The organism is Paenarthrobacter sp. YAF11_1 (assembly GCF_052113445.1).
Lineage (GTDB): Bacteria > Actinomycetota > Actinomycetes > Actinomycetales > Micrococcaceae > Arthrobacter.
This window is the reverse complement of record NZ_JBFRDF010000004.1, coordinates 339,082-453,377: the sequence shown is the minus strand read 5'-3', so window position 1 is coordinate 453,377 and position 114,296 is coordinate 339,082. Positions and strand designations below refer to the sequence as shown.

Here is a 114,296-nt window from a genome sequence, read left to right as displayed (position 1 = left end):
CGCCAGCCATCCCACGATCCAGAGCCGGCGATCTTCGATCCTCGTTGCTGAGCTCACCGTGACCGATGGCATACTACGTTGCGACCGGGACGCCGACGCGCCGCTTCTCCTCGCGCAGCCCTCCGGATTCAGCGTGGCTTCCTGACCTCCTTTGAAGCCCATAGCTCCCAGATTCAACCCATTTCGGCTGCATTCGAGCCGCCATCCTTTCAAAGAGGGTCACGAAGCCACAGCCCCCGACGACGGCACTCGCCTGCCGTCGTCGGGCGCTTTTACACGCGCCCAGCACGAGCTCGGCCGCCCCCGCAAGCCTCCCCCACAAACTTGATGCGAACTTGAGCCAAACGAAAAGGTTCCTTGATATAGCGGCGCCACGCTGGAATCAGTCGGAACACCAATACCGAGGGGTTTCGGCAACGAATCTCAAGTATGAAAGACAACGACGTGGGGGACGCAATGGAGCAGTCATCAGCACTCAGTGAGGTAGTTGCCGTCAAGGGCATCATCCAGGACCAACACCCCGTGGATTTCTACGCTCTGGGCGTCGCCGGATGCATTGACCGGCTCGCCGCGCCGCTCCGTCGGACCGGCATCACCGTCCACTGGCACACCCCTCATCACGGCATCGAGATCTCCTCTTCGGCCGCCGCACTCCTTTATCACGTGGCGCAGGAGACTTTCAGCAACACCCTCAACTACGCCAACGCCAACGAGCTCACCGTCCGCCTCAACGCTGTTTACCACGGCATCCAGCTCACCATTACGGACGATGGCAGCGGTTTCGAGATCCATGCCGCGCCCAGCGGCCGGCGGCACGGTTTCGGCCTGCTGCTGATGTCCATCGCAGTGCACGACGCCGGCGGGACAGTAGACATCGACTCTGAACTTGGGCGGGGCACCAGTGTGAGGGTCACGCTGCCGCTGGATTGAGTCCGATTTGGGACCTTATTTGGGCTCCCAAGCATGGCCCAACCGCGTTGCCGGACGTATTCTGTAGCTACTTTTCAGCCTGACATCCCGACGGATTGGCACGAAAAATGGCGCAGAACAAGGGTCCAAAAATAGGTCTCGGAAAGGTCCTTCTCAGGGTCTTCGGGTACTTCCTGGTGAGCATCCTCTGCGGTGTGCTGATCTCCGGGCTGGTGGTCCCCGTGGTGGCGTTCACCAGCACCACCGTGGGCGGGTCGATTGGATTCTATGAAGACCTGCCGAGCGAACTGAACGTCGATTCGCCCTCACTTTCGAGCACTGTGGTGTCCGCAGACGGGCAACACATCGCCACTTTCTATGCAGAAAACCGCGTCAAGGTTCCCCTGGAAGAGATGTCGCCGTTCATCCGGGAAGCCATCGTGGCGATCGAGGACAGCCGCTTTTACGATCACGCCGGCGTGGACGCGCAGGGCATCATCCGGGCGTTGAGCTCCAACCTCACCAAAGGCACGCGGCAAGGGGCTTCCACGCTGACCCAGCAATACGTCACCAACGTGCTCAACGAGTCGCGGCTGTCCGAGGGCCGTCCTGAAGAGGTGGTGCTCAGCGGCCAGAAAACCATGGGAGACAAACTCCGCGAGGTCAAACTCGCCCTCGAATTGGAGAAGCGGTTCAGTAAGGACCAGATCCTTGAGGGGTACCTGAACATCGTGTTCTTTAACCGGGATGCCTACGGTATTGAAGCTGCCTCGCGCTATTTCTTCAGCGCGTCCGCGAAGGACTTGACCCTGCCGCAAGCGGCGCTCCTTGCGGGCTTGGTCAACGGTCCCAGCATTTACGACCCCACCGTTGACCCGGAGGCGGCGGTGAACCGGCGCAACCTCGTTCTGGACCGGATGGTGGAACAAGGCAAGATCACGGCAGTGGACCACGGAGTGGCAGTAGCAACACCCGTAGAACTGAACATCACGCCCTCACGGCAGGGGTGCGCGGGAGCAGCGATCGCCACCTACTTCTGTGACTACGTCTCCCATTTGATCCTCAATGACGAGACCTATGGTTCCACCGTCAACGAGCGCGAGCGCCTGCTCTACCGGGGTGGCCTCACCATCACCACCACCCTGGACAGCAGGCTCCAAGCCGTTGCCCAGGCCCAAGTGGACGCCTCGGCCGGGGACAATCCGGACAAGTGGGGCGCGGCCATGACCACCGTGCAGCCCGGTACCGGCAAGATCCTGGCCATGGCGCAGAACACGGTCTTCGTGCCGCAGGAAGGAAAGTACGACACCCAATTGAACTTCAACGTGGATGCCAAGGACGAGAACGGTTACGACCTCAACGGGGCCGGTGGTTTCCAGCCCGGGTCCACCATGAAGCCGTTCATCTATGCCGAATGGCTCAACCAAGGCAAAAACCCTACAGCCGTGGTTGACGCCTCACGCAGGGTCTACCCCGTTGGATTCCCCTGGCGGTCCAGCTGCGGAAGGGTGATGGGCGGCTACAGCTCCGCCCAGAAGGCACAGAACCTGGGCGCCGACGACGACCTGCAGAACAACGATGTGGGTTACTACCGTGCCATGCCCATCAACTACGGCCTTTACAACTCCATCAACACCGCAACGTTCGCTACGGCAGCACAGTTGGACTTCTGCGGCATCCAGAAAATGGTGGACACAGTGGGCCTGCACAGCGGCCTCGACAACGCCCCGGTGAACATGCACCAGATCGGAAACCTGCTGGGCTCCATCGGCGTGGCGCCTTTGGTCCTTGCGAGTGCCTACGCAACCTTCGCCAACGACGGCACGTACTGCGCGCCCCTTGCCATCACGGAGATCAGCGATGCCCAGGGCCGCCAGTTCGAAGCCCAAACGCCCGAGTGCCGGGAGGCGGTGAAACCGGCCGTAGCCCGTGGCGTCAATGCAGTCCTGCAGGATGTCCTCAAGATGGGGTCCGGCGTGTGGATTGAGCCCAGGGTCCACACCAAGGTTCCTGCTGCCGCCAAGACCGGCACGTCCAACAACAACGGAGCGACGTGGGTGGCCGGCTACACCACCACCCTCGCCACGGCGTCGTTCTTTGGAGATACCACCGCGGGTCAGCAGCGCGCTGGGCAAAACGTCACCATCAACGGGAAGTTCTACAAGTCCTTGGACGGCTACATGATCGCAGGCCCGCAGTGGGCCAACTACATGGTGGAGGCCACGTCCCTCTACCCAAGCGGGCCTTTCGCGGCACCTGCTCCCCCTCCGGCCCCGGCACCCGTCACCACGGTGCCCGCGGTTCCGCGCCTGACGGGACGGTAGCGCGTGTGCCGTCGTCCTCGTAGCTGTCCACGCCGGCGAGGTGCCGGCCCGCAATGTACCCGAACGTCAGCGCCGGGCCCAAGTTGATGCCGCCCGCGGGGTAGTGCCCGCCCATGACGTTGGCTTGGTCGTTGCCGGCGACGTACAGGCCCTCGATGGGGTCGCCGCCGCTGTTGAGCGCCCGTGACCAGCCATCCGTGTCGACCCCCGCAAAGGTACCGAAGCTGCCCGGCACTACCCGCACCGCGTAGAACGGACCTTTCTCGAGGGGCCCCAGTGACGGGTTCGGCCGGTTGGTGGGGTCGCCACCGTAGCGGTTGAAGGCTGTCCCGCCACGTCCAAACCCGGGGTCGACGCCGTCGCGTGCGTTGGCGTTGAACCCCGCCACAGTGCGGCGCAACCCGCCAGGGTCTATGCCGCACTTCGTGGCAAGTTCTTCCAGCGTCCGGCCCTTGAGGAGGTACCCGGAACGCAGGTAGGGGAACAACGGGACGGGCAGCGGTTTGGCCATTCCCAGCGGGAATTTACGCACGAACCGACTGTCCGCGATCTGCCACGACTCCACGGTCTCCCCTTCCGGCGTCGCTGCGATGAGTGCCTCAACGTAGTCGTAGTAGCCGTTGGCCTCGTTCACGAACCGCTTCCCATCCGAACGGACACCGATGCTGCCAGGTTTGGCCCGGTCCATGATGTGCGGGAACACACCGGTCCGGCCGTTGCGGTGCGGCACCAACGACACCGGACACCACGCAGCCGGCGACTTCACGTCGGTCCTGAAACGGGCTCCCACTGATTCGGCCAGGGTGATGCCATCGCCCGTGGTCTCGCGCGGGGAAAGCGTCCAGTGCTCCCGGCCGGTAGGCGTCTTGGGAAACAATTCCTTGCGACGCCGAATATCGTTGGGGAAACCGCCGGTGGCAAGCACGACGCCGCGGCCCGCGTTGATCTGGAGCTCGCCTTCCGGGGAACGTACGACGGCGCCGGTCACCTTGCCGTTGTCGTCGCTGAGCAACGCCGTGGCAGGGGTGGAGACGCGGATGTCGACGCCCAGGTCATCTGCGGACTTCATGAGCCTGCCGGTGAGCGCCGTGCCGTTGACCAGCTGCATGTTGCGGCGGTGGGTGAGCAGGTCAAGGAGGTGGAAGCCGAAGCGCCACCCCGCGTGGAAGATCCCTTTGAGGTTTCCCTGTGATGCTGAGAGGAACTTGCTGAGGTCCGGCCCTGCCATGATGCCCATGCCGAGGAAGGATGTCTCGTACAGCTGATGACGCATCTTGGCACGCACAGCCGGCTTGATGGTCCGGGCGTTGAGAGGTTTGGGGCCTACAGAGCGGTTTCCCGTGCCAACGCCTGGGAGGTTGCCGTAGATGTCGTTGATCCTGCTGCCCGGAACGAACTGCAGTGACGTCTTTTCCTGGAAGAACCCCACCATGTGCGGGGCAGCCTCGAGGAAGGCCTCCACGTTCTGCTCCCGGTAGTCGTCGCCCAGGACGGCGCGGAGGTAGGTCCGGAATGACTCTTTGTCTTCGTTGACGCCCTCGGCTTTCGCCAGTGGGTTACCGGGGGCCCACGCCCAGCCACCGGACCACGACGTTGCGCCGCCGCAGACTCCGGACTTTTCCACGACGATGACTTTCAGCCCGTGGTAGGCCGCTGTCACTGCCGCAGCGAGGCCTCCGGCTCCTGAACCAATGACGAGGACATCGCAGTCAAGGGTGGGAAGGTTCGGGGTGCTGTTCATGTGGTGCTCCAGGTAAATGCGGGGGTGGTGAGGACTGAGGTGGCTGCTGCCTTCAGCTGTTTGGCCCAAGCGAGTTCGCCCATGGCGGCCACTCTGCTTCCGGAAGGGGTTTCGACGCTGACGGGGATGTCCCCGGGGAACGACGCGAGCAGGGCCGGGAGGTCGAATTCGCCTTCCCCGGGCACACCGCGCTCCGAGCGGGACTCAAGGATCAGCCCTTCCCTGCTGGCCGGCGGTATGGCCGGACCGTCGCAGAGTTGGATCATGGGGACCAGGTCCGCGGCATCCTCGAGGTGGGCCCACGTGCCGCCGAAGCGGTTGACATGGAGGGCGTCCACCACGATTTTGCAGCCTGCACGGTCCGCGAGTTCCACAGCCTGCGGGATCGATCGGACGGCCTGATAAGCGATGGGCTCCAGCGTAGGGACGATCCCGTACGCTTTGCCGTCCTGCGTCATCTGCGCGAGGTGGTCCCCGAATCGGTCCAGGTCCGGATCCGCGCAAGCGACAGTCAGCGTGGACGCTCCCAGCGCTTGGCCCGCCTCCATCATGCGCAGCCATGCTTCGCGTTGATCGGCGCCATTCTGCAGGCCGGTTCCGTCCAGAAGCAGGAACTCGATGTCTTCAACGGTGATCCCCGTGTCGTCCATTCGAGCCAGGGTTTCGCGAAGCATGGGCGAGCCGGGCTGTAGGTTGTACGGACGCTCAGTTGGTGTCACTGGACGCACCCGTGCGCCGATGAAGTCGAACCCGGCCTCAGCGGCGATTGTCACCAGATCCGGGGGCGCGGTTCCCACAAGTGAAAGCTGCGCAAGTCCGAGCCGGCGTATTGGGGTGCCGAGGGGTGGAATGGCAACAGGGGAAGAGGCCCCGGGAGCAGCGGGATCGCCGGTCCGCTGCGAGATCACCGGAAAGCTCCGGCGATCTGACACGGTTCCAGCGCCTTCGGCACCATCAGTCTCGGCACCATCAGTGTCAGCACGGGCAGCCAAAGCAGCAGCAATCCGCTGAGCGGCGTCGTACCCGCTCTTGACCGCGTTGGACACAATGGCCGCTGCAGTGTCGACGACGGTTCCGGCCATTGCGACAGGAATGGACGCTGACCGGCTGAGCTCCGCTTCCCGTTGCTCCACAGTGAGTGGTCCGTCCAACGGCAGCACGGAGCGGGAAACAAGCAGCTCCCCCGGGGCGTCGATCCACTCCTCGCCCATGCCGGAACGGCTGATGCGTACCCGGCCGTCGTCGAACTCCTCGATGGTGCTGGACAGGAGGATCCGCACACGAGGATTGGCCTCAAGGCGCGGCACAGCCAGGATCTTGGCGCGACGTCCCGACTCTGGGGCCAGCGCTTCCTGCGGTCCGATGATCAGCACAGCGGTCCCCTGCGAAGCGAGGGTATCGGCCACGCTCATGGCCACGGAATCAGCACCCCAGATGGTCACAGCCTCCGGTGCCGTGCCAGCCGAACCCAACGTGCCAGCCGAATGGGCTGCGCCAGCCTCCGAAACCGGCGAACCGCCGTCGAGGATCTCCGGGTGCTTCGCGAGCCAGTCCCGAATATCGGTAACACGCGGTGAATCACTGCCAACAAACCCAGCCGCCGGCCGACGACCACCAGTAGCGATGACCACTGCGTCGGCCCCGAAATCGCGGGCCAACGCTCCGGCGTCGGACGTGTCGGCGCGGGTACCCAAGCGGACGTCCACGCCGAGGCGCTCGTTTTCCGAGGCTGACCAGTCGGCAAAACGGTGGAAGTCGGGCGTGGACTTCATGCGCTCGGCGAGGGCGAACTGCCCGCCCGGCCGCCCGCCGTCGTCCACGAGTGTGACGCGGGCGCCGGCTTCGGCGAGTTCGCGGGCTGCGGTGAGCCCGGCGGGTCCGGCACCCACCACCAGCACGCGCGAGGCGGAGCGGACGGCCGGAGTTGAAACGGGTACACGCGAACGCCCCACGGCAGGGTTGACCGTGCAGGTGACTTGTCCGAGTCCCAGGTTGTCGATGCAGACGTTGCACGCGATGCACGGCCGGTAGCGTCCGCCGCGCAGCACGCCGACAACAAAAGCAGGATCGGCATGGATGGCGCGCGCCAGGCTCACGAAGTCGCAGGTGCCCTTCGAGAGGACGTCTTCAATGACTTCCGGGCTGTTGAGCCGTCCGGCCATACCCAAGGGGAGACCGAATTGGCGGTAGGCCTGGGCGTAGTCGGACAGGATTCCGGGCTTCCACTCCCCCGACTGGACAATCCATTCGCCGGCGTCGTAGCTGCCCGCGGAAAGATCCAGGAAGTCGAGTTTGTCCAGGTGGGCTTTTCCGATGATGGCCACTTGTTGTTCGGCGCTGATGCCGTCGGCCGGACCTTCCAGCACGGAGACCCGCATGCCCACGATCGTGTCCGGCACCGCCTCGCGAACGGCATCGATAACCAGGTTCATGAAGACCTCCGGCGCCGCGAACTGGTCCGTGCGGTGGTTGGAAATGGGCGACATGAACTGGTGGATCAGGTAACCGTGGGCGCCGTGGAGATTGATGACGTCGAAGCCTGCAGCCACAGCGCGTTTCGCCGCAGCAGCGTAGGCGGCCACGAGTTCGTAGCATTCAGCTGCGGTGAGTTCCCGCGGAACCTCGCCGCCCGCCGTCGGGCACGGAACCGGCGACGGCGCGAGGTTCTTGAACCCGGACACCGCGGTTTGCGCGGTGCGGCCACCGTGGTTGAGTTCGACGGCGGCCAGCGCACCTTCGGCGTGCAAGGCGTCGGTGAGGCGGCGGAGCCCGGGGATCATGTCATCCGTGTGAAGGCCGAGTTGGTGCGTGCGGCCCTTGCCGTCGGCGCGGACATACGTCGCTTCGGTGGTCACCATGCCAAGGCCGGCCTTGGCGCGGGTCACGAGGTAGTCGATGTACTGCTCGGTGATGTGCCCATCCGTGGTGCCGTAGTTACGTTCCATGGGGGCCGATGCGAGGCGGTTGCGGAGTGTCGTGGGGGTCCGGCCGTTGCGGCCCAAGGTCAGTGGCATTCCCGCTGCGGGCGTGGTTGAAAGCATGGTCAGCGAGCCACCTTTTCCCGGCCGCGCAGCTCGGGAATGGCTGCGTGGGTGGGCTGTACTGCGGCGAAGCGGACTGGTTGGCCGGTGCGTGAGGATTCGTAGACTGCCAGCAGGATCCGCAAGGATTTCAGCGCGTCCTTGCCCGTGATGGCCGGTTCGGTGCCGGTTTCCAGCGCATGCACGAAGTCCTTGACCTGCAGTTTGTGGAACGGAATCAGCTGGCCGTTGATGACGGACAGGTCAACGTTCGGTTCAACGCCTTCAGGATGGACAGGCTCGACGACGATCCGCTCACCCACCGCCCACAGGTCCAGTCGGCCATCGCTGCCTTCCGGAAATTCCGTCAGTGAAGCCGAAGCCCCCGTTTCGCCGGTAATGCGGAGCTGGATTCCGAGGTTGGGCGATACCGCGGTGGAGGCCTCTAATGTTGCCATTGCTCCGGAGGTGAAGGTGATCACGGCCGTCGCGGAGTCTTCTACCTCTATATAGTCGCCGTGGCGGTAGGTGTTGACCTTCCCGTAGACCTCGGCCACGTCCCCCAGATACCACTGGAGGAGGTCGATTTGGTGCACGGCCTGGGACATCAGGACCCCGCCGCCATCATTCTCCCAGGTGCCACGCCAGGCGTCCCGGTTGTAATACTCCGGGGCGCGGTGCAGCATGATCGAGCACTGGGCCATGATCGCCTTGCCCAGTGTGCCGTCGTCGATCGCGGTGCGGATCTTCTGCGACGCCGGCCAGAAGCGGCGTTGGAAAAGGACCCCCAGCTGGACTCCGGTATCTTCACACGCCGCCACCATGCGTTCGGCAGACTCCAGTTTGGTAGCGATGGGTTTCTCGCAGAGAACGTTGACGCCTGCTGCGGCAGCCCTCAGCACCACGTCCTCGTGGGTGGGGTGCGGAGTGCAGACGGAAACGATGTCCAGGTCCAGGGCGAGGAGTTCGTCCACACTGGTGACCGCATGCGGGATTCCCCAGCTCTTTGCTGTTGCCGAGGCCCGGTCCGGGTCGACATCGCAGACGCCCACAATCCGGACGTTGTCCAAGGCAGTGAAAGCTTCCAGGTGGTTGCGGGAAATGGCGCCGCAACCCGCGATTCCTACGCGGAAGGTGCGGGCTGCCGGTGCTGGCGAAGTCATGGGGTGTTCCAACTTTCGGGGCATATGAGTCGGTTGCTTGGCTGAGTCGTTTGCTTGGATGTGAAGGTAAGGGACGGTGCCGGGCGGCTGGGAGCTGCCGCCCGGCGTCGTGCGTTGCGTTCTGCTTGTGTCGTAGCTACTTGAGGGAACTGCGCGGCTTGCCGAGGTCCTCCAACGGGACGTTGTAGGTTTCCCGGGCCGTCATGATGGCGATGGCCGAGGCCACCAAGCACAGGATGGTGAAGCCCGCTACAGGCCACCAGCCGTTCGGTCCGGGCTGGGCCAGCAGCGTTGCGATGGCCGGTGCGAAGCCGGCCAGGATCAGGCCGATCTGGCTGCCGATCGCCATACCGGAGTAACGGACCGCCGCGGGGAACATCTCGGGGAAGAACACCGTCCACACGCCGTTCCAGCAGGAGTAGAAGACCGTCATGTTCAGGAAACCGAACAGGAAGATCAGAGCGATGTTCTGCTCGCTGATCGCCCAAAAATAGCCGATCGTAGTCAGTGCACAACCGACCGCGCCCACCAGGAGGACCTTCTTGCGGCCAATGCGGTCCGAGATCATGGCCGAGATGGGGATGGTCACCATGGACAAGCCGATAGTTACTGCGTTCACGGTGAGCATGAGGGTGCGGTCGATGCCTACTGCGGGGCCGGTGGCGTAGGCCAGGGCATACACGGTGAAGGTGGTCTGCATGACCGAGAACAGCATCACCACGCCAACGCGCAGGACGTCGCGCCACTGGGTTTTCATGACTGCCACGGCGGGTATGGCCTTGGGCTTGTCATGCTCCACGATTTCCTCGAACACCGGCGGCTCGTCCAGCCGCGTCCGGATCCAGTAAGCCACTCCAAGGACCACTACTGAGAGCCAGAACGGTACCCGCCAGCCCCAGCTGAGGAGCTGCTCCTCGGGCAGGGCTGCCAGCGGGATGAAGACGATGGTGGACAGCACCATTCCCGAGGCGTATCCGGTCATCACGAAACTGGTGAAAAACGCGCGGCGGCCTTCGGGTGAGTGTTCCATGGTGAGGGTCGAGGCACCTGCGGCCTCAGCGCCGGCAGAGAAGCCCTGGGCCAGCCGGCCCACCAGCAACAATGCCGTTGCCCAGTAGCCGATTTGTCCATAGGTGGGCAGGAATCCGATGCCGATGGAGGCGACGCCCATGATCACCAGCGTGACCATCAGCGCCTGTTTCCGGCCGATCTTGTCACCGTAGTGGCTCATCACCAATCCGCCGAGTGGCCGGGCAAGGTAGCCCACGCCGAACGTCGCCATGGCTCCGAGCAATGCCACTACGGGGTCACCGCCGGGGAAGAAGATCTTGGGGAAGATCAGGGCTGCGGCAGTGCCGTAGATGAAGAAGTCGTAGTACTCCAGGGTGGATCCAAGGAAGGAGGCGAGTGCCGCCTTCTTGGGCATTTTGACGTGGTCAACCGGGGCTGTTCCACCCGGCGCTGTTCCACCCGGCTCTGTTCCAAGCGGCGAGGCCGCATTGTTGACGTCCGAGGGCGAGTGCTGCTGCACGTGTCCCATACTGTCTCCTCATTGAGTGCCGCGGGAAGTGGCACCGCCATGGTGCCTTGCCCGGCAAAGAATTGAACGAGGCCCAAACCGCCGGCTGCTGCTTTGTTGTGCAGCCCGCCCGGTGGCCGTTGATAACGACCCCCATAGCTGTGCTCCAGATCACAGGCGGTTGTTCCTCTGGAATCGACTGTAGGACCCAGGTCACACGGCGCGGGGAAACTTCCCGTTGAACGGGACAGCTCTGTTTGCCTGACTACTCAGGGGCCTGCTGGGACAACCACGGACGGGAGCCGTACGGCCGGCGCTCGGCACCCATGGTCCGGGACAAGCCGCGGCCCGCGGCCACCAGGACCGGGAGTATCAGTCCGGCGTCTTCGTCCACTGAAGGCACGACGACCGAAATGGCACCTATGACGGCTTGGCCCTGGCCAAACACCGGCACGGAATAGGCCGTGTTCTCCTCAACCAGGACACCCACCAAACGTGCATAGCCACGCTCGCGGATCTGGGCGAGGTGGTTCCTGGTCCTGGCAGGGTCCACCTCCGTTGCCTCCGTGGTCTTCTCCAGCTTTCCTGCCAGGAAACGGTCCTGCACCCAGCCCGGCATGTGCGCCATCATGGCCATGCCCGACGACGTGGTGTGGATGTCCAGGCGACCGGCAACCTGGGCCAGGTTCATGACCGTTCCATGCCTGTCGAGGCGTTCGAGGTAAAGCACACTGTTGGTTTCCACGTCCGGAATGGACAGGGCCACGTGTTCCCGCACGGCCGCGTGGACACCTTCCAGGAACGGCAAACCGCGGCGCCGGAATTCCTCCAAGGGATTACTGCGGGAGGCCAGTTCCCACATCTTCATTCCGACACCGAACTCGCCGGCCGCATTGCGTTCCAGGAGCCCGTTCGCCGCCAAGTCCATGGCCAGGCGATGCACTGTGCTGCGGGACATGCCGGTGATCCGGACCATGTCCTTCAAGGGAAGCCACGGCTGGCCTTTGGAAAACGCATCCATGATCTTCACGACGCGTTCGATCACGGACTCCCCCGACGCCGAGTTGGCCATGATGCCTCCGTAGTACTTTCCGGCCGTCGCAACCCCGGACCTCAAAACCCAATATAGCCTTGCACTGAAGCGCGACAATCCGGGAGGCAACGTGGAACTGCGGCAAATTGAGGCCTTCCTGGCAGTAGCCGAGGAATTGCACTTCGGCAGGGCGGCGGAACGGCTTCGCATGGCCCAGTCGCCGTTGAGCCAAACCATCAAGAAGCTAGAAAAGGGCCTGGGTGCACCGCTCTTTGAACGCAACACCCGGTCCGTCACGCTGACCACGGCCGGGCATTCCCTGTTGCCGCACGCCCGCAAAATCCTGGACGAAGTGGACCTGGCACGCAGGGCTGTCAGCGCCGGAACCGGGACCATCTACGGCAAGCTCGCCATCGGCTTCTCGGGTGCGCTGAACCACGCCACGCTCCCTCCGCTGACGCGGGCCTTGCGGCAGCGCTACCCCCAACTCGACGTGACACTTCATGGGGGTTTGCTGACCCAGGAGGCACTTCACATGCTGGGCAACGGTGCACTGGACCTCGCCTTCATCGGCCTTCCCATCGACGCGCCGTCGCTGGCCACCCGCCGGATTGCCACTGAACGCCTGGGGGTAACCCTGCCGGCAGACCACCCTCTGGCCGGACAAGCCTCCGTGGAATTGGCCGAGCTGGCCGGTGATCCGTTCATCACCATGCCTGCCGCGCAGGGGTCCACGCTTCGTGAGGTCACGTTCGCCGCGTGTGCTGCCGCCGGGTTCCGCCCCAAGATCAGCCAGGAGATCTCCGATCCTTACACGGCACTTTCCTTGGTGGCCGGTGGCGTGGGCATCAGCCTGATGCCGGAGTCCATTGAAGGGATCATGCCTGCGGGCATCGTCTTCCTGCCGCTTCAAGGCGACGACGTCCTCCTGTTTTCAGGACTCGCTTGGAACCCGGGCGCCATGTCGCCTGCCGTCCGGGCGGCACTCCAGGTGGCTGAGAACGTGCTACCAACCCCCGCGGACTAGTTCACTATGTATTTTCTGCACATGGTGAGAGATTAACTAAGTATTGGACAAGACCTAATGCGTTGCCCAGCATTGAGGAAAGCCCCACCCACTCAATGAAGAGGACAACCTCATGGCCACGTTTGCCGTTACTTACGCCTACTCCGACTCGACGTCCGCCCGCCGGGATACAGTCCGTCCCGTCCACGTGGACTTCCTCAAAGCCCAGTTCGACGGCGGGCGCCTCCTCAAGAGCGGCCCTTTCGGCCCGGAGGAATCACCAGGCGCTCTGCTGATCATCGCCGGTGACACCAAAGCCGACGTCGAAGCCCTCATGGACCAGGACCCGTTCCATCAGGCAGGGCTCATTGAGGAACGGACCGTGCGGCAGTGGAACATCTTCTTCGGCGCTGAGGCCGCGCAGCCAGCCGCGCAGAACTGAGGTCAACCAGTGCTGTCCGCGATCACCGTCTCCAAGGAGACCATTGCTTTTCGGGATTCTCCTGAGCCCACCCTTGAACCGGGCCACGCCCTGGTTCGGGTCCACAACGTCACCCTCTGCGGCACCGACCTCCATATCTGGGAGGACGACTACCCCACGGAACTCCCACTGATCCAAGGCCACGAGTTTTCCGGCGTAGTGGAGGCCCTGGCGCCCGACGAAACCAGCCCCGGCGGCCCCCGCCTTGGCGGCTCCGGGATCGGCGCTGACCAGAACATCAGCATCGGCGACCGCGTTGCCGTCAACCCCATCATCTACTGCGGCGAGTGCCGCCCGTGCCTCACCGGCCGGTACAACGTCTGCCAAAACGTGGGCTGCCTGGGCTGCTACTCGGATGGGGCACTCACAGAACTGATCAGCGTCCCGGTGCAGAAGCTGTGCCCCGTTCCCGAGGAACTCCCTCTGGACATCGCCGCCATGGGCGAACCCGCCTCCATCGCCATGCAAGCCGTCAACCGTGGCCGGCCCGAGCCCGGCGAAACCGCGCTGGTATTGGGGAGCGGCCCCATCGGATTGCTGGCCACCCTGTACCTGACGGAGCTTGGAGTCAGGGTGATCTGCGCCGACACCGAGCAGCACCGATTGGATCTTGCAGTCGAGTTCGGTGCCGCGGACACCCTGTTGGTGAGGCCGGGAAGCGACTTCCCGGATGAACACCAAGCTTTGCGTCTGGACTCCATAACCGATGGGTACGGGCCGCAACTGGTCATCGAAGCCACTGGAGTTCCTTCCTCCTTGGAGAACGCCATCAGGCTGGTTGCCAGCGCTGGCAGGATTGTCCAAGTGGGCATCTCGCCGCGGCAGGCCAACGTCTCCATGAAGGACATCCCCTACAAGGAACTGGATCTCATGGGCAGTCGCATGAGCCTCAACCTCATCCCCGACGGGCTCGCCCTGCTGTCCCGCCACCCCGAACAGGCACGCGCCCTCATGACCCACCGCTTCTCATTTGCGGAGGTGCAGAAGGCGTACCGACTGATGCAGGGACGCACCGAGAAGATCGGCAAGATCGTCATCGAGATGCCGGCGGGAACCCCCGCGTGAGCACCTCAATCCTCACGGCGCCCGAACAACTCAACGCAAGCTACGACGTCGTGATCATGGGCAGTGGCGCCGCCGGACTGGTGGCCGCAGTCCGTGCTGCCGATGCCGGGCTGAGCGTTCTGGTGGTGGAGAAAGCGCCGCTGCTGGGCGGCACCACGGCTGCCGGTGGCGGCGTGATGTGGGCACCGAACAACCATCTCGCCAAGGCTGCCGGCTACCAGGACAGCCATGCCGACGGCGTCGCTTACCTTACGGAAGCAGCCGGCCACGTGATGACCGCCCAGGAAATTGAATGGTACGTGGCCACTGCGCCGCGGGCTGTGGACTTCCTGAACCGGAACACCAAAGTGTCCATGGTTCCCATTGCCCGCCCGGATTACCACATGGAATGGAAAGGGTCCGCGGACGGTGGCCGCGGCCTGGACAACAACGCGTTCGATCCCCAGGACTACCCCGGCCTTTCGGGGCTGATTCGGCCGTCGTCGTACTTCCCGCTGCTCACCATGACCGAACGCGATGAACTCAACGGCCGTGCCGCTGATCCGATGCTGCTGGAACACCGTGCGTCCACGGGGATCCGGACCATGGGCGGTGCGCTGGTGGGGAGCCTGGTGGCGAGCGCCGTGGACCGGGGCGTGCACCTTGTGGTGTCCAGCCCTGTGGAGGACTTGTCGTCATCCGGCGCCGGGTGGAGCGTGCGCCTCGGCGGCGGTGGGACGCACGTGGCCGCGACCGCCGTCGTGCTTGCCTCTGGTGGGTTCGAATGGAATCCGCGGCTTCGCAGCGCGTTCCTGCCGTATCCGGTGACGCCCATCAGTGCTCCATCCAACGAGGGCGACGGCTTGGAACTGGGGCTCAAGGCCGGAGCGGCTGTGGAGGACATGTCTGCAGTATGGGGCGTTCCGGTGATTTCGACGACAGCCCATCAGTATGACGGTCAGCAGTCCGGGCGGATGGGAAACGTGGAAATGACGCTTCCGGGATCCATCACCGTGAACAGTGAAGGCAAACGCTTCGTCAACGAGGCCCTGAACTATCACGACGCCAGCAGGGTCTTCGCGTCGATCAACCCGCATACGGGCAGGCAACAGAACAATCCGGCGTGGTTGGTGTTTGATGCAAACTATCTGGCCAAGTACCCGGTGGCTGGCTCCGTCCCGGGCGAACCTGCTGAGTGGATGGTGTCCGCGCCAACCCTGGAACTCCTGGCCAAGGAGGTAGGCATCAATCCAGCCGGTCTCGATGCCACAGTGTCGCGGTTCAACGCCGACGCGGTTCTCGGCGTGGACACGGAACTCGGCCGGGGCGCCACTGCCCAGGACCGCTTCCTGGGCGATGCCGGGAACACCCCCAATCCTTGCCTGGCACCCCTGCTGGCCGCTCCGTTCTACGCCGTTCCCATCCGGGCAGGCGTGCTCGGTACGTCGGGCGGGTTGGCTACGGACTTCAGTGGCCGCGTGCTGGACCATCGGCAGCAGACCATCCCGGGACTTTACGCGGCCGGCAATGTCTCGGCCGGGGTCTTCCGCAACAACTACCCCGGGGGCGGCGCCACCCTTGGTTCCGCGATCACCCGCGCCTTCGCTGTTGGGGAAGATCTCGCGGCCCGGCTGAAGTAGCCAACCCCTGGGGGACGGCAACGCTCGACGGCGACCATCGCCGTCGAGCGTTCGCGTTGCGAGGCCCGCTCTGCGCGGCACTCCTAGGATGAGGGGCGCAGAGCAGGCCCCACAACACACCCTCCCTACGTTGCGAGGCCCGCTCTGCGCGGCACTCCTAGGATGAAGGGCGCACAGCAGGCCCCACAACACACCCACCTAGCGGGCGTAAAGCTCCGTGAAGTTCCTGAGCACCCGCATGGGTTCCGTTACGGACGATTCAAGGGCGGCAGCGATGAGTTCATCGGCCTCGTGGGGCGGGAAGTAGCCTGCGTTCTTGTAGATGTTGATGCGGGTGATGAGCCCGTCGGCATCCAGTTCGGGGTGGAATTGCGTGGCGTAGAGGTTGTTCTTGATGCGGAACATATGCACCGGGCAGGCCGCCGAGCTGGCCAACAGCACTGCATGTTCGGGCAGTTCGCTGCACGCTTCCTTATGACCCACAAAAGCGTCGAAGGTGTGCGGGACGCCCCGAAGCATGGGGTCCCGCTCTCCCTCGGCGGTGAGCTTGATCTCCGTGGGTCCCACGGCTTCGCCGAAGCGGCGGTCAATGGTGGCCCCTTGGTGAACACCGAGTGTCCCGACGCCGTAGCAGGCACCCAGGAACGGGAAGTCCTCGGCCACAATTCGGTCCAGGAGTGATGAGAGTTCCGTCTCAACCCGGATCTGGGCTGCGCTCTTCTCCTCCACAGGATCGCTGGACGTGTACGGGCTGCCGCCAACAATCACCCCGGAAAAGTCCGAGAGTTCAAGGGGCGGCAGAGGCCCGGATTCCAGCCGGACACGGACCAGTTCCTCCGGTTTCAGGCCGCAGTACTTGAGGTAGGCCTGGTACTCGTCATCGGCTGCAGCGTCTTCGGCGCGGGTGGCCAGTAAAAGGAAGGGCTTCACAGGCCCAGTCTGCGCGAGGAATGCCTGACGAACAAAGTGTGTTGGAGCGGAAGGGGTTTCTGACAGAGACTCCCTTGCATCGCCGTGGCTGCATAACGTTGGTAGGAACCCCGTGAAACAACAATGACTCACTCTTGAGGAGCAATCTTTGAAGCAGGATCCTTTGGTCGCCACGCACTCGCCCAAGGCGTCAGTTGCTGCACCGCAACTCCCCAAGAAGATCCCGTGGGGTGGCCTTCTGGTTCTGGCGGCAGCCGGTTTCACAGCCGTGACCACCGAACTCCTTCCCTCGGGCCTGCTCCCCCAAATCAGCCGCGACCTCGGAGTGGACGAGTCGGCGGTGGGTTCACTGACCGCGGTCTATGCGGCCATCATCGTTTTCACGGCCCTCCCGTTGTCCCGGTTCCTGGCCGGACGGCTTCCCCGGAAGACACTGCTCATTGCCACCGTGCTGGCCTTTGCCCTGAGCAATGTCCTGCTCGCTTTCAGCCCCTCCTTGGGTTGGGCCATTGGGGCGAGGCTTCTTGGCGGCATCGCCCACGGCATGTTGTGGTCCAGCATGGCACCGTATGTGGCCCGCATCGTCCCCGCTCATTCCGTGGGCAAAGCCATGGCTGTGGTCTTCAGCGGCAACAGTATTGCGTTGGCCGTCGGTGCTCCCATCGGAACGTTGATGGGTTCGCTCATGACGTGGCGCGCCTCGTTCCTGGTCCTGGCCGGGGTTGGCGTCCTGCTGGCTGTGTTGGCTTTCTGGCTGCTCCCCGGCGCCCATGACCAGGCCAGCCAGAAGACCCCATCGCTCCGGGCAGCCATGAAACTGCCCGGCGTCATTGCCATCGCCATAGCGTGGCCGCTCCTGCTGCTGGCGCACTTCACACTCTTCACCTACGTTGCTCCATTCCTTCTCGCCTCCGGGCTGCCGGAATCCGCTACGAGCCTGTCCCTTTCCGTGGTGGGCATCGCCAGCTTGGTGGGTATCTGGATTGCCGGTATGACCGCGGACTCCCGCCCGCGCACCTCGGTGATTGCCGCCGTCGGACTCTTGACCCTTGCGTTCGCCCTGTTGCCCGCGCTCGGCGGCACCTGGGTGGGCGCGTTTGGACTGATGACGCTCTGGGGCATCGCGTTCGGCGCGGTGGGCATCTACAACCAGGCGGCGATCCTCCGTGCCGGCGGTGAGCACAAGGATGCTGCCAACGGCCTGACTGTGGTGACCATCCAACTGGGCATCGCCGTCGGTGCTGTGTACGGGGCGTTTGCCCTCACCACCGTGGGCGCACAACTGGTGCCGTTGGCGGCCGCCGTTCCCACGGCGATCGCACTCGTCATCATCATCGCCAGCCGTCGCGGCGGTTACCCTGCAGGGGGTCGCGAGAAGCGCCGTTAACATTCCCGAAACACGCCAGTGACGTGATCTTCACGAACGGGAGATTTCTGTAACTTACCTGCAACTTAGCTCTTCTGAGTCTGAAACATAGCTCACCGAATATTGATCGGGGGGTTGGTGTGGGCCGTGCAACAACGGTCCCGTTTCGGACAAGCTTGAAGGGAACGCAGGTGGAGATCTCTGCGCAACACGTCTGGCTGATGTTGTCATCGGCAATGGTGCTTTTCATGACCCCGGGCCTCGGCCTGTTCTACGGCGGCATGACCCGCGCCAAGGCAGCTCTGAACATGATCATGATGAGCTTCATCTCGGCGGGCATCGTGGGTGTTGTCTGGGTCCTGTGGGGCTACTCGATGACCACCGGCGACGGCTTCCTCGGCCTGTTCGGCAACCCGTTCGCGCACTTCGGCCTGCAGGATCTCATGGGCTCACCCGATCTCATCAAGGCAGGCTTCGCTGCGACGTTTGCCATCATTACAGTGGCCCTCATCAGCGGTGCCATCGCCGACCGTGCCAAGTTCGGAGCCTGGGCTTTGTTCGTGCCGATCTGGGTGACGGTTGTTTACTGCCCGCTGGCGTACATGGTCTGGGGCGGTGGCCTCATGAGTGCAGGGGGTGCCCTCACGCAGATCTTCGGCCAGGTCATCGACTTCGCCGGTGGCGCAGTGGTTGAGGTCAGCTCCGGAACTGCCGCTTTCGTCCTCGCCTTGATCGTGGGAAAGCGTCACGGATTCGCCAAGGACCCCAACCACCGCCCGCACAACGTGCCGTTCATCATGATCGGCGCAGCCATCCTCTGGTTCGGCTGGTTCGGTTTCAACGGCGGCGCGGCCAGCACGGTGGAGCAGGCGGGCCTCATCTGGGTCAACACCCTGGTCACCCCGGCCGCGGCGATGCTGAGCTGGCTGGTGGTGGAGAAGGTCCGTCACGGTCACCCCACTTCCTTGGGTGCGGCGTCCGGCGTGGTGGCCGGCCTCGTGGCCATCACCCCGTCCTGCGCCAACATCACTCCGCTCGCAGCTCTTGGCCTGGGCCTCGTGGCCGGCGCTGCCTGCGCAGTGTTCGTTGACCTGAAGTACAAGTTCGGTTTCGACGACTCCCTCGACGTTGTGGGCGTGCACTTCGGCGCCGGTGTGATCGGCACGCTGTCCCTGGGCTTCATCGCCTTCCCCACCGAGGGCACGGCCGGCGGCCTCCTCTACGGCGGCGGTCCGCAGCAGCTGATCGCGCAGACCATGGCCGTACTGATCACCATTGCGCTCTCCGGCCTGGGCACTCTGGTCATCGGCCGGGCCATCCACAAGACCATCGGCTTCCGCGTGGCCCACGAGCACGAAGTCACCGGTGTGGACCTCACCCAGCACGCCGAGTCCGCCTACGAGTTCGGACTCACCGCCCACGGCCACTTCCGCCAGCAGCAGGCGCACCTGTCTGCTTTGATCAAGCGGAAGCCCGAAGAGGCCAAGGAAGACAGCTTCGCCTAACGGCACCCTCACCAAACAGCGGCCGACGGCGGGACCTGGGTCCCGTCGCCGGCCGCTGTTTTCTGCCGTCCCGCCCAAGTAGGTAGCAGTTGAGCGCGTTTTGAGCGGTCAAAACGCGCTCTGCTGCGACTTAGATGGGCTAGCCGGAGCCGTTCCAGATCCGCTGCCACCACGTCCGTTTGCCCGGCAGTTCGGTCTCCGGCTCGGGAGGGGCTGCGGCTGCCCGGCGTTCCCGCCACTTTTCCAGTTCAGCGTCCACGTCGCGGAGATTGGTGATCACTGGCGGCCCGCCTTGGAGTTGCCGCCGGGCCTCGATAACGCGTTTGTTGAAGTCCTCCAGCATGTCCCGCACTTGTTTATCCGTGTACTGCTGGTCCAGCTTGACGTCGAGTTCGGAGTCCTCAATCCGGAGCAGAATGGCGGGCGGACCGATCCCGCTGAGACGTTCGCGTTGGATGAGGCCCTTGACCCACCAGTCGGGATCATAGTGCTCGCCCAGCCCGGGGATTGGTTTGCCGGCGTATTTGAGGTTGTCGAACTTGCCCTGGTTCATGGCTTCCCGGATGAGGTACTCAACCCGGGCGGCGTCATCCACTTTGCGGCGTTTTTCGCGTTCCTCGGCATCGGCGGCCTCGAGCTCCGCCTCTTCCTCCGCGTTGCCGCCCCACGACCGTACGGCACGCAGTTCGGCGCCGCGCTCAAGTCGGCGCCTGAAGGCGTTGTTCTCGGCATTCACGTTCTGCCACCTCCTCGCACGGCAGCCCTCGCCTGCCGGACATCGTGATTCCAGTATTCCGCACGTTGCCGTGGTTGGGGCATGTACCCCCACCACCTGCTTTGAAACCACGACGACCCCCGACACGCCGTGAAGGCAGCGTGCCGGGGGCCGTCCGGAGCCCGAAGTGGGTGGTGGGGGTCCGGCGGAAACTAGGAGCGGACAGCCATGCTCGGATCCAACTGCTCGATACCCTCAGGCGTCACCAGCACCACCCGGGCGGTGCAGATGTCATAGAACAACCCCGTGGCCTGCACGTGACCCGAAGCCAGGGCTGGCCCAGTGACGGGGTGGTCCTCCAGCTTCCGGAGCTGCATGGCAATGTTCACCATGCTCAGCTGGTCCAGCCTGCTGTAGCCGTCGGCCTCGGCCGCGCGGGCAACAGGGTGGCCGGCGAGCAACGCCGAGTAGCTGGGACGCGCGTGCTCCAGCCAGGAATCGAATCCCGCGCCCAGGGCAGGTGCAGAACCCTCAGCATCAGCAATGACGGCCTTCATAGCACCGCAATTGGAGTGGCCACAGATGACAATCGAATCCACGGACAATGCTTTGACCGCGAAGGACAACGTGGAATCAATGGAGGCATCCCGTCCATCGCTGCACACCACGTTGCCAATGTTGCGGAGCGTGAGGAGGTCACCCGGTCCGCTGCTGGTGATCAGGTTGGGGTTGACGCGGGAGTCGACACACGCCACGAACAGCGTGTCCGGGTTCTGGCTTTCGGTGAGGTCCTGAACCAAGGGGCGGACCTTGTCTGCGTGCCGGCGATGGTATTTGTCGATGCCCAGGAGGATGGACCGCAGCGGCGGCTGCCCGCCGTCGTCGTCTGCTGTTGGATCGTCACCGGACGGCAGCCAGGACGTGCGCGGCGGCAGCGGGAATTCGCGCGGGTCCTGCCGCTGGGGAGTGTTGTCCTCAGCGTCCGTGAAAGCAGTGGTTCCGTGTTCCTCCAGAACCACGGACGCGCCGGTGTTCCGGTGCTGCTTCTGCCAAGCGACCAACGCTTCGCGGAAGGCGTGGTCCAGGTAGTCGGCGTTGAGTTCCACCACGGCGTTCTGGCCTTCGGGAACGGAGTGGAGGACGCGGTTGAGCCGGGGCAGCGCGAAGAAGCTGCACGATCCGGCGATGACAACGCGCCACGGCAGGGCCGGACCGGCGGGCGCATGGGCATTGATCTGCGCCCGGAGTACGCGCCACAAAACGCAGAGGGCGGCGAGGGCCAGGCCGATCATGACGCCTTCGAGCAAGTTGAGGACCACGACGCACACCAGGGTGACGCTGTACACCAGAAGCTCGCCGGTGCGGAGGCTGGTCCGGATGTCGGCGACCTTGATGAGCTTAGCGCCGATGACCAGCAGCAGGCCGGCCAGCACGGACAGCGGAATGAGTTGGATGAGCCCGGCGAACAGGGCGGAGAAGACGAGGACCCAGACGCCGTGCAGGATGGCGGAGGTGCGGCTCGCGGCGCCGGCTTCAACGTTGGTGGCGCTGCGGACAATCACCCCGGTCACGGGGAGTCCGCCGAGCATGCCGGAGACGACGTTGGCGGAGCCTTGGCCCACCAGTTCACGGTTGAGGTTGGTGCGCGAACCGCCGTGCATTTTGTCGACGGCGACCGCTGACAGGAGCGATTCGATGCTGGCAATCAGGGCCACCGTGATGACTGCCATGCCCGCTGCGCGCCAGTTGCCGTCGGGCAGGCTGGGGAGGGCAATGGCGTCGAAAATCGATCCGCTGAAGCTGATGCGCTCAACATTAGGAGCCACCGCTACGGACAGGGCGGTGACGGCGACGACGGCGGCCAGCGGGCCAGGCACTTTTCGCACCGCTGCCGGCAAGTATTTCCAGGCCATCAGGATGGCAACAACGGCAAGCCCCAGCAACGCCGAGTGCAGCTCCACGTTGGTGATGGCTGCTGGCAGGGCCGTCAGGTTTTCGACGGCTGACCCAGCAGCTTGGCCGCCGAGCAGCACGTGCAGTTGCTGCAGGATGATGGTGATGCCGATGCCGGCGAGCATCGCCTTGACCACCACTGGCGACACTGCCAGCGCGGCCCGGCCAATGCGGCTGACACCCATCAGCAATTGCACGACGCCGGCGCCGACCGTGATTGCGCACGTCACCGCCCAGCCGAATTCGTCCACAAGACCGGCGACGACGATGGTCAGGCCGGCTGCGGGGCCGCTCACCTGCAGTGGGGACCCGCCCAGGCTGCCGGCAACGATTCCACCAACGGCTGCGGCGATGAGCCCTGCCATGACGGGGGCTCCGGAGGCGGCGGCAATACCCAGCGACAGTGGGAGTGCGACGAGGAAGACTACGAGGGACGCGGGAAGGTCCGCGCCGAGGTTGCTGAGGAAGCTTGACTTGGCTGCACCTTTGCCCGGGTTCTTTCCCGGCGGGCTGTGGGAGTCAGTGGGGACGGTAGCGGAATCGTTGGGCTGCGGCATGGTGGTCCTTTAGCTTGGGAATGCTGACCCTTCCAAGCTACGGAACTTGTCACCGTTAATGACAACAAGATGTGACAAGCGTGACAAAAGTTGTGAAGATGCGCTTCATGTTGGGACCCACAGGAACTTTCGTGGGGGTGGAGCGCGTTGGGGCGTTCCGGGATGCGAGTCCCATGCCCGCAATAATGCGACGCGGATCACGATGCGGGCCGTACGGGCTGTAGGCTTCGCTGGTTGAAGCGATAGTCGCGCATTGGATTTTGGGGGTTGGGCCGTTGGCTGCTCGGGGTAGGTTTTTGTCTTTCAGCAGCGGCCCCGGCCGGAGTCTATCTGCCGCACTTCTGGCAGTGATCACTGCACTGTCGGTCTTGGTGGTGGTGGGTACACCGTCGGCAAACGCCGACGTCCTGACGGATCACATCGTCAAAGCCAGCGCCCCCTACGACGTGGCTGTCAATGCCACGACCGGCAGAACCTACGTAGCGAACTGGCACGGGAAATCCGTTACGGTCATCGACGGCGCTACGGCAGCGACGAGGTCGATCGCGGTGACCGACTATCCCGAGAACATCGCCATCAATGAAAAGACCAACAAAATCTATGTCACTCACGCGGCGAGCGACACGATTACCGTCATTGATGGGATGTCCGAAACAACAACAAGAATCACCGTGGATTCCCGCTTGGGAAAAATGGTTGTAAATCAAGCCACCAATGAGATTTATGTTGCCAGCGAGGGACCACCGGGCGGCGTCTATGTCATCAATGGCGCCAGCAGGTCCGTCACCCATGTTCCATTTTTTGGAGATGTCAGGGCGCTTGCAGTCAATGAATCCAGCAACAAGCTCTATGCCACCGCTTGGGAGGGCAACAAAATAGCCGTCCTCGACGGGGTCACCAAAACTGTCACCCAGATTGACCTGGGCACGCCTGCACAGTCCGTGGTGCTGAACCCCACTACAAATATGGTCTATTTCAGCTGCCCGACTGCTCAGGCATTTGCAGTCCTCAACGGGGGCACAAACCAAGTTTCCCTGGTTCCCACAGGGTCGAACTCCCGCCCGGGTGTTTTAGCCATCAACCGCAAAGCCAACATGGTCTACGCCGCGGACGAAGGCAATCAGTATCTGACAGCACTCGACGCAACAACAGTGAGTCTTGTCAACACGCCGACTGAGCGCACCCACTACATGGACATTGCTGTCAATGAAGCCACGAACAAGGTTTACGCCTCCGACTTTTACCAATCGCTGGTGACCGTGTTCGACGCCAAGGCTAAGGTCCTCGGGCACGTACGGGGTTTCAATAATCCCGAGTCTCTGGCAGTTAATCAAAAAACCAACACGATCTACGTCGCCAATCGCGGAGCAGGTCAGGTCCGGACCATCGACGGAAAGAACGTCGCACCCATCATCACTTCCAGCCTTCCACCGAACACCGGCACCGTGGGAGCCCAATACCGACACACGATGACGGCGAGCGGCTCACTGACACCGCAGTTCAAAGTTGCCAGTGGTGCACTGCCCCCAGGCCTGACCCTGGTGTCACAGAACCCAAATGGACTCCTATCCGGCGTTCCCAGCATCCCTGGAACCTTCAGCTTCCGCATCTCTGCCAGCAACGGTTACGGCCCGGATGCACTGACCCCAACCATCACGATCACTATCAAGCCGGCTGATATCAGGCACGACTTCACCGGCGACAAAAAGCCGGACGTCCTGGCCCGGACCAACAGCGGAGACTTGTGGCTCTATCCGGGCAACGGCAGCGGCGGTTGGCAGTCGCCGTCCAAGGTCGGCCAAGGTTGGAACGTCATGACGGCTATCGTCTCTCCCGGGGATTTCACGGGTGACGGTAAAGCGGATGTACTGGCCCGTGACACCACCGGAGTCTTCTGGCTATATCCAGGTAACGGCCAAGGAGGCTGGCAAGCCAGGCTGCAAGTAGGCCAAGGCTGGAATGCCATGACCGCAATTACGGGAAGTGGTGATCTTGACCTGGATGGTTATGCCGACGTCGTAGCCCGTGACAGCTCCGGACAGTTGTGGCAGTACCGCGGCAACGGCCGGGGCGGTTGGCTAACCCAGGAGATGGTTGGCAGAGACCTCAATGGCATGAACTTTATCTCCGGCCCCGGAGACATCACGAAGGACGGTACCCAGGATTTATTGACCCGTGACGCCAACGGAACGCTCTGGAGTTTCAAGGGCTACGCGCAATCATCCTTCGACTGGGGCGTCCAAGTCGGTTGGGGCTGGAACGCCATGACAGCCATGGCAACGCCCGGCGACTTCAACAGCGACGGCAACGTGGACCTCCTGGCCCGCGACTCAGCCGGCACTCTGTGGCTCTACCCCGGCAATGGCAAACTCGGCTGGCTCCCCCGAGTCCAGGTCGGTTCCGGCTGGAACGTCATGAACGCCATCATCTAGAAGCCGGAACAAAACACGCAAACCACCAGAACGACGGCGGACACCTCCCGCCGTCGTTCAGTTGCCTTCCGTACACATAACCTAAGGTCCCTTAGTTTAGGCTTGGGGTCATGAGCGACTCCGAAGCCCAGCCTGTACGCATCAGTTCCGAACCTGCCCAGCTGCAAGCCCTCGAGCCCATGCTGGAAAAAGTGCGGGAAGCTGTGGGCGATGTCCCTGCACTGCTGGCAATAGCCGAGGAAATCGGCCAAACCGCCCCGAAGCCCGGCGAAGGAAATACCGCCAAGCTCTGGGAACTCCTGGCATCGGTCACAGCCGTCGACGTGGCGGCCGGGCGGGTGCTTGAACCACATCTCGATGCCGTGGCAATCCTCGCCCAAGCCGCCGACCCCACCACACCGGAGGGCGCCTGGGGAGTCTTCGCCGCCGAAGGCCCGGGCCTGAAGCTCGAGGCCAAGCGCGACAACACCGGAAGCTACGTCCTCAACGGATCCAAACCTTGGTGCTCGCTCGCGGCCCAACTGGATGGTGCAGTGATCACAGCCCACACCGAGGACAACAGCCGGGCCGCATTCGCTGTGAACCTGGAGGACCCCGGAGTCTCCTGCGAAACACCCCAGTGGACCAGCCGCGGTCTGCAGGAAATTCCCAGCGGCACCGTCCACTTCGACCAAGTCCCCGCAACACCGGTCGGAGGCGAGGGATGGTGCTTCACACGACCCGGCTTCGCTTGGGGCGGCATGGGCGTTGCCGCGTGCTGGCTCGGCGGAGCAGTCGCCGTTGCCCGGGATTTCACGACCGCACTGGCCAAGGGCGCGGACAACGGCAGGGAACCGGACCAAATCGCCCTCGCCTCCTTGGGTGAGGTGGACAGGATCATCACGTCCGTCACCGGGTACCTGGCCCAAGCGGCAGAAAGAATCGACGCCGGCGAACTGGACAGCCGCGGCGCTGACACTACAGACACCAGCGGCCCCAGCGCCTGGAGCGAAGCCCTGCGCATCCGCGGAACGGTAGCCGCCGCCGTCGAGCGTGTCCAAACAGTGGTGACGCAGAACCTCGGCCCCGCGCCGCTGGCGTTCAACGAAGCGTACGGAAAGCGCATGGCCGATCTCTCGCTGTACATCCGGCAGCACCACGCCATGCGGGACGACGCCCAACTTGGTGCGCTGACGCTGAAGGGGGAACGCCAGTGGTGACTTTCTCCCACACTGACACCGGAACGCCGGAACAGGAGTGGGCAGCGTCAGGAGTAGCTGCCCTCCCCGAACTGCCGCTGGACACATCAGAGCTTGCGGCCAGGAAGTTCGTGGTCCTGGCCGCGCATCCGGACGATGAAACGCTCGGCGCCGGTGGATTCCTGGCAAGGCTGCACGCGGCCGGCGCGGCGGTCGAGCTGATCCTGTGCACCGCAGGCGAGGCATCGCATCCTGACTCGCCAACCACGACGCCGGAACGACTTGCCGCTGTCAGGCTCGCTGAGTTCACCACGGCGGTGTCAGGGCTGGCGCCCAGCGCGACGTGGCGGTTCCTGGAACTCCCCGACGGACAGTTGGCTGCCCATGCTGACCGTATTGCTGAGGCAATTCGCGAGAGCATCGCGGGGCGAACGGCGGAGGACGTTGTGATCGTGGCTCCCTACCGTTCCGACGGCCATACGGATCACGACACCCTTGGCACGGTCGCCGCGGACCTCGCCACACACGACGGCTACGGACTCCTGGAGTACCCCATCTGGTACTGGTTGTGGGCAGGAACTGGGGACACCACCTGGAATGGTTGGGTGCGCGTGCCCCTGAGCCAAGAAGAACAACAAGCCAAGGCCAAAGCAATGCACGCACACGCCTCGCAAACAGAGCCGCTTTCCGGACTACTGGGCGATGAGACGCTGCTGTCCGGGACGTTCCTGGAGCACTTCGAGCGGCCCTGGGAAACGTTCGCCTGGCACCCCTCCACAGCAGGGAGCAACAGCGCAGCGGACGCGGAACGCATCTTCGACGGGGTCCATTCAAGGGAAGAGGACCCTTGGAGCTACACCACAAGCTGGTACGAACGCCGCAAGAGGGCGCTGACCCTGGCGGCTCTGCCCGAGGAAAGCTACGAATCCGGGCTGGAGATCGGGTGTTCCATCGGCACCCTCAGCGAAGAACTCGCCCGGCGCTGCGGGAAGTTCCTTGGGGTGGATGCGAGCTCCGCGGCACTGGCCCAAGCCGCGAAGAGGCTCGCCGGGCACCCTTCCGCGGAGGTCAAGCACCTCACCATGCCCCATGAATGGCCTGACGGCATGTTCGATCTCGTGGTGCTGTCCGAGACAGGCTATTACCTTTCGCGGGAAGAACTCACCGAACTGCTGACAAGGATCCAGGCCTCAACCACGCCCGGCGGAACACTGCTTCTGTGCCATTGGCGTCATCCGATTTCCGGCTGGGAGTTGGACGCGGAGTCGGTGCACGCCATGGCCCGTACCCACCTCGGCTGGCCAACCCACGGGCTCTATCAGGAGAAGGACTTCATGCTGGAAGTCTTCACAGCACCCGACACCTCGCCATGACGGACTCTCAAACCATCACCAGCGTCATTGTGGTGATGCCTGCCCATAACGAGGACCGGCATATCGGCAAGGCCCTCGCAGCGCTCAAGACAGCATCGGACGCCTTGCAACGGGAGCGACCGGGAACCAGCGTTTCCATAGCCGTCGTCCTGGACTGCTGCACGGACCGCTCCGCTGACATTACGGCAGCGTACGTTTCCGCCGACCCCCGTTTCGGGGCCATGGACGTGAAACTGCGGAGTACCGGTGCCAGCCGCGACGCCGGCATCCGTGCCGCCTTGGATTGTATGCCCGGAGACGGAACAGCGACCACCTGGTTGGCGACCACCGATGCCGACTCCGCGGTCCCGGAACACTGGCTGGCGCGGCAAGTGGAGTTGGCCAACGCGGGAGCTGACGCCATCCTCGGCTCGGTTGAACCAGACCCCGACGACGTGGAGCCGGCAGTACTGAGGCGCTGGCTGGAGCTACACCCGTTCCGCGAGGAACACCCCCACATCTATGGAGCCAACCTGGGCATCAGGGCATCGGCGTATCTCGCGGCGGGCGGGTTCCCGAAACTGCAGGCCCACGAAGACCGGGTCCTTGTGGAACAGCTCCGCGGCCAAAGATTCGTGGTCACCGCGACGGACACTACCCGGGTGGTGACCTCCGGGCGGATGCAGGCCCGCGCGCCGGAGGGTTTCGCGGCCTACCTTCGCACCTTGGGCGCGGAACTTCCGGCAGCGACCGGCTAAGCCGCCGGTGCTATCTTCGACTGCCGTAGTCGCGTTCGACGGCGACGGCGTACCCGCGCGCTGCAGTCAGTCGAGCAGCGCTACGCCGAACTCAGCGACGACGGCCCGCAATTCCCTGAGGTAGTGCTGCGCTTGGTCGGTAAGCGGAATCGCTGCGTGGCCGATCCAGCCGATCTCGATGCGTTCGTCAACGTCGAGCGGGATGGCGACGATCTCCGGGTCGAGCTGCCCGCTGATGATGCCCGTCGAGATCGTGTAGCCGTGGAGTCCGATCATGAGGTTGAAGATCGTGGCACGGTCAGAGACCCGGATCTCCTGCTTACTGGACATGGTGGAGAGAATCTCCTCGGCGAAGTAAAAGGAGTTGTTCGCACCTTGATCGAAGGTCAGCCGCGGCAAGCCGGCGAGATCATCGAGGGTCGCACGCTCTTTTGAGGCGAGAGGGTTATTCCGTGAAATGAAAATGTGCGGATCGGCGAGGAAAAGCGGAGTGAACGCGAGGCCGGACTCCCGGAGCAGCTTGTCGATGATCTTCCGGTTGAAATCGTTCCGGTAGAGGATGCCTATCTCGCTGCGGAGCGTCCGGACATCCTCGATGATGTCCCAAGTGCGGGATTCACGGAGCGAGAACTCGTATTCGGCCACATCAGTGGCCTTGACCATCCGGACGAAGGCGTCCACCGCGAACGAGTAGTGCTGTGTTGACACCCCGAGCAGACGTCGTCGCGGTGGCCTGCCAAGGTAGCGCTGCTCGAGGAGAGCAAACTGCTCCACGACCTGCCTCGCGTAGCCAAGGAACTCTACCCCGTCGGCGGTGAGGGTGGCCCCGCGGGCGGAGCGAACCAGGAGCGCACGGCCAACCCGGGCCTCAAGGTCCTTCATCGATGCGGACATTGTCGGCTGCGCTACGTAGAGAAGATCGGCAGCCGCGGAGATCGACCCCTCCGCTGCAACTTCAATGAAGTAGCGGAGCTGCTGCAGGGTCAATCCGCTCGAAATCTGGGCCATAGGAAAATTCTATATCAATGCATAGCAACCACGAGTTACCTGATACCCATCCCAAGGCTGCACCATGGATACATCCCCTTCGGAAAGGCCGTCTCCGGCCCATCAACGGAATGGCAGCACATGGCAGACGACTTCACCTTCAGCATCACCACGACCCCCTTCGACGAGGACTACTCGCCGTCGGAAGGCTCGCGGATCACCACGAATTTCGCCAACCTGGCACGGGGCGAGCACCGCCAGGAGAACCTCCGCAACGCCTTGACCATGATTCGGCGCCGCTTCAACGATCTCGCCAGCTGGGACAACCCTGACCGGGACCGTTACACGCTCGAGCTTGAGATCGTTTCCGTGCAGATAGAGTTCATTGCAGAAGGCACGGATCAGAAGTTCCCCCTGTTCGAGGTTCTCGACATCCAGATCGTGGACCAGCTGAACGGGGTCCGTCACCAAGGGATCGTCGGGAACAACTTCTCCTCCTACGTCCGTGACTTCGACTTCAGCGTCGTACTGCCAGCGGCAGCAGCAGAGGCAGGCAAGCCCACCGTTCCCGAGGATTTCGGCGATCTTCACGGAAAACTGTTCCAGCAATTCCTCGATTCCCCGGCATGCCAGGAACGTTTCCCACAGCCGCCAGTGGTGTGCATCAGCGTCTCCACGACCAAGACGTACCGGCGAACGGAGAACCATCACCCCGTTCTGGGCGTCGAGTACCAGCAGGACGAGTTCTCACTGACGGACGCGTACTTCGCAAAGATGGGGCTGCAGGTTCGCTACTTCATGCCACGCGGCAGCGTAGCGCCGCTCGCCTTCTATTTCCGCGGCGACCTGCTCAACGACTACTCCAACCTGCAGCTCATCGGCACGATCAGCACCATGGAGACGTTCCAGAAGATCTACCGCCCGGAGGTCTACAACGCGAACTCCGCCGCCGCCGTCGTCTACCAACCGAGTCTGGGAGAGCAGGATTACTCGCGGACCCAGATCGACTACGACCGCGTCGAGCGCAGTCAGCTAGCGGTCACTCAGGCGAAGTACACGGAGGAACACTTCATCACGCCCCACAAGGATCTATTGGACCAGTGGACCGCCAAATACCCCGCTCTCGTCAACTGACCCACGGAGAATCGTCAATCATGAACACACTTTTGCCCACCACCGTTGTCGGAAGCCTGCCCAAACCATCGTGGCTCGCACAGCCGGAGACCCTGTGGTCCCCGTGGAAGCTGGAGGGAGATACGCTGCTCGAGGGCAAGCAGGATGCGCTGCGCATCGCCATCCATGAACAGAGCCGACGCGGCATCGACATCGTCAGCGACGGCGAGCAAACCCGCCAGCACTTCGTCACGACCTTCATCGAGCATCTCAGCGGGGTCGACTTTGAACAGCGCAAGACCGTGCGCATCCGCGATCGCTACGACGCGAGCGTGCCGACCGTCGTCGGGCCGGTGCGCCGCGAGCGGCCGGTATTCGTCGACGACGCGAAGTTCCTCCGCGCAACCACCGACCGGCCGATCAAATGGACTCTTCCCGGCCCAATGACCATGGTGGACACACTCTTCGATGACCACTACAAGAGCCGCGAGAAGCTGGCCTGGGAGTTCGCTGCGATCCTGAACCAGGAGGCGAAAGAGCTGGAGGCGGCCGGCGTGGACATCATCCAGTTCGACGAGCCCGCGTTCAATGTCTTCCTCGATGAGGTCAAGGACTGGGGCGTGGCCGCGCTTGAGCGAGCGGCAGAGGGGCTGCGCGCGGAGACCGCTGTGCATATCTGCTACGGCTACGGGATCAAGGCGAATAATGACTGGAAGGCGACGCTCGGCTCGCAGTGGCGGCAGTACGAGGAAACGTTCCCGCTGCTTCAGAACTCCAGCATCGACATCATCTCGCTCGAATCCCAGAACTCCCACGTGCCCATGGACCTCATCGAGCTCCTCCGCGGCAAGAAAGTCATGCTCGGGGCAATCGACGTCGCAAGCGAGACCATCGAGACCCCGGAGGAAGTCGCCGACACCCTCCGCAAGGCCCTGCAGTTCGTCGATGCGGACAAGCTCATCCCCAGCTCCAACTGCGGCATGGCACCGTTCCCCCGCGACGTCGCACTGGCCAAGCTCAGTGCACTCAGCGCAGGGACGAGAATCGTTCGCGAGGAACTCGCCCGCTCCGCACCCAGGGTGTCCTAACGATGTTTCATGCCTACCCCCCAGACACCTGGCTGGGGGCTCCGAACCAAAGCTTCCCGTCCTCCCTCTCGGCCGACGAATTCAAAGCACTGTTCCGTGGCCACCCAGGAGGTGTCGCCGTCATCACGGCGGATGCCGGCGAAGGACCGGTGGCACTGACCGTATCGTCGGTGGTGTCAGTGAGTGCGGAACCTCCCTTGCTGATTTTCTCGGTCTCGGCACTGTCCTCAGCGTCGGAGGTGCTTTCGCGCGCCGAAACCGTCGTGGTGCACCTGCTGGACGCGCACGACGTCCACTTGGCGAAGTTTGGAGCGACCCCCGGCGCTGACCGCTTTGACCAGACGCACCGCTGGTCGGCCCTTGCAACCGGCGAAGCGGTGTATGAGGATGTCCGCGCCTGGGTGCGCTGCGCCGTCATCAATCGCATGGAGGTAGGGACCTCCACCATCATCGCCGTTCACGCCCTGGAGTCGCGCGTGATGCGTGACGTCCCAGCGGGAGAACCCGGCGACGCTCTGGTCTACCACAACCGTTCATGGCACCGTCTGGGCGAGCATTCCAAGCTTGAAGGCTAAGCGACCGGCTAAGCCGCCAGCGCCCCTTCGACGGCTGTAATCGCGGCCGTTGTGATGGTTTCCCGATCTCCGGATCCGTCCACGGTTAACAGAATCCCGCGCTTCGAATAGGCCGTCAGAACTGGCTGGGTCTCGTCCCGGTACAGCTCCAACCGACGCTGGATCACGGCTTCGGTGTCATCGCTGCGGCCTTGCTCTTGAGCACGGCGGAGCATACGGGCCAGCAGCTCGCTGTCCGAGGCCGTGAGCGCCAGGACAACTTCCAAGGGCTGTCCCCGAACCGCGAGCATCTCGTCCAGGGCTCCGATCTGGATCACCGTTCGCGGGTAGCCGTCCAACAGAAACCCCTCGGCAGCATCGGCTTCTTCCATGCGCTGCTTGAGCATGTCCGTAGTGACGTGGTCCGGCACAAACTCACCCCGGTCCATGAAGTCGCCGGCTTCCAGGCCGAGGTCCGTCTTGTCCCGGACATGGGCGCGGAAAAGGTCGCCCGTGGAAATCGCGGGAATCCCGAAATGCCTCGCAAGGTGCTCCGCCTGCGTGCCTTTGCCGGAACCTGGAGGGCCCATGATGATCAGTCGCGCCATGTCACTGGTCCGTTTCAAGAGGGGGCCGGGACTTAAACCATACGCCGACGACGGCGGGAGGCACCCGCCGTCGTCGGCTTCTTTTTGCGTGAGGTTCAGTTCTTAGGCGTTGGCAAGCACGGCATCGATCTGTCCGATCGCCTCCCGCATTCCTTCATCCATGCCCATCTCGGCCATCTTCTGCATCTGTTCTTCGGATTCGAAGCTGGAGGTGATGGTCATTCGCGTGCGGTTGTCCACGGGCTCGAGCTTTACGGTGGCGTGGGTGATGCCCAAGTGGTCAACAGGCTCGCCTTGCTCGTCGGCGAAACCGTCGTCGAATTCCAAGTGGTCCGGGGCGTTGATGGCCGTGAACTTCCACCAACCACGGGCTTTGGTGCCGTCCGGGCCGGTCATGTAGTAGGCGGCCTTGCCCCCGGCGGTGAACTCGTGGGTCTCAAAGGTGGCCGGCCACGTGGGCGGACCCCACCAGCGTTCGAGCTGCCGGGGGTCTTCCCAGATCCTCCACACGCGCTTCACGTCGGCATCGAACTCGGCCACGATGGTGAAGCTCAGGGCCTCAGCATCCTTGTTTACGCTGACAACAGTCATGGCAGTTCCCTTTCGTCATCTTCAGCGAGTATGTCCGCGATCCGGCTGGCACGTTGCCGCCAGATCATTTCGAAGTGGTCCAACAGGTGCCGGGCTTTTTGCAGTCCATCATGGTTTCCCCGCACAATCTGCTCCCTCCCACGCTTCTCCTTGGTCACCAGGGAGGCCCGTTCCAAGACCGCGACATGCTTTTGCACGGCCGCGAAACTCATGGCGTAGAGCGCAGCCAACCCGGAGACGGAGTACTCCCCCGCCGTTACCCGGGCCACGATGTCCCGGCGGGTGGCGTCGGCAAGGGCCTGGAACAGGCGGTCGAGTTCTGCGTCGCCGGAGGGTTTTTTACTGAGCTGATCTACAACCATTTGGTTGTACGATACTCCCGGACGCACCAAGGTGTCAACGGGTTTGGTGACCAGAACCCAACCACCCCTTGCGGCCCCCGCATCGCGCGGGTAAGTTGTTGAAACGTCTCAAAGAAAGCGTTTTCCCAGACTCTTAGGTGGAATTGACCATGACTCAGCACGCCCCGATCACGTGGATCGATGGCGAACCGCCCGCCGGACTCAGCGGCGGCACGACGTGGGGAATGCCGTTCCAACGCGGCACCGTACAGGACGCGGCCGCACTCAAGGTTCTCGACTCCAGCGGCAGCATCGTCGACGCCCAAACCTGGCCCCTGGCCACCTGGCCAGATGGCTCGCTGAAGTGGTGCGGCCTTGCCCTGGGCGCAACGGAACAGCCGGCTGACACCTACTTCGTCACCCACTCGACCGAAGCGCACGACGGCGGCCCGGCAGCCGCCGTCGAACGCTCCACCGAGGTGACGGTCACCGAAGAAGAAGGAACCATCACCGTATCCACGGGCACACTGGACATGGTCCTGCACAGGAGTGGCGACTCTCTGTTCAGCGAGCTCCGCCGCGGCGGCACCGTGGTGGCCAAAGACGGCCGTCTGGTGAGCCTGCTGCAGTCCGGGCTGCCCGAAGGTACGGGTACCACTACCCGCACTGGCTTCACCGGCCACACCTCCAGCGTCACCGTGGAGCAGGCTGGTCCTGTCCGCGCGGTGGTCAAGGTGGAGGGCTCACACCGCGCCGATGACGCCACCAAGGAATGGCTCCCGTTCACCGTCCGTTTCTACTTCTACGCGGGCGCCCGCAGCATACGAATGATGCACTCGTTCATCTGGGACGGCGACGCTGAGCAGGATTTCCTCGCCGGCTTGGGCGTCGAGTTCACCGTGCCCCTGGAAAGCGAACTGCATGATCGCCATGTCCGGATCGCCGGGGCCGACGGCGGATTCCTGGTGGAGGCCGTCCGTGGATTGACTGGACTGCGGCGGGATCCGGGCGAGGAAGTACGCGCCGCGCAGATCGCCGGCCGGACCACCCCGCCCCTGAGTGAGTGGAGCCCGATGGTTTCCGAACGACTCCATCTCATCCCGAGCTGGAACGACTACACCCTCACGCAACTGACGGCGGACGGCTTTGACCTGCGCAAACGGACTGCTCCCGGCCACGGCTGGGTGGGGATTTCGGGCGGCACCAGGGCGGCCGGGTTCTGCTCGCTGAGCGACGCCCGTGGCGGCTTTGGTGTTGGCATCCGGGACTTCTGGCAGTCGCACCCGGGGCAGCTGGACATTCGCGGGGCAGCCACCAAGGAAGCGAAGGCCACCGCCTGGCTCTACTCCCCCGAAGCCCAGCCGATGGACCTCCGCTTCTATCACGACGGACTCGGTCAAGACACGTTCGAGGACCAGCTTGAGGGACTCGAAATCACGTATGAGGACTACGAGCCGGGCTTCGGCAATCCCACCGGCATTGCCCGCACACATGAGCTGACGTTGTTCGCCTACGACTCGACCCCCAGCACGGAGAATCTCGCCGCGGATGCCAAGGCGGCGTCCACCCCGCCGGTGTTGCAACCCTCGCCCGAGTACCTGCACGCGGCAGGCGTCTTTGGTGACTGGGCTCCGGTGGATCGCAGCACCCCGGCCCGGGCGGAGCTGGAAGACAAGCTGGACTTCCTGTTCGACTTCTACCAGGGCCAGACCGAACAGCGCCGCTGGTACGGATTCTGGAACTACGGCGACGTCATGCACACCTACGACACCGATCGGCACGTGTGGCGCTACGACGTGGGCGGCTACGCATGGGACAACTCCGAGCTTTCGCCCGATCTCTGGCTCTGGTACATGTACCTCCGGACCGGCCGCGCGGACGTCTTCCGCTACGCCGAGGCCATGACCCGCCACACCGGCGAGGTGGATGTCTACCACCTCGGTCCGTGGCGCGGACTGGGTTCGCGGCACAACGTCCAGCACTGGGGCTGCAGCGCCAAGCAGCTGCGCATCAGCACTCCGGCCTACCGGCGCTTCTACTACTACCTGACCGCCGACGAACGCACCGGTGATCTCCTCACCGAACTGGTGGACAGCGACCAGAACTTCCTCGGATTGGACCCCGTCCGCAAAGTCAGGCCCGACGCCGATACCTACCGACCGGACCGCGGCGCCTTGGGCGTCGGGCTGGGTACGGACTGGGGCTCCCTGGCCGCCACGTGGCTCACCGATTGGGAGCGCACAGGCAACCCGCGCTCACGGGATCGACTCCTGGGGACCATGGCAGACATCGGCGCCCTGAAGTACGGATTCCTCACCGGCGAAGCGCTGTACGACCTGGATGCGGGAAGGTTCGACGCCGGCAGGGAAGTCATCAGCGTTTCGCACCTGAGTGCAGTTTTCGGTTTGGTGGAAATCTGCAGCGAACTGATCAGCCTGGTGCCGGACAAGGACTTCGAGCAAGCCTGGATGCAGTATTGCCGGCTCTTCCTGGCCACCCCCGAGGAGCAGATCGCAGAGGTAGGGCAACCCTTGGCCGGTATCTACCTCACACAGGCGCACAGTCGGCTGACGGCCTATGCGGCGGCCCGGTTGGAGTCTCCGGAACTGGCGGAGTTGGCGTGGGAAAGCTTTGCCGAGGGCGGGGAGAACCTGAACCACGCCGAGGCTTTCACGCTCAAGAAGATCCTGCCGCCATACGTGCTTCAGCCGGTCGATGAAGCCCCCACGGTCTCTACCAACGACACCGCCCAGTTCGGCTTGGCGGTCATCCAGAACTTGGCCCTGATCGGTCACCACCTGCCGGCGGCGGCCGATGCGCCTCAGGAGGTCCCAGCGTCGTAGTTTCCTCAGCTTCCTGACCTTCTTTGGCGCCGCCGAGACCGGAAAACAACCCAAAGGGGTTGTTTTGAGGTCCAGTTGAGCCCAAAGAGGGTCAGGAAGCCACAGCTCTAGGAGCTGGAGCGCGGATGCATGATCCGCATTTGGTCCCAAGTCCGCTCCGAGGCGGCGATGTTCTGGTTGGAACGCTCGCGGTCCAGGGAGGCAAGCTCGACGGCGATCGCCTGGACCGCGGCCACGGCACCTGTCAGGGACGGGAAGAAGCCGGCGCCTTCAGTGGGCACCACAATCCTGTGATCGGCATGCACTGCTACAGGTGATCCCGCGCTGTCGGTGATGGAAACGATGGGCGTACCCAGGTTGTGCGCGATGTCCACTGCCCGCATGGTGCTGTCGTAGACCCGCCAGAGACTGATGGCAATGACCAGGTCCTCTGCACCGAGCCGTGCAATGGCGTTGGTGAGGGCTGCGACGTCGGCATCGAGGAGCCGGACGTTGTAACCGGCAATGATCGCGTTGTGCTCCAGCGCCTTGCCGGGGATGGCGTAACTGCCTGCGGCGACGATGAAAGTCTGCCGTGCATCTGCGATTGCCTTCGCAATATCATGAAGAGTGTTGGCGTCCAGGGTGCGCTCGAAATGCGCCAGGTTCGCCCTGTCGGTGGACACCGCTGCCTGTGCAGGACTACTGATGTGGCCGTTGTGTTCGGCCGCAACCTCCACTGCGCTCAGCGACGCAAGAAACCGTGAACGCAGCTCAAATTGAAAGTCTGCCCACCCCTTGAATCCCAGTGTTTGCGCGGTTCTGGTCACGGTCGAGGCGTTCGATGCGGCCACTGCGGCGATGTCGCTGACCGAGCCGTAGGAGGCAAGGCGTGGCTGGGATCGGAGGATGCCGATCACTTGCATTTGGCGTGCCGCGAGCTTCCGCCCCTGGACACGACTATCCAGCCACTCGGTCAACGTTGACGAGTCGAAATCTTCTTCCACCTATTGACCTACCTCACACTTTGGCCGTAACTTCGATACATCACTTCTGCACAGATCCGTGCATATTCCTAAAAATGTACAACTTGGCCCACTTTGGCAGGAATCACCATGTCACTCACAGCACGCCTTGATCGTCTGGCTCTCAGTCGACCACACTACAAGCTTCTCCTCATAGGAGGCCTCGGCTACTCCTTCGACGGCATGGACGGTGCCGTGGTGGCCTTCCTCCTCCCGCGTATCCAGGAACTATGGGGCCTCAGCACGGCCAGCCTCGGCTTGGTGGGCTCAGCAGCCCCGTTCGGCTTCTTCTTCGGCGCGATCCTTGCCGGTTGGATGGGCGATCGCTTTGGCCGTAAGAAGGTCATGCTGTGGGCTCTGGCCTTCTACTGCCTCATGTCGGTAGTTGCTGCCATGGCTCCCAACTTCGAAATCTTCCTGATTGCACGGATCTTTGCAGGATTGGGCGCAGGCGCAGAAAGCGTGATCATCGCACCATTCCTGTCAGAGTTCATTCCCCCGAAGCGCCGCGGCTGGTTCATTGGAACCCTGGCCGGATTCTTCTCCTTTGGCTTCGTTGCTGCAGCACTGATCGGCCGCTTCGTTGTTCCCCTCGGCGAGGACGGCTGGCGCTGGGCGCAGGTCATCACCGCTGTTCCCATCCTTCTCCTGCTCTGGTGGCGTCGCAGCCTGCCCGAGTCCCCGCGCTTCCTTATCAGCCGGGGCCGCATCGCAGAGGCAACCGAAGTGGTGGACCGGTTTGAGCAGAGTGTAGTGAAAGCCACGGGCAAACCACTCCCGACCCTGCCACCCGCAGAGGAAGAGATCACCAAGCACGAACAAAAGATCAGCATCTGGAACGCCCTGAAGTTCATGTGGTCCAAGGCCATGCGTCGCCGGACCGCCGTGATCTGGCTGATCTGGTTCGTCATCACGTTCTCCTACTACGGCTTCTTCTCCTGGATTCCCACCCTGCTGGTAGGTCGCGGCATCACCATCACCAAGAGCTTCGAGTTCTCCATCCTCATTTACCTGGCACAGATCCCCGGCTACTTCTCCGCTGCCTGGTTGTGTGACCGGATTGACCGCAAGAACACCATCGCCCTTTACTTGGCGGGATCGGCCATCAGCGCTTTCTGGCTGAGCCAGTCCAACGATTCCGGCATGATCCTGTTGGCCGCCGCAACGTTGTCCTTCTTCCTCAACGGCACCTACGCCGGCGTCTACGCCTACACTCCGGAACTCTTCCCCACATGGATGCGTGCCACGGGTGTTGGCCTGGCCAGCGCAGTAGGTCGCATCGGCAGCATCCTTGCACCGTCCATCATCGGCATCTTCGCCGCTTCCCTCGGCTTCGGCGGCGTGTTCACCATGACCACCGTGGTGCTGACCATCGGCGTCCTGGGCGTAGTCATCTTCGGCGCCTCCACAGCGGGCAAGTCGCTGGAGAACATCAACGCCCGCGCCGAACATGACCCGGCAGCGGCAGGAAGCAAGTGAACACCGTGAACACTCTGAACACGGACGAAGTTTTCCACCAGACGCTTGAGGCATTGCAGCAGGAACCGGGAGTCATTCTGTTCACCGCACTGCAGTGGATTCCGCAACGCTCCAGCCTCAAGCGGCTCTACACCAGCCATCCGGCCGAGTACCCGGTGGGTGGCGAGAAGACAGTGGAGATATCCCCCGGCTGGCTGGGGACGGTCATCGAGGACAAGGAGCCGTTCCTTGCCGCAGACCTGGCCGCGCTCCGGAACGTCTTCACCGATTCCGGCCTCATCCAGCAACTCGGCTGCGGCGCCGTGATCAATGTTCCGGTCCTCGACAAGAGCAGCAACGTCGTGGGTGTCCTCGCGCTCCTGGACGCCGAAGGCAAGTACACGCAGGAGAGTGTGGAAACCGCCGTCGACGTGGTCAACTCCAACCGCGCCTCCCTTGTCCGGGCCTTTGAAGCCCACCCCGCCGAAGTCCCAGAAGTCCCAGAAATCCCCGATGCACCTGCGAAGGACACCGTTTAAATGAGCACCACCCCAGAAAGCACGCCCCTGGTCATCCGCAACGCCAACGTCCTGGACGTTGCGGCCGGCACCTACTCAACTGCCGACGTCGTCAGCGTCGATGGGAAGTTCAGCAGCGTTGAACCGAATGCCGAGGCACCGTCCGGTGCCCGGGTCATCGATGGCACCGGCAAGTTCGTGATCCCCGGCCTGATCGATGCCCACGTCCACGTGGTTGCGTCCAGTGCGGACTTCCGTTCACTGACGTATACGCCGCCGTCCTATGTCTATGCGCAGACCGCCCGCATCATGGGCGCCATGCTGCGCCGCGGCTTCACCACGGTCCGCGACCTGTCCGGCGCCGACTTCGGGCTGGCCATGGCACAGGAGGAAGGCCTGTTGGAGGGGCCAAAGATCCACTTCTGCGGCCACGCCCTGAGCCAAACGGGCGGCCACGGGGACATGCGCCTGCCGGGCGAGGACCACGATCCCAATGGCCGTGGATGCTGCGGCATCGGCCGGGTGGCCGATGGCGTTGACGCGGTCCGCGCTGCTGCCCGCGACGAGATCCGCAAGGGTGCCCACCACATCAAGATCATGGCATCGGGCGGCGTCTCCTCCCCCACCGACCGCATCGACTCCACGCAGTACTCCATGGAAGAAATGCGGGCCGCGGTGGAAGAAGCCCAGGCCGCCAACCGCTACGTCGCGGCCCACGCGTACACCGCCAAAGCCATCAACCGCGCCTTGGAAGCCGGCGTCCGCTCGATCGAACACGGCAACCTCCTGGACGACCAAAGCCTCAACCTGTTCCTCGAAATGGACGCATTCCTGGTCCCCACGCTGGTCACGTACTGGGCGCTGAAGGAAGAGGGAAAGGACTTCGGGCTCACCGAGGAAATGTGGGCCAAGGTGGATTCCGTCCTCACCAGCGGGCTCGAAGCGATCGCCCGCGCCCACGAGGCCGGCGTAAAAATGGCCTTCGGCTCGGACCTCCTGGGTGGCATGCACCGCCACCAGAACGAACAGTTCAGGCTGTTGGGTAAGGTTCAGCCCGCGATTGACGCCATCCGCTCGGCAACCACGACGGCGGCCGAACTGCTTGAGCGCGAAGGGGAAATCGGCGTGATCGCACCTGGCGCTGACGCCGACCTCCTGGTGCTCGACGCCGATCCGGTGGCGGATATCGCTGTGTTGGCCGACATCACCGAGCATCTGGAGTACCTCGTCCAGAATGGCCGGGTCATCGACTGACCTTGTTCCTTCGAGGTCTGTATTAACGCTTCAAAAGGCCCGATACTATAAGCATGCTGATCAATATCGACCTGAGGAGGAGGCGTACATCATGACCACGAAAGTAAACAAGACAATCATGGTCAACGTTCCGATCAGTACGGCTTACTGGCAGTGGACACAGTTCGAGGAATTTCCGCACTTCATGGGCGGCGTTGAACGCGTAACGCGACTCGGTGACGACCGCTTGGAATGGGTCGCGGAAATCGCGGGCGTCCACCGGAAGTGGGAAGCGAAGATCGTCCAGCAGGATGTCAACCGGGCCGTGGCCTGGGCCGCTGTCGAGGGTGTCAAGAACGCAGGATGGGTGGAGTTCAAGGAAGCAGGCCCCAGCCAGACATCACTTCACCTATCCCTGGAGTACGAACCCCACGGCGTCCTCGAATTTTTGGGGGACAAATTGCATGTTGTTGAAAGGCAGGCTGAGTCCGACTTGAAGAAGTTCAAGGAGTACATCGAGAAGCAGGCACCGGCCACCGGGACAGCCGCGGCCCCCGCAGCGCCCACCACCCCGATCGTTGACCCCGTCACCCACCCGTTCGACCAAACGAACGGCCTGGCCAACGTTGACGGTGACTCCGATGGGACTGCCGACAGCGACACCCTCAGTGCAGCTGAACGGAAGAGACGGGACGACAACCCTCCGGGCTTCATTCCCCCTCCGCCGAGCGCGCTGCCCTAGGGCGAATCAGTCTTAGGCGAACCGTCTTAACGGAAGTACCGCCCGGGTCACCTCGACCCGGGCGGTACTTTTGGTTCTACGGTCGGTTACTTCTTGGCGCCGGTGTAGACGACGGCGGGAATCGCCGGAGCCTGCATACCCTCACCGATGAAGAAGCTGGGGTGCGGCGGCTGGTTGTAAGCAACGTTCTCGCGGGCAACAGCTGTCCGGTACACGGTGTCATGCATCAGCGTCCGCAGCCGGACCTCCGTGGGCGCCGTGGTGGTGTAGACCCGGAGCTCTGTGCTGTCGGTGGACGGCCAGGCGATTTCTTCGCGCCAGTCACCCAGGATGTCTGCTTGGATGGACGGGTTGCCCTTGGTGGTGTTGTTGCTGCGGGCACCGTCAGCGGTCAGGAGTCGGTCACTGGTCTCCGTTTCCCAGTTCCACTTGGAGATGGTGGGTACGCCGCGGGACACCGTAGCGTCGTAGTCGTGGTCCACGATTTCGCGGAGCAGGTCGCCATCCCACCAGGCCAGGAAGTTGGCGGCCGGGATCTTCTCGGCAATCAACTCACCGTTGGCGGACATGAGCTGGCCCACCGGTGAATCCCACGCCGCAGAACCGCCGATGGCCCACCCTTCGGCGCCGGCATAACGGGGATCGATGTCGCCTGCTGCGCCACGTCCGGTGTCCTTGATGGCCGGGATGCTCCACAGCACCTCGCCAGTGGCGGCATCACGGAAGGTAGCGCCGCGATTGCCGCTCTGGCTCATGCTTTCGTGGACGGCAAAGGTTTCCAGTCCGGGCCGTGACGGGTCCAGGTCGCCGGTGTGGATGGCATCACCGTGGCCCAGTTTGGTGTTGTACAGCGGCTGGCCATTGTCGTCGATGGTCATGGAGCCGAAGACGAACTCGTCCTTGCCATCCTGATCGACGTCGGCCACCGAGAGGTTGTGGTTTCCCTGCCCCTTGTACTGATCGCCGGCGAGGTTTGAATCGAAGGTCCAGCGCTTCACGAGCTTGCCGTTGACGAGGTCGTACGTGACCAGGACTGTCCGGGTGTAGTAGCCGCGGCTGAACATCATGGAGGGGTGCTCGCCGTCCAGGTAGGCCACGCCGGCCAGGAAACGGTCCACCCGGTTGCCGTAGTTGTCGCCCCACCCGGTGACCGCGCCGCGCTCGGGTTCATAGATCACGGTGTCCATGATGGTGCCGGTTTCACCTTTGAAGACGGTAAGGAATTCCGGACCGGACAGGACGTACCCGGCGGCGTTGCGGAAGTCGGCGTCGGCATTGCCGATCACCGTACCTGCCGCATCCTTGGTGCCATCGGCGGTCTTGAGGGAGACCTCAGCCTTGCCGTCGCCGTCGAAGTCATAGGCCAGCACCTGCGTGTAGTGCGCGCCGGCGCGGATGTTGCGGCCAAGGTCGATCCGCCACAGCTTGGTGCCGTCCAGCTTGTAGGCGTCCACGTAGACATTGCCCGTGTAGCCGGACTGGGAGTTGTCCTTGGCGTTGGACGGCGACCACGTCTGGATGACCTCGTACTTGCCGTCGCCGTCGAGGTCCGCCACGGTGGCGTCGTTGGCAGAGTAAGTGTAGGCCTTGCCGTCCGGCGTGACACCATCGGCAGGCTTGTCCAGCTTAATGGCCAGATAATTCTGGGCCAGCGGTTTCACGGCTTCGGTCAGCCTGTCCTGGCCCTGTCCGTTGCCGACGGTTTTGATGACGTAACTCGACTCCGCCGTGCCGCCCGCGTCCACGAACATGGTGGCGTTGCGGAGGGACTCCGGGGTGATGTTGACGCCGTCGCGCAGGACCTGGAAGCCGATGCTGTCCTTGTCCAGGCCCAGCATGCGCCAACTCACCGTGACGCCTTGGTCGGTCAGGACGGCCACCGGGGCGCGGTCCAGGTTTTCCACCTGGCGTTTCAGCGAGGCCGAGTCCTTCGCGGCAGGCACGACGCCGGGAAGGTTGGCTTGCGCTGCCTGCGGAACCTGGACAGGGGCTGCTTGCGCGAGCGGGACACCCGTCAGTGCGATGGCGGCGGCAGCGAGGGAAGCGGAGGCGGCCAACGGGACTGCCTTCCACGCACGGCCACGGGCGGAACGGTAGGAACATTTCGAAGGGTAAACCAAAGAACATCTCCTTTGATGCTGGGCGGCAGGGGATCTGCGCGCCAATGTTGGAACGTTTCACTCACGCAGCCCCGCTTAGCCTGATTGAGGGCAAAGTGAAGGGAACTGGACGAGAAAACGCTTTCCGCCAACAAGGTTTACCAGCGCTTCAACGGCCCGGTCAAGGGTTTGACAGGAAATGACTGTGAGACTTCGGTGCTATTTGTTCGAATTTGTCCCTGCCCTTGCCTGTCCGCAGCACCCTTTTGGCGCGCCTCCCCTGGCTCGCTTGTGACGGTCCGTTGCGCCGGATTTCGCTGGATTTAGCCCGGTTGAGCGGGGTGACGGATGGGCTTTGGCCTTCCCCGGCGCGTCCGTAGTGTCGTCCCATGCCGAAGCCTTCAGTTACTCCTCTGTCCGTCCTTGACCTGACTCCGGTCTCCGCTGGGCAGAACCCTGGCGATGCCCTGCGCAGCACGCTCGCCCTCGCCGGTACTGCTGAAGCTGCCGGATACTCGCGGTATTGGCTGGCTGAGCATCACTTGAACACGGGGGTTGCAGGTTCCGCGCCTCACATTCTGGCCGGTCTGGTGGCGTCAGCCACCAGCACCATTCGCGTCGGAACCGCCGCCACCCTGCTGGGGAACTACCGGCCACTTCAGATCGCTGAAAGCATCGGAACCCTCGCCGCCGTCTTCCCTAACCGGCTGGACCTGGGCTTTGGACGCTCCGGCCCGCCGAAGTCGCCCAGCGAACCGGCTCCTGGCGTCGTACCACCCGCCGGCCCAGCTGACGCCGAGCCTGCCGACCGTGTCATCGACGGCCTCCTGGTCCCCGCGCCGCGGCCCATTTTCGGAGCTGTGCTGCCCCGCAAGTTCCGGCTGCAGGGCGAATTACTGGGCCGTTTCCCCGGAGATACGGACAACTTCGAGAACGACATCCAGGACATCATCGGCTTCTTCACCGGCGAGTACCGCACCAAACACGGCGAGGAAGTCACCGCCACACCAGCCCTGGGACAGAAACCGCAGTTCTGGATCCACGGCTCAACAGCCGGGCCCAGCGCACGTTTGGCCGGCAAGCTGGGACTCCCCTTCGGTGCGAACTACCACGTGGCACCGGCCGGCGTGCTGGACTCCATCGCTGAGTACCGCTCCCATTTCACGCCGTCCGAATCACTTCAGGAACCAAAGGTGATCGTCTCAGCGGATGTCCTGGTTGCCCCCGACGAACGGCAAGCCCATCGTCTGGCCCGCGGCTACGAAGACTGGGTGCACGGCATCCGCAGCGGCCACGGCGCCATCCCCTACCCCTCGCCGGACGATGCACTGGAAGTGTCCTTGGACGCCGAGGCCGCTGATCTGGTCAAAGACCGCCTGGACACCAGGTTCGTTGGCGATCCCCACCAAGTCCGCGAAGGACTCCGCACCCTGCAACGCGCCACCGGAGCCCGGGAACTGCTCATCACCACCATTGCCCACGACCCCGCCGACCGTGAGAACTCCTACCAGTTGCTCGCCGAGGCCTGGGGCCTTTAGCCTTTTCCGATTTTCCAACCACCACCAACAGAGGGAGCACCATGACCATCGAGACCACCGTCCAGGATGCAGTAGAGCAGGACACCCAACTGATCACCGCCGAACAAGCGGCCCAACTCATCGAGGAAGGCGCCCTGCTGATCGACGTCCGCAGCGAAGGCGGCCGCGCCAGCACCGGAGCAGTACCCGGTGCAGTGATCGTGAACCGGGAGCACGTGGAGGAAGACTTCAGCACGGAATCCGAACACCGTCTGGCCCAGGTCAGCGGAACGGACCAGAAGATCGTGGTGTTCTGCGGCTCTGTGAACGGTTCACGTCCCGTCGCGCAGAAACTCAAAGTCCTGGGCTACGCCAACGCCGTCCACGTGGACGGCGGATTCCCGGCCCTCCGCGACGCCGGCATCCCCACCACCGGGCCCACCGCGACGCCGGCTCCCACCGCTGAGGCGTCCACTGTTTAGGCGTCCACCGGTTCGGTGGCCTCCGGGCGCCGGGCTCCTGCCGCCGTCGTACTTTCCTTTTCGGATCGCACGACGGCGGCAGTTGCGTTTCGCCGGCACCGCACGTCGCGCAGCCAGTCGAGTACGCCCGCGAGGATGGCGACGCCCAGCAAAATGCAGCACATGACGATGCCCTGGTGGAAGGCGTCCTTTGAGGCTTTCCCTGTGGCCGATCCGTGCGCCTGCAGGAACATTCCGGCTGCCGCGGCTGAGCAGAGTGCCGCCGCAAAGCGCTGGCTGAGTTGGTAGAAGCCTGCTGCCACGCCGGCGGAGCCCACGGGGGCGTGCGCGAGGGTGAGTGTCTGGTTCGGCGCGACTACCAGGCCGGTGGCTACGCCTTGGAGAAGACCGACGGCGGCCACCGCAAGTGCCGCCGACCCGCCGTCGAGTCCTTGCACAAAAATGTCCTTGGCAACCAGGCAGGCAAGGCTGCCGAGCAGCGCGAAAACGATCCCGGCGCGACCGAACCGCGCCACGAAGCGCCAACTGGAACTGGAGGCCAACAGCATCCCGGCTGCTTGCGGCGCGAGGATGGACGCGGCCGCCAACGGAGCCATTCCGGTCCCGGCCAGGAAATAGAACGCCGTCACAGCAGCCATTCCGGCGCCCACGCCAAACTGGCAAAGCGCCACCACGGTACCCAAGGCGTAGCCCTTGGATTGTGCGAGTGCGGCACTGAGCAAGGGAGTACGGCCACGCCGGTGGTAGAGAACTTCCCAGCCCGCGAAGGCCAGCAGCATGCCTGCGCCTATCGCCAGGGAGGTGACGGCGATAATGCCGGCTCCGTAAATGGTGGGAATGAGTGAGGCAACCACCACCGCGCCCAACAACAGGGCGCCCAGGACGTCAATCGACGGTCTCCCGTTTCCTGGGTGCTTGCCGGAGGCCGGGCGTGGGAGGAGCCGGAAGGCAAGGGGGACCAGGATCAGCACCAGGGGAACGTTGGCGAGGAACAGAATCCGCCAGCCGATGGATGGGTCGCCGAGGGAAAGGACGAGTCCGCCGATCAGCGGCCCGCACACTGCCGCTGATCCACCGGCGGCGGCGTAGGCGCCGAGGGCTTTGGCGCGGTCGTGTCCGGAATAGATGTCCTGCAGGAGTCCCAGGACCTGCGGATTCAGGGTTCCCGCGCCCAGTCCCTGGAGGAGCCTGGCGATGATGACCAGCGACGGCTCCGTGGCCAGACCGGCCACCAGGCTGGAGGCCCCGAAAACGGCAATGCCTGCGATAAAGAGGGTTCTCCTGCCCACAATGTCCCCTAGCCTTCCCGCCGGAACCAAGGCAACGCCAAAAGCCAGGGAGTAGCTCGCCAGGATCCACTGCACCGAACCTGAATCGGCGTGAAGCGAGGCGGACATCGCGGGAACCGCCAGCACGAACATTGATTGGTCCAGCAGCGTGATGAATCCTGCACCCAGGCAAAGCCAAAGGGCGGATCGTTCAGCGTGATTTCCATGGCTTCTCATAGCGTTCCTTCCTGACCTGCTTTGCCGCCCTGGATGCTCAAAACAACCAAAAGGGTTTGATATGTGTGAGTGTGACGCTGAAAGTGGGTCAGGAAGGCACACCCAGGACGCGTGCCCGGGCTGCGGCATGGCCAGCCCGCAGCTCCCCGGCACTTCTCCCCTGCTCCCGATGCGTCACTTCCTGCTTCAGCTGCGGAATGACATGCTGCCCGAACTCGAGGGCATCCGGGACGAAGTCGTAGCCGCGAAGGCCGAAGATCTCGAAGCCGAGCTGATGGTAGTCAAGGATCGCCTGGGTGACGGTGTCGTAGGAGCCCACCAACGCCGTCGCGCTTCCTCCACCGCCACCCGCCGCCTTCGCGAGCGCAGTCCACAGGGCACGATCGTGGAGGTCCCCGCGTTCCGCTGCTGCGAGGAGCCGCTGGGTGCCGGTAGCTTCCGGTTTCTGGTTGTAGTGGCGGACAGGATCAATCACCTCACCGGCAGACCGCCGCGTCTCGAATGTTCCAAGGATGGAGTGCGCCTTCTCCCACGCGAGCTCATCAGTCGCGGCAACAATGGGCCGGAACGCGATCTGCCAACGCAGGGGTTCCGTGCGCCCGATGGCTGCAGCCCGTGAAAGGATCTGCTCCTGCTGCGAAGCGGCATCGGCAAGGGGTTCGCCGAACAGTGCGTAGATGTCAGCCTCTGCAGCGCCCACCTCCCATGCCGCCTCGGAGGAGCCGCCGAAGGAGATGCCCGGACGCTTGCCGGCAAAGGGCCCCACACCTGAAGCGAAATCCGAGAAACGGTAGTGCTCGCCGGACCAGTCGAATGACCCGCCGGACCATGCCCGCCGCACGATCTGCATGTACTCCTGGGTCCGTCCATACCGGGCATCCTTGGCCAGGAAGTCACCCTCACGGGCTTGGTCGGCTTGGCTCCCACCCGTGATGAAGTGCACGGTCAGCCTGCCTTGGGCAATGTGGTCCAACGTCAGGAAGGAGCGGGCGGCGAACGTCGGGTGGGAGACATTGGGCCGGTGTGCCAACCTCAGCTGGATCCGTTCGGTGTTCGCGGCCACCCACGCCGCATGGACGGAAGGATCCTGCGTGGTGGAGTTGTAGGCGAATAGGACGTGGTCCCAGTTGTTGTCCTCATGGATCCGCGCAATCCTGGCAGCATAGGCGGGATCGAAGAAGGGGGTCGTGGCAGGGGACGTCTCGGTTGAGTCGTTGCCGGCACCCATGCCGAGGAACTCGATAGGCATTGAAATTTCTCCCTGAAAAAGAGCTAGCGGCGAAGGATGCGCTGGGCAAGGAAGTTGCCCAGCAACTGCGCGGCCTGCACCATGACGATGATGATCAGGACGGTCACCAAGGTGACTTCCCAGTTGAACTGTTGGTAGCCGTACATGATGGCGAAGTTGCCCAAGCCACCGCCGCCGATATACCCGGCCATCGCAGACATATCCACGATGGCGATGATCATGAAGGTGTAGCCCAGGATCAACGGCGCGAGTGACTCGGGAATCACCACGGACCACAAGATGTGCAGCCGGCTGTCGCCCATGGCCCTGGCGGCTTCCACCACGCCGGGATCTGAGGCCACGAGGTTCTGCTCCACCACGCGCCCAATCACGACGCCGGCCATCAGCGCCATGGGCAGGATCGCCGCCGTCGTTCCGATGGTGGTGCCCATGACGATCAGCGTCAGCGGAGCGATGGCGGTGATGAAGATGATGAACGGGATGGGCCGGATGATGTTGACCAGGAAGTTCAGGACCGAGAACACGGCCTTGTTGGCGAACAGGTTTCCCGGCCTGGTGGCGTAGAGCGTGACACCCAGCGCCAGGCCGGCAGCGCCGCTGAGGAGGACGGTGATGACCACCATGTAGATGGTCTGTTGGAAGGATTCGCCCAGGACGGGCAGGAGGGTTGTCCAGTCGGTCATGGCTATTCTCCGGCGTTCGCGGGGACGGGAAGCTGCGGTACGGCACGTTCGGCGGAGGCCGTCTGCCGCTCGACGGCGGTGACGTCGCCCAAGTCGGCGAGCGCGGCGTCGATCGCGGCCTCGCTTCCGGTGAGTTCGTAGGTGAGTGTGCCGAGGATCTTGTGCTGGATCTCGGTGACGCCGCCGAACACCACGCTGGAGCTGACGCCATGGCGTTCAAAGGTGGCCGCGACCAGCGGTGTGGGCGCCACCTCGGAAATGCCGATGGACACGAGCCTGCCCGGATGCGCTGCGGCCAGCCGGCTCACGGTGTCCGGTTCTGGGGTTCCGTGGACGGCTGTGGACACGAAGCGCTGGGTGGAGCTGCTTTGGGGGTCGGCGAACACGGAGTAGGTTGGTCCGGCTTCCACTACCCTGCCGGATTCCATCATCACCACGGTGTCGCAGATTTCCCGGACTACGTGCATTTCGTGGGTGATGACCACCACCGTGGTGCCGAGTTCCTTGTTGATCCGGCGAAGCAGGCGGAGGACATCGCGGGTGGTTTCCGGGTCCAGGGCGCTGGTGGCTTCGTCGGCCAGGAGGATGTCCGGGGCGTTCGCCAGGGCACGGGCAATGCCCACGCGTTGCTGCTGCCCACCGGAGAGACGCCGCGGGTAGGAGCTTGCTTTGTCAGCAATGCCGACGAACTCGAGCAGCTCATCTACGCGGGGTTTGACCTTTTCCTTGGGCCAGCCGGCCACTTTCAACGGATAGGCGACGTTCCCGTAGACAGTGCGGGATTTCAAAAGATTGAACTGCTGGAAGATCATGCCGATCCCGGCGCGGACTTTCCGCAGCTGGCCTTCGGGGAGCGAGGAAATGTCCTGTCCTTTGACCAGGACCTGGCCTTCGGTGGGACGTTCCAAACCGTTGAGAAGGCGGACAAGCGTGGATTTCCCGGCACCGGAATATCCCACGATCCCTACAACGGTGCCCTCTTCAATGTCCAGGGTGACATCGTCGACGGCTCGTACCGGCTCCGTGGGTCTGGTCCCGGTGCGTTTGCTCCCCTGGACGCGGTTGCCGCCTTGGACCGGGAACAGTTTGCTGACTCCGCGCAGGGAAACGATCGCGCTCACCGGGGGCCTCCTTCTGGGTTGTTTGGATCCCCATTCCAGCAGCGCCACAGCCCCCGCAGGGAACCCGGTGACCCCCTGTGACCTGCGGTTTCTTTCCTTGACGGTGCGCGTCGGAGTGTTGCGAAAGCGTTCGTTTCCCACCCTGGCAACTGCCTAGCGTGAGGCAGGGGGAACACCCCGTACCTTCCATTCGCATCATTACCCTTTGTACGGAGAAGCATCATGAAGAACCGCCTGTTAGTTGCCGCCGTCGGCTTGATCGCCGCCCTATCGCTCTCGGCATGCGGAGGTGCTTCAAGCGGTTCCGCGACGTCTGCGAACACCAAGGTGGTTATCGGCTTCGACGACGGTGCCGAGGAGCACTGGACCTTGCTGAAGAACAAGTTGAAGGACCAGGGCATCGACCTGGAGGTCAAGAACTTCACCGATGGCGCGCAGATCAACACGGCAACCCAGCAGGGGCAGGTGGATATCAACCTGTTCCAGCACCTGAAGTACTTGTCCCAGTTCAACGTCAACAGCAACGGCACGCTGGTTCCCGTGGGTGCGACGGCTGTGTACCCGCTGGCGTTGTACTCGGAGAAGTTCAAGTCCGTCGAGGAACTGCCCGCCGACGCTGAGGTTGCCATTCCGAACAACCCCACCAACCAGGCACGTGCCCTGCTGAACCTGCAGACCGCGGGTCTCCTGCAGCTCAAGGATGGCGGCAGCTCCCTGTCGACTCCTGCTGAGATCACCTCCAGCAAGATCAAGGTGGTCCCGGTGGACAGCAACCAGACGGTCAACGCCCTCAAGGGCACCACTGATGCTGCCGTGGTCAACAACACCCAAGCCCAAAAGGGCGGGCTCGGCGACGAGAAGATCATCTTCAAAGAGGACCTGAACTCGGAGTCCCTGGCGCCGTACATCAACGGCTTCGTCGTGAAGGCGGACCGCAAGGATGATCCCACGTGGAAGAAGATCGTGGATGCCTACCACTCCCCCGAGGTTGAAGCCTCAGTGAGCAAGCTGAACGACGGCAATCTTCAGTTCAAGGCTGACTGGACAGCTGCCAAGTTGCAGGACGTCCTGACCGCTGAAGAAGAGGCCATCAAGAAGACCAAGTAGTTCTTTGCGGGGTGCCCGTCCAGGGCGGGTACCCCGCAGGATTTCAGGAACAAGCCAATGACCCAGACACTCACTCAAGAACGCCGGCAGATCCACTTCTTCGCCTACCTGGTGGGTACCGGCATCCATCTGGCGTCATGGCGCCACCAAACAGCATTTCCCCAGGCCAGCATTGACTTTGCGCACCAGGTGAAGCTCGCGAAAGCCGCCGAAGACGCCAAGTTTGATGCGATCTTCCTGGGCGACTCCCTCGCGATCAACGAGACGTCCAACCCGGGCATCCTCAATCGCTTCGATCCCATGGGGCTCATCACTGCACTCGGCGCTGTGACCGACAGGATCGGTCTGATCGCGACGTCCTCCACGTCGTACGACGAACCCTTCAACTTTGCCCGAGCAGCGCTGACAGCGGACCACATCAGCGGCGGACGCGTCGGTTGGAACATCGTCACCACCCGGGACCTGACCAACAGCACGGCCGGCAACTTCAGCGCCAGCCAGCACTTCGACCACAGCCTCCGCTACCAGCGCGCCCAGGAATTCGTGGAGGTAACCCAGGGGCTATGGAACTCCTGGGACCAGGACGCTTTCCTCCACGACAAGGACGGCGGCCTCTTCTTTGACCGCCACAAGCTCACCCGCCTGAACTACGAGGGCGAGTTTTTCAAGGTTGCCGGTCCTTTGAATATCGGGCCCTCACCACAGCACTCCCCTTTGCTGGCCCAGGCCGGCACGTCGGTTCCGGGGCAGCAGCTGGGAGCACGCTTCGCCAACGCTTTGTTCGCAAGCCACCCGGACATTCCCCAGGCACGCCAGTACCGGGAATCGATCCGGGCCCAAGCACAGGCGTTCGGGCGGAATCCCGACGAGCTGTACGTCTACCAAGCCATCTCGCCAGTGGTGGCGGACAGCCGTGAGGAAGCCCTGGACCGGATCCGGGAGCTGGACAACCTCATCACTCATCAGCAGGTGCTGGACTTCCTGCAGGAGTACTTCGCGGGTCAGCTCGATTTCACCGGGCTCGGAGCTGATGCCACGGTGGCCCAGTCCGGCATCCCCACCGTCGCCCAGCCCAGGACGGACTTCCGCTCCGCCGGGGAACAGATCGCCGGCCGCGAGGATGAGGTGACCCTCAAGGACCTGTACTCCATCCTCACCGGAGACAAAAGGAACCACGACTTCATCGGGACGCCGCAGCATGTTGCCGATTCGTTGGCGCGCTGGCACGCAGAGGGTGCGGCCGATGGCTTCAACCTCATGTTCTCCCTCCTTCCCCAGGACCTGGAACGCTTCGCCTCCGGCGTCATTCCGCTCCTTCAGGAACGCGGCCTCGCCCGCACCGAGTACTCAGGAACAACGCTGAAATCACACCTCGGACTCACTCCGGAGTGGAAAGGACAACCATGACCACCACCCAGACAGCTGCTGTTGGCACTTACGTCATCCGCGAGGCCCGGCGGGAAGAGTACGACGCCGTGGGGCGGCTGACGTACGAAGGTTTCGGGCATCATCTTCCCGGCGCGCATCAGCCCGACGAAGAGCGGCTCGGCCTGTTGCTGGACGCAACGGCGCGGGCCAACGAAGGAATCCTGCTGGTAGCCGAGGATGTGGAGACTGGACGTTTGGTGGGCACCGCGAGTCTCTTGCCTTTTGGCTCCCGCTTGAGCCGGCAGGCTGAAGAAGGCGAAGTGGAACTCAGGTTGCTCGCTGTTCATCCGGAAGCCCGCCGCGCGGGTCTGGGTCAAAGGCTGCTCGATGAATCAGCCCGCATTGCCGGCATCCGTGGCGCCAAGCGCGTGGTGCTCGATACTGCCGTCGACAATGAAACCTCCCAGCGCCTCTATCGCCGCCTGGGCTACGTGCGGCGGCCGGAACGCGAGAACGAAAGGCCTGCGCCGAAGGTGCAGTTGGTGGTTTACACGCTGGACTTGCCGTCGGCGGTCTGAGGCGCTGACGTTGGAGAACCTTCGCTGGCCGACCAGCTGGCGAGTAATTTCAGGGACTCCTCAGCCGCCGAACCGGGCTCCGTACTGTAAACGATCAGCGACAACCCGGGGTCAGCTGGCAGTTCCATCGCTTCGAACTGCAACTCGATGTCTCCCACCACCGGGTGGTGGATGCGTTTGAGGCCGGTGCGGTGGTATTTGACATTGTGCGCTGCCCAACGGGTTCGGAAATCTTCGCTGCGCATGGACAGTTCGCCCACCAGGTCCGTCAGAGCGCGGTCATAGGGATTCCGGCCGGCTTCCGTGCGCAACACCGCCACAAGATCGTTGGCAGATTTCTCCCAGTCCAGGAAGAAATCCCGGGCGCGTGGACTCAGGAACACAAAGCGGGCCACATTCACCGGACGGACGGGGTCGAGAAAAAGCTCGGAGTACAGCGCGTAGCCCAGTTTGTTGGCAGCGAGGATGTCACGGCGGCCGTTCCGGACGTAGGCGGGCACATCGGTCATGGCGTCCAGGATTCGCTGCACCGTGGGCCGGACCTGCTGTTCAGCGGGCCTCCGGCGCTGCTTCGACGCCGGTCCGGCAGCCCGGGCAAGGTCGAAAAGGTGGGCGTGTTCGGCGTCGTCCAATTGCAGTGCACGTGAGAGAGCTTCCAGAACGCTCTCAGAGACGCCGCCCAAGTTCCCCCGTTCCAGCCGGATGTAGTAATCAACGCTCATCCCGCTCAGCAGGGCCACCTCCTCGCGGCGCAACCCGGGCACCCGCCTGTTGCCGCCGTAGGCCGGCAGCCCGGCTTGGTCGGGGCTGATCCGGGCCCTGCGCGTGGCAAGGAATTCGCGGATCTCGCTGCGGTTGTCCATGCTTCCAAGCGTAGGTTGCCGACCGCAGAACAGGGAGGCACTGGGAGTACCCGGAAGAAGCCGCACTCCCACAGCCCCAAGGAGTAGCGTTCCAATGGAATGGTCCCCAAGGAAAAGGAACATCATGACTACCTGGCTCATCACAGGCTGCTCCACCGGACTCGGCCGCGCACTGGCACACGCTGTTCTGGCACGGGGCCATAACGCCGTCGTCACCGCCCGCGACACGTCCACGATTCAGGACCTCACCACAGAATTCCCGACGACGGCCCTCGCCGTCGCGCTCGACGTCACCGAACAGTCCCAAGTGGACGCTGCCGTCAAGCTGGCGGAGGAGCGTTTCGGTGCCCTTGACGTCCTGGTCAACAATGCTGGGTACGGCTACCGCGCCGCTATTGAAGAGGGCGACGACGGCGACGTCCGGGCGCTGTTCGACACCAACGTTTTTGCTCCGGTCGCCATGATCAAGGCCGTCCTCCCGGGGATGCGAATGCGCCGCTCCGGTGCAATCGTGAATATCTCCTCGATCGGTGCCCGCATCTGCCCTCCCGGCTCCGGCTACTACTCCGCGTCCAAGGCGGCCCTGGAGGGGATCTCCGGCTCGCTGCATAAAGAGCTGAAGCCCTTGGGCATCTCAGTGACCGTAGTGGAACCGGGTGGATTCCGGACGGACTTTGCCGGGCGGTCGCTGACCCAGTCGGCCGAAGCAATCGCCGACTACGCAGACACCGCGGGCAAGCGACGCAAGGAACACGACACCGTCCACGGCACGCAACAGGGAGATCCGGACAAGGCAGCGGCGGCGATCATCACGGCCGTTGAAGCCGACGAAACGCCTGCGTTCCTGCTGCTCGGCGAAGACGCTGCAAAGGCCTTCGACGCCGTAGAGGAAGCCCAGCGGGCCGAGGTGGACCGTTGGCGGGAGCTGAGCGTCAGCACCGGTTACACAGAGTCATGAGCAACGTGTAATCGGTCACACTTGGCCGGATTCGCTTGTCAACCATGGCCGGCACCATGAACCATGAATGAGGGAATTCATTCCCATACAAGCTGAATCAGCAATCCTCACCGACGAGGATGCGGCCCCGGGCGAAGAGGCTTGGGGCTGTTAACGGCCTGAGTGAAAGTACTGACAATGACGACACATACTGACTCCATCACGCTGAAAATCTGGGACAAGTCGGCCATCGACCACACCATCGATGCCGCCGTCCAGTCCCTCTCACACAGGGCAGCTGCAGAAAACTGCGGAATCGCAGTCACCCTGAGCGGACCCAAAACCTTCACCGTGAGCCTGAGCCGCTAAGCAGCTCACACCAAACGCAAGAGGACGACGCCGGTACTTCCCGGCGTCGTCCTCTTGCGTTTAAGCGCTCATCCGGGAAGCGTCCAAAAACGTACAAGTGGTCCTCGAATCCACATCGTGACGGCATTCCTCAAGTCCTGAGCAAACCTTGATATTTCCTTGACGCTTTCCCTGCGTATTTCTTGCGTTGGCGTTGGAACTCTAAGTGAGTCAACGCTTCAACGCACGAACGGAGGGATCACAATGCTCACGGAAATCACGGAACACACGACCGATGCAGTCTCATTGGCAACGGCCGCCGCACCCCGCGGGTCCCACCGCGCGGCCGGTGGCGTGGTCACCGTCCTGGTGCCGGCACACAATGAATCCGCCGGCATCACCGAGACCCTTACCTCGTTGAACAACCAGTCCCGCCGCCCGGACCGCATCGTTGTGGTGGCGGACAACTGCACCGATGACACCGAGGCTCTCGCGCTTGCCCAGGGCGTCGAGGTCCTGCGCACCGTTGGCAACAAGGACAAGAAGGCCGGAGCCCTGAACTTCGCCCTCAGCAAGTTGCTTCCCGATGCCGACCCCGAGGACTTGATCCTGGTTCAGGATGCGGACTCCCAGCTCGCCCTCGACTTCATTGAAAACGCCACCAAGAACCTGTTGGCCGACGAACTGCTCGGCGCTGTTGGCGGAGTGTTCAGCGGCGGTCCCGGCGGCGGTTTCGTCGGACACCTGCAGCGCAACGAGTACGCCCGCTATGCCCGCGACGTGAAGCGCCTCCACGGCAAGTGCCTGGTGGTCACCGGAACGGCAGCCCTGTTCCGGGTCAAGACACTCCGCGATGTGGTTTCGGCCCGGCTGGAGGGCACACTTCCTCCGGGCAACGACAAGGGCGGCGTCTACGACACCTCGGTCCTGACCGAAGACAACGAACTCTCCTTCGCCCTGCTGACCCTCGGCTACCGGATCGCATCCCCTTCAAACTGCACCCTGGTCACCGAGGTCATGCCCACATGGCGTGAACTCTGGGCACAGCGGCTTCGCTGGAAGCGTGGCGCTGTTGAGAACTGCGTGCAGTACGGATGGACCAAAATCACCAGGCCCTACTGGGGACGCCAATTCCTGTCCATGATCGGCGTCATGGTGACCCTGGCCTACTTCGGCTCCATCATCTTCGCTGTCGTCACCGGAGCGGGCCTGAACCTCCACCCCTTCTGGATAACTGTTACCGCAATCTTCGTCCTGGAGCGCGTCGTAACCCTGCGCTTCCGGGGCTGGAGGTACATGTTGCTGGCCGCAACCATGTACGAAACCGTCATAGATATGTTCCTCCAGGCCGTTCACGCCAAGGCGTACCTGGATGCAGCACTCAACAGAAAGAAAGTTTGGTAATCGACTCATGTACAACAACCCAGCAGCCCCCCTCGCCGGAGCTACCGCAGCCGGAATGGGCTCAGGAGCACTCGCAATGACCGGAGCAGGAGATCTCTTCTGGTTCGCACTGGCCGCTTTCGCCATGCTGGCGCTCGGCCTCGCCGTCAAGAGGATCGTCCCCGTCAGGGCGCAGAAGAACTAACCAGGCCTGGCAGTCCCGCAGTTGTGTCGCTTACCCCCCAGCGCGACACAACTGCGGGTTTGTCATTTAACCCTCAGTTCTTAGGCGATGAGGGCTCAGGTGACCGGAGCCGAAACAGCCGAGAACTTGGCCACCGTGGTGTAGCCGGTTTTGGTCCCTGTAACCCTGACCCTCATAGTGTCCGCCTGATCAGCGCTCACCAGGGTGTAGGTCTTGGCCGTGGCTCCGGTGATCGCAACACCGGAGCGGTACCACTGATACGTCAGTGCGGTTCCGGAAGTCCAGGTACCCGGGTTGGCCGTCAGGGTGGAGCCAACACTTAAGGTTCCGCTGACGGTGGGAGTGGGTGCCACCAGGGTTCCAGCGACCACTGTGGCCGTTTGCGCTGATTCCTTGGTGGTTGTTGCGTAACCGGTTTTGGTGCCGGTCACCCTGACGGTCAACTTGGCGCCTTGGTCGGCTGCAGCGAGCACCCTCGTGGCAGCCGTCGCTCCGGAGATCGCGGATCCATTCCTGTACCACTGATACGTCAGGGCAGTCCCGGTGGTCCACGTTCCGGGGTTGGCTGTGAGGGTTGAACCAACAGCCGCCGTACCTGTCACCGTAGGTGTTGGAGCCGTCAACGGAATCCCCGGGACAAAGGAGAAGTCACGGATGGTGACCGTTTCAGGAGCGACATGGGCCGCATCCCCGCCGCCGCCACCGGTGACCCACAGGTTGAAATGGATTTGTTCGTTGGCCGGAAGTGGAACCGTGGATCCCTGCAGGATGGTCCTTTTCAACAGCGTTCCGCCGTAGCCTTCCCCAGCGAAGGTCTCAAAGGTCAGCTTGCCTGGTTCCCAGACCATCCTGTGGGTGAGGATGGGAGCGTTCGTGACATCGAAGGTGACCGTGTTGTTGCCCTGGCCCGGAGGCTTCGTAGCATCGAACCAGTACCCGTGGCCCTGGGTGACCGGCCAGTCTTCACCGTAAGCAGCCCCACCGCCCCAGGCGGATGCTTCGCAGAGGTCGATCTCCGTGTATCCCGGCTCGGCTGCGGGATCGTAGGTAAAGAGGCAGCCCCACACCACTTCCTTCTGCAGCGCGCTGACGTCCTTCTCCACCGTGGTGCTGTACGTTCCGTAGCCGAAACCTTCGCGTGTGGACTGGAATTCTGCGCCCTTCGGAGCGGATCCGGTGGGGTTGGTGATGGAGAGTTTCACATAACCATCGGCGTCAGGATTGCTGACATTGTTGGCGTCCCAGCTTGCGTTGTACATGGGCGCTCCACCCCAAAAACGCTTTTGCCAGTTGAACCCTTTCCACGCAAAACTGCCCACCGGTCCCGGATCCTCAGCCATGGGCGTGGTGTCCGCGGCGTGTGAGGGGCTGATGCCCGTGAACAGTGATAAACCAACCGCCATGACGACGGCCAAACCCATTACTTTTCTTCCCCCGTTTGGAAGGAGCCTCATTGACGATGCCATAGCTGTGTCCTCCTGCTGATGCGCCCAGAAACGCCTCCGGCAATTGCCGAAAGCCGCAGTCACGTTCCACCCCCGAGGAACGTGCAACTCCTCGATTATCAATTAGCCGCGACGCTGCCGGAAGGGAAATTGGCATGCAATAGGACTGTTTCAACATCAATTGGATAACGGTGGCCCGGCCCCGCAGTACTCTGGACAGAGCCGTACCTCATAAGAAAGCCCGTTACTCAGCACGTCCTCCAGGAAGATACATGCCCATCCGCAGCGCCGGAATTCTCCTTCACCGAACCGTGAGCAGCGGCGAATTGCAGCTGTGGATCGCTCATATGGGCGGCCCTTTTTGGGCGCGGAAGGATCTCCACGCGTGGTCCATTCCCAAAGGCGAATTCCCTGAGGATGAGGATCCTTTGGCAGCAGCGAAACGTGAATTCACAGAGGAAATAGGCTCACCCCCGCCGGCTGCCACCTACGAACTGTTGGGCGTTTTCCGGCAGCCCTCAGGAAAGCTCATCACGGCCTTCACAGCACAGGCCCATGACTTCCAGCCGGAGCAGATCATCAGCAACACCTTTCCCATGGAGTGGCCAAAAGGTTCAGGTGTCATCAAGGATTTCCCGGAGATCGACGATGCCCGCTGGTTCGAAGAATCCGAGGCGCGGACCAAGCTCGTCAAAGGGCAACTGCCCATTGTGGACGCGCTGGTCCGGCACCTTGGCGGGAAATCCCTATAGAGCCGACCACCCGCCGTCGGACGCCAGAATGGCGCCATTGACGTTGGTGCCATCGTCACTCAGCAGGAACGTGATGGATGCAGCCAGTTGAGCTGCGGTGGCCGGGGTTGGAACCGTGGCCTGCATCAGGGGGCCGAGCCGTTCGGCTGCGAGTTGCGAGCCCCAATTGGCCACAATGTTGGTCATGGTGGGCCCGGGAGCCACTGCGTTGAAGCGCAGTCCCTTGGGTCCGTACATCACTGCCGAGTTCTTGGTGAGGCCAACCACCGCGTGCTTGGAGGCCGTGTAGGCTGCGCCGGCAGCAGACCCACGCAGGCCTGCCTCCGACGCCACGTTCACTACCGATCCCGTTCCGGCGTCCAGCATGAGCGGCACCACTGCGCGGGTCAGACGCATGAGGGAGGTGACGTTGATGCGGAAGACTCGCTCCCAGAGCTCGTCATCCACCTCATGGATGGGGGCGAAGTTGTCCATGATGCCGGCAACGTTGGCCAAGGCATGTACGCGGCCGCCGGCGGCTGCCAGGACCGCGGCCACGGTCTCCTCCGTGGAGATGTCCCCGGCTACCGGCACCAGATCAAGCCCCGCATTCTCCTCCACCAAAGCATCCAGTCGGTCCTTGCTGATATCGGCCGCAATGACCTTGCCGCCTTCTTTGGCGATGCGCAGGGCCGTGGCTTGGCCGATACCCGAGGCCGCGCCCGTGACGATGATGGTCTTGCCGGCAAAACGGCCGGAGGTGATGGTCTCCTGCCATGAAGCGTCGTTGCCCATGATGTCCTTCCGATGGTTGCTGAGTGGTTCACCCACCTTATGACACTCTGTGTCATTATGTAAGAGTGAATACTGGAGGGATGACTTTGGAAGATGCCAAACCTGCGCGCGCCAGCGGTCGCCCCGCCACCATCGATGCCGATGCCGTGGCAGGACTCGCGTTGGACCTGTTCGCCGAGCACGGGTATGAGAACACCTCCATGGAAGACATCGCCCGCGCCGCCGGCATCGGCCGCAAGAGCCTCTACCGTTACTTCGCCAGCAAGGCGGACCTGGTGTGGGGTGGCACCGAACCCGTGGTCGAAGCGTCAACGCTCGCGTTTGGCTCGTTCCACAAACACGGAAAGTCCGACGGCGATGTGCTGGGCGGGCTGCGTGAGGCAGCGGCCGCTGGAGTCGCCGTCATTCCCGATCTCTCCGTGACCCGCGGACGACTCCGGTTGATCGCCGAGCATGCCGAACTGACCAGCCGCGGCTACGAGTCCCTGGCACCACAGCGCGAAAAGACCCTCACCTTCCTTGTGGAGAACGGCCTTTCCGACTCTGCGGCGCGCTACTTGAGCGCCGCGTACCTCGCCACCACCTTCGAGGCGTGGATGCAATGGGCCGCAGGGTCAGATCCGGATCCGATCCCGTACTTGATGGCTGCGCTCGAAGTATTGAGGGTTCCTGCGCGTTAGCTGCTCTTTCGGGTGATGAATTGCCGGATCCACTCGACGGTCTCAGGGTGGTCCAGGTGCAATCCATGCCCCGCACCGGGTACGCGCACCAGCACCGAGCCACGAATGTGCTCGCGAAGGAGCAACGCGTTGGGCAAAGGAGTCAACACATCTTCGGTGCCGTGAAGGATCAGGGTGGGGGCTTGGATGGCCTTAAGTTCACTCCATGCGTCGTGCTCCCGGCTGGCCCTGAAGTGCCGTACTTTGGCCCACGCCGACGCGCTGGAGTTGAAGAACGTATGTGTCGCTTCGGGATGTGCACGGACCCACGCAACGTCGAAGAAAAGCTCTTCCAGTCGGGACATGTCACCGCTGACCAAGGCTTCCAAGGCAGCTTTATCCGGCTGGGCGCTGGCATTCGGCCACCTGCCGCCGCTCGTAGCTGCGAGGATCAGCGTGCGGACTTTCTGCGGATGATCTATGGCCAACCATTGGCCAATACGCCCGCCCATCGAGTGGCCATACACGTGTGCTAAATCCGCGCCGGCGGCTTTGAGGACCACAGCAGCGTCTTCCGCAAGCAACCTCGTGGTGTACCGCTCAGCGTCGCCCTTCCCACTTTGCCCAATCCCCCGGTGATCGAAGCGGATGACGCGGTAATAGCGGGACAGAAGCTCCGCCGTCGGGCCCCAACCATCCATGGATGTGGCCTGTCCGGCGATCAGCAGCATTGGCTCGCCTTCGCCTTCCGACGCCCAGGCGAGTTCAGTGCCGTCGGCAGCCTCAGCAAAGTTCACCGTGCCACAGTATCCGCGCGGGTGCCCAGAGCGCTGCGACGCAGGACACAGCCACGTCAATCAACGGTGAAAATGTCCTCGATGGCGCAGTCGAAGGTTCTTGCGATCAGGAAGGCCAAGGGCAGCGATGGGTCAAACTTTTCCCGCTCGATGGAAATGACCGTCTGCCTGGACACACCCAGGGCAGCAGCGAGGTCGGCTTGTGTCCATCGTCGCCCGGCCCGGCGCTCGGCGATGTTGTTCTTCACTTCAGCGCACGGTGCCGAATGGCCAGGTATCGCAGGCCGGCATCCAAGGCACTAAGCCCCACAAGCCCCAGCAGGACCGGGAGTGCTTCGATCTGAAACCGGCCAACCGCCAGCACCACGGCAGCAACGAAGGTGGCAACCAGCACGTCGAGGAACGCTCCGGCACCAGCTTGGCGCATCCACTGGAGCTCTACGCTCTGCTCACCATGCTGATCACGGGTGACGGTGTGGCGTGAAACGAAGACCCTGATGCCGAGCGACATCGCGGGGTAGGCAGCACAGAGGGCGCCAATGCCGGCCGCGAGCCAGAAATCGCCCGGGTTTGATGCTCCCACCAACAGTGCGACCGCGATGGTCAGGATAGCGCCGAGGATGACAGCAAGGACGTAATGATGGACTGGCGCGCGCCTCGATGTAAAGGAAACTTTACTCATGGTTGAAGTAAAGCACCCTTTACATTCAGAGGCAATGCTTGCGTTCGAGGTCTAGCGTTGAGGAATGACCACCGAGTACAGGTACGACGTCGAGCTGCTGCACCTTTTGGTGTCGCCGGCCCACGCCTACTTTGGCCGCGCCCGGGAGGGCGCCGCCGATGTCCCCACCACTGACGCGGACCAAGTGGAACTGGTCACTGGCAAAGGAATTGTTGGCGACAGGTTCTTTGGCAAGGCCGCACACATGGACGCTGCCGTGACACTCTTTGCCGAAGAGGCATTGGAAGCGATCGCCGCTGAACTCGGGGCCGGGCCCTTCGATCCGCTCCTGACCCGGCGGAACGTGGTGATCAGGGGTGCGGAGTTGGCTCCATTGCTTGGACACGAGTTCACGCTTGAGTCCGGCGGGAATGTGGTGCGGTTGAAGGCCGGACGCCCGGCCCACCCCTGCGCATGGATGGATGAAATGCTGGCTCCGGGTGCCCACAAAGCCATGCGCGGGCGAGGGGGCGTCCGATGCCAGGTGATTGCGGGCGGCCTGCTGCATCGGGGACCGGCAGTACTGGTCAGTCCGGTGCCGCTCGACCCCGCCAAGGCCGGGGATGCCAACGTGCTGCGGCCGTCCAGATTGCCGTGATGCCCGTAGCTTCCTGACCCTCTTTGCTGCGGCGAGGACCCAGATGCAACCAATCCGGGGTGACTTTAGCTTCAAGAGCATTCAAACAAGGTCAGGAAGCCACACCCTTTGCTTTCTTCCCCTCCGCCGCGGCCTGGAACTCGGCCAAGCGCCGCCCTGCCTCGGCCACGACAGTGTCCCTGTTGGCGAACAACCAGGCCGCCGCACCTTCTTCGTCGCTGAACAAGCCATCGTCCTGAACGTCGCGGCTCTGCTCTATAACGAACTGCCACAACCGCCCACGCGGAATATCCGCCGCAGCCAAACTGGCGCCCCTGAGCAAAGTAGTGCCCACAACAGGCTCCTTGGCCAGCCGCTCAGCCTTCGCGAGCCAGGTAGGAAGATGATTGACACCCTGATGTGCGCCCGGCCCGCGCCCCTCTTTGTCGGCTTCCACGAGCCGGGCCCAGTCCTCCATGGATGGTCCGCTGTTCGCTTGATCCAGTCGCCTCATCAGCCTGCGGACCGCCGAGTCACTGATGGTTCCCTGCGGGCCTTCCGGTGTGTGGCACATGTGTTCCCGGATGAGCGGCAGGATCTTGTCTTCGTATCGCCCCGGCGCTCCGATCCGGCGCAGGAAGCTCCGCGCAGGTTCAACCCCCGTGACGTTGTGACCGTTGGAAGTGATCCTGCCGGTCACATCGATGGTGGTAGACACTGCCTTGCCGAAATCGTGGGTGATGGCGGCCAGCACCAAGGTTGCGGTTTCGCCGGCACCCAAGTGGTCGCGCCGGGCGATCCGGGCTGCTTGGTCGCCGGCCAAGCCCAGATGGATGTTCACATCGCCTTCCGGATGCCATTCGAGGTCTTGCGGAACGCCCCTTGTCGCAGCCAATTCCGGGAAGTGCTCTTCCCAACCGGACACGAACAGGGTGTCCAAAGCCGTGGAGATGAAGGTCCCTTTCGAGGCGAGTTTGTAGAACTCGCCCCAAATCCGCGCCTTGGGCAGATCCACGAAAGCAGGTGCCAGGCTGCGGCACAGTTCCGCCGTTTCAGGAACCAGCTCGAATCCGAACCGGCCACTGAACTGCATGGCCCGCAGCACCCTCAGCGGGTCGTCACCAAACGCAGCGCTCGTGTGCCGAAGGATTCCCGCCGCCAGGTCAGCCTGTCCCCCGAACGGGTCCACAATGGTCCCGCTCAGGTCGTCCCATCCCATCGCGTTGATGGTGAAGTCCCGGCGGGCGAAGGCTTCGGTCTCGGACTCCTGACGGGGCAGTGAAACATCGAAGACCTGGCCGCCCACGGTCGCGGAGACAATCCCGAAGTGCTGCCCCACTTCCATGACGTGGCCCGGGAGCGCCGCAGTTACTTGGGCCGTGGTCAATCCATGAACCTCAATGTCGATGTCCTTCGAATCCACTGCGGCACCGCTGGCACGGGAGAGCAACGCGTCCCGGACTGAGCCCCCAACAATGAGCGGACGGCCGCCGGCAGCTCGCAGGCAATCGAGGACCTGCCGGGCTTCCGGGGTGAGCTGAAGGAGATCGGGAATGGTTGTGATGGGTCTCAAGTCCTAACAACTCACAGTGGCGGACACGAGAGTGTGCCCACAACAAATCTAGGGCTCAAAGGCAGCCGGAGCCGCGAACTGCGCCTCGTACAGCCGCGAGTATGCCCCACCTGAGGCCAGCAGCTCCGAGTGGGTTCCCTGCTCCACGATCTGCCCGGCTTCCATCACGAGGATGAGGTCGGCGTCCCGGATGGTGGAGAGCCGGTGGGCGATCACGAAGCTGGTCCGGTCAGAGCGCAGGGCATTCATGGCCTTCTGCACCAGAACCTCGGTGCGGGTATCCACGGAGCTGGTGGCCTCGTCCAGGATCAGCACCGATGGGCGGGACAGGAAGGCCCGGGCTATGGTGAGCAGCTGTTTTTCGCCGGCCGACACGTTTCCGCCTTCGTCATCCAGCAAGGTGTCGTAGCCTTCGGGCAGGGATCGCACAAAGCGGTCCACATAGGTGGCTTGGGCAGCCTCCATGATCTCGGCCTCGGAAGCCGTTGGCCGGCCGTAAGCAATGTTGTCGCGGATGGTCCCGCCGAACAGCCACGTGTCCTGGAGGACCATGCCCATCCGCGAGCGCAACTCGTGCCGCGGGATCGAGGCGACGTCCACGCCGTCGAGCGTTATCCGTCCTGAGTCCAGCTCGTAGAAGCGCATCATCAGGTTCACCAGGGTGGTCTTGCCCGCGCCCGTAGGTCCAACAATCGCGATGCTTTGCCCAGGTTCGGCAACGAGGCTGAGGTCAGTGATCAGCGGCTTGTCCGGCGAGTAGCGGAAAGACACGTTCTCGAACACGAGCCGCCCTCGCGCCGGACCGGATCGCGGCACGGGGCTGGGTTCGGCCGACTCTTCCTCCTCATCCAGCAGATCGAAAACGCGCTCCGCAGAGGCAACACCGGATTGCAGCATGTTTGCCATGGATCCGAGCTGTGCCAGGGGCATGGTGAACTGCCGGGAATACTGGATGAAGGCTTGGACGTCGCCCAATTGCATGGAACCGGACGCGACCTGCAGGCCACCCACCACAGCAATGCCTACATAGACCAGGTTGCCGATGAACGTCATGGCCGGCATGATCAGCCCGCTCACGAACTGCGCACCGAAGCTCGCCTGGTACAGCTCGCCGTTCTTGGCCCGGAACTTCTCCTGCACCTCATTCTGCCGACCGAAGACCTTCACCAGAGCATGCCCCGTGTACGTTTCCTCGATCTGTCCGTTGAGTTCGCCGGTGTTTTTCCACTGCGCCACAAACAGTTTTTGGGACCGTTTGGCGATCAGCAGCGTGGTCCCCAGAGTCAGCGGGATGGTCACCAGCGCTATCAGCGCCAGCAGCGGCGAGAGCAGGAACATCATGATCAGCACACCCAGCACCGTCAGCAGGGAGGAGACCACCTGGCTGATGGATTGCTGCAGGCTTTGGGAGATGTTGTCCACGTCATTGGTCACCCGGCTCAATAGCTCACCGCGCTGGATGGAATCGAAATACCGGAGGGGCAGCCTGTGGATTTTCGCTTCGATCCGCTCGCGGAGGCGGTAGACGGTCCGCTGTACGACGCCGTTGAGCACGTAAGCCTGCATCCACCCGAACGCTGAGGCCAGGACATAGAGCGCCAGCGCCCACAGCAGCACCGAGGCCAGCGCACCGAAGTCGATTCCGACGCCGGGTGTGAGGGTCATGGCGCCCAGCATGTCCGCCTTGCTGTCGTCACCTGAGGCGCGCAACCCTGCGATGACATCGGCTTTGGAAACCCCTGCGGGCAGCTGTTGGGAGACGACGCCAGCGAAGATCAGGTTGGTGCCTTCGCCGAGGAGCCTGGGCCCGATCACGGACAAAGCCACACTGACCACGGCAAATACCAGCACCAGGATCAGCCATAGCCGTTCCGGCCGCAGCGTCCCCAATAAACGCCGGGCAGAGGCACTGAAATTGGATGCCTTCTCGGCAGGAATGTTCATCCCGGCAAACGGGCCACCGCGGCCTGGACCCATCGCTGGCCTTTGGGGACCGCGCGGCCCGGCTGATACAGCGCTCATGCCGCCTCCTCCGCCGCGAGTTGGGAGGACACGATTTCCCTGTACGTTTCGGACGTCTCCAATAGTTCCTCGTGCGTTCCGCGCCCAACGATTCTGCCGTCGTCGAGCACCAGTATCTGGTCCGCGTCGGCGATGCTGGAGACCCGCTGGGCGACGATCAGCAGCGTGGCGGCGTTGGTGTGGCGCTTGAGGGCCTGCCGGAGCCGGGCGTCGGTGGCGGTGTCCAGTGAGGAGAAGGAATCGTCAAAGATGTAGAGCTCTGGCTGTTTCACCAAGGCGCGGGCGATTGCGAGCCGTTGCCGCTGCCCGCCGGACACATTGGTGCCGCCCTGCGAGATGGGAGCATCCAGGCCGCCCTCCATTTCTTCAACAAAGTCCCGGGCCTGGGCGACGGAGAGCGCCTGCCACAGCTCCTCCTCGGTGGCATCGGGCTTGCCGTACTGGAGGTTGCTGCGGACTGTGCCGGAGAACAGGTAAGGCCGCTGCGGCACCAACCCGATGTGGCCCCACAGCAGGTCAGGATGGAGTTCACGGACGTCCACACCGTCCATCAGAACGGACCCGCTGGTGGCGTCGAAGAGGCGTGGCATCAAGTTCACCAGCGTGGTTTTCCCAGCACCCGTGCTGCCGATGATCGCCGTGGTCTCCCCCGCACGGGCGGTGAAAGAAAGCCCGCTCAGCACCGGCTGCTCGGCACCCGGGTAGGCGAATCCGACGTCGCGCATTTCCAGTTCGCCGCGGCGGATGCCACCCGTGACAGGGTTCGACGGCGGCTGGACACTGGAGTCGGTCTCCAGCACCTCGCCGATGCGGTCGGCGGAAACGGACGCACGCGGGATCATCACGGCCATGAACGTGGCCATCATGACGGACATGAGGATCTGCATCAGGTAGCTCAGGAACGCAATCAGCGTGCCCACCTGCATGGAACCGTCCTCGATCCTGAAGGACCCGAACCAGATCACCGCCACGGACGAAACATTCATGACCAACATGACCACCGGAAACATGAGCGCCATCAAACGGCCGGCCCGCAGCGCAACGTCGGTGACGTCGTCGTTCGCTTTGCCGAACCTGGCGGCCTCCATGTCCTCGCGCACGAAGGCCCGCACCACGCGAATGCCGGTGAGCTGCTCGCGGAGGACACGGTTCACGGCGTCGATCCGGACCTGCATTTTGCGGAACAGCGGAACCATCCGGGTCACAATCAACCCAACCGCCACCAGCAGCACCGGCACGCACACCGCGATCAGCCAGGACAATTGGGCGTCCTGCCGCACGGCCATGATCACGCCGCCGATGCTCAACATGGGAGCCGCGACCATGAGCGTGCAGGACATGAGCACCAGTTGCTGCACCTGTTGGACGTCGTTGGTGGACCGCGTGATCAGCGACGGTGCACCAAATCTGGTGACCTCCTGCTCTGAGAACTCGCCCACCCGGCTGAAGATGGCGTCGCGGAGGTCGCGGCCCATCCCCATGGCAGCCTTCGCGCCGAAGTACACCGCAACCACGGCACACGCGATCTGCAGCAGGGTAATCAGCAGCATGAGCCCGCCCATGCGCAGGATGTAGTCCGTATCCCCGGTGGCCACGCCGTTGTCGATGATGTCCGCGTTCAGCGTGGGCAGGTACAGCGAGGCGATGGATTGCGCCAGCTGGAAGACGACGACAGCGATCAACAGCCGCTGATGCGGCCTCAGGAAGCGAACAAGTACCTTCCACAGCATGGGGACTCCGAACCAAAGGGTTGTGAACCGAAGGCCAGTTTACGTCTGGTTGCTGCGGGCAACTAGAGATAAGTGAGGGGTAATGTCAGGGACTCCCTCAGTCCGGTCTGGCCCCATAACGTCGAAGTAGCAATCAGTCCCAACAGCACAGGAGACCCACTATGGAAAAGCGCACACTTGGCACCGGCGGCCTGGAGGTTTCCGCGATTGGCATGGGATGCATGAGCATGACCGGCGGCTACAGCGAACGGCCGGATCGCGACGAAATGATCTCCCTCATCCGCACAGGCGTGGAGCACGGAGTGACCTTCTTCGATACCGCCGAGATCTACGGCCCCTATGCCAACGAAGAACTCGTCGGCGAAGCATTGGCACCGTTCAAGGATCAGGTGGTCATCGCCACCAAGTTCGGTTGGGACATCGACCCCGCTGAGCGGAAGCCCAGCGGCAAGGTCACCAGCCGTCCCGAGGTCATCAAGGAAGTAGTGGAAGGGTCGCTGCGCCGTCTCGGAGTAGATGCCCTGGACCTCTATTACCAGCACCGCGTTGACCCTGACGTTCCCATCGAGGACGTGGCAGGTGCCGTCAAGGAACTGGTGGCCGCCGGAAAGGTCAAGCACTTCGGCATGTCCGAAGCCGCCGCCGGCACCATCCGTCGTGCCCATGCCGTTCTTCCCGTGGCTGCCGTCCAAAGCGAGTACTCGTTGTGGTGGCGCCGCCCCGAGGAGGATGTCCTGGACGTTTGCGAAGAACTGGGCATTGGATTTGTCCCGTTCAGCCCGCTGGGCAAGGGATTCCTGACCGGCACCATCAACACCTCCACCACCTTCGAATCCGGTAACGACATCCGCAGCACCATCCCGCGGTTCACGCCGGAAGCCATGCAAAACAACCAGGCCGTGGTAGACCTGCTGGCCGGAATCGCTGATCGAAAAGGCGCGACGCCGGGCCAGATCGCCTTGGCCTGGCTGCTGGCGCAGAAGCCGTGGATCGTGCCGATTCCCGGCACGCGGAAACTGCACCGCCTGGAAGAAAACCTGGCCGCGGCCGACGTCGAGCTTTCACCTGCTGAACTGGACGAAATCGAAGCAGCCGCGGCGAAGATCACCGTGGAAGGCGGCCGGTACAACGAGGCCGGCGAGCGGATGACCAACCTGTAGCGGGCATCAGTCCCTGAGTAACTCAAGCGCGCCGAGCTTGCCCGCGAACAGGAGCGCGGCGTCGCCGAGTTCATTCTCGGCAGTACGGCGTGTGCCCTCGACGTCCGCATTGAGGACTGTCGGGGCAAAACGAATGTGCGTGGCATCCTGGATGCCAACAAAGTTCAACCAGTCGGCAAAGTAGGTGCTGCCGAAGTCGGAGCCGAAGGCCGGCGAAACTCCGGGAGAGTAAACTCCGCTGCTGTGAATGGCCAGCGCGTGCTTACCCTTCATGAGTCCGCTGTAGCCCTTCTCGGCGTCGAACCCAAAGCTCCAGCCCGGCTGGGTTACGATGTCGATCCATTGCTTCAGGGCATAAGGAACGCCGGAGTTCCACAGGGGAATGTTGAAAACGTAGGCGTCTGCGGCTGCAAACTGGTCGAAGACTGCGCGGGCTGATTCCCAGGCCGCAATCTGATCCGGAGTCTGGTCCTGTCCGGTGAAGACAGCCATCTTGGCAGCCGCAGCTGTGCGACCGAAAGCCGGCAGCGCGCCGTCGTCGAACACGTTCAAAGTTTCCAGTTCGAACGTCGCCGAAGCCGCAGCCTGAACTGAGTCAATGAAGTGCCGGGCCAACCGCAGAGAATCGCTTGTGGCATAGCGGGGTGAGGCGTTGATGTGGAGGATGGAGGGCATTGTTTCCTTTCAGGCGGGGGACGCTGTGACCCCTCATCGATCCTCACCCGGGTAGTTCACACAGCGTAAGAACGCACTTTGTTGTGCCCAGGGCACCTCGACGTTCCTGCAATGATGAGGTCATGACACTCACGGCTGAACAGAACCGTCGGAAAGCGCAGCATCACTACAACGCTTCCTTGGAACTCTGCCCGGCACGCCAATTGTTGGAAGCCATCAGCAGCAAGTGGGTGACGCTTGTACTGCTCGCCTTGGAGGATGGACCGCAGCGCCACAGTGAGCTGCGGCGACTCATCCCGGGGGCCAGCCAGAAGATGCTCACGTCCACGCTTCGCTCCTTGGAACGCGACGGCCTGATTGACCGGGAGGTCACTGCCTCAGTTCCGGTCCGGACAGACTATGAACTCACGCGCCGAGGCCGGTCGCTCCTCCCCATCATCTTCGACATGAAGGAATGGGCGGAGGACAACATGGACGCGGTGGCTGCGGCCCGTCAACACCACGACAGGGCCGGCGCCGCAGCAGGACAGTAGGCTGGAAACGTTCGTGTTGAACCGCATCGAAGGGACTTGAGTTTTGGCTTACATCACCGTCGGAAACGAAAACAGCACTGAGATTGAGCTCTACTACGAGGATCACGGAACGGGCCAGGCGGTTGTCCTGATCCACGGCTACCCGTTGGACGGTTCGTCGTGGGAGAAGCAGACCGCTGCCTTGCTCGACGCCGGTTACCGCGTCATTACCTACGATCGCCGCGGTTTCGGGAAATCCAGCCAGCCCACTGTGGGCTATGACTACGACACCTTTGCCGCAGACCTCAAGACCGTCCTGGACACGTTGGATCTGAACGACGCCGTCCTGGTGGGCTTCTCCATGGGCACCGGCGAGGTGGCGCGCTACATCAGCACGTATGGCTCCGCCCGGGTCGCCAAAGCCGTCTTCCTCGGTTCGCTGGAACCCTTCCTTTTGAAGACCGATGACAACCCCGACGGCGTGCCGCAGGACGTGTTCGACGGCCTTGCCTCCGCAGTCACAGCAGACCGCTACGCGTTCTTCACCGACTTCTTTAAGAACTTCTACAACAGCGACACCTTCCTGGGCACGGACCGCCTCAGCCAGGAAGCCGTGGACGCCAGCTGGAACCTGGCCAGCAAGTCCGGAGCCTTCGCCTCGGTTGCCGCGCAGCCAACGTGGCTCACGGATTTCCGGGCCGACATCCCCACAATCGACGTGCCGGCCTTGATCGTCCACGGCACGGCTGACAATATCCTGCCCATCGACGTCACCGGACGTCGTTTCAAAGACGCGTTGCCCAGCGCCGAGTATCTGGAAATCGAAGGCGCACCGCACGGTCTGCTCTGGACGCACGGCGCGGAGATCAACGAGGCCCTGCTGGCGTTCCTCAAGAAGTAGACTCCTATTTCTTGAGCCGGAGCTTCAGCGCCTTCTTGCTGTGGCGGAGGTATTCCTTTTCCGTGGAGTCGGCGGCACTGCGTTCCATGGCGTGCAGCACGCCGTAGGTAAACGCAGCGCTGCTGATTCCCGGGGCTGAGCCCAGTTTGAGCAGCTCTGCACGAGACATCACGCTGTCCTGATGGTGGCCCAGGATCGATTGGATTTTGTGGGCCCTGTCCTCCACCTTTGCGGCTCGTTTGCCGTGGACACTCTCTACCGCCGCGGCCGCGAAACGCAGCTTCTTGGCGGACTTTCGGACCTCGTGAAACGCGATGTCGCGTTGAGGCCCGACGGCGGCAGCCTGCGCCGCGTCATGGCGCTTGCCGAGCCGTTTGGCGGCTTTGTTGACGAGCTTCACCGTTGTTTTCCGAGCCGTTTCCTGCCCTTGCGGTGTGACCGGTGGGGCATCGATCAAGGCCTCGAGTTCGTCCAACAGCCGAAAGTACCGGGGGCTGTTCAGCCGGTTCCTGACAGCTCCCATTGCCGTGTCCGCCCTGACAGCCATGCGCTGATCCAACTCGTCGTGCAGCGGGCCCAGGACGAGGTTCACCGGCAGTTCATCAAGGTGCTTTCTCATCCGTGCGTGCAGGACCTCCGTGTCCCGGTACCGGCCCAAGGTCTTGGCCAACGATTTCAGCTCGCGCCCAAGTTCCTTCACCGGGGCCGGCTCAAAGAGCGTGCGGTAGGAATGCAGCACCGATCGGACACGGCGGATTACTGACCGCATTTGATGGACTGAGTCATCCCGACCCAACCTCACATGGGCGTCCTGAAGCAGGAGATCGGCCATCTGGTCCTGGAGATACGTGAGTATCGGGACAACTGCTGCACCCTCATTGAAGGAATCCGCGCGGCCGTTTCCTTTGAGCTCCGGCCATAAGTCACCCACGGCAGTAGCCAGTTTGGATGTTCGGTCGCTGGGCTTCGCTCCTGCACCTGAGAGCTGTTCGGCGAGGTTTTCCAGGAGGGCTTCGTCCGTGCCGTCCTGCGCTGCCAATTCGACTTCCCATTCCCGCCACTCCGCCTCGCGGGGCTCACCAACGAAAACGTGGGCTCGTACGTAATCGTCGACGAAGTCGGCCAGGCGTTCGCCGCCATGGCCGTACAGCGCGTAGCTGGTGCGTTCTGTGGTGAGTGTGGCCACTGCCGCCACTGCATGGCCGCGCGTATAAGCGAGCACCCGGTCCATGAGTTCCACCGGGACCGTTTCCACGGTGCCCAGCGGTGCGTGAATCTCCGTCCGCTTTCCGGGGCCAAGGGGCAATTTGAGGTGCCAGCCGGCGTCGGGTCCACCGGTCCGGCGCCGCAAGGTTATTCCGCGGGCAGCCAGGGCAAGGTGGCGGGTATCGAAGTAATTGGCCTCCAGGCGGTAACTTGCCGGTTCACCCACGGCCCCCACCGCGTCGATAGTGTGCAGCTCAGGAAGCGGAGTGGACGGGTCGGCGTCGAATTTCCGCTCGGCCTCCACGGTGCTGGACGTTGCCATGGCTGTCAGGACTCCCTTCCGGGTAAGCCGGAGGGCCGGCCCGTGATAGTGGCCGGCCCTCGTTGGAGCTATCTATTGGTGCTGTATCCAGTGTGAGCCAGTCCCAAGCTTCGCGCTAGGGAAGGCTTCCGAACGTCTGGCCCGTGTCATCAACGTCGCCGCCGGATACCGTTCCGCGCCATGCCCCGGTTTCATGCCCCTGGGCTTCAATGAACTTCTTGAACTTGTCCAAGTCGGCACCTACGCGCAGTTCATCGACGTGCAGCGCCGATCCCGCCTTTTCAGCAAGGCTTTCGGGCTCCCAATCGATCGCCACGGTCACGCGGGTGCGGGCGTCTGCAAGTGGTTCGAAGCTGACCGTGCCAGCATTGCGTGGTCCATCGACGCTTGCCCAACTGACAAGCGCGTCCGGGACTTGCTCAATGATCTGGGCGTTGTACTCGCGTTTCACGCCACCGACGTTCGTAGCGAAATGCAGTGCTGTGTCATCGATTTGTTGCACCGACTCCACACCGTTCATGAATTCCGGGAAGGTCTCGAACTGCGTCCACTGGTTGTAGGCGACAGAGACAGGGACATCTACATCGATTGATTTGTTGACCGTAGCCATAGGGTTGCTCCTTCGATCGCGTCTCGGGTGCTCGTGCTGTACTGCTTGTGGCGCGCCAGCCAGCTGGCTGCTTAACCAGTGGCGCGCCTGTCTAGAGCGCGCCAGCCAAAGCTCTTAGCCGGCGTCGAAACTTTCTTCGTCATCGTCGTTGGGCGACTCTTCCTCGGGAAGATCGTTGCCGCTGCCATCCGGCAAACTGTCATCGTTGCCGTCCGGCACGGTGGACTGCTCGGCGTGGGCTTGCTCTTCGGTTCCGCCGAAACGGCCGGCACCGGGCTCGCCCGCACTGTCCGAATCCTCCGGATCCAGGTGGCTGAGGTTCGGCGCGCCGGTGCCTTCGCCGAGGCCGGCCTCCTCGATGTCCTCTTCCACGCGGGGCTGCGCCTGGCCTCCGCCGGCTTCCTGCTCTGCCGTAGGAGTGCCGTAGCCTCCCACTTCCTCTTCCGGTGTGGCATTCTGCTTGTCCATGTGACCTGTCCTTTCCCTGAGCGGTGGAACGTGTTAATGGAACACTTCGAACCTATAAGGGTACTTAGTGCCATGTCCATGCCGAGGCCAAAATAATCAGTAATCTTAGCAATTCACTGGCAAACGTTGTATCGTCCGGCCTCGCGTCATGAGCCTCGCGTCATGTCAGGACGGCTGCGGAACCTCACATCCGCCCTGCGGGTCCAGTCCCGTGTAATTCAGGGGGCCGACAACAATATTCAAGGCTATGGTTGCAAACTGCGAGCACTGCGCAGGTGGGGCGCTGAAATAACCCCGCTGGCCGGCCGCAATTGCGCCGATGACGAGCCAAACTACAACAATCAGCCCGATGATTGAACCGATGCGCATTTTCTTCCCCATCCGTGAAACTTTCCGGAATTAGCGGGCGAACCACCGAGGGTGGTTCGATAAAAAGAAAGCGGCCACGGGCTGGATTCTTCCAGCGCGTAGCCGCTCTGACCCGATCAATCCGTGGGATTGGGTTCGGTGGTCAGCCCACGGTTGTCCGTGGTTCCTTCGTCCTTTTCTTCTGCCGGTCCGGGCGGGCTTGCTGACTCGCTGGGGCCAGCGTCGACGGCGTCGTCCGGACTTTCCGACGAGGCGTCACCTACAGGTACCTGCCCGCTGGATTCAGGCATCCCAGGATCCCTGGGAATGGGATTCCCTGGGGTGGTAGTACCATCGCGAACCTGGGTAAAACCGGCAACTTCGTTTGGATCTGTTGTCATACGCGCGACCGTCCACGGCCAAGAACCCAGCCCAGAAGGGCCAGCACCAGGAGGATAATTCCCACCCACAGCAGGAAGCTGAGGGCTTGGTTGAATCCGCCCACGAGGAGCAGGATGATCGCGATTACGCCGGCGATTATTAAAAGTGTGTTCATTGAGCTACGCATCCCTTCAATAAATTGTGTCTATTCAGGAAGGCGTCCGCTGGTACCCCGGTAAGGGGCGCCACCCATGCCAACGGGCACCGATCGAAGAAATAGTTCTCCATATCGCTTTAGTACCCCCTTGGAATCGGTTCAAACGGAACCAATACTCCAAGGAAGCACGTCCACAGCATCATGATAGGCGCGCTTTGAGTTGCGGCGAAGTATTTTGACAGGAAACTTAGTAGCCCTTGGCGGAGAACGCTCCCAGAGCCCTGCTGATCTCACGGGCGGTGCCGGTGGCCGCTTCTCCATATTCCTCGTATTTGGCCGGGACTATCCTGCTGGAGGGTCCCGAGATGGAGATGGATCCGGCCGCCACACCGCCGGGTCCCAGCAGCGGCACGCCGATTGAGGTGATGCCCGTGCTGAGTCCTTGCTCGTTGATGGAGTACCCGCGGGCACGCGTGTCCACGATCATCGCGCGAAGCCGCGCCGGATCCACCACGGTTTGCGGTGTCAGCGCCTCCAGCGGGCCAGCCAGGTAATCGTCAACGAAGGCCTCGTCGGCAGCGGATAAGTAAGCCATTCCCGTGGAGGAGGCGTGCATCGGCAGGCGCGAACCCAGCGGCAGGAAGGCCCTCAGGACGTGCGGGGTGTCAAGACGCTCGATGATCAGCATGTATCTGCGGTCCGGGACCGCCAAGTGAACCGTTTCCGTCGTATCCAGTTGCAGCGCGTTCAAAGGGCCCATTGCAGCGTCACGGATCACTGATCCGCTGCTGCCACGGCTCGCCACTGCAAAGGCATGGTTGGTCAGAACCCACTTGCTGGCTTGGACTTCGGACTGCGCCACCCAGCCCAGTTCGGCCAGCGTCCTGAGCATGCGGAGCACGGTGGCCTTGGGCACGTCCACTTCGCGGCTGAGCTCGGACAAACCTGCGGGCTGGTTGTCCGAGACTGCTTCCAGCACCCTGATGGCCGTGACGACGCTTTGCGTGCTCATGCAACCCTCCCGCTTGACCGACTAACTCCAGTGCCCTACATTACAGGCGACTTCCCAAAATGAACCGACGGTTCATCCAGTGAACCGATGTAGTTTGATTGGAGTTCGGGCTTATGGAATTACAGATACTGGCCCTCGCCATCTTTGTAGGCGTCTTCGCCCTGGCCACCCTGCGCAAAGTGCACATTGGAGTGCTCATGTTCGCAGCGGCAGCCGGCGTGGGGGTCTGGATGGCCGGGATGACCATCGAGAAGGTGGCGGCAGGCTTCCCCATCGGAATCCTTGTCCTGCTTGTCGGTGTGACCTACTTCTTTGCGATCGCGCAGGCCAACGGGACCATCGACCGCATCATCGAGATGGCCATTACCAAAGTGGGTGACCGTGCCTTCTTCCTTCCTTTGGCTTTCTTCGCCCTCACCATCGGCATCTCTGCCATGGGCTCACCCTTGGCCGGACTGGTCATGGCACCCATCGGGATGCCCCTGGCCAAGCGGTACGGCATCGATCGCATGCTCATGGGGCTGGCCATCGGCTCGGGCCTCAGCGCCGGAGGGTTCGCTCCCACCAGCCTGTTCGGCATCGTCACCTACGGCACCGCCAGGGCAGCGGGAATCGACCTGGATCCCTTGGTCCTTTTCAGCGTGGCCCTGGGCACCAACGTCTTGATGCTGGGGGCCGCTTATGCGCTCTTCGGCGGGTTCAAGCTGCTCAACACCCGCACGGCTGACGGTTTCGGCACCAACGTGCCGCGCTTCAGCGCAAGCCGCCCGACGCCGTCGCACCCTTTTGAGCGCGAAGGCAACATTGCGCGGGGCAAGCAAGCCGCCGAACAGGCCGTCCAGGTCCTGGACGAGCCGGCCCCTGAGCCGCAGCCTTCGCGCCTGAACCGCAACCAGATCATCACCGTGCTTTGCATGGCCGGACTGGTTGTCACCGTCATCCTCATGTCCGTCCTCGGCGCCAACCCGGACATCGGCGTCCTGTGCTTCGCGTTCGCCTCGGTCCTCACGCTCTGCGACCCACAATCGGGCAAATCTGCCGTAGCCAAAATCGACTGGTCAACCGTCCTGCTGGTGGGCGGGATCATCACGTTCGTCGGAGTGCTTCAGACTATGGGAGCCGTCGCGTTGCTCGGCGAAGCAGCCGGCGCCGTCGGGACGCCGTTGCTGGCCGCGCTGGTGATCTGCGCTATCGGCGCCCTCATTTCCGCTTTCGCCTCCACCACCGGGATGCTCGCCGCCCTGGTTCCACTGGCACTTCCGTTGGTGGCCTCCGGGGACGTCGCCGGATGGGCGGTCATTGCCGCACTTGGCGTGTGCTCGTCGATTGTTGACGTCTCGCCGTTCTCCACCGTCGGCGCCACATTCGTGGCCACCGTCGACGCCGATGAGCGTCCGCGCATCACCAGGTTCCTCACCCGTTGGGGTTTGTCCATGGTGGTGGCTGGGCCGCTCTTGCTGGTGGGCGCCCTGGTGCTGCCATCCAGCCTCTAAACCACTCAAAAAGTTAGGACAGCAATCATGCTCAAACCACTCCGCGGAATCACCGTGATCGACCTCAGCCGGGCCCTCGCCGGCCCCTATTGCACCGCACTTCTTGCCGACATGGGCGCCAGGATCATCAAGGTCGAAAGCGTCAATGGTGGTGACACAGCCCGCCAATGGCCGCCGTTCCAGGACGGTCACAGCCTCTACTTCGACTCCGTCAACCGCAATAAGGCCTCCGTGTGCCTGGACTTCTATTCAGCTGAGGGACGTGAAATCCTCTCCGGATTGATCGCCGACGCGGATGTCCTGGTGGAAAACTTCAAGCCCGGCACGCTCGAGAAAATGGGCTTCACAGCAGCCCGGCTTGAAGAGCTGAACCCGGGGCTCGTGGTTGGATCCGTCACCGGCTTCGGCAACGCCGGCCCGCTCAAGGACGACGCGGGACTGGACCAGGTCATCCAGGGAATGTCCGGGCTGATGTCCGTCACGGGCCCAGGCCCCGGTTCCGGCCCTGGCGAGGCCTTCCGCGTCGGCATACCGATCGTCGACATCACCTCCGGGATGGTCTGCGCTTTCGGAATAGTGTCAGCACTCCTGGGGTCCCGGAACGGCGAGCGCCCCGGCCGCGTGTCCACCTCCTTGCTGGAGACGGCCCTGAACCTGTCCGCATTCCAAGGACAGAAGGCGCTCAGCCTCGGTGAAGCACCCACGCCGCAGGGCAACAACCACCCGGTCATCGCCCCCTATGGCATGTTCGCCACGGCCACGGAATCCATCAATATCGCCGTGGGCAGCGACAAGCAATGGCGCGCGTTCTGCGGACTGATCGGGATGCCCACCGCCGTGGAGGACCCCCGTTTCATCACCGGCGCGGACCGCTCGGCCAACAGGGATCAGCTGACGCAGCTCATTGAAACCGCCCTGTCCTCGAAGCCCGCCGCCGAGTGGGTTCCGCTGATCAGCGAGGCCGGGATCCCGTGCGGCCCCATCTACAACTACACCCAAGCACTGGCCTCGGACCAGGTTGCCGCCCTGGGGCTCGTCCAGCACAGCAGGCGACGTGATGGGTCCGCACTCCCCCTGCTCCGCGGCCCGCTCAGCTTGGACGGGGAGGCCAGCGAAATCCTGGCTCCCCCGCCGCTGCTCGGCGAACACACCGCCCAAATACTGATGGAGCGTGGAATGACGCACGACGACGTCACCCGGCTGGAGCGCGAGGGTCGCCTCGTTTGCGTGCCGGCTTCCGCCCTGGTTCCGGAAACGATGGGAGCACAGCGATGACCCTGGTATCCGCAGCAGAGACTGCCCGTCCCGAGACCTCCCGCGCAGGCCACATTTCCGTGTCCATCGCTGACGGCGTGGCAACGGTTGAAATCTGCAACCTTGCCCAGAGGAATGCGCTGACCCGGGCCATGTGCCTGGAGATCCAGGAATTGACGCCTCAGCTGGACGCCGATCCTGACGTTGCAGTAGTGGTGCTCCGCGGCGCCGGGAACACGTTCTGCGCCGGGGCCGCCATCAGCGAACTGGCGTCCGTCCTCATCGATCCCCAAGCGGACGGCTCCACCGTGGACCACCTCAGCGCCGCTGATTCTGCCATCGCGTCCCTTTCCAAACCCACGGTGGCGCTGGTAGAAGGTGCCTGCATGGGCGGCGGCTGGCAGATTGCCTCCGCTTGCGACTTCATCATCGCCAACGAACGGGCCGTCATCGGGCTGACCCCGGCCAAGATCGGCATCATCTACCCGAGGCCTGGTATCGAACGGCTTATCCGGCAGGTGGGTCAGGCTAACGCCAAGTACATCCTCCTCACCGGACAGACCTTCAGCGCCCCTGAAGCCCGCGCGCTCGGCCTGGTGGCCGACGTCGTGCCTTCCGAATCCTTTGAAGAGAAGTGCGCAGCGCTGGTGAGTACGCTCCGGAGCCGTTCGCGGTTCTCCATGCAGTCGATGAAGCGGCTGATGGACTTGACGGACGCCTCCGGTTCCGGCCTGGCGGTTATTGACCAGGAGTGGGCTGAGGCGTGGTCGGCCATGCCGGACAGCCCAGATATGGAGATCGGCATCAACGCGTTCCTGAACCGCGAGCAGCCCACCTTCACATGGCGGCCTGTGGGCTGACTCACGCCGCATCACGGCACAAGACGGCGCCTCCCTTCGTTGGTAAGGAAACGAGGGGAGGCCTCATGTTCATTGTTCTGACAGGAATTGACGGTTCAGGAAAAACGACGGCGGCCCGCGCTTTGGTTGAATCGGCCCGTTCTGAGGGGCGGAATGCGCTGCTGCTCAGCAACCATGCTGCCCGCCGGCGGTTGTCGCTGTTGTCCGAGCGGTTTGGCTGGAAACTGCCACCGCGGCTGGCCGACGTCATTGAAACGGGCGTCAGGTTGTTCAACGTGCTTCTCAACCATGCCCGCGCCCAAAAGTTCGACGGCCTGGTGGTGATGGACCGTCACCTGCACTGCCAGCTCGCACTGCGTCAGGCCAACGGTTTAGGCCGCGGCCGGCTGCTTCCATGGTTGCTGGGAAAGCTCCCAGCGCCGGACCTCTCCGTCCATTTCGACGTCGACCCCCGCCTCGCCCACCAACGGGTGACAGCCCGTGGGACCGACAACGAAACACTGGCTGATTTGCAGGCTTTCCGCACCGCATACCGCTCGCTTCCCGAGTTTGACGACTTTGTGGTGGTGGATGCCGGAGGGAGTCCTCAGCAGGTGCTGGCCCAGCTGAACCGGGTGATCGCTGCGCGGACGCAAGGAACCGGCCGTCCCCCGTCCCTGAACCGGGCTTGACTTGCCCCCTGCCTCACGACGGGTAGGCTCGCCCCATGCTCGCACGGGGCAAATATTCTTGGGGGAATTCATGAGTGTCAAAACCAGACGTAGCCTGCTGATGTTCGTGTTCGGATTTGGGACGTACGCACTATTGGTGCGGCCACTGGGCTTTGTCTATGCGATGCTGATCGGCTTTGTTGTTGTTGCGGTGGTTCTGTCCGTAGATCAGTTGGTGCAATCGAAACGCGAAAATAGGACGGGAACCCGTGACTCGCAAGACCCTGAGCGGCGATAGGGCGACATTAGTGATTTCAGAGGCCCGGATCAGTCGCGGCTCCCAGAAGGTCATCGCAAGTGTGGTGGGCCTGCTCTGCTTCTTCATCATTGCAACGGCCATTCCCAGCGGAGTCCTGCTGATGAGCGCAGTGCTGGTTGCGGTCATTGCGCTCCTAACAGTTTCGGTACTCCGAATAAGCGTGACCATTGAAGCGACAGGCCAGAACTTGGTGGTCAGATGCCGGCCGTTCTACTCAAGGACCATCACGCTGGAGGACATCATTGATGCCTCCCCGGCGCCGTCCAGTTCCATGACAGAAGGCTTCGGCGTCCGGTACTTGGGCCAGCGAACATGGGGACTGTTGGTCGGCGGTCCGACCATCGTCCTGGAGACACCCCAGCGCACGTGGCTGATCTCAACGCCGGACCCCGAGGCCGCAGCCGCTTCTGTACTGGCCCACGCTGGCAAACTGAGGGACAGATAACGGCAGGTGGGCTACCACCATCGTGGCAATAGGTTCGCTGTGCACATGCGTGGTAAAGGGCCAGCTCGAAGAGCACCGCCCATCAAGTCGACCAATCGATCCAAGGACAGCAGAATCGCGTCAGGCTTACGGTGAGTCAGACTCAGCAGGTGGTGCCACCTACATCCTCACTGGCTTACGGGCGTGCCGGTCTTGTCTTCTCGTGATGGCTGATGCTCTTTCGGCCGCTGTTATGCCACCGGGGATGTTTGGGGCGCCACGCTGGAAAGTTCCGGGCAACCTGTGCGCTGGTTTATGGCTCGCCGGCGATTTCAGGCGCTGAATCAGAAAGCAGGACCGTCAGCTCCCTTGGCGCCTCACGGCTCTCTTCATCCTTCCGATTGAAATATTCTGGTTCCTGCTAACGATGCGCAGACCGGTAGCTATAGAATTCGCTGGTTGACGCGATGGTCGCGCACTGGATTTTGGGGGTTGAGCCGTTGGCTCCTCGAGGTTTTTCTACGCCGTTGTTCCGTATCTTCGGTTACCGGATTTATGCCATGCTCGCGGCTGCAGCCACGGCCTCGGCCCTTCTCGTCAGCGTCGCTGCTTTGCCCGCGCACGCGGACACGGTCGCGGATCGTATTCAGACTGGCCTGCTGCCACATGCCCTGGCCATGAACGAAACGACGAACAAGCTCTACGGCACTAACGAAATCCCCGGGACCGTGACGGTAATAGACGGAGCCTCGAAGTCCGTTACGACCATCCCGGTCGGAAGGTATCCCGGCGAACTGGCCGTCAACGAGGTTACGAATAAGATCTATGTTTCGAACAGTGGTTCTTCCTCGGTGAGCGTCATCGATGGTGCCACCGGTACCACCACGACGGTGCCTCTCCCGGGTAATCCTGGCCGCATTGCTGCAAATAAGCTAACCAATAAGGTGTACGTCTCAACTACCGGCGCCAGCGGCATGACCGTTATTGACGGCGCCACCAACGCAGCGACGCCTCTCCAGGTGTCCGGATACGCTCTCGCTGTCAACGCGAAGACAAACAAGATCTATGGTGTCAGCCGTGATGGCACTCAACTGATCGTGCTGGACGGGGCCACCAACGCCGTTACCACCACCGTCCCTGTCTGTAGTACCGGAGTCTACGGTTTGGCAATTAACGACGCCACGAACAAGGTCTATGCCACCTGCCCTTCAGCAGGGACGATCGTAGCCTTGGATGGCGCGACCAAATCGATCACAACCATCCCGCTAGGCGCTAACAGCTATCCCATGCAACTGGTGGTAAACCGCAGCAACAACAAGGTCTATGTTCTGGATCACACCCCGACCCCAACCATGGTTGTCTTGGATGCCAGCTCCAACACTTTCGTGGCTTCTCCAGCAGGGGACTCGCCGTTCTACCTGACCGTGAATGAGGCGACCAACAAGGTCTACGTCGGCAACCAATACAAGCAGGCCGTCAGAGTTTTCGACGGCACAACCAACGCTTCGGGACTCCTGCAGGGGTTCCGCATTCCCGGTCCCATGGCCGTGGACACGAAGCGAAACAAGATCTATGTCAGCGACATCCCAGTGACCGCCGATAGTGGTCAAAACACCAGCGGGATAGTTGTTATCGACGGTAAGAACGTCCCCCCGACACTGACCTCGGGTAAACCCCAGGCCAATGGCACCGTCGGCACGTACTACTCCTCTGGGTTTACTGCTGCCGGTTCGCTGACTCCGCAATTCAAACTAGCCAGCGGCTCCCTACCGCCGGGCTTGTCTCTCTCAGCTGGTGGGGGCCTCTACGGAATCCCGACGAAGCCCGGTACCTTCACTTTCAGTATTTCAGCCAGCAATGGTTACAGCCCCGACGCAACGAGTCCGGTATTCACCGTCACCATCAAGGCAGCGCCGATCACCCACGACTTCAACGGCGACGGTAAACCCGACGTTCTCTCACGCGACGCGAACGGAATCCTATGGCTTTACCCCGGGGACGGCGGCGGTGGCTGGCTGGCACGGGCCCGGGTTGGCCAGGGCTGGAACGAAATGGCATCGATAGTGACCCCCGGCGACTTCAACGGCGACGGTAAACCGGACGTGATAGCCAGCGACACCACCGGAGCGTTGTGGCTCTACCCCGGCAACGGCCATGGCGGCTGGTTCCCGCGGGTCCAGATAGGCCAAGGATGGAACAACATGTCGGCCATCACCGCAGCAGGAGACCTGAACCTGGACGGAAACGCAGACCTCGTCACCCGCGATTCAAGAGGCGTACTTTGGCTCTATCCCAGCAACGGGAAAGGCAGCTGGCTCGCCAGGACCGATGTTGGGTCGGGCTGGAACATCATGACCGCCGTGATAGGCCCAGGCGACTTCAACCGAGACGGCTACCCCGACCTTCTGGCCCGCGACGGCAACGGCGGCCTTCGCCTCTACCAAGGGGCGATGACCTATTACAACGGCGGCCCGCGGCACTACTACTCCGGTCCCACCCAGGTGGGCACGGGCTGGAACGACATGACCGCTATCATCGGGCCCGGCGACTTCAACGGCGACGGCTACGTGGACCTCCTGGCCCGTGACGCCACAGGAGTCCTGTGGCTCTACCCGAGCAACGGCCCCGCTGGCTGGCTACCCCGCACCATGGTCGGCTCCGGCTGGAATACCATGAACGTGATCATCTAACCGCCCTAAATAGAACCGGCCACGAACACATCACGGGCCGTCCGCCTCCCCGAAAAAGAATGCTTCGCTTCCAGCCGAAGCCCACGCGTGGAACAGGTTGACCCCATCGCTGGTCCCTTCCCGGTCAACCCCAAGGCACCCCCTGATCCACCGAGTCTCCGGCACCTAACAGGACCACGAAAAACGCCCAAGAGGGAACTCATCGAGGCAGCACCTCCGTCCGGTAAAGGATCCTTTATCGGACGCTATAGGTCTGCTTTCCAGGCCTCTCCTTGAAGTTAAACGCCTGCCGGGGTCCACTCGTAAGCAACACCGCGCTGAGAACCGCAATGACTAAAAGCGGATTCGTGGAAAACGACTGCCACGCACAGCAGCAGTCCCCTCTCGGGGGTTCTAGTTAGCCAAGGGGAGGCTGGCCATGACATGGCCGTCCTCCCCTCTTCTTTCGGCCCCTTCTCTAGGTTGCGGTGTTAGTTGGGCGCGGCGGGGCGTAGGGTCCGTGTTTGATGGACCATATGTAGCAGCTGGTAAACAGGGCGGCCGCCACGACTGGGAGCAGGAAAAGTGCCAGTTCGCTGCCTCGAAGCAGGAGCGCGACGTTGAACGCCACGATGGCTAGGAGAAGTGGAAAAGGCGCGGCCAGGACACCGCTCCTGATGGCGTCCTTTTGGAATTGGCCATACAGCACACCCGCAGCCAGAAAGCCGATCACCAGTGCCCCGCCGAGGACAAAAACCAGCGGCACGGGGGCCAGCCCGACGGTTAAGGCCACCGCGGCCAGAAGGCCACTAACGGTTAGCCAGTACTTTGATTTGGTCGACATCGTTGCTTCCTCTCGGTTCATTTGGCAGCCCCGGTTGAAATCGATAATGGCTCCACCGACAGCAAACCCGGCCGCGCACGCGAACGCCGCTACCGGGAACGGTGCGAAAGCACCGCAGGTGGTGACGTTCACAGCGAACCAAGCCCAGAACGCTGCCCATGCGGAGGGGCAACGCGGCAAGGAACCCAGATCACGAGTCTGGACCAGAGGCTGCTCGTGGACGATCATCTCCGTGCTGTACCACCCGTTTTTGATGGTCTTGACCTTGAACTCGATCGCGCCGGCTTCAATCAGGCCAGTGAACCCGCGTAGCGGCTGGGTAGGCATAGATGCTGCAAGTCCGGAGATCTGCTCGTTCACGTCAAGGCCCTTGAAGCTCTTCAAGTAGGCAAGCGTTTTGGGCGAGGCCCTGATCAAGTTCACGCGTTCAGCGAAGGCTGCCGGGTCAGCGGCCTCAGCGGCCTGTATCGTGGCGCGACCTTGTTGTTTCTGGGCCGCTGTTGGTGTTGGTGAGACCGTGGTCATGCTCTTGGTATTCTCGTCGACCTGCTTAACCACCGGGGCGCCCAGGAAGGCCAAGATCCGCGTCCGCGTCCAGATCGATACCTTGCAGGCGGATAAGGCAAACGTCGCCCGGGGATCGCGTAGTTGCCCAGAGGTGCTCACCGAAGGCGTCCCGAACCACGTCCCAAGCCGTGACCAGACCAGCTCCTCCGGACCGGACCGGTTGAGGGTACCCCAGCAGCTGTAGCATCGGCCTTCCGCTTTGGTGGGTATCTATCTGAGTACCTCGTAAAGATCTGCTCTCAGTGCCAGCCACTTTAATCCCTCGGTCGCATCAGCGGCGGGTTCAGCACCGCGCGGGTGGGTTGGCCCGCCGTCGGACGCGCTTCGGGGGCGAGCCTGAAGAGCGCGGCCGGCCTCCCGGCGTCGCCCGCTGTCATTCGCCCGGTGTCCTCAAGGAAGCCGGGTGTCCCGGTCGCTTTTCGGTGGAAGTTCCGCGGGTCCAGGCGGGTCCCCCACACTGCCTCATAGACGGCGCGAAGCTGGGCGATAGTGAATTCGTCGCCACAGAAGGCAACACCCAACGGCGAGTATTCCAGTTTCGACTTGGCCCGCTCCAAGGCGTCGTCGAGGATGCGCGCATGGTCGAAGGCCAGCTCAAGCGTCCCATCCAGGACCTCCCGCACCGGGTACCAGGCAGCCTGTTCGGCGTCGCTTCCCGCCGACAGCACAGGAAAGTCGGGCGCGAGCAGCAGGTGCGCGACGGTCAGGACGTCGCCGCGGGGGTCGCGCCCCTTGGGGCCATAACTCCCCAGTTGCTCCAGATGCCCGGGAAGATGCTCGACGCCGGTCTCCTCCGCCATCTCCCGTCCCGCCGCTTCGAGCAGGTCCTCGCCCGCCAGAACGAAGCCACCCGGGAGGGCCAGCTTTCCTTGATAGGGCTCGATGAGTCGGGTAATGAGCAGGACATTCAGCTCACCGTTGCGCACAGTAAGGGCGACGACGTCGACCGTCACCGGGAAGCGATCGGGGGCGAAAGGGGACGCAGGCATGTATCAAGCATAGGAAGTTATCGTCATGTTGACAATAAAGCAGAGCACGCCCTAGTGTGTAGTTATCGTCAGGTTGACGACAATAAAGTGAAAGCGAGAATCTCATGGCCATCATCAAGCGCTACCCCTGGATCAGCCACTTCCTTGGCAGCCCCACTGGCTACGTCGTCCACCTGCAAAAAGGCGCCGTCAAGCACCAAGGAGTGGGCCAAGCCTTCTTCTTCCGCCCCGCGAACTCTGTGCTGAGCGAGGTTCCTGTGGACGACCAGGAACTGCCTACCCTCTTCCACGCCATCACCCGCGACCACCAAGACGTCAGCGTTCAGGCCAACGTGACGTACCGCTTCATCGATCCCGTCGCTGTCTCCACCCGCCTGGACTTCGGACTGCAAACCGCGGGCAAGGCGCCGGCCACCGGGCGCGAGCAGGTCTCCACGATCATCGGCCAGCTATGCCAGAGTCACGCGATCGACCAGATCGCCACCACCACACTCGCCGAGGCACTCGAACGCGGGGTCAGCCAACTCCGATTGGTCCTCACGGAGGCCCTGCGGGCAGATGCCAGGCTGCAATCCACCGGCATCGAAATCCTCGGCGTCCAGGTGCTGGCAATCCGCCCCGAGGCCGACGTCGAACGCGCCCTGCAGACTCCCGTTCGTGAGCAACTCCAAGCCGAAGCGGACCGCGCTGTGTACGAGAGGCGGGCAGTCGCCGTCGAGCGTGAACGCACTATCTCCGAGAACGAGATGGCCAGCCAAATCGAACTGGCCGTAAGGCGCGAGAACCTGGTGGCCCAAGAAGGCACGAACGCCCGCCGCACGGCAGAAGAGAAGGCCGCCGCGGGCTTGATTGAGGCTCAGGGATCCGCTGAACGGCAAGGCATTGGCGCAGCGGCCGAGGCCAACCAGATTCGTCTGGTGGGCGAGGCAACCGCAGCCCGCGAGGCCGCCACCATGGAGGTCTACCGCAATATGGAACAGGCCACGCTTTTGGCACTGGCCTTGAAGGACGCTGCCGGAAGCCTGCCGAACATCGGGAACCTCACCATCACTCCGGACCTGCTCAGCGGAGCGCTTGCCGGGCTGTTCAAGGAACCCGCCACCACTGAACTCACTAAGTAAGGACCCATCATGGCCACCCCGCGCATCGTCATCGTCCACCGGCGGACCGAACTCCAGGAACTCCTGGACCGGCATGCCACCCGCGGCCAGGCCGAGTTCTTCCTCAGCACCCGTGGCCGCAGCATCCAGGACGTGCAGGTCCGGCACGATCACCTCACCGCAGCCCTGGCAACCATCCGCGCTGCCGTGCCGTCCGATTGGCGGCAGGCCGAAGTGGAACGCGCAGACCTCAGCCGGTTCCTGCTCACGGCCGAGGACATCATCGCCGTAGTGGGGCAGGACGGGCTGGTGGCGAACGTCGCCAAATACCTGAACGGCCAGCCGGTCATCGGCATCGACCCGGAGCCCGGCGCCAATCCCGGAGTCCTGGTCCGCCATACTCCGACCGCGGCCGCTGCTCTCCTGGCCACCGGCGACGTTGGGCGGCTGCGCTGCCAGGACCTCACCACCGTGACGGCAACGCTCGACGACGGGCAGCAGCTTTCGGCGCTCAACGAAGTTTTCATTGGGCACGCCTCGCACCAGTCGGCAAAGTACACCGTGACGGCGCCCAGTTTCACCCAGCCCGGCGGGCAACCCGAACGGCAATCGTCGTCGGGCCTTATCGTTTCCACGGGCACCGGCGCCACCGGCTGGTGCGCCTCGATCGCCCTGGAACGCGGTGGTCGGGCACTCCCGGCTCCCACCGATCCGCGGCTCGCGTGGTTCGTCCGCGAAGCATGGCCCTCCCCCGTCACGGGCGCCTCACTGACCGAAGGCGTCCTGGAAGCCGGCGAAGTGCTGCGGATTACCGTGGCGTCGGATCAACTGGTGGTCTTCGGCGACGGCATGGAAGATGACCGGCTGACGGCGACGTGGGGACAGGAGATCACGGTGCAGCTGGGGCAGCGGCCGCTGCGGCTGGTTGTTTGATAGGCATAAACTATCGATGCCCCCACAATTCCCCAAAGGAACCTCAGGTCATGGACACGCGCAAGCTCAAGTACTTCCTCGCCGTCGTCGATCATGACGGGTTCAACCGGGCGGCAGAACATCTGCTCATCGCTCAGCCATCGCTGTCCCAAACCATAGCCAGCCTCGAGAAGGAACTTGGCGTTCCGCTCTTCCACCGCATTGGCAGGCGCGCAGTTCTTAGCGAGGCGGGCAAGGAACTGGTGGGGCCGGCCCGGCTTGTGATGCGGGACCTGGACGCAGCCCAGTCCGCCGTTCAATCCCTGCGCGGGATCCGCAGCGGAAAACTGGACATTATCACCATGCCCTCCCCCGGGATCGAGCCCCTAACGTCAATGATTGCGTCCTTCACGCACCTGCACCCGTCGGTTCGGCTGAACGTCGGCGCCGCCTTCACACCGGAGGAAGTCATTGAATCTGTCCGGAGCGGCAGCCACGAGGTAGGACTCGCCGGCTCGTCCACACCCATCAAAGTGCCGGGCGTCGAGGTCCTGGAGCTTGAGCGGCAACCGCTCATCTTGATCGTCAACCCGCACGCGGACACTTTCGCGGAAGCCCAACCAGCCATCCAGCGCGAAGAACTGGGCGGTCACCGGCTCATCGCGAGCCAGCGGGGATCGCTGATGCGCTGGCTCGTGGACGACGCGTTGGCCCATGGCGTGGAGGTGGAGATCGTCGTCGAAGTTGCCCATCGGACCTCCATCTTGCCGCTGGTCCTGGCCGGTGTCGGGCATGCGGTGATGCCGTCGTCGTGGGCACCTACCGCGCACAAGGCCGGGCTTCGCACCTTGTTGCTGGAGCCCGTGAACTACCTGGACGTTGCGGTCCTTAGCCGGAAGGAAAACCTTACGCCGGCCGCGAAGGCGTTTCTGCAGGTCGCCGCCGCACACACCGCCAGCGGAACCACGCCAAGGGATTGATAGGCAGCACCTATCAGCCCTATCGAAACTAAGTCTTGGACGCCGACCACCCCTCCGCCGTGTAATTGAAGAGGAAGAACAGTGTGACCCGGCTAACAGGCTCACTGCTAACACACTCAACGAGGAGGTAGGCATGAGCGCCACCCAGAAATTCAACATCGCATCGATTCCGGCAGACGGTGTGGGCAAGGAAGTTGTTGCTGCCGGCCGTCGCGTTCTGGAAGCCCTGGCTGAGAACTCAAACGGCAAGTTTGCTTTCGAATGGACCGAGTTCCCGTGGGGGTGCGGCTACTACGAGAAAACGGGCCAGATGATGGACCCCAAGGGCTTGGAGGCCCTGAAGGACTTCGACGCCATCTACTTCGGAGCCGTCGGCTGGGAGAACGTCCCGGACCACATCAGCCTCTGGGGCCTGCGCCTGAACATCACGCAGAACTTTGACCAGTGGGCCAATATCCGCCCGGTGAAGTTCCTCCCCGGCGTCCAGTCGCCGCTCCGCAAGGCCGACAACACCGAGCTCGACTGGATCGTTGTCCGCGAAAACAGTGAAGGCGAATACGCCGGATTGGGCGGACGCAACCTGAGCGGCCGCGGGCCCGGCAACGAAGTCGCCCTTCAGACGGCACTCTTCACGGAAAAGGGCTGCGAGCGCATTATGCGTTTCGCGTTCGACCTCGCCCGGACCCGGACGGTGAAGAAGGTTTCGTCGGTCACCAAGTCCAACGCCCAGCAATACGGAATGGTCCTGTGGGACGAAGTCTTCAACCGCGTGGCTCTGGACTACCCGGACGTGCAGACCGAAAGCGTGTTGGTTGACGCCATGAGCGCCAAGTTCATCCTCAAACCCGAAGACCTGTCCGTTGTAGTCGCATCCAACCTGAACGCCGATATCCTCTCCGACCTTGGATCCGCCCTGGCTGGCAGTCTGGGCCTGGCCGCCAGCGCCAATCTGAACCCGGAGCGCCGTTTCCCGTCCATGTTCGAGCCGGTCCACGGATCCGCACCGGACATCGCCGGACAGGGCATCAGCAACCCCATTGGTGCCATCGCCAGCGCCGCGCTCATGCTGGACCACTTCGGCCTGCACGAAGAGGCACGCCGCGTGGAGGCAGCAATCGAAGCAGCCACCGGCGCCGGTCACCTTACCCGCGACGTCGGCGGGGACGCCACCACCGATGACGTCACCGAGGCCATCATCAAGGCACTGGTCACCACTCTCGCAACCGTCTAAACGCGGACTCAACGTTCGACGGCGGCCAGCCCGCCGCCGTCGAACGTTCCCTTCAGTTTTCCCTCCAGAGACATTCCACAACGAGGTAGGAATCATGGATCACAGCAGCACCGCCGGCGCAGCCGCTTCAGGCAACAAGGCGCCAACAAAGACCCGCTGGTACAAGCAGTTGTACTTCTGGGTACTGACCGCCATCGTCGTCGGCATACTGGTGGGATGGCTCGCCCCTGCAGCCGGTATCGCCATGGAACCCATCGGCACAACATTCGTTGATGCGATGAAGATGCTCATCGGACCCATAGTGTTCCTGACCATCGTGGGTGGCATCGCCAGCGTCGCCGACCTGAAGAAGGTGGGCATGACCGGCCTGAAGGCCCTGACGTACTTCCAGATCGGCACCATCTGCGCGATGCTTTTCGGCCTCGTAGCCATCAACATCTTCCGGCTTGGTGATGGCGTCAACGCCGATGCGAGCACCATCGAGACTTCAGACTCGGCAGCCAAACTGATCGACGCTGGCCAGCACCAGGAATGGTGGCAGTTCCTCACGCACATCATTCCGGAGAGCATGATTTCGCCCTTCGTTGAGGGCAATATCCTTCAGATCATCTTCATCGCGGTGATTTTCGGCATCGCCCTGAACGCCATGGGCAAGGTGGGTGCCCCTGTGTTGGACGGCGTCCAGCGGCTGACCAGCGTGATGTTCAAGATCCTGGGCTTCATCATGAAGGCCGCCCCACTGGGTGCGTTCGGTGCCATGGCGTACGCGGTGGGCAAATATGGTGTCTCGTCGCTGACCAGCATGGGCGGACTGATCGCCCTGTTCTACGTCACCTCGATCCTGTTCGTGGTCATTGTGCTCGGCTCCGTCATGGCGTTCCTGAAGCTAAACATCTTCACCATGATCCGCCACCTCAAAGAGGAGTACATGCTCATTCTGGGCACCTCCACCGCCGAGCCCGCCCTCCCCGGCCTGATGCGGAAGTTGGAGCACGCCGGCGTCAAGAAGGAAACCGTTGGCCTGGTTGTCCCCACTGGATACAGCTTCAACCTGGACGGCGCCGCGATCTACCTTTCCCTCGCTGCCCTCTACATCGCACAGGCCACCAACACGGACCTCACCATCGGCCAGCAACTGGGACTCCTCGCAGTCATGCTCCTGACCTCCAAAGGCGCGGCAGGCGTCGCAGGTGGCGGGTTCATCGCGCTCACCGCAACACTGACCACCTTGGGCACCATCCCCGCAGCCGGCATCATGCTCATCTTCGGCATCGACAAGTTCATGTCCGAGTGCCGCGCCCTGGTGAACTTCACGGGCAACGCCGTCGCGACGCTCTTCATTGCCTGGTGGGACCGCACACTCGACGCTGACCGCGCCCGCCGCGTCTTCCGGGGCGAAACGGTGGAGCCAATGCCCGCCGAGGACCCCGTACACGCTGACGAAGTCACTGACATCGACGACGACCTGATCGAATACGGGCACCACGGCCCCAAACACCCGACGCCGCAGGACAGCGCCCCAATCAAGCCCGCCTCATCCGACCGCCGTCCTGCCTACTCGGAGACCGTCTGACATGAACAGCAGCGTTCTCATTGCTCCCGACAAATTCAAAGGCAGCCTCACCGCCGCCGAAGTTGCGGACGCCTTGGCTGACGGACTGCGCTCGGCCGGATCGAATGGCAACGGGACGGTCCGCTGCGAGATCCTTCCACTCGCAGACGGAGGTGACGGCAGCGTTGATGCCGCCGTCGCCTCCGGCTTCGGCCGGCATACCTGCACCGTGGCCGGCCCCACCGGCCAGCCTGTGGACGCGACGATAGCCTTCGACGGCGTCACGGCAGTTGTGGAGGTGGCAAACACGTGCGGGCTGGCCGCCCTGCCCGGTTCTGTATTGGAACCCTTGGATTCCTCAAGCCGAGGTTTCGGCGAAGCGGTCCTGTCTGCGTTGACACTTGGTCCAGCCCGAGTGGTGCTGGCATTGGGCGGCAGCTCCAGCACCGATGGCGGCATGGGAATGCTCACCGCCCTTGGCCTGCGGTTCCTCGACTCTGCCGGCCTTTCCCTGGATGGCACGGGCCGCTCACTGCCCTTGGTTCACTCGGTGACCGGCTCTTTGGTATCCCAGCTGGAAGGCGTCGAACTCATACTCGCCAGCGACGTCCACAACCCGCTGTTCGGCCCCACTGGTGCGGCCGCCGTTTTCGGCCCCCAGAAAGGGGCCACTCCTGCCGACGTTTCAACGCTCGACGCCGGACTGGCCCGCTTTGCTTCAATACTTACCGAAGCGGGGCTCGCTGTAAGGGGTCTCTCCAACGCCCCGGGCGCGGGTAGCGCCGGTGGAATCGGATTCGCCTGCCTGCTGCTGGGAGCCTTTCCAGTCTCCGGAGCCGACTACTTCCTTGATCTCCTGGACTTCGATGCCCGCAAGGACTCCTGCGACATCGTTATCACTGGCGAGGGCAGCATCGACGAGCAGACGCTGGCCGGTAAGCTGCCGGCCGCCGTCGCCCGCCGTTCCGGCTCCCGGCCCATCATCGCCGTCGCAGGTCGCTCGCTGCTGGCGCGTGAACAGTGGGCAGAGATGTCCTTGACGTCGATCTATGCGTTGACGGACTACACGGACGAGGACACCTCGAGGGATGCTGTGCTCTCCGCAGAGTTGCTGCGGCGGATAGGACGGGCGATCGGGGATGCGGTGCTGGGGGACGGATAATCAGGAGGCTCGATCACCGCCACCCCCGTGTTGCCCGGTTTTGTTGGGGTCCTCCGCTAATGTTTGGCTCACTTGTCAAATTGAGACCATGGGGGTCAAATGGAATTTGCAGAGCGCCTGTCAGCATTGGCGGCCAAAGTACGCCAGCAGCGCGGTGTTATCGAGACAGAAGAGGCTACGAAGAACGCATTCGTCATGCCTTTCATCTCCTCGATCCTGGGCTACGACGTCTTCAATCCCCTGGAAGTAGTCCCCGAGTTCACAGCAGATGTGGGCGTCAAAAAAGGTGAAAAAGTCGACTATGCCATCGTCAAAGATGGCGAAGTTCAAATTCTCATTGAGTGCAAGAAATCGATTGAGCCGGTGAAGATCGAGCACGCGTCACAGCTGTTCCGCTATTTTGCGGTTACCAATGCACGGATTGCCATCCTCACTAATGGCGAGATCTACCAGTTCTTCACCGATCTCGATGCTCCAAACCGGATGGATGCCAAGCCGTTCCTTGTCTTGGACCTAAACGATATCGATGAGTCCCTCCTCCCCGAACTCCAGAAGCTCTCAAAGGACGTCTTCGATCTGGAGTCGATTATCAGCGCGGCGGGCGAACTGAAATACATCGGGGAGCTAAAAAGGACGCTGGCAGCACAGTTTCGCGAACCTGAAGACGAATGGGTCAAGTTCCTCACATCCCGCGTCTACACGGGCCCTTATACGCAGCGTGTTCGCGAGCAGTTCACGGCATTGGTCAGCAAAGCAACAAAACAGTTCCTGAACGACCAAGTTAACGAGCGGCTCAAGAAGGCACTTGGCGCTCAGGCCTACTCGCCGAATGACGACATCGCAGCTGCAGCCGTCTCGAGTCAGCCCGTGGCCGCGGCAGATCTCGCAGATGCAGACGCCTTGGAGACCACCCTTGAAGAAATTGAGGGTTATCAGATTGTCCGCGCGATCGTTTGCAGCGAAGTGAAGCCGACTCGCGTAGTCCAGCGCGACGCGAAGTCGTACTTTGCAGTTCTCCTGGACGATAACAACAGGAAGCCGATCGCCCGCCTCCATTTCAACCGAACACAAAAGTACGTCGGCCTGTTCGATGCAAACAAGGAGGAGACTCGCGTTCCCATTAGTTCACTCGACGAGATCTATGAGCACGCCGAAGTTCTCCGGGCAAGCGTAAAGAGCTACCTCTGATTTGTGTCCAAGAGGTTGCTGACCACGTCTGTTCTTTGTGGCGAGTCTTTGTGGCGAGAACGTTTAGTCCACTCGGTGTAGTATTGGCGGTTGGCCCTCCGCCTACAGGCTCGGGCACTCCATGTCAGACTCAAACGAGGAGCCTCGTGAGCCACCCCGAGCACACTGTGCGTCACTCCGTCCCGTCCGCGAAACCATCCAGTACTTCCGGCCGGGACGCTCTGTGGGGGTGGCTGATCGGACTCCTCGCTGGCGTTGTTGGCCTGGCCCCATGGTGGATCACCGGAGCCACCCTGCCGCTGCAAAATTTGTGGGCAACTCGGGTCATGCCAGCTCAGATGCCGACAACCCTGCTGCCTCTGAGCCAATATGAGGCGACCACCATCCTGGCGCTCCTCACAGTTGGTGGGGCTGTTGCAGGGCTGGCAGTTCGCATCTGGTCACCCGCCCGCCGTCGACTCGTTACGTGGTCCGCCGTATCCGGAGTCCTCGTGGTGCACCTCGCCGCCACCATCCAGTCGTTCGCGGTACTTAGGGAAGGGCTCTTGCCCGGAAGCCTCTCCGGGCTCTACTTCGGAGGTCTTCTGGCCGGCGTCATCGGTTGCGTGCTTGCAGCGCTGGTCGCGTTGTTGCTTATCGCTTCGTCTTCAACCGTGAAGGCCACCATCGGATTCGGGCTCATGGCCATACCGGTCACGTCGTGGGCCGTGGTGTGGGTGGTGAACGTTGTGGGATTCCTTAACGTTCCCACTGCTGTACCCACTGTTGCGCGATGGGTCCCTGCCGTCCTGGTGGGTTGCGCTCTGGCGTGGTGCGGACTCCGGCCAACCCGCCGAGCTATTGCCTGGGTGGTCAACCTCGTACTCCTTTGGCTGCTTCCGGCGCTCTTCACCGCCGTCCAATCCGTCCTTGGCACCCGTGTACTGGCAGGAGATATCCCGGCGATGCTCTCGATGGGACGCAATGTCTTCGGGCGGGCCCTCGGTCCCGACGGAGCAGCGCTGCCCACGATTTTGCTGGCCCTGGTCTTAGGACTGACGGGTGTCGGCGCCCGATTCGTTATTGCTCGTCGGAACTCCCTGGCAGCGGGCTAGTTCGTCTGAGAGGTGCGGACCATCCGGAGGTCCGTTACGCCGTCTTCGACCTTTACCGCTCCGTCGGCAATAAATCCGTTCTTCCGGTAGAAGGCTTGGGCTCGCGGATTAGGGTCGGCCACCCACAGCACAGCAGGTGCGGAAGGTCTGATCACTGCGTTGAGAAGCGCCGCGCCTACGCCCGAGCCGTGGAACGAGGCATAGGCGTATAGGACGTACAACTCCTGCCGCTCTTCTGGAAGATGAGATGAGGGACCTGACATGGCAATGCCGATCAACCTGTCGTCATGCAAAGCGACGGCAACGTTGTTCTTTTCATAGCGAGGATCAGTCATCGCTGCGGTCCAGAATTTCTCCCGCCACTCCAGGAGGCCGGGATCGTCCAGCTCGGAGTCGCTCATCACGCCCCGGTATGTTTCGCGCCAGGTATCCACATGCACTCTCGCCATGCCGGGGGCATCCGCTGGCTCGGCACGACGGACCTCAAAGTTGATTGCCATCGTTCAACGGTACCTACTCAGCGGTTCGGTACCACCACCACCTGAACGTCGTCCTCGTAGAGGACACGCCCCGGGTCTGATGAACGAACTTCCTCCCATTTCACGCCGTAGCGATCCAATAGGTCCACATACCCGGGGATCCTTTTCAGCAGATGCGCAGCACTGGTTTTGAACCACGCTTGGGCGTGCGGGTTGATGGTGCGGTCATAAACGGTGGGATCAGCGAGGTTGGGATCGGGATAGGCGGCGTCGTACCAAGCATTCGCAGTCTGCCACCATCGGTGGTCCTCGTCGCATAGCTTTCCGGTCTTCGCCAAGCCGTTGGCCAGGCCAAATATCCCGACGCAAATCCCCCGCGTATTCACTTCTGTTGACTGGTACCTAACGAATTCAAGGGCGGCGCCCATTAACTTACTTCCCTCGTGACGTTCCAGGAAACGTATACCCAGACTGAATACCGAGCCTATAGGCCCTGCGAGATTGATTGCTGGTACCCGGTGTACCGTTGCGTCGACGTAGTGGTTCCAGCCAGAGAGGCTTCCATGACAGCAAAGATTGAAGAGATCATCAGGCACGTTCTGCGGGATGTGAGGTCCAGCGGGCTTGCGGAACCACGGATCGAAGATACCGCTTGGAACGAGGACCCGCAGGCACTCTCGGCGATGATTTACAGCGTCCGCGATTCATCAGGACAAGGCGTGTGGGTCAGGCGCGACCTACCACCGGCCGAGAAGCTGGTGTCAGTAGCGGACCAGGTCCAGGAATGGGTAATCGAAGAAAACGGCCCCACCTACAGCAATTGGCCCCAGTGTCCTTGGCATCCCAACAATCACCCCATGGCTGCTCAACTGGTCGGCGACCAAGGCGTTTGGGCCTGCCCCGTTCTCCGAACCCCCGCAGCCATTATCGGTGAACTCAGTGAAAAGGGAGCCGATGGATAGGCTCACCCGAGCCCCGCCTTACCCCCAAACCCACCCGATTTACAACCGTTGTCCCCTTGCAGAGCCCCGGGGTAGGGTGACCGGACCGTCCACCCACATCACCGTCTGGAACAACTCTGGGAGGAACCATGACACATGTGAGACGTCAGCTGGCTGCTGTAACGGCAGCCTTGGCCCTAACCGCGACGAGCGGGGCGATGGCCAGTCCGGCCTTCGCCGATCCCCGCGCAACCGATAAGAACGCAACAGCAACCGGCTACGGGGGTGCCGTGAGCACCGTGGATCCCGAGGCTTCCGCGGCCGCCATTGAAGTGCTGAAAAGGGGCGGCAACGCAGCAGACGCCGCGGTCGCAGCAGCAGCCACCCTCGGCGTCACCGAACCGTACAGCGCCGGCATCGGAGGCGGCGGCTACTTCGTGTTCTACGACGCGAAGACCAAACAAGTGGGCACCATCGACGGCCGTGAAACCGCTCCGGCCGGCATGCCCAACGACGCGTTCATTGATCCTGCCACCAAGCAGCCCTACAAGTTCACGCCCGATCTGGTCACCAGCGGTGTCTCCGTCGGCGTTCCCGGCACTCCTGCCACCTGGGAGCGCGCGCTGGAACGCTGGGGAACCCTGGACTTGGGCGAAGCCTTGAAGCCCGCGATCAAGGTGGCCAACCGCGGCTTCGTGGTGGACGAGACGTTCCGTCAGCAGACCCTGGACAACAAGGTCCGCTTCGACGCGTTCACTCCCACCCGTGACCTCTTCCTTCCCGGTGGTGACGCTCCCGCCGTCGGAAGTGTCTTCAAGAACCACGACCTCGCCGCGACGTACCGGCTGCTCGCCAAGGAGGGCACCAACGCCTTCTATGGCGGCCCCCTCGCGGGGGAGATCGCCAAGACGGTGCAGGCTCCGCCGAAGACCGCGGAAACCAAGCTGCCCGTCCCGGTGGGGTTCATGACCACGCAGGATCTAGCCAACTACAAGGCGCTGGACCAGGACGCCACCAAAGTGGAGTACCGCGGCTACGACGTCTACGGCATGGCTCCCTCCAGCAGCGGCGGTACAACGGTGGGCGAGGCGCTGAACATCCTGGAGAACTACAACCTCAAGGGCATGAAACCGGCCGATGCCCTGCACCACTACTTCGAGGCCAGCTCGCTTGCATTCGCTGACCGTGGCGCCTACGTGGGCGATCCCGCCTTCGTAAAGGTCCCCACCAATACGTTGCTGAACGACGTCTTCGCCAAGGAACGCTCCTGCGAAATCGATCCGACGGCCGCCGCTGACAAGCCGGTAGCCCCCGGCAACATAGAAACGTACGACGGCGCGTGCCCGGATGCCGTGGCGCCCCTCGCCAATGAAACGGATACGGAAAACATCTCCACGACGAACCTGACGGTCGCCGATAAGTGGGGCAACGTGGTGGAGTACACGCTGACCATCGAGCAGACCGGTGGTTCGGGAATTGTTGTTCCGGGCCGGGGTTTCCTGCTGAACAATGAGCTGACCGACTTCAGCACGGTCTATGATCCGAAGGATCCCAACCGGATTGAACCTAACAAGAGGCCTCGTTCCTCAATGTCTCCCACCATCATCCTGAAGGACCAGAAGCCGTTCCTGGCACTCGGTTCCCCCGGCGGATCGACCATCATCACCACGGTGCTGCAGACCATCCTGAACCGCGTCGACTTGGGGATGACCGTCTCCGAGGCCCTCGCTGCGCCACGGGCTGCACCCCGGAACGGCGCGACTGTCAGTTCCGAACCCGCCTTCATTGATGCCTACGGTCCTGCGCTGGAGTCGTTGGGCCACGACCTGGTTCCGGCGGGTGATGCCTTTACGTCGGCGGCGGAGATCGGGGCTGCGACGGCCATCGAGTTCGGCAAGGACGGACAGATGACCGCGGCCGCCGAGCCCACCAGGCGTGGTGGTGGTTCAGCGATAGTGGTCAAACCGGTCAAACCTGGCAGATAACTCTTCGAACCGTCGCCTGCAAGCCCGCCTCCGAGACGTCCCATTTTGGGTCGCCGACGAGGCGGGCTTTGTCCGGCTCGGTCACGATGGGCGGTTGTTCCTGAGCTCCCAGCTGTATCTCCACACCATGACTACCGATGCGGCCGCCATGATGATTCCGGTGATCATGGACCACGGCGATTGGCCTGCGTTGGAGACGAAGATCGAGACAGCATAGGCGGCGAGCACCAAGGCCAGCAGCAGCCATATCAGGGGTTTGCGATTCATTCTTGTATTCCTTAGGGAAGGGTTTGAACTGTCAGGCGAGATCGCGCTTCAGGAAAACTCCGAACGCTGGTGCTGTGACTACTAAAAGCCAGGCCGCTGCTCCGGTGAAAGAGTCCCATGCCGGTATGTTGACAGCTGTTTGGTTTGCCCAGTCGGCGGCGAGGACCGGGAAGAAAGTGGTATCTGGTCCCATCAGCATCTCCGGGAGCAGCAGGGAAAGGGGGACGGCGAACAGGCTCACCAAGTGGTTGCGGATGAGGGAACCCGCTGCGAACCCCCACACCGATCCCATGGCGGCTAGTCCTGCGAAGGCCGGGACAGCGGCCGGGCTCACGTGCCATGTTTCATCCAGCAGGTTCCCGGACAGGACAACTATCAGGCCAATTACTGCACCACTGATCAGGGCAGCCAGTGATGTAGAGGCTGCCCTGCCCAGGAACGCCGGGCACCGCTGGAACAGTAACACCCGGCGGCTGAAGCTTCCGTTGCGGTAATCGGCGGTGAAGGCAAAGGAGCCCACCACCGCGGCCGCAGTCAGCGTGAGCGTCAGGCCCGCTTCCACCAAGAGCCCGTCGCTGCCCACCATGGATGAGTCGGGTTCAAGCGCCGCCGCAACAGCTACCAAGGCCATGAAGCCCAGCACCAGGGCGGCACCAACAGCCGATCCCTTCCACAGCCAAGGACGACGCAGGTCCGAGCGAAATGCGGGAAACACCTCAGAGCTCCTTCCGTCGGAGGGACCACACGGCGCCGAAGCCAGCGGCAAGCAGCCATCCCACGGCCACGAAAAACGCCGCAATGGGTTCGAGTAGGCCCTCAAAGGGAACAGAAGCGATTCCAGCCAACGCGCCGGACGGAAGCCAGCGGGCCATGTCCGGAGCGTTCGCCAGCAGCGGTAATTCGACGGCGAGTGGAATCACCAACGTGAGGATCGTCGTCGCGTAGTAGTGCTGAAAGATCCACCCCAGAGAGCAACCCCAGACGGCAGCGAGAGCCGAGGCCACCAGCACCCCGGGCAACAGTCCCAGCGACTCCGGGGCCAGAAGTTGCGAGGCAACATCCGGTGGCAGTGAGAAGGCCATGGTCCCGCCCCACACCACGATTCCCGTGACGACGGAGCCGAGTCCCACCACCACCGCGGCAACGTATTTGCTCACCAGCAAGTTCGACATTCCGGCTGCCACCACGGTGCGGCGGAGCGTCCCGTAATAGGCTTCGCGGGTGACCAGATAGCTCCCGGCGAACGTGGCTACCGGCGCAATGCTTGCGGCCAGTGACCAGAAGATCTTGATGTTGTCCGCAACCGACAAAGCAACCGAGCTATCCGGCCAGCCAAGGAAGTTGGCCACGAACCACGGCACCAAAGCACTGAACGCCACGATGCCCAGGATGGAGTATCCGCTGACGTATCTGAGGAGCTCGGATCGGATACCGTTGATCACAACGCCACCGTTCACTGTGCACCCGCCAGGATCTTGAAGTAGGCAGCTTCAAGGCTGCCGCCGCCAAGTGCCTTGGCCTCTTGCAGGGTTCCTTGGAAAAGGACCTTCTGTTTGAGGATGACAACCTGGTCCGCCACTTGCTCCAGTTCCATCAGCTGGTGGCTCGAAACCAGCGCACTGCCACCAGCGGCGGCGAATTCGCGCAAGAATCGTCGCAGCCATTGAATGCCTTCAGGGTCCAGTCCGTTGGCGGGCTCGTCGAGGACAAGCAACTGGGGATTTCCAACCAGCGCGGAGGCAATCCCCAGGCGTTGCTTCATGCCCAGCGAGTAATCCCGGACCTTTTTGTTGGCTTCCCCCGCCAGATCCACCTGTTCCAGAACCCGCTCCACGTTTTCCCTGTCCACTCCGGCGGCGAGCTGGCAGATCTGCAGGTGCCGGCGCCCCGTCAGCCCGGGCTCCACGTCCATCCCGTCCAAGTTCACGCCCACCCTGCTGGCGGGCCTCCGAAGGGATCGGTAGTCAACGCCGAACACGGTTGCGCGACCGGACGTCGCCTCCACCAGCCGTGTGAGGCCGGCGAGCGCGGTACTTTTCCCAGCGCCGTTGGGGCCTATCAGTCCCACCACCTGTCCTGCGGGCACATCGAACGTCAGCCCTTCGACGGCGAAGCGCGTTCCCCTTTTCTTGCTGAACTGCTCAAAGCTGGCGTGAATGGTCACTGCTCCCCTTTCGTGGAGTCTCCAGTTGGTGCGGCTTGCCCTGGCCACAGGGGCGAAGTGGTGATGGAAGCCCAGAACCACTCCCCCAGGCTCGACTGGCGTTGGCTGGTTACTTCGGCCCGCCCCGAGGATGAAAGGTTCGTTCCTGATTCCAGGTGGCCGGAGAACGCCATCACCGGCAGGGTGTCGCCCGCGATTGCTACAGGGACCAAGGTGTCCAGCGGTGCCATGGAGTTCGACGGCGGTTGGTCGCCGATAGTTGCCCGGCCCAGGTTTTCGTGAAGGATCATTCCCTGCGATTGCAGCGTGACTGTGTCTCCGGGGGATAGCGCCCGGGACGGACCTTGGGCCGGCATCACGATCTTCAGCTGACCACCCTGGTAGGTGTACCCAGCAACGGTCACCGCCCTGACAGGAATGGTCGCCAGCAGCACCCCAATGGCAACCAGACCCAGCAGCACCACCAGGATCCGCCGCCACCGCGGACTCCCGTTGGCTGCTGCTGCCCGAAAGCATCGGATCACTCCCTTGAGTGCCATCACTAGGAGCAGGCACAGGACCGCAAGGACAACAAGATGTCCCACAAAGCCCAACTGAAGGAAAATCGGCACCAGGCGTTGGTAACCGATCACCATGAAGGCTGTTCCGGCAACAAAACTGGCGAGCCCAAACCATCGAAGCAAGCCTCCGCGGCCCAGCGTGCGTCGGGATCCGAGGACCCGGAAGCTGACCACATCGGCCAAGGCATCCAAGGACTTCTTCCGGAGGTGTGGGATGTCCACGGCAGACATGAGGGCCACATAGCCATCCAGCTTGATGAAAGGGAAAAGGTTGAGCACGGCCACTGCGTAGCAAATGACGCCATAGAGGACCGCGGCATCCTTAACCGATGACTCAGGAAACAAGGCTTGGCCAGCCAGAACCATGCTGCCCAGAGCCACGTGGACCAAGGGCCCTGCCAGGGCAACCAGCACACGTTGCTTGCTGCTCAGCCGCCACCCGTCCGTCACATCGCAGAAGAACGCAGGTGAGAGGTAGAACAGCATGATCCCAATGCGGCGCGGTGTCCCGCCAAAGTAGGTGAGTGCCATGCCGTGGCCCAGTTCGTGCAGGAGCGTGGAAACGAACATTGCCGCCACTACGTAGAGGTAGGCCTCCACCGGAAGCGGCGCCGCCAGAACCCGCCACATGCTGGGACCCGCAATGAATGCGCCCACCAGTCCGCCGAGAAGAAGAAGCAGGGCCACCGCGGCCATTCCGGGCCGTGCCATGGCCGCCACCATTGGCCGGAAGAACTCCAGCAAGGGCGCGGGATTGAACAGGGTGAACTGCACTGTCAGTGGCGGCCTGAACTGGACCCGTCGCATCGCAAGGGGCGCCGCACCGCCGTCGAATATTCCTGTGTGCGCCAACTGGCCGACGATCCCCATGACATCCTGGGCTGTCCACGGAGATCCGAGAAAGAGTGCCACCTGGAACGGATCCTTCTTGCCGTCCACTGCTTTGAGGACCTTTGCGACGTCGGCCGAGACCCGCGCTTTCGGCACGCCGTTGATGGCCACGATCCAGGGGCCGGCAGCCGCGAGCGGCGCATCAATGGACCCCGATGGCGAAAGCTGCACGGGCCACGCGACCGCCCGGTCAGAGGGCACTTTGAGCCTGCTCATATCAGCGGGTGCGGGGTGGAGAAATGGCCGGGCAGGAACAGTCCTTTGGTTTCGTCCATGGTGAGGGGAACAGTGCCGGGACAGATCGCTTTTCCGGCCACCCAGCCCATGTCCTGGATTGCCGAAGGAAGCCTGTGGGTGAGGCTCACCCAGTGCGTCAGGATGTCCCTCCCCGCGAGGTAGCGCACCAGAGTTTCAACGTCCGGCGAGGGGTGGATGTCGGGGAGACTCGCCGGATGGAAGGACTGGACCCACCTGAGCAAGCCATCGATTGCTGCCGGCGTAGTCCAGAAGTCGGCACGGGAATCGTCATCCGTCACTGCCGCGGAAGACTGCGGACGGGAACGGGTTTGGAACAACTCCCGGATTTGGAGTCCTTCCTGAAGTGCTCCGCGCACCGCGGACAGAGGGTGGGCGGCCGCTTTGAGCCCTACCGCACCAAAGTGGGCCTCGTCGGCAATCACGCACACCGCCGTTATCAGCGGGCTGCCATGCTGCGGGATGAAAGCCAACAACGGTTCGACGCCGGCAGACCTCGCTGCGTCGAGGAGCAGGATGAGATTCCGGGCCTCCGGGGTGGACCGCACAGCTTCGGGCAGGGACGCCACATCGAAGCTCAGAAGAGGGCTTCGCTGATGCCAAGCCGCCAGGAACGCATCACGTTCCAGCACTTCCCCGATGCCCGCAACCTGTGCAAAGTCCTCCGAGGGACCTGACGCTGCACCGTTGGGAGACGGATCGAAGAAGCCGTCCCACGGATTCGCCTCCGTGTGGCCCGGGCAGTAGTCCACCACCGGCGCGGGAACATGCGAGGCCTTTCCGGTCAGCAGATTCGTGGCCCGGTACCAGGGAAATTCGTAGGCGAGCGCTGATGGTCGCCCAAGCCCTGCCGTGATGAAGTCGATCCGCAGGTCCACACTCCCTGCCTCAGCAACCAGGTGCTCGGAATCCGCCGGCGCCGGAGCCAGCGCAAACCGTTCCACAGCTTCTCCCGCACCCCGGGTGATGGAGTCGCGTTTCCTGACGTCAAAGGCCCCGACGGCGGAGGCGAACCCTGCTTGCGATGCCCGCCCATGTGCCAGCACGCCGGCGGTCCGCCACAGCCCCACTTCGTTGGGAATGTACACCCCCGATTCGGACACCACGCCCAGGGAAGGATCGAGAGTCCGCAGAGGATCGATGCTCATACGCCGCACACCCACAGCTCAATGTCGTCCAAGCCGGGGGTCTGTGTGGCGATGCGAACCGGCCTGCGTTCCAGGATGGTCAGGCCCTCAGCGGTGATTTCTTCCTCGATGAGGCTGTTGCTGACGAACGCGATGTCGCTGGCGTACGCCGAGGATCGATACGTGCCGCCTTCACCGAAATTGACGTGGATCATGGTGACGTGGCGGGCACCGTTGGCGGGATCGCGGCTTTCGGTGGTGATCAGGAACGAGTCCTTGCCCAACGGCGAAACTGTTGTGCCGCCGTCGTTATCTTCTGACGCGTGGTGGCTGTCCGCGTTCAGGACCGTGAGAAGGAACCGACCCTCCGGGGCCAGGCAGCCGCGGACCCTGCGGAACAGCGCACGCCTGCCGGCCGGGTCAAGGAGGGTGATGGAACTGGCGCCGAGAACCACGCAACCGTATCCGCCGTCGAGGTCAAAGCTAGACATGTCAGCCTCCACCATGTCCACCGCGACACCGCGCGGGTTGAAGGCCTGCGTTTCCACCTTGGTCTTGAGCAGGGCCAGCATCTCCCGGGAAGAGTCGACGGCGGTCAGCGGGCGTCCCAGGGTCAGGAGGGGACGGGTAATCCGCCCGGATCCGGCAGCCAACTCAAGGATGGGCCCCGCGGTTTTGCGCGCTGCGGTGAGGATCTCGGGCAGTTCCGTCAGGTCGTTGGCGGTGACAAGGTCATAGAGGCGGGAACCTGAAACGCTGTAAAGATCCTCTGGAGGATCCACGTGGCCCAGGATCCGCAGAACGGCGTCGGCGGTCTTATCTTTTGCGGTGTTCATCAGCTCGTGTTCTCCGGGAGGTTGAGAGTGGTCCGGGGATGCACGCGGGTGGGACGGAACGTGGCACCACCCGCGTGCACCGGCTATGTGGCGGCGATTCCGACGACGATGCCGGCGATGATGATGACGTCACCAACCCGGATGTACCACGGTGTATCGTCCGGGGTGTCGAGGTTCTCCAGCTCTTCGATGGACAGCTGGAGCGTCGAGTTTGCGATCATTGGTTCCTCCTTCCTTGTTGTTGTGTGAATGCTGTTGACGGGAACTACGTGATGCTGACGGCGATGATGCCGATTGCGACTCCCTGGGAGACCCCGATGAACCAGTTCTGGAAGTCAGGGGTGTCCAGCGATTCGATCTCCTGGATGGAGATGTTGAGCTGTTTTTGCATGCGCGTTCACCTCCTTTCGATGCTGCTGCTGTGGTGGCGGCCAGACCGGAGATCAGGTGATGGCGACGGCGATTCCTACCAGTGCCAGTCCCGCTGAAATGCCTTTGATTCGTTCGTCCCAGTCATCCGGAACGTCCATGGGCTCCAGCTCCTGGATGTGGAGGTCCAGGCTCTTGAGTGCGTTAGTGCTGTTCATGTGTTCACCCCCTCTCCCCTGCCGCTCGTAGATTGCCCGTAGGGCCTGGCAAGATGTGGGGTCCTCCCGCAGCAGCGTTGAGGACGTGGTGGATCTGTGCGGCGTCGATGCCTCGAAGCATCGGAAGCCCGCCACCCCAGTTGCGGATGGAGGCGTCTGTGGTGCGCACCAGGATTTCCTCGGTGATGGATGGGAGCCCCGTGATGCCCCACTGCCACATCAACTCGTCAATGCCCCGCCCAGGATCGGGATCCAGTGAAGGTTCCGTTGCCGTCACCATGTTCCAGAGGTGGTTGAGCCGAGTGGAATCGCCCCATCCTGCGGCACCCTCGCCGATTTCCTTCCAGATGGGGCCAATGACCGACGCCGTCGCAGTCATCTTCCGCGCGCCCGTGACATAGGCGAGCTCGTTCGCGACGTACCAGTGTTTGGCGCCGTAAGGGTTGCGGCCCATCAGTGCCCAGCCGGTGTGCGTTTCCATGCTGAGCCGGGCCGCGGCCAGCCTCAGCTGCGGAGCATCCTTGCGGGACAACTGCTGGCCCAACTGCACTATCCGCTGGAGGAGCGCATGACCGTCGTCGTCGAAGATGCTGTGATGGCTGCCAATCATGGTCCCGGCCACCCGCAGGAATGCTTCAAGCAGCCCCTCGTAAACCAGCTGTTTGGGCAGGGTGGCGAGGTGTCCGGCGTCGAGCATCGCAGCGTCACCTGTCAGGTGCCGCGAGACAATCAAACGGCGTCCGACGGCGGTGTCCAGGCACGCTACTGCGCTGACTTCCGCGCCGGTCCCCACGGTGGACGGCATCAGAATGGTCTTGGGACGCTCCTTGGGGTTGGTCACCGGCGGGAGGACCAGGAGTCCTGAGCGCTTGGCATGGCGTTCGGCGAAGATGGCCAGGCTCGGATCCGCGGTGAACAGCGCGGCGAGCTTGACCGCGTCCAGGACTGATCCTCCGCCGAGCCCGGCAACGGTCTGAAGTCCGTTTTCGCGGATGAAGCTACCCACCGTCCGGACGGTTTCCACGGTCACCGGCTTCGCGTGCAGCTCCAGGACCGGTGCACCGTTGAGGTTGCCGGCCAACAGCTTGTCCCGGTGTCCACCCAAGTGGCTGTCCACCACCAAGCCCGTCCGTCCGCGGGTCAGGCCGCCGATGTACTTGGCTGCCGTGCCGTCGTCGAGGATGACACAGCGGGTCCTCCAGATGTGGTCGGCAATCATGCGAAGACCCCATCCTTTTCGGCGGCTGTCAGGCCGGCTCGAATGGCCGTGCGGAGTTCCTCGAAGTTCTCCTCCGTATAGATGAGCGCGGGCAGGAGTTGGATTCGTCCTGGTCCCGGCTGCACGATTGCACCGGCATCGTGGATGCGCCGGACCACGGCAAGAACACCGTTTGAGGAGAGGGGCGTTCCGTTGTGTGACCGTAGTTTGATAGCCCTCATGCAGCCGCGGCCCGTGGAATTGCCTATGCCTCGCTTGGTTTGTAGGTCCTCAATGAGGTTGCTGAGGCCAGAGGCCACCTGTTTGTTCAGGGTGTTGTGGTCCAGTCTTTTCATCTCGGCGATGGTGCTGAGGATCGCCGCACACGTTGCCGGTGTGCCCGCCTGTGTTTCCCCGTGAACGAAGACGGACTCATTCTTATCGAAGGTCCCCGTGACGCGCTGGGCGATCAGCAGGGCGGCGCAGGCGCTGGTGCCGTTGGTCAGGCCTTTGGAAGTGACGATGATGTCCGGTTGTTGGGGCCATTCGTCTGAGGCGAACCAGCCATTCACCCTGCCGAAGCCGGTGGCTACCTCGTCGGCTACAAGGAGGAAGCCGTGCTGGTCTCGATGCTTGATGACCGCCTCGATGAAAGCGTCCGGGACCGATTCCGCGCCTGAACCGAGGACGGGCTCCATGATGACTGCCGCAATCCTGTGGCCTTCCCTGTGCATGAGCTGGGCCAGTTCCACACCGTCGTCGTCACAACTGATGTGCCGTATGTTCCGCCGGTCCACTCCGTACACGGCTTGTCCCAGTTCGTCGCCGCTCAATGCCTGGCTTCCATACGTCAGCCCGTGATAGCTGCCCTTCAGCCCGACGACGAGTTTCCGTTCGGGTTGCCCGTCCAGGACGAAGTACTGGCGTGCCAGCTTCATCACAGCATCGTTGGCAGCGCCTCCGGAGGTAGAGAAGAGGACTCGTTGGAAGCTGTGGGCCGGCAGGTTCAACAGGGCCTCGGAGGCTTCAATTGCCGCGAGGTGAGCCATGCGGAAGAGCGGAAGGTAGGAGGCAGCACGGAGTTCCTTGGCGATGGCCTCAGCGATGTTCTCGTTTCCGTAGCCGAGGTTGGTGTTCCAGAGGCCGCTCTTGGCGCAGAGGCGTTGCCGTCCGTCGTCGAAGGTGACGTGGACTCCGTTGGCACTGACTGCTGTATGGCTTTTCCCTGCGAAATCATGCTGGGTGATGAGGGGTACCCAGAGTGGAAGTTGGGTCCTGGGGGTGGGAAGGATCGGCACGACGGTCATCAGCGTGCACCAACAATGTCGATACCGAGTTGCCCAAACCGGTCCAGGACAGCATGGGCGGCTTCCTCGGCGAGCGCAGCTGAAACTTTGAGGGCAGGCGCCGCTGCTATGGCAGCTACCCTGACGTCGCGAAGGTTGGAAACGGCTTCGATAATGGCTGCTGCGTCCGGACCGATCTTGAAGAGACGCCCGGTCTTGGCGTCCAGAAGGGTATGGTCACTCCCCTGCTTCAGGATGAAGGGAGCGTGCGCCGACGGCAGGCCATCCCGCAGCGCTGCGCCGTAGAGGCTGGCACCGAATCCCACCAGCCTGGTGGCGGCACGGTCCTCACGGGCTACGAACTTCCAGGCGTCCAACGCGGCCAGGTATCTGGCAATCCACGGTTTGGCGGCCAGTGACTCGTAGATGTCCCAGGGGTAGTAGGCCGCTGCAACGGCTGACTCCGGCCGCAGGGCAATGGACCTGATCCGCAGGTCAGGCAGCAGGTCACCCACTGCGCCGATCTTGGTTCCGTACGGTCCGCTGAGAATGGACCCGTCCCAGGTGATGTGGACCCGGGCCAACATGAGGTTGTCCTTCGGCTGCCCGTTCAGCAGTCCCCGCTCAGCCAGCACAGCATTGACCTCGGTGAGCTGCTGCACGAAATGCCCCGTACGGCAGGCTTCGTCGGCGTCGTCGAAGAAGGCCTGCCAGTCTTCTTTGGTGGTGATCCTGACTACCGTCACACCCACCAGGTTCACGAATGGGATGGCCACATAGTCCTGTATCTCCAGGCTGAGGGTGCCGTCCACCAGGAGCTCTTCCCCGGCGACGTCGAACGATCCCGTGACCGCCACGATGTCCGTGTCCGCCGTGTCGCCGTTGAGGACCAGGATGGTGGAGTCCTCGCCGGCCAGCGTCTTCGCGTAGCCGGTGTGGTCAGGATTCTCGACAAAAATGACGTGGCCCGGGATACGCCCCGGAATACCGGTGATCCACTGATCCACAGCGGCGGCAATGCTCTGTTGCTGACTCAGCTTCAATGACCCAACCCCCAATAGTTGTGCGCTCTTCTTCGGAGCAGCCCCGGCATAATTCCGGGTGCTCGTTCTGAGAAGGACACTATGGGCGGGTACGAGGGCCACAGGGCGGAAAGCGGAAACTAGGTGGTGAATCGGCCAAAATTAGGGGTGTTTTGGGGCCATCTAGGTGGTGGTTGGGGGTGGCCTAGGTGGTGGGGGAAATAGGGTTGCATCCCAATAGATGGGGCTCAGTGCCCGGGCATCTCCAGGCAGCCGCCGTCCATAATGCTGCCGCCAGTAGAAATGTCGACCTTGCCGTCGGGCGCCACGTATCCGAAGAGGCATCCGCCCTGCGGCGACGCTGCCCCGAACCGCACACCATTTCCGTTGTCATCCGTCTGCACCGCGTCCGTAAGCCCAACTGAGCCGAACGCTTCCACTACGGCAGTTGCGGTGGTCGGCTCGCTGAGCGTTTCAAGTGCCTCACGAGCAGGTTCAAGATGGGAGTTGAGGTGTGCCCGCATCTCCGGTGTTAGGGCTCTTCGCTGGCGATACAGCTCATTGGCCGCCATGGCCGCGTCAGGATCCACCACCACGCAGTCCTCCGTCACTGCTGGGACCCCCTCCACAAAACGGCACACTTGCGTGGGTGTGCCCGGTGTCGAAGAAGCGGTCGTCGCCGTGCTCACCCCGCCCGGAATCGCACAGCTGGTGGTCCCCAGGATGGCTGCCATGATCAAACAGGGCAGCGGCGCTTTGCGCAATTTTTTCCCCATCCAAGGACCCTACGGGACTGCCATGGTTCGGACCAGTCAATTCATACATCGATTTTATATTTATGTAGAATTATCCCGCTCAGGCGGGGATTCTACTTTTGACTTGGACCGGGCCGTCGGAGTCCAAGACTTGGCAACTCCACCAGCGGAGCGCCCCTGTCCATTCGCTCCACCCTCTCCGCGGACCACGTTTCCCCTTCGGACATCTCCTCGGCCGCACGCCATGCCCTGTAGTGAAGCTCACCGGGGTTTGCCACACCGCATGCGTCACGCAGGGCGGCCACACAGCGTTCCGCGAACGCTCTGTATTCTGTGGTCAGCGCTGGAAGGGCGAGCGACGAAGTCCAGTTCGGCTGTGCAATGCCCGGCCTCATCCATCCGGCCTCAGTCAGTACCGACTCCTTCGCCTCGGCGACGACATCCGGGGCGGGAGCCTCGGCGTCCAGCCGGTCGGCTTCCCTCGCGAATTGGACATACTTCATTGGGTCCATGTCTGAGGCGATGATCAGGATGAGCCGTTCCGAGGTCTTGCGGAACGTGTCCACGAGCCGGTCCCGGAAGTCGTTCCAGTTGGGCGTCCCGTCATCACTCGGCTTCGGGCTCGGCGCCCACGGCACGGGAAGGGGAATTCGACTGGTGGTGATGTGGAGGTCGGGGTCGTCCAGAGGGATGGTTTTCCTGTACTCGCCACGATCGACCTGAGTAAACCCCTCAGCCAGTGACCTCGAGTCGCTGGTCCAGGCCATGACCGGCCCTTCAGGCGATTGGACCGCCAGGGTTATGCCTCGGTAGTTGGCGTGATATTCGAGTCTGAAGCACTCCAGTTCCAACGGATCACCCACGGCAATTCGCCGCACGTACCGGCCATACTCATCTCTGGTGAAGCCGGCAGTTTCTTGATCGGTCAGCAACTGCCATCCCTGGCCTTTTCGATCCAGCCGAACCTCAACGCCGTCGTACACGGCATAGGTCCCCGCGGCCAGAAACTTCGACGCCGGACGGTCGGGGAAGCGGGATTGGCGCCTTTTGGCGCTGGCCACGTCAGTACCCCAGCTTCCGGTCGAGCTCGACGCCCTGGGGAGTTTGGAACATCGCACTGAGGCTTTTCGGGTTGCAGTTCAAGGTGATGCGGGCACCCGAGTGCAGATTCCAGCTTGCTGACTCCGCGCCATCAGGCTTCCGCATCGTTTGGTTTCCCCAACGCTGCTGGCCTTCACGCACCATGAGCACAAAATTGTCGCCAAGGAAATCGGTGGATTCGGGCGTGATCCGACGGATCACGTCTGAAGCCCGGAGGCTAATGTAGCTGAGAGGTCCCTTGCTGCCTATGGTCGAAACGTCCGGAATGGTGAACCCTGAAACATCATTCATCAAGTAGGAAACGCCGTCCTCCACCTCGATGCTCCAGCCGAAACGCTCGACGGCGAGGCGCTGCACTTCGTCTTCCGACAGCGGCCAGTCAGCGGCAGCCCAGAAGTCCATAACGTCACAGACCTCGGCTGGGGACATGGCTTTCCACGTCACTGGTTCTGTCATTTGTTCTCCCCCACTGCACGAGCCTCAGGTGGTTTCTCTGAGCATTTCTCCTCAGTGTAAAAGATGAGCCCCACAGTTATTGACACGTAACTATCAATTTTCGGACCCCTCCGCGAGGACCGAACAGCCGCCAAGTAGCATCCCCCTACCGGCACCCATCAGCGATTGATTGTCGCAAAGTCATTCAGCACTTTGTCCATTCCTTGGGCCGAGGAAGCTCGCATCCCAGGGATCTGGTTGACACCGTTACTCACAGACGAGCGGGTTAGAAGCACCATCGGAGCCTCGTCGAAGAATGACCTGCTCATCGGTGGTTCCCAGGACAAGCTTTGGGACGGTGGACGTACGTCAGAAACGGCCGGCACGTTCTTTGAGGTGCCGGGGGCGGATCACTCCTTGCAGATCCCCAATGATTGGCGGGCCTCCCAGCAAGCTCAGGCCGAAGTGTTCGCACGGGTCGAGGCGTTTGCCGCGGGTCTGGCCAACTCTGAACACCTAGAGCGGCGCTCCTGACCACTCATTTTGCCGATAATCGCCACCTAGAGGGCGCAAATCACCACCTAGTTTCCATGGATTCGACACCTAGTCACAAAATCCGGGGTTACGTTCCGAACGTCACTAACCCGAAGATGTGTGGAGGCATGGAATGAAAATACAGGCGAGACAATGCGGAGCCGTTACGGTCGTCCTCGCGATGCTCATCGTAGGCGCGGCTGAAGCTGCACAAGCCTCTAATGATCCGGTCAAAATACCTGATCGAGCCAGCAACGAGTTAGCGATGATGGCCCAAAGTACTGTTCAAGACCGCAACCAGCAGGTTGTGATGGGCAGCAACCGGGAAACCTTCTCGGTGCAGGTTGATCGTCTGTTTAGCCCCAGGGCGCGGTCGAAAGTGCATGCAGAATACGCTGAACTTAAAGCCCGCAAAGAGCGTTTGAATACATACGGAGAGCAGTACACAGCATCAAAATCCACCTTTGAAACAAGGAGCATGAACATAAGTGGTGATACTGCTACGAGTGAAATCATCGAGTTCACCGAGCTTGCGTATGCGTCGGGCCCTCCCGAGTCCTATCGCTATGAACAAATCGTTCACTTGTCCAAGACAGGTTCACAATGGACCATAGATTTGATTGAAGCCAAAGAGGATGACGGTATCCCACCCTCAACGGTTGTGAGTGACGAGCAAATCGCGCATGCTACGAAAGCACCCCTGAGGATGGGGCCCGGTTTGAAAGCTATCCCGGCCAGCCCAACTCCGAAGGATGGTAAAACCAGCGATGCGAAATCAGAGGTCCCGAGCGAACCGGGGCAGGTCAACACGTTCGCAGCAGGCTACAACTACGGCGCCATGACGTCCTACGCAAGATCCTGGGCCTACGGGCGCAATCCGGTTTTTCGACAGTTTGGCAATGACTGCCAAAATTTTGTTTCCCAAAGCCTTCATGCGGGTGGATGGGTCGAGCAACCTGGCTGGTATTTGTCGGATGCCGGATGGTGGTACATCGGACCGAATCAAAGCCGCCCGTGGGTCAACGCCCAAAGCTTTCACAACTTCGCAGTTCGCAACGGCAGGGTGAGTTACTTAAACTACCTGAACGACTTGGGGCCAGCGGATGTGTTGCAGGTCCATTGGGAGGGCACACCTGACGTCGATCATTCAATGATTGTTACATATTCCCCTTGGTCCGCTGGGGCAAGAGATATCCGCGTTAGCTACCACACGAACGATACTCTTAATAGAAGTGTTTGGAACTTGTACTCATCGTTTCCCTATGCAACTTGGTATGCACTTCGAACATAAGCGAAAAGGGGAGAAAGGCTCATGAAGCGCCTATATAGCGCTGTTTCACGGATAACCATTGCTGGCATGCTTTGTCTGGCTGTCGCCAGTTGTGACAACATCGCCGACCCTGACATGGCGCAGCGAGACTCCCTGGCACATGCCGTGGTTGACGCAGCCAGGGAAGGCGACGTCCAAGAGCTTATTGGCCTCTCAGCGAATGACATGGAGGCCAGAGAGGATGCTGCGGAGATATTGGCTTCCCAGGCAGAATCGCTCAAAGGGGACGTCACCGTAACATGGTCGGTAAGGCAGTCGCCCGATCATCAGGAAGCTGCAGTTACCGACGATGACGGTGACACGATCTCCTTCAGGCTCTCTTGGCTTCAGGCGAAGTGGTACCTGATCTTGGGAGAGGCGGGCCCACCAAAGTCTCCTGCTGCCAGCAAAGTTCCGTCATAGCGATTGATGCCCTGGCGACCAAAATCTTTGAGTTTGGTCGCCAGAGCATCAAGCCAAACGAACTTACAGAACCGTGGTCCGCGTCAGCGACAGGTCCTTCGTCTCACGGAAGAACAGGATCACCACCACGGCGGACACCAGTGCCATTCCCATGAGGTAGAAGGCCGGAGCCAGCGGTGAACCAAAGCCAGCTACCAAACCGGTGGCCACGAACGGCGCAGTTCCACCGAACAGCACGTAGGCCAGGGTGTACCCAATCGCCGAGCCGGAGGCCCGCACCGAGGAAGGGAACATCTCCACCAGGGCAGGCACGTTGGACGTTCCAATCACGGCCACCAGTGCACCCAGGACACTCGTTCCCAGGATCGCGAAACCGAGACCCAGCGGCATGATGGAGAACGCCGGAATGGTCATCACCACGAAGCCCACACAGGCGACCAGCAACATCTTCTTGCGACCAAACCGGTCACTTCCACGTGCAGCCAGAGGACAAACCGCTGTGTACACCAGCATCGTGATCACGCTGGTGATCATGGATTCGGCCGAGGAGTAGCCAAGGCTCGAGGTCATGTACGCAATCATGTAGCTGCTCATGAGGTAGTAAGCGATGGCGTTGGTGATGCTGTAACCGAAGAGAGTGAAGATCTGGCGCGAACACATCCGGATGGCATCGCCCAAAGGCCGCTTTGCCACTTCGCCCGTTTTCTCAAGACCACGGAACACCGGGGTGTCGTCCACCTTTGACCGTATATACAGTCCGATCAGGCCCAGCGGCGCAGCCAGCAGGAACGGAATCCGCCAACCCCAAGCCTGGAGGTCTTCAGTGCTCAGTGTCGCGGTGATCGCCGCACCCAGCAGCGCACCGGCAACCGAGGCCAGGCCAACAGTGGCCGGAATGAT

110 protein-coding genes (2 of these 110 only partly in view) are annotated in these 114,296 nt (G+C 62.6%); 54 read left to right on the top strand and 56 right to left on the bottom strand.

What is annotated here, in order from left to right; genetic code table 11:
• From AB4Y77_RS09695 to AB4Y77_RS09685, 3 genes are all read left to right on the top strand, one after another.
• On the top strand, positions 1-145 hold the 3' end of the coding sequence (locus AB4Y77_RS09695) for a family 43 glycosylhydrolase (protein WP_442013759.1). 833 nt of this gene lie to the left of the window's left edge; only the last 145 of its 978 coding nucleotides appear in the window; its start codon lies off the left edge, out of view; it ends in the stop codon at positions 143-145.
• A gap of 284 nt (positions 146-429) precedes the next feature.
• Positions 430-930 (top strand): sensor histidine kinase, encoded by a 501-nt coding sequence (locus tag AB4Y77_RS09690; protein WP_311215235.1) that lies wholly within the window; start codon positions 430-432, stop codon positions 928-930.
• Between the two features lie 107 nt (positions 931-1,037).
• Positions 1,038-3,233, top strand: coding sequence for a transglycosylase domain-containing protein (locus tag AB4Y77_RS09685; protein WP_311215234.1), 2,196 nt, complete (start codon positions 1,038-1,040; stop codon positions 3,231-3,233).
• Here the strand turns inward: AB4Y77_RS09685 and AB4Y77_RS09680 are convergent.
• The 5 genes from AB4Y77_RS09680 to AB4Y77_RS09660 form a co-directional block, all read right to left on the bottom strand.
• Complete coding sequence (locus AB4Y77_RS09680) at positions 3,193-4,974, bottom strand: FAD-dependent oxidoreductase (RefSeq protein WP_442013758.1); 1,782 nt, start codon at positions 4,972-4,974, stop codon at positions 3,193-3,195. The two genes, AB4Y77_RS09685 and AB4Y77_RS09680, sit on opposite strands and share 41 nt — an antisense overlap.
• A complete protein-coding gene (locus AB4Y77_RS09675; RefSeq protein ID WP_442013757.1) occupies positions 4,971-8,015 on the bottom strand; it encodes an FAD-dependent oxidoreductase in 3,045 nt (1,014 codons plus the stop codon). The genes AB4Y77_RS09680 and AB4Y77_RS09675 overlap by 4 nt, the downstream gene beginning before the upstream one ends.
• Before the next feature lie 2 nt (positions 8,016-8,017).
• Complete coding sequence (locus AB4Y77_RS09670) at positions 8,018-9,157, bottom strand: Gfo/Idh/MocA family protein (protein ID WP_442013756.1); 1,140 nt, start codon at positions 9,155-9,157, stop codon at positions 8,018-8,020.
• Between the two features lie 136 nt (positions 9,158-9,293).
• A complete protein-coding gene (locus AB4Y77_RS09665; RefSeq protein WP_442013755.1) occupies positions 9,294-10,697 on the bottom strand; it encodes an MFS transporter in 1,404 nt (467 codons plus the stop codon).
• Positions 10,698-10,941: 244 nt separating this feature from the next.
• Positions 10,942-11,748, bottom strand: coding sequence for an IclR family transcriptional regulator (locus AB4Y77_RS09660; protein WP_442013754.1), 807 nt, complete (start codon positions 11,746-11,748; stop codon positions 10,942-10,944).
• A 91-nt stretch (positions 11,749-11,839) separates the two neighbouring features.
• On the opposite strand from AB4Y77_RS09660, the gene AB4Y77_RS09655 reads away from it, so the two are divergent.
• The 4 genes from AB4Y77_RS09655 (at position 11,840) to AB4Y77_RS09640 (ending at position 15,880) form a co-directional block, all read left to right on the top strand.
• On the top strand, positions 11,840-12,736 hold the full coding sequence (locus AB4Y77_RS09655; protein WP_442013753.1) for a LysR family transcriptional regulator: 897 nt from the start codon (positions 11,840-11,842) through the stop codon (positions 12,734-12,736).
• Positions 12,737-12,848: 112 nt separating this feature from the next.
• Positions 12,849-13,157, top strand: coding sequence for a YciI family protein (locus AB4Y77_RS09650; RefSeq protein WP_442013752.1), 309 nt, complete (start codon positions 12,849-12,851; stop codon positions 13,155-13,157).
• 9 nt (positions 13,158-13,166) lie between these two features.
• Positions 13,167-14,261 carry an alcohol dehydrogenase catalytic domain-containing protein gene (locus tag AB4Y77_RS09645; RefSeq protein WP_442013751.1) on the top strand — a complete coding sequence of 365 codons (1,095 nt, stop codon included), beginning with the start codon at positions 13,167-13,169 and terminating at the stop codon, positions 14,259-14,261.
• Positions 14,258-15,880, top strand: coding sequence for an FAD-dependent oxidoreductase (locus tag AB4Y77_RS09640; RefSeq protein WP_442013750.1), 1,623 nt, complete (start codon positions 14,258-14,260; stop codon positions 15,878-15,880). Before AB4Y77_RS09645 ends, AB4Y77_RS09640 begins: the two co-directional genes overlap by 4 nt.
• Positions 15,881-16,078: 198 nt before the next feature.
• On the opposite strand, the gene AB4Y77_RS09635 is transcribed toward AB4Y77_RS09640, so the two are convergent.
• On the bottom strand, positions 16,079-16,810 hold the full coding sequence (locus AB4Y77_RS09635; RefSeq protein ID WP_442013749.1) for a glutamine amidotransferase: 732 nt from the start codon (positions 16,808-16,810) through the stop codon (positions 16,079-16,081).
• 148 nt (positions 16,811-16,958) lie between these two features.
• Here AB4Y77_RS09635 and AB4Y77_RS09630 point away from each other — a divergent pair, with 148 nt between their 5' ends.
• Both AB4Y77_RS09630 and AB4Y77_RS09625 read left to right on the top strand, forming a co-directional pair.
• Positions 16,959-18,197 (top strand): MFS transporter, encoded by a 1,239-nt coding sequence (locus AB4Y77_RS09630; protein ID WP_442013748.1) that lies wholly within the window; start codon positions 16,959-16,961, stop codon positions 18,195-18,197.
• Between the two features lie 170 nt (positions 18,198-18,367).
• Positions 18,368-19,681: an ammonium transporter gene (locus tag AB4Y77_RS09625; protein WP_311213649.1), complete on the top strand. Its 1,314-nt coding sequence runs from the start codon at positions 18,368-18,370 to the stop codon at positions 19,679-19,681.
• 139 nt (positions 19,682-19,820) lie between these two features.
• Here the strand turns inward: AB4Y77_RS09625 and AB4Y77_RS09620 are convergent, their stop codons facing one another.
• Together AB4Y77_RS09620 and AB4Y77_RS09615 are read right to left on the bottom strand one after the other, a co-directional pair.
• The gene (locus AB4Y77_RS09620) at positions 19,821-20,417 is read right to left on the bottom strand and encodes a J-domain-containing protein (RefSeq protein ID WP_311213648.1); all 597 of its coding nucleotides are present in this window, start codon (positions 20,415-20,417) and stop codon (positions 19,821-19,823) included.
• Positions 20,418-20,608: 191 nt separating this feature from the next.
• Positions 20,609-22,906, bottom strand: a complete 2,298-nt coding sequence (locus AB4Y77_RS09615) for a SulP family inorganic anion transporter (RefSeq protein WP_442013747.1) — start codon at positions 22,904-22,906, stop codon at positions 20,609-20,611.
• Between the two features lie 347 nt (positions 22,907-23,253).
• Here AB4Y77_RS09615 and AB4Y77_RS09610 point away from each other — a divergent pair, with 347 nt between their 5' ends.
• The 4 genes from AB4Y77_RS09610 (at position 23,254) to AB4Y77_RS09595 (ending at position 28,626) form a co-directional block, all read left to right on the top strand.
• Positions 23,254-25,338, top strand: a complete 2,085-nt coding sequence (locus tag AB4Y77_RS09610) for an FG-GAP-like repeat-containing protein (RefSeq protein ID WP_442013746.1) — start codon at positions 23,254-23,256, stop codon at positions 25,336-25,338.
• Positions 25,339-25,448: 110 nt separating this feature from the next.
• Positions 25,449-26,537, top strand: coding sequence for an acyl-CoA dehydrogenase family protein (locus tag AB4Y77_RS09605; RefSeq protein WP_442013745.1), 1,089 nt, complete (start codon positions 25,449-25,451; stop codon positions 26,535-26,537).
• A complete protein-coding gene (locus AB4Y77_RS09600; RefSeq protein ID WP_442013744.1) occupies positions 26,531-27,889 on the top strand; it encodes a PIG-L family deacetylase in 1,359 nt (452 codons plus the stop codon). The genes AB4Y77_RS09605 and AB4Y77_RS09600 overlap by 7 nt, the downstream gene beginning before the upstream one ends.
• A complete protein-coding gene (locus AB4Y77_RS09595; RefSeq protein WP_442013743.1) occupies positions 27,886-28,626 on the top strand; it encodes a glycosyltransferase in 741 nt (246 codons plus the stop codon). Before AB4Y77_RS09600 ends, AB4Y77_RS09595 begins: the two co-directional genes overlap by 4 nt.
• A gap of 66 nt (positions 28,627-28,692) precedes the next feature.
• Here AB4Y77_RS09595 and AB4Y77_RS09590 read toward each other — a convergent pair whose 3' ends face one another.
• On the bottom strand, positions 28,693-29,634 hold the full coding sequence (locus tag AB4Y77_RS09590) for a LysR family transcriptional regulator (RefSeq protein WP_442013742.1): 942 nt from the start codon (positions 29,632-29,634) through the stop codon (positions 28,693-28,695).
• 120 nt (positions 29,635-29,754) lie between these two features.
• Here AB4Y77_RS09590 and AB4Y77_RS09585 point away from each other — a divergent pair, with 120 nt between their 5' ends.
• From AB4Y77_RS09585 to AB4Y77_RS09575, 3 genes are read left to right on the top strand one after another with little or no spacing between them, the layout of a single operon-like run.
• Positions 29,755-30,747, top strand: coding sequence for a DUF1852 domain-containing protein (locus AB4Y77_RS09585; RefSeq protein ID WP_442013741.1), 993 nt, complete (start codon positions 29,755-29,757; stop codon positions 30,745-30,747).
• Between the two features lie 20 nt (positions 30,748-30,767).
• Positions 30,768-31,814, top strand: coding sequence for a methionine synthase (locus tag AB4Y77_RS09580; RefSeq protein WP_442013740.1), 1,047 nt, complete (start codon positions 30,768-30,770; stop codon positions 31,812-31,814).
• A 2-nt stretch (positions 31,815-31,816) separates the two neighbouring features.
• Positions 31,817-32,389: a flavin reductase family protein gene (locus AB4Y77_RS09575; protein WP_311213639.1), complete on the top strand. Its 573-nt coding sequence runs from the start codon at positions 31,817-31,819 to the stop codon at positions 32,387-32,389.
• 8 nt (positions 32,390-32,397) lie between these two features.
• Here AB4Y77_RS09575 and AB4Y77_RS09570 read toward each other — a convergent pair whose 3' ends face one another.
• The 3 genes from AB4Y77_RS09570 to AB4Y77_RS09560 all read right to left on the bottom strand — a co-directional run bounded on the left by AB4Y77_RS09570 (position 32,398) and on the right by AB4Y77_RS09560 (position 33,929).
• Positions 32,398-32,976, bottom strand: coding sequence for an adenylate kinase (locus AB4Y77_RS09570; RefSeq protein WP_442013739.1), 579 nt, complete (start codon positions 32,974-32,976; stop codon positions 32,398-32,400).
• A gap of 102 nt (positions 32,977-33,078) precedes the next feature.
• Positions 33,079-33,567 carry an SRPBCC family protein gene (locus AB4Y77_RS09565; protein ID WP_311213637.1) on the bottom strand — a complete coding sequence of 163 codons (489 nt, stop codon included), beginning with the start codon at positions 33,565-33,567 and terminating at the stop codon, positions 33,079-33,081.
• Positions 33,564-33,929: an ArsR/SmtB family transcription factor gene (locus tag AB4Y77_RS09560; RefSeq protein WP_311213636.1), complete on the bottom strand. Its 366-nt coding sequence runs from the start codon at positions 33,927-33,929 to the stop codon at positions 33,564-33,566. The genes AB4Y77_RS09565 and AB4Y77_RS09560 overlap by 4 nt, the downstream gene beginning before the upstream one ends.
• A gap of 149 nt (positions 33,930-34,078) precedes the next feature.
• On the opposite strand from AB4Y77_RS09560, the gene AB4Y77_RS09555 reads away from it, so the two are divergent.
• Complete coding sequence (locus tag AB4Y77_RS09555) at positions 34,079-36,751, top strand: exo-rhamnogalacturonan lyase family protein (protein ID WP_442013738.1); 2,673 nt, start codon at positions 34,079-34,081, stop codon at positions 36,749-36,751.
• Positions 36,752-36,858: 107 nt separating this feature from the next.
• Here AB4Y77_RS09555 and AB4Y77_RS09550 read toward each other — a convergent pair whose 3' ends face one another.
• Positions 36,859-37,737: a MurR/RpiR family transcriptional regulator gene (locus AB4Y77_RS09550; protein WP_442013737.1), complete on the bottom strand. Its 879-nt coding sequence runs from the start codon at positions 37,735-37,737 to the stop codon at positions 36,859-36,861.
• 108 nt (positions 37,738-37,845) lie between these two features.
• On the opposite strand from AB4Y77_RS09550, the gene AB4Y77_RS09545 reads away from it, so the two are divergent.
• The 4 genes from AB4Y77_RS09545 to AB4Y77_RS09530 all read left to right on the top strand — a co-directional run bounded on the left by AB4Y77_RS09545 (position 37,846) and on the right by AB4Y77_RS09530 (position 41,706).
• On the top strand, positions 37,846-39,234 hold the full coding sequence (locus AB4Y77_RS09545) for an MFS transporter (RefSeq protein WP_442013736.1): 1,389 nt from the start codon (positions 37,846-37,848) through the stop codon (positions 39,232-39,234).
• On the top strand, positions 39,231-39,752 hold the full coding sequence (locus tag AB4Y77_RS09540) for a GAF domain-containing protein (protein WP_442013735.1): 522 nt from the start codon (positions 39,231-39,233) through the stop codon (positions 39,750-39,752). Before AB4Y77_RS09545 ends, AB4Y77_RS09540 begins: the two co-directional genes overlap by 4 nt.
• The gene (locus AB4Y77_RS09535; RefSeq protein ID WP_311213631.1) at positions 39,753-40,985 is read left to right on the top strand and encodes a metal-dependent hydrolase family protein; all 1,233 of its coding nucleotides are present in this window, start codon (positions 39,753-39,755) and stop codon (positions 40,983-40,985) included.
• A gap of 91 nt (positions 40,986-41,076) precedes the next feature.
• Complete coding sequence (locus tag AB4Y77_RS09530) at positions 41,077-41,706, top strand: SRPBCC family protein (protein ID WP_311213630.1); 630 nt, start codon at positions 41,077-41,079, stop codon at positions 41,704-41,706.
• Positions 41,707-41,792: 86 nt separating this feature from the next.
• Here the strand turns inward: AB4Y77_RS09530 and AB4Y77_RS09525 are convergent, their stop codons facing one another.
• On the bottom strand, positions 41,793-43,826 hold the full coding sequence (locus tag AB4Y77_RS09525) for a rhamnogalacturonan lyase (protein ID WP_442013734.1): 2,034 nt from the start codon (positions 43,824-43,826) through the stop codon (positions 41,793-41,795).
• Positions 43,827-44,194: 368 nt separating this feature from the next.
• Between AB4Y77_RS09525 and AB4Y77_RS09520 the strand changes: the two genes are divergently transcribed.
• Both AB4Y77_RS09520 and AB4Y77_RS09515 read left to right on the top strand, forming a co-directional pair.
• Complete coding sequence (locus AB4Y77_RS09520) at positions 44,195-45,343, top strand: LLM class flavin-dependent oxidoreductase (RefSeq protein WP_442013733.1); 1,149 nt, start codon at positions 44,195-44,197, stop codon at positions 45,341-45,343.
• 41 nt (positions 45,344-45,384) lie between these two features.
• Complete coding sequence (locus tag AB4Y77_RS09515; protein ID WP_442013732.1) at positions 45,385-45,804, top strand: rhodanese-like domain-containing protein; 420 nt, start codon at positions 45,385-45,387, stop codon at positions 45,802-45,804.
• Here the strand turns inward: AB4Y77_RS09515 and AB4Y77_RS09510 are convergent.
• From AB4Y77_RS09510 to AB4Y77_RS09495, 4 genes are all read right to left on the bottom strand, one after another.
• The gene (locus AB4Y77_RS09510; protein ID WP_442013731.1) at positions 45,801-47,309 is read right to left on the bottom strand and encodes an MFS transporter; all 1,509 of its coding nucleotides are present in this window, start codon (positions 47,307-47,309) and stop codon (positions 45,801-45,803) included. The two genes, AB4Y77_RS09515 and AB4Y77_RS09510, sit on opposite strands and share 4 nt — an antisense overlap.
• An 88-nt stretch (positions 47,310-47,397) precedes the next feature.
• The gene (locus tag AB4Y77_RS09505; protein ID WP_442013730.1) at positions 47,398-48,558 is read right to left on the bottom strand and encodes an LLM class flavin-dependent oxidoreductase; all 1,161 of its coding nucleotides are present in this window, start codon (positions 48,556-48,558) and stop codon (positions 47,398-47,400) included.
• 23 nt (positions 48,559-48,581) lie between these two features.
• A complete protein-coding gene (locus AB4Y77_RS09500; protein ID WP_311213624.1) occupies positions 48,582-49,241 on the bottom strand; it encodes a methionine ABC transporter permease in 660 nt (219 codons plus the stop codon).
• A gap of 2 nt (positions 49,242-49,243) precedes the next feature.
• Entirely contained in the window at positions 49,244-50,362 is a 1,119-nt protein-coding gene (locus AB4Y77_RS09495; RefSeq protein ID WP_442013729.1) for a methionine ABC transporter ATP-binding protein, read from the bottom strand.
• A gap of 222 nt (positions 50,363-50,584) precedes the next feature.
• Here AB4Y77_RS09495 and AB4Y77_RS09490 point away from each other — a divergent pair, with 222 nt between their 5' ends.
• Genes AB4Y77_RS09490 through AB4Y77_RS09480 form a run of 3 tightly spaced genes read left to right on the top strand, consistent with a single transcriptional unit; the run spans position 50,585 to position 53,415 of the window.
• Positions 50,585-51,469 carry a MetQ/NlpA family ABC transporter substrate-binding protein gene (locus tag AB4Y77_RS09490; protein WP_442013728.1) on the top strand — a complete coding sequence of 295 codons (885 nt, stop codon included), beginning with the start codon at positions 50,585-50,587 and terminating at the stop codon, positions 51,467-51,469.
• A gap of 57 nt (positions 51,470-51,526) precedes the next feature.
• Entirely contained in the window at positions 51,527-52,876 is a 1,350-nt protein-coding gene (locus AB4Y77_RS09485) for an LLM class flavin-dependent oxidoreductase (RefSeq protein ID WP_442013727.1), read from the top strand.
• Complete coding sequence (locus tag AB4Y77_RS09480; protein ID WP_442013726.1) at positions 52,873-53,415, top strand: GNAT family N-acetyltransferase; 543 nt, start codon at positions 52,873-52,875, stop codon at positions 53,413-53,415. The genes AB4Y77_RS09485 and AB4Y77_RS09480 overlap by 4 nt, the downstream gene beginning before the upstream one ends.
• Here the strand turns inward: AB4Y77_RS09480 and AB4Y77_RS09475 are convergent.
• A complete protein-coding gene (locus AB4Y77_RS09475; RefSeq protein ID WP_311213619.1) occupies positions 53,385-54,278 on the bottom strand; it encodes a helix-turn-helix transcriptional regulator in 894 nt (297 codons plus the stop codon). The genes AB4Y77_RS09480 and AB4Y77_RS09475 overlap by 31 nt on opposite strands.
• A 124-nt stretch (positions 54,279-54,402) precedes the next feature.
• Between AB4Y77_RS09475 and AB4Y77_RS09470 the strand changes: the two genes are divergently transcribed.
• The 4 genes from AB4Y77_RS09470 (at position 54,403) to AB4Y77_RS09455 (ending at position 57,151) form a co-directional block, all read left to right on the top strand.
• Entirely contained in the window at positions 54,403-55,236 is an 834-nt protein-coding gene (locus AB4Y77_RS09470; protein WP_442013725.1) for an oxidoreductase, read from the top strand.
• Positions 55,237-55,413: 177 nt separating this feature from the next.
• Complete coding sequence (locus AB4Y77_RS09465) at positions 55,414-55,584, top strand: hypothetical protein (protein WP_198318270.1); 171 nt, start codon at positions 55,414-55,416, stop codon at positions 55,582-55,584.
• 243 nt (positions 55,585-55,827) lie between these two features.
• The gene (locus AB4Y77_RS09460; RefSeq protein ID WP_311213617.1) at positions 55,828-56,967 is read left to right on the top strand and encodes a glycosyltransferase family 2 protein; all 1,140 of its coding nucleotides are present in this window, start codon (positions 55,828-55,830) and stop codon (positions 56,965-56,967) included.
• Between the two features lie 7 nt (positions 56,968-56,974).
• Positions 56,975-57,151: a hypothetical protein gene (locus AB4Y77_RS09455; RefSeq protein WP_172325873.1), complete on the top strand. Its 177-nt coding sequence runs from the start codon at positions 56,975-56,977 to the stop codon at positions 57,149-57,151.
• A 95-nt stretch (positions 57,152-57,246) separates the two neighbouring features.
• Here AB4Y77_RS09455 and AB4Y77_RS09450 read toward each other — a convergent pair whose 3' ends face one another.
• On the bottom strand, positions 57,247-58,572 hold the full coding sequence (locus AB4Y77_RS09450) for a hypothetical protein (RefSeq protein WP_442013724.1): 1,326 nt from the start codon (positions 58,570-58,572) through the stop codon (positions 57,247-57,249).
• A 296-nt stretch (positions 58,573-58,868) separates the two neighbouring features.
• On the opposite strand from AB4Y77_RS09450, the gene AB4Y77_RS09445 reads away from it, so the two are divergent.
• Positions 58,869-59,348: an NUDIX domain-containing protein gene (locus tag AB4Y77_RS09445; RefSeq protein WP_311213615.1), complete on the top strand. Its 480-nt coding sequence runs from the start codon at positions 58,869-58,871 to the stop codon at positions 59,346-59,348.
• Here AB4Y77_RS09445 and AB4Y77_RS09440 read toward each other — a convergent pair.
• Positions 59,343-60,122, bottom strand: coding sequence for an SDR family NAD(P)-dependent oxidoreductase (locus tag AB4Y77_RS09440; protein ID WP_311213652.1), 780 nt, complete (start codon positions 60,120-60,122; stop codon positions 59,343-59,345). The two genes, AB4Y77_RS09445 and AB4Y77_RS09440, sit on opposite strands and share 6 nt — an antisense overlap.
• A gap of 80 nt (positions 60,123-60,202) precedes the next feature.
• On the opposite strand from AB4Y77_RS09440, the gene AB4Y77_RS09435 reads away from it, so the two are divergent.
• Positions 60,203-60,802, top strand: a complete 600-nt coding sequence (locus AB4Y77_RS09435; RefSeq protein WP_311213614.1) for a TetR family transcriptional regulator — start codon at positions 60,203-60,205, stop codon at positions 60,800-60,802.
• Here the strand turns inward: AB4Y77_RS09435 and AB4Y77_RS09430 are convergent.
• Genes AB4Y77_RS09430 through AB4Y77_RS09420 form a run of 3 tightly spaced genes read right to left on the bottom strand, consistent with a single transcriptional unit; the run spans position 60,799 to position 62,260 of the window.
• Positions 60,799-61,578 carry an alpha/beta fold hydrolase gene (locus AB4Y77_RS09430; RefSeq protein WP_442013723.1) on the bottom strand — a complete coding sequence of 260 codons (780 nt, stop codon included), beginning with the start codon at positions 61,576-61,578 and terminating at the stop codon, positions 60,799-60,801. The genes AB4Y77_RS09435 and AB4Y77_RS09430 overlap by 4 nt on opposite strands.
• 56 nt (positions 61,579-61,634) lie before the next feature.
• Entirely contained in the window at positions 61,635-61,826 is a 192-nt protein-coding gene (locus AB4Y77_RS09425; protein WP_311213612.1) for a helix-turn-helix transcriptional regulator, read from the bottom strand.
• The gene (locus AB4Y77_RS09420) at positions 61,823-62,260 is read right to left on the bottom strand and encodes a hypothetical protein (protein ID WP_442013722.1); all 438 of its coding nucleotides are present in this window, start codon (positions 62,258-62,260) and stop codon (positions 61,823-61,825) included. Before AB4Y77_RS09420 ends, AB4Y77_RS09425 begins: the two co-directional genes overlap by 4 nt.
• Before the next feature lie 64 nt (positions 62,261-62,324).
• Between AB4Y77_RS09420 and AB4Y77_RS09415 the strand changes: the two genes are divergently transcribed.
• Positions 62,325-62,897 (top strand): MOSC domain-containing protein, encoded by a 573-nt coding sequence (locus AB4Y77_RS09415; RefSeq protein ID WP_311213610.1) that lies wholly within the window; start codon positions 62,325-62,327, stop codon positions 62,895-62,897.
• 91 nt (positions 62,898-62,988) lie between these two features.
• On the opposite strand, the gene AB4Y77_RS09410 is transcribed toward AB4Y77_RS09415, so the two are convergent.
• Genes AB4Y77_RS09410 through AB4Y77_RS09400 form a run of 3 tightly spaced genes read right to left on the bottom strand, consistent with a single transcriptional unit; the run spans position 62,989 to position 68,201 of the window.
• Positions 62,989-64,449 (bottom strand): CCA tRNA nucleotidyltransferase, encoded by a 1,461-nt coding sequence (locus tag AB4Y77_RS09410; RefSeq protein WP_442013721.1) that lies wholly within the window; start codon positions 64,447-64,449, stop codon positions 62,989-62,991.
• 48 nt (positions 64,450-64,497) lie between these two features.
• Positions 64,498-66,471, bottom strand: coding sequence for an ABC transporter ATP-binding protein (locus AB4Y77_RS09405; protein ID WP_311213608.1), 1,974 nt, complete (start codon positions 66,469-66,471; stop codon positions 64,498-64,500).
• Positions 66,468-68,201, bottom strand: a complete 1,734-nt coding sequence (locus AB4Y77_RS09400; protein WP_311213607.1) for an ABC transporter ATP-binding protein — start codon at positions 68,199-68,201, stop codon at positions 66,468-66,470. The genes AB4Y77_RS09405 and AB4Y77_RS09400 overlap by 4 nt, the downstream gene beginning before the upstream one ends.
• Positions 68,202-68,362: 161 nt before the next feature.
• Between AB4Y77_RS09400 and AB4Y77_RS09395 the strand changes: the two genes are divergently transcribed.
• Positions 68,363-69,361, top strand: coding sequence for an aldo/keto reductase (locus tag AB4Y77_RS09395; protein ID WP_311213606.1), 999 nt, complete (start codon positions 68,363-68,365; stop codon positions 69,359-69,361).
• A gap of 6 nt (positions 69,362-69,367) precedes the next feature.
• On the opposite strand, the gene AB4Y77_RS09390 is transcribed toward AB4Y77_RS09395, so the two are convergent.
• Complete coding sequence (locus tag AB4Y77_RS09390) at positions 69,368-70,036, bottom strand: FMN-dependent NADH-azoreductase (RefSeq protein WP_311213605.1); 669 nt, start codon at positions 70,034-70,036, stop codon at positions 69,368-69,370.
• 122 nt (positions 70,037-70,158) lie between these two features.
• Between AB4Y77_RS09390 and AB4Y77_RS09385 the strand changes: the two genes are divergently transcribed.
• Both AB4Y77_RS09385 and AB4Y77_RS09380 read left to right on the top strand, forming a co-directional pair.
• Positions 70,159-70,569 carry a winged helix-turn-helix transcriptional regulator gene (locus tag AB4Y77_RS09385; RefSeq protein WP_311213604.1) on the top strand — a complete coding sequence of 137 codons (411 nt, stop codon included), beginning with the start codon at positions 70,159-70,161 and terminating at the stop codon, positions 70,567-70,569.
• Between the two features lie 43 nt (positions 70,570-70,612).
• Positions 70,613-71,449, top strand: coding sequence for an alpha/beta fold hydrolase (locus tag AB4Y77_RS09380; RefSeq protein ID WP_442013720.1), 837 nt, complete (start codon positions 70,613-70,615; stop codon positions 71,447-71,449).
• Positions 71,450-71,453: 4 nt separating this feature from the next.
• Here AB4Y77_RS09380 and AB4Y77_RS09375 read toward each other — a convergent pair whose 3' ends face one another.
• From AB4Y77_RS09375 to AB4Y77_RS09345, 7 genes are all read right to left on the bottom strand, one after another.
• Positions 71,454-72,977: a CYTH and CHAD domain-containing protein gene (locus AB4Y77_RS09375; RefSeq protein WP_442013719.1), complete on the bottom strand. Its 1,524-nt coding sequence runs from the start codon at positions 72,975-72,977 to the stop codon at positions 71,454-71,456.
• A gap of 115 nt (positions 72,978-73,092) precedes the next feature.
• A complete protein-coding gene (locus AB4Y77_RS09370; protein WP_311213601.1) occupies positions 73,093-73,587 on the bottom strand; it encodes an SRPBCC family protein in 495 nt (164 codons plus the stop codon).
• 114 nt (positions 73,588-73,701) lie between these two features.
• Positions 73,702-74,055 carry a hypothetical protein gene (locus AB4Y77_RS09365; protein ID WP_198318271.1) on the bottom strand — a complete coding sequence of 118 codons (354 nt, stop codon included), beginning with the start codon at positions 74,053-74,055 and terminating at the stop codon, positions 73,702-73,704.
• A gap of 165 nt (positions 74,056-74,220) precedes the next feature.
• Entirely contained in the window at positions 74,221-74,436 is a 216-nt protein-coding gene (locus AB4Y77_RS09360) for a hypothetical protein (protein ID WP_442013718.1), read from the bottom strand.
• A 104-nt stretch (positions 74,437-74,540) separates the two neighbouring features.
• Positions 74,541-74,714 (bottom strand): hypothetical protein, encoded by a 174-nt coding sequence (locus AB4Y77_RS09355; RefSeq protein ID WP_311213599.1) that lies wholly within the window; start codon positions 74,712-74,714, stop codon positions 74,541-74,543.
• 86 nt (positions 74,715-74,800) lie between these two features.
• Entirely contained in the window at positions 74,801-74,959 is a 159-nt protein-coding gene (locus AB4Y77_RS09350; protein ID WP_198318272.1) for a hypothetical protein, read from the bottom strand.
• 229 nt (positions 74,960-75,188) lie between these two features.
• Positions 75,189-75,953 carry an IclR family transcriptional regulator gene (locus AB4Y77_RS09345; RefSeq protein ID WP_442013717.1) on the bottom strand — a complete coding sequence of 255 codons (765 nt, stop codon included), beginning with the start codon at positions 75,951-75,953 and terminating at the stop codon, positions 75,189-75,191.
• A 113-nt stretch (positions 75,954-76,066) separates the two neighbouring features.
• Here AB4Y77_RS09345 and AB4Y77_RS09340 point away from each other — a divergent pair, with 113 nt between their 5' ends.
• The 6 genes from AB4Y77_RS09340 to AB4Y77_RS09315 all read left to right on the top strand — a co-directional run bounded on the left by AB4Y77_RS09340 (position 76,067) and on the right by AB4Y77_RS09315 (position 83,643).
• Positions 76,067-77,446 carry an SLC13 family permease gene (locus AB4Y77_RS09340; RefSeq protein WP_442013716.1) on the top strand — a complete coding sequence of 460 codons (1,380 nt, stop codon included), beginning with the start codon at positions 76,067-76,069 and terminating at the stop codon, positions 77,444-77,446.
• Positions 77,447-77,473: 27 nt separating this feature from the next.
• The gene (locus tag AB4Y77_RS09335; RefSeq protein ID WP_442013715.1) at positions 77,474-78,721 is read left to right on the top strand and encodes a CaiB/BaiF CoA transferase family protein; all 1,248 of its coding nucleotides are present in this window, start codon (positions 77,474-77,476) and stop codon (positions 78,719-78,721) included.
• Positions 78,718-79,560 carry an enoyl-CoA hydratase/isomerase family protein gene (locus AB4Y77_RS09330; RefSeq protein ID WP_442013714.1) on the top strand — a complete coding sequence of 281 codons (843 nt, stop codon included), beginning with the start codon at positions 78,718-78,720 and terminating at the stop codon, positions 79,558-79,560. Before AB4Y77_RS09335 ends, AB4Y77_RS09330 begins: the two co-directional genes overlap by 4 nt.
• Before the next feature lie 65 nt (positions 79,561-79,625).
• Positions 79,626-80,231 (top strand): dTMP kinase, encoded by a 606-nt coding sequence (locus AB4Y77_RS09325; RefSeq protein WP_442013713.1) that lies wholly within the window; start codon positions 79,626-79,628, stop codon positions 80,229-80,231.
• 248 nt (positions 80,232-80,479) lie between these two features.
• Positions 80,480-80,974 (top strand): hypothetical protein, encoded by a 495-nt coding sequence (locus AB4Y77_RS09320; protein WP_442013712.1) that lies wholly within the window; start codon positions 80,480-80,482, stop codon positions 80,972-80,974.
• Positions 80,975-81,420: 446 nt separating this feature from the next.
• Positions 81,421-83,643, top strand: a complete 2,223-nt coding sequence (locus AB4Y77_RS09315; protein ID WP_442013711.1) for an FG-GAP-like repeat-containing protein — start codon at positions 81,421-81,423, stop codon at positions 83,641-83,643.
• Positions 83,644-84,100: 457 nt separating this feature from the next.
• Here the strand turns inward: AB4Y77_RS09315 and AB4Y77_RS09310 are convergent, their stop codons facing one another.
• Complete coding sequence (locus AB4Y77_RS09310) at positions 84,101-84,991, bottom strand: hypothetical protein (protein WP_442013710.1); 891 nt, start codon at positions 84,989-84,991, stop codon at positions 84,101-84,103.
• A 296-nt stretch (positions 84,992-85,287) separates the two neighbouring features.
• Positions 85,288-86,022: an NUDIX hydrolase gene (locus AB4Y77_RS09305; RefSeq protein WP_442013709.1), complete on the bottom strand. Its 735-nt coding sequence runs from the start codon at positions 86,020-86,022 to the stop codon at positions 85,288-85,290.
• 104 nt (positions 86,023-86,126) lie between these two features.
• On the opposite strand from AB4Y77_RS09305, the gene AB4Y77_RS09300 reads away from it, so the two are divergent.
• The 8 genes from AB4Y77_RS09300 to AB4Y77_RS09265 all read left to right on the top strand — a co-directional run bounded on the left by AB4Y77_RS09300 (position 86,127) and on the right by AB4Y77_RS09265 (position 95,241).
• Positions 86,127-87,143 carry an SPFH domain-containing protein gene (locus AB4Y77_RS09300; RefSeq protein WP_442013708.1) on the top strand — a complete coding sequence of 339 codons (1,017 nt, stop codon included), beginning with the start codon at positions 86,127-86,129 and terminating at the stop codon, positions 87,141-87,143.
• Positions 87,144-87,152: 9 nt separating this feature from the next.
• Positions 87,153-88,055, top strand: coding sequence for a hypothetical protein (locus AB4Y77_RS09295; RefSeq protein ID WP_442013707.1), 903 nt, complete (start codon positions 87,153-87,155; stop codon positions 88,053-88,055).
• 50 nt (positions 88,056-88,105) lie between these two features.
• The gene (locus AB4Y77_RS09290) at positions 88,106-89,014 is read left to right on the top strand and encodes a LysR family transcriptional regulator (RefSeq protein WP_442013706.1); all 909 of its coding nucleotides are present in this window, start codon (positions 88,106-88,108) and stop codon (positions 89,012-89,014) included.
• A 133-nt stretch (positions 89,015-89,147) separates the two neighbouring features.
• The gene (locus tag AB4Y77_RS09285; RefSeq protein WP_442013705.1) at positions 89,148-90,245 is read left to right on the top strand and encodes a tartrate dehydrogenase; all 1,098 of its coding nucleotides are present in this window, start codon (positions 89,148-89,150) and stop codon (positions 90,243-90,245) included.
• Between the two features lie 94 nt (positions 90,246-90,339).
• Complete coding sequence (gene dctA / locus AB4Y77_RS09280) at positions 90,340-91,818, top strand: C4-dicarboxylate transporter DctA (RefSeq protein WP_442013704.1); 1,479 nt, start codon at positions 90,340-90,342, stop codon at positions 91,816-91,818.
• Position 91,819: 1 nt separating this feature from the next.
• Positions 91,820-92,959, top strand: coding sequence for a glycerate kinase (locus AB4Y77_RS09275; RefSeq protein ID WP_442013703.1), 1,140 nt, complete (start codon positions 91,820-91,822; stop codon positions 92,957-92,959).
• Between the two features lie 99 nt (positions 92,960-93,058).
• Entirely contained in the window at positions 93,059-94,147 is a 1,089-nt protein-coding gene (locus tag AB4Y77_RS09270) for a type I restriction endonuclease (RefSeq protein WP_442013702.1), read from the top strand.
• A 146-nt stretch (positions 94,148-94,293) separates the two neighbouring features.
• A complete protein-coding gene (locus AB4Y77_RS09265; protein WP_442013701.1) occupies positions 94,294-95,241 on the top strand; it encodes a hypothetical protein in 948 nt (315 codons plus the stop codon).
• Here the strand turns inward: AB4Y77_RS09265 and AB4Y77_RS09260 are convergent.
• The gene (locus tag AB4Y77_RS09260) at positions 95,238-95,741 is read right to left on the bottom strand and encodes a GNAT family N-acetyltransferase (protein WP_442013700.1); all 504 of its coding nucleotides are present in this window, start codon (positions 95,739-95,741) and stop codon (positions 95,238-95,240) included. The genes AB4Y77_RS09265 and AB4Y77_RS09260 overlap by 4 nt on opposite strands.
• A gap of 17 nt (positions 95,742-95,758) precedes the next feature.
• Complete coding sequence (locus tag AB4Y77_RS09255) at positions 95,759-96,148, bottom strand: hypothetical protein (protein ID WP_442013699.1); 390 nt, start codon at positions 96,146-96,148, stop codon at positions 95,759-95,761.
• A gap of 135 nt (positions 96,149-96,283) precedes the next feature.
• Between AB4Y77_RS09255 and AB4Y77_RS09250 the strand changes: the two genes are divergently transcribed.
• A complete protein-coding gene (locus AB4Y77_RS09250) occupies positions 96,284-96,682 on the top strand; it encodes a hypothetical protein (RefSeq protein ID WP_442013698.1) in 399 nt (132 codons plus the stop codon).
• Positions 96,683-96,810: 128 nt separating this feature from the next.
• Positions 96,811-98,646 (top strand): gamma-glutamyltransferase, encoded by a 1,836-nt coding sequence (ggt, locus tag AB4Y77_RS09245; RefSeq protein ID WP_442013697.1) that lies wholly within the window; start codon positions 96,811-96,813, stop codon positions 98,644-98,646.
• 81 nt (positions 98,647-98,727) lie between these two features.
• On the opposite strand, the gene AB4Y77_RS09240 is transcribed toward ggt, so the two are convergent.
• The 16 genes from AB4Y77_RS09240 to AB4Y77_RS09165 form a co-directional block, all read right to left on the bottom strand.
• On the bottom strand, positions 98,728-98,913 hold the full coding sequence (locus AB4Y77_RS09240) for a hypothetical protein (protein ID WP_311213579.1): 186 nt from the start codon (positions 98,911-98,913) through the stop codon (positions 98,728-98,730).
• A gap of 31 nt (positions 98,914-98,944) precedes the next feature.
• Entirely contained in the window at positions 98,945-99,628 is a 684-nt protein-coding gene (locus AB4Y77_RS09235; RefSeq protein ID WP_442013696.1) for a hypothetical protein, read from the bottom strand.
• Position 99,629: 1 nt separating this feature from the next.
• The gene (locus AB4Y77_RS09230; RefSeq protein WP_442013695.1) at positions 99,630-100,355 is read right to left on the bottom strand and encodes a hypothetical protein; all 726 of its coding nucleotides are present in this window, start codon (positions 100,353-100,355) and stop codon (positions 99,630-99,632) included.
• Positions 100,356-100,366: 11 nt separating this feature from the next.
• Positions 100,367-101,077, bottom strand: a complete 711-nt coding sequence (locus tag AB4Y77_RS09225) for an ABC transporter ATP-binding protein (RefSeq protein WP_442013694.1) — start codon at positions 101,075-101,077, stop codon at positions 100,367-100,369.
• Positions 101,074-102,699, bottom strand: a complete 1,626-nt coding sequence (gene mpaP / locus AB4Y77_RS09220; protein ID WP_442013692.1) for a daptide biosynthesis intramembrane metalloprotease — start codon at positions 102,697-102,699, stop codon at positions 101,074-101,076. Before mpaP ends, AB4Y77_RS09225 begins: the two co-directional genes overlap by 4 nt.
• A 41-nt stretch (positions 102,700-102,740) precedes the next feature.
• Positions 102,741-103,931, bottom strand: a complete 1,191-nt coding sequence (locus AB4Y77_RS09215) for a YcaO-like family protein (RefSeq protein WP_442013691.1) — start codon at positions 103,929-103,931, stop codon at positions 102,741-102,743.
• Positions 103,928-104,746: a daptide-type RiPP biosynthesis methyltransferase gene (mpaM, locus tag AB4Y77_RS09210; protein ID WP_442013690.1), complete on the bottom strand. Its 819-nt coding sequence runs from the start codon at positions 104,744-104,746 to the stop codon at positions 103,928-103,930. Before mpaM ends, AB4Y77_RS09215 begins: the two co-directional genes overlap by 4 nt.
• Before the next feature lie 83 nt (positions 104,747-104,829).
• Positions 104,830-104,967, bottom strand: coding sequence for a daptide-type RiPP (locus AB4Y77_RS09205; protein ID WP_157731903.1), 138 nt, complete (start codon positions 104,965-104,967; stop codon positions 104,830-104,832).
• A gap of 44 nt (positions 104,968-105,011) precedes the next feature.
• Positions 105,012-105,137, bottom strand: a complete 126-nt coding sequence (locus tag AB4Y77_RS09200) for a daptide-type RiPP (RefSeq protein ID WP_256378406.1) — start codon at positions 105,135-105,137, stop codon at positions 105,012-105,014.
• A gap of 52 nt (positions 105,138-105,189) precedes the next feature.
• Entirely contained in the window at positions 105,190-105,333 is a 144-nt protein-coding gene (locus tag AB4Y77_RS09195; RefSeq protein WP_157731905.1) for a daptide-type RiPP, read from the bottom strand.
• A gap of 4 nt (positions 105,334-105,337) precedes the next feature.
• Positions 105,338-106,552 carry a daptide-type RiPP biosynthesis dehydogenase gene (mpaC, locus tag AB4Y77_RS09190; protein ID WP_442013689.1) on the bottom strand — a complete coding sequence of 405 codons (1,215 nt, stop codon included), beginning with the start codon at positions 106,550-106,552 and terminating at the stop codon, positions 105,338-105,340.
• Complete coding sequence (gene mpaD / locus AB4Y77_RS09185; RefSeq protein ID WP_442013688.1) at positions 106,549-107,838, bottom strand: daptide-type RiPP biosynthesis aminotransferase; 1,290 nt, start codon at positions 107,836-107,838, stop codon at positions 106,549-106,551. The genes mpaC and mpaD overlap by 4 nt, the downstream gene beginning before the upstream one ends.
• Complete coding sequence (gene mpaB, locus AB4Y77_RS09180; RefSeq protein WP_442013687.1) at positions 107,838-108,860, bottom strand: daptide biosynthesis RiPP recognition protein; 1,023 nt, start codon at positions 108,858-108,860, stop codon at positions 107,838-107,840. The genes mpaD and mpaB overlap by 1 nt, the downstream gene beginning before the upstream one ends.
• A 227-nt stretch (positions 108,861-109,087) precedes the next feature.
• Positions 109,088-109,615, bottom strand: a complete 528-nt coding sequence (locus AB4Y77_RS09175; protein WP_442013686.1) for a hypothetical protein — start codon at positions 109,613-109,615, stop codon at positions 109,088-109,090.
• Positions 109,616-109,707: 92 nt separating this feature from the next.
• Positions 109,708-110,655 (bottom strand): TY-Chap domain-containing protein, encoded by a 948-nt coding sequence (locus AB4Y77_RS09170; protein WP_442013685.1) that lies wholly within the window; start codon positions 110,653-110,655, stop codon positions 109,708-109,710.
• Position 110,656: 1 nt separating this feature from the next.
• Positions 110,657-111,151, bottom strand: coding sequence for a DUF6301 family protein (locus AB4Y77_RS09165; RefSeq protein ID WP_442013684.1), 495 nt, complete (start codon positions 111,149-111,151; stop codon positions 110,657-110,659).
• Positions 111,152-111,797: 646 nt separating this feature from the next.
• Between AB4Y77_RS09165 and AB4Y77_RS09160 the strand changes: the two genes are divergently transcribed.
• On the top strand, positions 111,798-112,955 hold the full coding sequence (locus tag AB4Y77_RS09160; protein ID WP_442013683.1) for an amidase domain-containing protein: 1,158 nt from the start codon (positions 111,798-111,800) through the stop codon (positions 112,953-112,955).
• Positions 112,956-113,099: 144 nt separating this feature from the next.
• A complete protein-coding gene (locus AB4Y77_RS09155; RefSeq protein ID WP_442013682.1) occupies positions 113,100-113,396 on the top strand; it encodes a hypothetical protein in 297 nt (98 codons plus the stop codon).
• 63 nt (positions 113,397-113,459) lie between these two features.
• Here AB4Y77_RS09155 and AB4Y77_RS09150 read toward each other — a convergent pair whose 3' ends face one another.
• On the bottom strand, positions 113,460-114,296 hold the 3' portion of the coding sequence (locus AB4Y77_RS09150) for an MFS transporter (RefSeq protein ID WP_442013681.1). 486 nt of this gene lie beyond the right edge of the window; the window shows 837 of its 1,323 coding nt (coding positions 487-1,323); the start codon falls outside the window, past its right edge — the gene reads right to left on this strand; the stop codon is at positions 113,460-113,462.

Coding starts and splice junctions, on each gene's coding strand:
- AB4Y77_RS09295 (WP_442013707.1), top strand. CDS start 87,153: ATGGCCACCCCGCGCATCGTCATCGTCCACCGGCGGACCGAACTCCAG.
- AB4Y77_RS09310 (WP_442013710.1), bottom strand. CDS start 84,991: ATGACCACGGTCTCACCAACACCAACAGCGGCCCAGAAACAACAAGGT.
- AB4Y77_RS09345 (WP_442013717.1), bottom strand. CDS start 75,953: ATGAGCACGCAAAGCGTCGTCACGGCCATCAGGGTGCTGGAAGCAGTC.
- AB4Y77_RS09325 (WP_442013713.1), top strand. CDS start 79,626: ATGTTCATTGTTCTGACAGGAATTGACGGTTCAGGAAAAACGACGGCG.
- AB4Y77_RS09275 (WP_442013703.1), top strand. CDS start 91,820: ATGAACAGCAGCGTTCTCATTGCTCCCGACAAATTCAAAGGCAGCCTC.
- AB4Y77_RS09455 (WP_172325873.1), top strand. CDS start 56,975: ATGTACAACAACCCAGCAGCCCCCCTCGCCGGAGCTACCGCAGCCGGA.
- AB4Y77_RS09440 (WP_311213652.1), bottom strand. CDS start 60,122: ATGGGCAACGACGCTTCATGGCAGGAGACCATCACCTCCGGCCGTTTT.
- AB4Y77_RS09435 (WP_311213614.1), top strand. CDS start 60,203: ATGACTTTGGAAGATGCCAAACCTGCGCGCGCCAGCGGTCGCCCCGCC.
- AB4Y77_RS09385 (WP_311213604.1), top strand. CDS start 70,159: ATGACACTCACGGCTGAACAGAACCGTCGGAAAGCGCAGCATCACTAC.
- AB4Y77_RS09545 (WP_442013736.1), top strand. CDS start 37,846: ATGTCACTCACAGCACGCCTTGATCGTCTGGCTCTCAGTCGACCACAC.
- AB4Y77_RS09375 (WP_442013719.1), bottom strand. CDS start 72,977: ATGGCAACGTCCAGCACCGTGGAGGCCGAGCGGAAATTCGACGCCGAC.
- AB4Y77_RS09675 (WP_442013757.1), bottom strand. CDS start 8,015: ATGCTTTCAACCACGCCCGCAGCGGGAATGCCACTGACCTTGGGCCGC.
- AB4Y77_RS09215 (WP_442013691.1), bottom strand. CDS start 103,931: ATGAGCATCGATCCTCTGCGGACTCTCGATCCTTCCCTGGGCGTGGTG.
- AB4Y77_RS09665 (WP_442013755.1), bottom strand. CDS start 10,697: ATGGGACACGTGCAGCAGCACTCGCCCTCGGACGTCAACAATGCGGCC.
- AB4Y77_RS09400 (WP_311213607.1), bottom strand. CDS start 68,201: ATGCTGTGGAAGGTACTTGTTCGCTTCCTGAGGCCGCATCAGCGGCTG.
- AB4Y77_RS09660 (WP_442013754.1), bottom strand. CDS start 11,748: ATGGCCAACTCGGCGTCGGGGGAGTCCGTGATCGAACGCGTCGTGAAG.
- AB4Y77_RS09685 (WP_311215234.1), top strand. CDS start 1,038: ATGGCGCAGAACAAGGGTCCAAAAATAGGTCTCGGAAAGGTCCTTCTC.
- AB4Y77_RS09605 (WP_442013745.1), top strand. CDS start 25,449: ATGAGCGACTCCGAAGCCCAGCCTGTACGCATCAGTTCCGAACCTGCC.
- AB4Y77_RS09300 (WP_442013708.1), top strand. CDS start 86,127: ATGGCCATCATCAAGCGCTACCCCTGGATCAGCCACTTCCTTGGCAGC.
- AB4Y77_RS09415 (WP_311213610.1), top strand. CDS start 62,325: ATGACCACCGAGTACAGGTACGACGTCGAGCTGCTGCACCTTTTGGTG.
- AB4Y77_RS09590 (WP_442013742.1), bottom strand. CDS start 29,634: ATGGCCCAGATTTCGAGCGGATTGACCCTGCAGCAGCTCCGCTACTTC.
- AB4Y77_RS09270 (WP_442013702.1), top strand. CDS start 93,059: ATGGAATTTGCAGAGCGCCTGTCAGCATTGGCGGCCAAAGTACGCCAG.
- AB4Y77_RS09580 (WP_442013740.1), top strand. CDS start 30,768: ATGAACACACTTTTGCCCACCACCGTTGTCGGAAGCCTGCCCAAACCA.
- AB4Y77_RS09530 (WP_311213630.1), top strand. CDS start 41,077: ATGACCACGAAAGTAAACAAGACAATCATGGTCAACGTTCCGATCAGT.
- AB4Y77_RS09585 (WP_442013741.1), top strand. CDS start 29,755: ATGGCAGACGACTTCACCTTCAGCATCACCACGACCCCCTTCGACGAG.
- dctA (WP_442013704.1), top strand. CDS start 90,340: ATGGATCACAGCAGCACCGCCGGCGCAGCCGCTTCAGGCAACAAGGCG.
- AB4Y77_RS09470 (WP_442013725.1), top strand. CDS start 54,403: ATGACTACCTGGCTCATCACAGGCTGCTCCACCGGACTCGGCCGCGCA.
- AB4Y77_RS09360 (WP_442013718.1), bottom strand. CDS start 74,436: ATGGGGAAGAAAATGCGCATCGGTTCAATCATCGGGCTGATTGTTGTA.
- AB4Y77_RS09285 (WP_442013705.1), top strand. CDS start 89,148: ATGAGCGCCACCCAGAAATTCAACATCGCATCGATTCCGGCAGACGGT.
- AB4Y77_RS09175 (WP_442013686.1), bottom strand. CDS start 109,615: ATGGGGAAAAAATTGCGCAAAGCGCCGCTGCCCTGTTTGATCATGGCA.
- AB4Y77_RS09305 (WP_442013709.1), bottom strand. CDS start 86,022: ATGCCTGCGTCCCCTTTCGCCCCCGATCGCTTCCCGGTGACGGTCGAC.
- AB4Y77_RS09250 (WP_442013698.1), top strand. CDS start 96,284: ATGACAGCAAAGATTGAAGAGATCATCAGGCACGTTCTGCGGGATGTG.
- AB4Y77_RS09505 (WP_442013730.1), bottom strand. CDS start 48,558: ATGCCTATCGAGTTCCTCGGCATGGGTGCCGGCAACGACTCAACCGAG.
- mpaC (WP_442013689.1), bottom strand. CDS start 106,552: ATGATTGCCGACCACATCTGGAGGACCCGCTGTGTCATCCTCGACGAC.
- AB4Y77_RS09595 (WP_442013743.1), top strand. CDS start 27,886: ATGACGGACTCTCAAACCATCACCAGCGTCATTGTGGTGATGCCTGCC.
- AB4Y77_RS09160 (WP_442013683.1), top strand. CDS start 111,798: ATGAAAATACAGGCGAGACAATGCGGAGCCGTTACGGTCGTCCTCGCG.
- AB4Y77_RS09555 (WP_442013738.1), top strand. CDS start 34,079: ATGACTCAGCACGCCCCGATCACGTGGATCGATGGCGAACCGCCCGCC.
- AB4Y77_RS09570 (WP_442013739.1), bottom strand. CDS start 32,976: ATGGCGCGACTGATCATCATGGGCCCTCCAGGTTCCGGCAAAGGCACG.
- AB4Y77_RS09500 (WP_311213624.1), bottom strand. CDS start 49,241: ATGACCGACTGGACAACCCTCCTGCCCGTCCTGGGCGAATCCTTCCAA.
- AB4Y77_RS09335 (WP_442013715.1), top strand. CDS start 77,474: ATGCTCAAACCACTCCGCGGAATCACCGTGATCGACCTCAGCCGGGCC.
- AB4Y77_RS09490 (WP_442013728.1), top strand. CDS start 50,585: ATGAAGAACCGCCTGTTAGTTGCCGCCGTCGGCTTGATCGCCGCCCTA.
- AB4Y77_RS09615 (WP_442013747.1), bottom strand. CDS start 22,906: ATGCCGCAGCCCAACGATTCCGCTACCGTCCCCACTGACTCCCACAGC.
- AB4Y77_RS09205 (WP_157731903.1), bottom strand. CDS start 104,967: ATGATCGCAAACTCGACGCTCCAGCTGTCCATCGAAGAGCTGGAGAAC.
- AB4Y77_RS09290 (WP_442013706.1), top strand. CDS start 88,106: ATGGACACGCGCAAGCTCAAGTACTTCCTCGCCGTCGTCGATCATGAC.
- AB4Y77_RS09330 (WP_442013714.1), top strand. CDS start 78,718: ATGACCCTGGTATCCGCAGCAGAGACTGCCCGTCCCGAGACCTCCCGC.
- AB4Y77_RS09575 (WP_311213639.1), top strand. CDS start 31,817: ATGTTTCATGCCTACCCCCCAGACACCTGGCTGGGGGCTCCGAACCAA.
- AB4Y77_RS09680 (WP_442013758.1), bottom strand. CDS start 4,974: ATGAACAGCACCCCGAACCTTCCCACCCTTGACTGCGATGTCCTCGTC.
- AB4Y77_RS09560 (WP_311213636.1), bottom strand. CDS start 33,929: ATGGTTGTAGATCAGCTCAGTAAAAAACCCTCCGGCGACGCAGAACTC.
- AB4Y77_RS09690 (WP_311215235.1), top strand. CDS start 430: ATGAAAGACAACGACGTGGGGGACGCAATGGAGCAGTCATCAGCACTC.
- AB4Y77_RS09395 (WP_311213606.1), top strand. CDS start 68,363: ATGGAAAAGCGCACACTTGGCACCGGCGGCCTGGAGGTTTCCGCGATT.
- AB4Y77_RS09195 (WP_157731905.1), bottom strand. CDS start 105,333: ATGAACAGCACTAACGCACTCAAGAGCCTGGACCTCCACATCCAGGAG.
- AB4Y77_RS09565 (WP_311213637.1), bottom strand. CDS start 33,567: ATGACTGTTGTCAGCGTAAACAAGGATGCTGAGGCCCTGAGCTTCACC.
- AB4Y77_RS09350 (WP_198318272.1), bottom strand. CDS start 74,959: ATGAACACACTTTTAATAATCGCCGGCGTAATCGCGATCATCCTGCTC.
- AB4Y77_RS09200 (WP_256378406.1), bottom strand. CDS start 105,137: ATGCAAAAACAGCTCAACATCTCCATCCAGGAGATCGAATCGCTGGAC.
- AB4Y77_RS09420 (WP_442013722.1), bottom strand. CDS start 62,260: ATGAGTAAAGTTTCCTTTACATCGAGGCGCGCGCCAGTCCATCATTAC.
- AB4Y77_RS09485 (WP_442013727.1), top strand. CDS start 51,527: ATGACCCAGACACTCACTCAAGAACGCCGGCAGATCCACTTCTTCGCC.
- AB4Y77_RS09255 (WP_442013699.1), bottom strand. CDS start 96,148: ATGGGCGCCGCCCTTGAATTCGTTAGGTACCAGTCAACAGAAGTGAAT.
- AB4Y77_RS09475 (WP_311213619.1), bottom strand. CDS start 54,278: ATGGACAACCGCAGCGAGATCCGCGAATTCCTTGCCACGCGCAGGGCC.
- AB4Y77_RS09515 (WP_442013732.1), top strand. CDS start 45,385: ATGACCATCGAGACCACCGTCCAGGATGCAGTAGAGCAGGACACCCAA.
- AB4Y77_RS09510 (WP_442013731.1), bottom strand. CDS start 47,309: ATGAGAAGCCATGGAAATCACGCTGAACGATCCGCCCTTTGGCTTTGC.
- mpaD (WP_442013688.1), bottom strand. CDS start 107,838: ATGACCGTCGTGCCGATCCTTCCCACCCCCAGGACCCAACTTCCACTC.
- AB4Y77_RS09315 (WP_442013711.1), top strand. CDS start 81,421: ATGGTCGCGCACTGGATTTTGGGGGTTGAGCCGTTGGCTCCTCGAGGT.
- AB4Y77_RS09165 (WP_442013684.1), bottom strand. CDS start 111,151: ATGACAGAACCAGTGACGTGGAAAGCCATGTCCCCAGCCGAGGTCTGT.
- AB4Y77_RS09240 (WP_311213579.1), bottom strand. CDS start 98,913: ATGAATCGCAAACCCCTGATATGGCTGCTGCTGGCCTTGGTGCTCGCC.
- AB4Y77_RS09445 (WP_311213615.1), top strand. CDS start 58,869: ATGCCCATCCGCAGCGCCGGAATTCTCCTTCACCGAACCGTGAGCAGC.
- AB4Y77_RS09520 (WP_442013733.1), top strand. CDS start 44,195: ATGCCGAAGCCTTCAGTTACTCCTCTGTCCGTCCTTGACCTGACTCCG.
- AB4Y77_RS09670 (WP_442013756.1), bottom strand. CDS start 9,157: ATGACTTCGCCAGCACCGGCAGCCCGCACCTTCCGCGTAGGAATCGCG.
- AB4Y77_RS09535 (WP_311213631.1), top strand. CDS start 39,753: ATGAGCACCACCCCAGAAAGCACGCCCCTGGTCATCCGCAACGCCAAC.
- AB4Y77_RS09650 (WP_442013752.1), top strand. CDS start 12,849: ATGGCCACGTTTGCCGTTACTTACGCCTACTCCGACTCGACGTCCGCC.
- AB4Y77_RS09340 (WP_442013716.1), top strand. CDS start 76,067: ATGGAATTACAGATACTGGCCCTCGCCATCTTTGTAGGCGTCTTCGCC.
- mpaM (WP_442013690.1), bottom strand. CDS start 104,746: ATGAACACCGCAAAAGATAAGACCGCCGACGCCGTTCTGCGGATCCTG.
- ggt (WP_442013697.1), top strand. CDS start 96,811: ATGACACATGTGAGACGTCAGCTGGCTGCTGTAACGGCAGCCTTGGCC.
- AB4Y77_RS09390 (WP_311213605.1), bottom strand. CDS start 70,036: ATGCCCTCCATCCTCCACATCAACGCCTCACCCCGCTATGCCACAAGC.
- AB4Y77_RS09370 (WP_311213601.1), bottom strand. CDS start 73,587: ATGGCTACGGTCAACAAATCAATCGATGTAGATGTCCCTGTCTCTGTC.
- AB4Y77_RS09365 (WP_198318271.1), bottom strand. CDS start 74,055: ATGGACAAGCAGAATGCCACACCGGAAGAGGAAGTGGGAGGCTACGGC.
- AB4Y77_RS09480 (WP_442013726.1), top strand. CDS start 52,873: ATGACCACCACCCAGACAGCTGCTGTTGGCACTTACGTCATCCGCGAG.
- AB4Y77_RS09460 (WP_311213617.1), top strand. CDS start 55,828: ATGCTCACGGAAATCACGGAACACACGACCGATGCAGTCTCATTGGCA.
- AB4Y77_RS09355 (WP_311213599.1), bottom strand. CDS start 74,714: ATGCCTGAATCCAGCGGGCAGGTACCTGTAGGTGACGCCTCGTCGGAA.
- AB4Y77_RS09405 (WP_311213608.1), bottom strand. CDS start 66,471: ATGAGCGCTGTATCAGCCGGGCCGCGCGGTCCCCAAAGGCCAGCGATG.
- AB4Y77_RS09465 (WP_198318270.1), top strand. CDS start 55,414: ATGACGACACATACTGACTCCATCACGCTGAAAATCTGGGACAAGTCG.
- AB4Y77_RS09450 (WP_442013724.1), bottom strand. CDS start 58,572: ATGGGTTTGGCCGTCGTCATGGCGGTTGGTTTATCACTGTTCACGGGC.
- AB4Y77_RS09260 (WP_442013700.1), bottom strand. CDS start 95,741: ATGGCAATCAACTTTGAGGTCCGTCGTGCCGAGCCAGCGGATGCCCCC.